Source organism: Streptomyces sp. CB02056, assembly GCF_001905545.1.
In the GTDB taxonomy this organism is placed as follows: Bacteria; Actinomycetota; Actinomycetes; order Streptomycetales; family Streptomycetaceae; genus Kitasatospora.
This window is the reverse complement of record NZ_LIPD01000011.1, coordinates 1,495-116,837: the sequence shown is the minus strand read 5'-3', so window position 1 is coordinate 116,837 and position 115,343 is coordinate 1,495. Positions and strand designations below refer to the sequence as shown.

The 115,343-nt window shown below is 72.5% G+C and carries 70 protein-coding genes and 1 tRNA gene (1 of these 71 running past the window's edge); 28 read left to right on the top strand and 43 right to left on the bottom strand.

Annotated features, from left to right (window positions below; genetic code table 11):
• Nucleotides 1-3,552: the beginning of a hybrid non-ribosomal peptide synthetase/type I polyketide synthase gene (locus AMK13_RS43720; RefSeq protein WP_074004725.1), read on the bottom strand. The gene continues 18,543 nt to the left of window position 1, outside the view; 3,552 of the gene's 22,095 nt are visible here — the first part of the coding sequence; the start codon lies at nucleotides 3,550-3,552; the stop codon falls past the left edge of the window.
• Nucleotides 3,553-3,573: 21 nt separating this feature from the next.
• A complete protein-coding gene (locus AMK13_RS41275; protein WP_443333955.1) occupies nucleotides 3,574-13,050 on the bottom strand; it encodes a type I polyketide synthase in 9,477 nt (3,158 codons plus the stop codon).
• Nucleotides 13,051-13,483: 433 nt separating this feature from the next.
• Between AMK13_RS41275 and AMK13_RS28800 the strand changes: the two genes are divergently transcribed.
• Together AMK13_RS28800 and lspA are read left to right on the top strand one after the other, a co-directional pair.
• The gene (locus AMK13_RS28800; protein ID WP_074004724.1) at nucleotides 13,484-14,671 is read left to right on the top strand and encodes an aminotransferase-like domain-containing protein; all 1,188 of its coding nucleotides are present in this window, start codon (nucleotides 13,484-13,486) and stop codon (nucleotides 14,669-14,671) included.
• 176 nt (nucleotides 14,672-14,847) lie between these two features.
• Entirely contained in the window at nucleotides 14,848-15,396 is a 549-nt protein-coding gene (lspA, locus tag AMK13_RS28795) for a signal peptidase II (RefSeq protein WP_234348152.1), read from the top strand.
• A gap of 100 nt (nucleotides 15,397-15,496) precedes the next feature.
• Here the strand turns inward: lspA and AMK13_RS28790 are convergent, their stop codons facing one another.
• Entirely contained in the window at nucleotides 15,497-16,132 is a 636-nt protein-coding gene (locus AMK13_RS28790) for a LuxR C-terminal-related transcriptional regulator (RefSeq protein ID WP_074004723.1), read from the bottom strand.
• Nucleotides 16,133-16,161: 29 nt separating this feature from the next.
• On the opposite strand from AMK13_RS28790, the gene AMK13_RS28785 reads away from it, so the two are divergent.
• The 7 genes from AMK13_RS28785 to AMK13_RS46085 all read left to right on the top strand — a co-directional run bounded on the left by AMK13_RS28785 (nucleotide 16,162) and on the right by AMK13_RS46085 (nucleotide 22,333).
• Complete coding sequence (locus tag AMK13_RS28785) at nucleotides 16,162-16,446, top strand: hypothetical protein (RefSeq protein WP_074004722.1); 285 nt, start codon at nucleotides 16,162-16,164, stop codon at nucleotides 16,444-16,446.
• Nucleotides 16,447-16,528: 82 nt separating this feature from the next.
• Nucleotides 16,529-17,071 carry a stage II sporulation protein M gene (locus AMK13_RS28780; protein ID WP_074004721.1) on the top strand — a complete coding sequence of 181 codons (543 nt, stop codon included), beginning with the start codon at nucleotides 16,529-16,531 and terminating at the stop codon, nucleotides 17,069-17,071.
• Nucleotides 17,072-17,788: 717 nt separating this feature from the next.
• Nucleotides 17,789-18,211 (top strand): hypothetical protein, encoded by a 423-nt coding sequence (locus tag AMK13_RS28775; RefSeq protein WP_074004720.1) that lies wholly within the window; start codon nucleotides 17,789-17,791, stop codon nucleotides 18,209-18,211.
• Between the two features lie 825 nt (nucleotides 18,212-19,036).
• On the top strand, nucleotides 19,037-19,849 hold the full coding sequence (locus AMK13_RS28765; RefSeq protein ID WP_074004718.1) for a hypothetical protein: 813 nt from the start codon (nucleotides 19,037-19,039) through the stop codon (nucleotides 19,847-19,849).
• On the top strand, nucleotides 19,846-20,586 hold the full coding sequence (locus AMK13_RS28760; protein WP_158077753.1) for an ABC transporter ATP-binding protein: 741 nt from the start codon (nucleotides 19,846-19,848) through the stop codon (nucleotides 20,584-20,586). The genes AMK13_RS28765 and AMK13_RS28760 overlap by 4 nt, the downstream gene beginning before the upstream one ends.
• On the top strand, nucleotides 20,583-21,596 hold the full coding sequence (locus AMK13_RS28755; RefSeq protein ID WP_074004716.1) for an ABC transporter ATP-binding protein: 1,014 nt from the start codon (nucleotides 20,583-20,585) through the stop codon (nucleotides 21,594-21,596). Before AMK13_RS28760 ends, AMK13_RS28755 begins: the two co-directional genes overlap by 4 nt.
• Nucleotides 21,590-22,333, top strand: a complete 744-nt coding sequence (locus AMK13_RS46085) for an ABC transporter permease subunit (protein ID WP_074004715.1) — start codon at nucleotides 21,590-21,592, stop codon at nucleotides 22,331-22,333. The genes AMK13_RS28755 and AMK13_RS46085 overlap by 7 nt, the downstream gene beginning before the upstream one ends.
• A gap of 1,528 nt (nucleotides 22,334-23,861) precedes the next feature.
• Here AMK13_RS46085 and AMK13_RS28745 read toward each other — a convergent pair.
• The 5 genes from AMK13_RS28745 to AMK13_RS28725 all read right to left on the bottom strand — a co-directional run bounded on the left by AMK13_RS28745 (nucleotide 23,862) and on the right by AMK13_RS28725 (nucleotide 33,650).
• On the bottom strand, nucleotides 23,862-25,136 hold the full coding sequence (locus AMK13_RS28745) for a Wadjet anti-phage system protein JetD domain-containing protein (protein ID WP_074004714.1): 1,275 nt from the start codon (nucleotides 25,134-25,136) through the stop codon (nucleotides 23,862-23,864).
• A gap of 1 nt (nucleotide 25,137) precedes the next feature.
• Nucleotides 25,138-29,394 (bottom strand): TIGR02680 family protein, encoded by a 4,257-nt coding sequence (locus AMK13_RS28740; protein WP_158077752.1) that lies wholly within the window; start codon nucleotides 29,392-29,394, stop codon nucleotides 25,138-25,140.
• The gene (locus tag AMK13_RS28735; protein WP_079272567.1) at nucleotides 29,381-30,664 is read right to left on the bottom strand and encodes a TIGR02678 family protein; all 1,284 of its coding nucleotides are present in this window, start codon (nucleotides 30,662-30,664) and stop codon (nucleotides 29,381-29,383) included. Before AMK13_RS28735 ends, AMK13_RS28740 begins: the two co-directional genes overlap by 14 nt.
• A complete protein-coding gene (locus AMK13_RS28730) occupies nucleotides 30,661-32,223 on the bottom strand; it encodes a TIGR02677 family protein (protein ID WP_079272566.1) in 1,563 nt (520 codons plus the stop codon). Before AMK13_RS28730 ends, AMK13_RS28735 begins: the two co-directional genes overlap by 4 nt.
• Nucleotides 32,224-32,516: 293 nt before the next feature.
• A complete protein-coding gene (locus AMK13_RS28725; protein WP_074004710.1) occupies nucleotides 32,517-33,650 on the bottom strand; it encodes a Fic family protein in 1,134 nt (377 codons plus the stop codon).
• A gap of 60 nt (nucleotides 33,651-33,710) precedes the next feature.
• Here AMK13_RS28725 and AMK13_RS28720 point away from each other — a divergent pair, with 60 nt between their 5' ends.
• The 3 genes from AMK13_RS28720 (at nucleotide 33,711) to AMK13_RS28710 (ending at nucleotide 37,955) form a co-directional block, all read left to right on the top strand.
• A complete protein-coding gene (locus tag AMK13_RS28720) occupies nucleotides 33,711-34,979 on the top strand; it encodes a tyrosine-type recombinase/integrase (protein ID WP_241853073.1) in 1,269 nt (422 codons plus the stop codon).
• A gap of 1,110 nt (nucleotides 34,980-36,089) precedes the next feature.
• The gene (locus tag AMK13_RS28715) at nucleotides 36,090-37,331 is read left to right on the top strand and encodes a site-specific integrase (protein ID WP_107418878.1); all 1,242 of its coding nucleotides are present in this window, start codon (nucleotides 36,090-36,092) and stop codon (nucleotides 37,329-37,331) included.
• A 21-nt stretch (nucleotides 37,332-37,352) separates the two neighbouring features.
• Nucleotides 37,353-37,955, top strand: a complete 603-nt coding sequence (locus tag AMK13_RS28710) for a hypothetical protein (RefSeq protein ID WP_206745853.1) — start codon at nucleotides 37,353-37,355, stop codon at nucleotides 37,953-37,955.
• Between the two features lie 24 nt (nucleotides 37,956-37,979).
• Here the strand turns inward: AMK13_RS28710 and AMK13_RS28705 are convergent, their stop codons facing one another.
• The 3 genes from AMK13_RS28705 to AMK13_RS28695 form a co-directional block, all read right to left on the bottom strand.
• The gene (locus AMK13_RS28705; RefSeq protein WP_074004708.1) at nucleotides 37,980-42,140 is read right to left on the bottom strand and encodes an Eco57I restriction-modification methylase domain-containing protein; all 4,161 of its coding nucleotides are present in this window, start codon (nucleotides 42,138-42,140) and stop codon (nucleotides 37,980-37,982) included.
• Nucleotides 42,137-45,091, bottom strand: coding sequence for a helicase-related protein (locus AMK13_RS28700; RefSeq protein ID WP_074004707.1), 2,955 nt, complete (start codon nucleotides 45,089-45,091; stop codon nucleotides 42,137-42,139). Before AMK13_RS28700 ends, AMK13_RS28705 begins: the two co-directional genes overlap by 4 nt.
• A gap of 121 nt (nucleotides 45,092-45,212) precedes the next feature.
• Nucleotides 45,213-50,483, bottom strand: a complete 5,271-nt coding sequence (locus AMK13_RS28695; RefSeq protein ID WP_074004706.1) for a DEAD/DEAH box helicase — start codon at nucleotides 50,481-50,483, stop codon at nucleotides 45,213-45,215.
• Between the two features lie 223 nt (nucleotides 50,484-50,706).
• Between AMK13_RS28695 and AMK13_RS28690 the strand changes: the two genes are divergently transcribed.
• Both AMK13_RS28690 and AMK13_RS28685 read left to right on the top strand, forming a co-directional pair.
• A complete protein-coding gene (locus tag AMK13_RS28690; protein ID WP_074004705.1) occupies nucleotides 50,707-51,720 on the top strand; it encodes a serine/threonine-protein kinase in 1,014 nt (337 codons plus the stop codon).
• Between the two features lie 179 nt (nucleotides 51,721-51,899).
• Nucleotides 51,900-53,951 (top strand): N-6 DNA methylase, encoded by a 2,052-nt coding sequence (locus tag AMK13_RS28685; protein WP_074004704.1) that lies wholly within the window; start codon nucleotides 51,900-51,902, stop codon nucleotides 53,949-53,951.
• A gap of 28 nt (nucleotides 53,952-53,979) precedes the next feature.
• Here the strand turns inward: AMK13_RS28685 and AMK13_RS28680 are convergent, their stop codons facing one another.
• Nucleotides 53,980-55,434: a serine/threonine-protein kinase gene (locus AMK13_RS28680; RefSeq protein ID WP_241853072.1), complete on the bottom strand. Its 1,455-nt coding sequence runs from the start codon at nucleotides 55,432-55,434 to the stop codon at nucleotides 53,980-53,982.
• 209 nt (nucleotides 55,435-55,643) lie between these two features.
• Between AMK13_RS28680 and AMK13_RS28675 the strand changes: the two genes are divergently transcribed.
• The 4 genes from AMK13_RS28675 (at nucleotide 55,644) to AMK13_RS28660 (ending at nucleotide 65,542) form a co-directional block, all read left to right on the top strand.
• Complete coding sequence (locus tag AMK13_RS28675) at nucleotides 55,644-57,389, top strand: PD-(D/E)XK nuclease family protein (protein WP_241853071.1); 1,746 nt, start codon at nucleotides 55,644-55,646, stop codon at nucleotides 57,387-57,389.
• Nucleotides 57,382-58,650: a restriction endonuclease-related protein gene (locus AMK13_RS28670; protein WP_074004702.1), complete on the top strand. Its 1,269-nt coding sequence runs from the start codon at nucleotides 57,382-57,384 to the stop codon at nucleotides 58,648-58,650. Before AMK13_RS28675 ends, AMK13_RS28670 begins: the two co-directional genes overlap by 8 nt.
• Nucleotides 58,643-62,413 carry a hypothetical protein gene (locus AMK13_RS28665; RefSeq protein WP_074004701.1) on the top strand — a complete coding sequence of 1,257 codons (3,771 nt, stop codon included), beginning with the start codon at nucleotides 58,643-58,645 and terminating at the stop codon, nucleotides 62,411-62,413. The genes AMK13_RS28670 and AMK13_RS28665 overlap by 8 nt, the downstream gene beginning before the upstream one ends.
• Nucleotides 62,414-62,494: 81 nt before the next feature.
• Entirely contained in the window at nucleotides 62,495-65,542 is a 3,048-nt protein-coding gene (locus AMK13_RS28660; RefSeq protein ID WP_074004700.1) for a pPIWI_RE module domain-containing protein, read from the top strand.
• A gap of 103 nt (nucleotides 65,543-65,645) precedes the next feature.
• Here AMK13_RS28660 and AMK13_RS46480 read toward each other — a convergent pair whose 3' ends face one another.
• On the bottom strand, nucleotides 65,646-65,993 hold the full coding sequence (locus AMK13_RS46480; RefSeq protein WP_107418877.1) for an IS3 family transposase: 348 nt from the start codon (nucleotides 65,991-65,993) through the stop codon (nucleotides 65,646-65,648).
• Entirely contained in the window at nucleotides 65,990-66,337 is a 348-nt protein-coding gene (locus AMK13_RS28650) for a transposase (RefSeq protein WP_074004699.1), read from the bottom strand. The genes AMK13_RS46480 and AMK13_RS28650 overlap by 4 nt, the downstream gene beginning before the upstream one ends.
• Before the next feature lie 831 nt (nucleotides 66,338-67,168).
• Between AMK13_RS28650 and AMK13_RS28645 the strand changes: the two genes are divergently transcribed.
• On the top strand, nucleotides 67,169-68,290 hold the full coding sequence (locus tag AMK13_RS28645; protein WP_079272564.1) for a tyrosine-type recombinase/integrase: 1,122 nt from the start codon (nucleotides 67,169-67,171) through the stop codon (nucleotides 68,288-68,290).
• 352 nt (nucleotides 68,291-68,642) lie between these two features.
• Here the strand turns inward: AMK13_RS28645 and AMK13_RS28640 are convergent.
• From AMK13_RS28640 to AMK13_RS28615, 6 genes are all read right to left on the bottom strand, one after another.
• Nucleotides 68,643-68,716, bottom strand: a tRNA-Pro gene (locus AMK13_RS28640).
• Between the two features lie 137 nt (nucleotides 68,717-68,853).
• Nucleotides 68,854-70,215 (bottom strand): MFS transporter, encoded by a 1,362-nt coding sequence (locus tag AMK13_RS28635; RefSeq protein ID WP_198959452.1) that lies wholly within the window; start codon nucleotides 70,213-70,215, stop codon nucleotides 68,854-68,856.
• Nucleotides 70,216-70,341: 126 nt separating this feature from the next.
• On the bottom strand, nucleotides 70,342-71,133 hold the full coding sequence (locus tag AMK13_RS28630) for a DUF1684 domain-containing protein (protein ID WP_074004698.1): 792 nt from the start codon (nucleotides 71,131-71,133) through the stop codon (nucleotides 70,342-70,344).
• Nucleotides 71,134-71,312: 179 nt separating this feature from the next.
• A complete protein-coding gene (locus tag AMK13_RS28625; protein ID WP_049658849.1) occupies nucleotides 71,313-72,182 on the bottom strand; it encodes an acyl-CoA thioesterase in 870 nt (289 codons plus the stop codon).
• Nucleotides 72,183-72,369: 187 nt separating this feature from the next.
• Complete coding sequence (locus AMK13_RS28620; RefSeq protein WP_380716915.1) at nucleotides 72,370-73,059, bottom strand: alpha-ketoglutarate-dependent dioxygenase AlkB family protein; 690 nt, start codon at nucleotides 73,057-73,059, stop codon at nucleotides 72,370-72,372.
• 374 nt (nucleotides 73,060-73,433) lie between these two features.
• Complete coding sequence (locus AMK13_RS28615) at nucleotides 73,434-74,234, bottom strand: LysM peptidoglycan-binding domain-containing protein (protein ID WP_074004697.1); 801 nt, start codon at nucleotides 74,232-74,234, stop codon at nucleotides 73,434-73,436.
• Nucleotides 74,235-74,825: 591 nt separating this feature from the next.
• On the opposite strand from AMK13_RS28615, the gene AMK13_RS28610 reads away from it, so the two are divergent.
• Together AMK13_RS28610 and AMK13_RS28605 are read left to right on the top strand one after the other, a co-directional pair.
• On the top strand, nucleotides 74,826-75,680 hold the full coding sequence (locus AMK13_RS28610) for a hypothetical protein (protein WP_074004696.1): 855 nt from the start codon (nucleotides 74,826-74,828) through the stop codon (nucleotides 75,678-75,680).
• Nucleotides 75,681-75,959: 279 nt separating this feature from the next.
• Nucleotides 75,960-76,778, top strand: coding sequence for a hypothetical protein (locus tag AMK13_RS28605; RefSeq protein WP_074004695.1), 819 nt, complete (start codon nucleotides 75,960-75,962; stop codon nucleotides 76,776-76,778).
• Nucleotides 76,779-76,916: 138 nt separating this feature from the next.
• Here AMK13_RS28605 and der read toward each other — a convergent pair whose 3' ends face one another.
• The 3 genes from der to AMK13_RS28590 form a co-directional block, all read right to left on the bottom strand.
• Complete coding sequence (der, locus tag AMK13_RS28600) at nucleotides 76,917-78,371, bottom strand: ribosome biogenesis GTPase Der (RefSeq protein WP_049658414.1); 1,455 nt, start codon at nucleotides 78,369-78,371, stop codon at nucleotides 76,917-76,919.
• A 239-nt stretch (nucleotides 78,372-78,610) separates the two neighbouring features.
• On the bottom strand, nucleotides 78,611-79,324 hold the full coding sequence (gene cmk, locus AMK13_RS28595) for a (d)CMP kinase (RefSeq protein WP_049658412.1): 714 nt from the start codon (nucleotides 79,322-79,324) through the stop codon (nucleotides 78,611-78,613).
• Between the two features lie 225 nt (nucleotides 79,325-79,549).
• On the bottom strand, nucleotides 79,550-80,635 hold the full coding sequence (locus AMK13_RS28590; RefSeq protein WP_049658411.1) for a prephenate dehydrogenase: 1,086 nt from the start codon (nucleotides 80,633-80,635) through the stop codon (nucleotides 79,550-79,552).
• A 336-nt stretch (nucleotides 80,636-80,971) separates the two neighbouring features.
• On the opposite strand from AMK13_RS28590, the gene AMK13_RS28585 reads away from it, so the two are divergent.
• Genes AMK13_RS28585 through AMK13_RS28575 form a run of 3 tightly spaced genes read left to right on the top strand, consistent with a single transcriptional unit; the run spans nucleotide 80,972 to nucleotide 85,202 of the window.
• Nucleotides 80,972-83,215 (top strand): mucoidy inhibitor MuiA family protein, encoded by a 2,244-nt coding sequence (locus AMK13_RS28585; RefSeq protein WP_079272561.1) that lies wholly within the window; start codon nucleotides 80,972-80,974, stop codon nucleotides 83,213-83,215.
• A 3-nt stretch (nucleotides 83,216-83,218) separates the two neighbouring features.
• Nucleotides 83,219-84,784: a mucoidy inhibitor MuiA family protein gene (locus AMK13_RS28580; RefSeq protein ID WP_074004694.1), complete on the top strand. Its 1,566-nt coding sequence runs from the start codon at nucleotides 83,219-83,221 to the stop codon at nucleotides 84,782-84,784.
• 55 nt (nucleotides 84,785-84,839) lie between these two features.
• Nucleotides 84,840-85,202: a DUF952 domain-containing protein gene (locus tag AMK13_RS28575; protein ID WP_049659481.1), complete on the top strand. Its 363-nt coding sequence runs from the start codon at nucleotides 84,840-84,842 to the stop codon at nucleotides 85,200-85,202.
• An 18-nt stretch (nucleotides 85,203-85,220) separates the two neighbouring features.
• Here AMK13_RS28575 and AMK13_RS28570 read toward each other — a convergent pair whose 3' ends face one another.
• The 10 genes from AMK13_RS28570 to AMK13_RS28525 form a co-directional block, all read right to left on the bottom strand.
• Entirely contained in the window at nucleotides 85,221-86,228 is a 1,008-nt protein-coding gene (locus tag AMK13_RS28570) for a helix-turn-helix domain-containing protein (protein WP_049659479.1), read from the bottom strand.
• A 335-nt stretch (nucleotides 86,229-86,563) separates the two neighbouring features.
• Nucleotides 86,564-87,934, bottom strand: a complete 1,371-nt coding sequence (locus tag AMK13_RS28565) for a pseudouridine synthase (RefSeq protein ID WP_074004693.1) — start codon at nucleotides 87,932-87,934, stop codon at nucleotides 86,564-86,566.
• Between the two features lie 62 nt (nucleotides 87,935-87,996).
• Entirely contained in the window at nucleotides 87,997-88,590 is a 594-nt protein-coding gene (gene scpB / locus AMK13_RS28560) for an SMC-Scp complex subunit ScpB (RefSeq protein WP_234348713.1), read from the bottom strand.
• 242 nt (nucleotides 88,591-88,832) lie between these two features.
• Complete coding sequence (locus tag AMK13_RS28555) at nucleotides 88,833-89,735, bottom strand: segregation and condensation protein A (protein ID WP_079272559.1); 903 nt, start codon at nucleotides 89,733-89,735, stop codon at nucleotides 88,833-88,835.
• Between the two features lie 374 nt (nucleotides 89,736-90,109).
• Nucleotides 90,110-90,673, bottom strand: coding sequence for a hypothetical protein (locus tag AMK13_RS28550; protein ID WP_074004691.1), 564 nt, complete (start codon nucleotides 90,671-90,673; stop codon nucleotides 90,110-90,112).
• 41 nt (nucleotides 90,674-90,714) lie between these two features.
• Complete coding sequence (locus AMK13_RS28545) at nucleotides 90,715-91,782, bottom strand: ParA family protein (RefSeq protein ID WP_380716913.1); 1,068 nt, start codon at nucleotides 91,780-91,782, stop codon at nucleotides 90,715-90,717.
• 425 nt (nucleotides 91,783-92,207) lie between these two features.
• Nucleotides 92,208-93,323: an alanine dehydrogenase gene (ald, locus tag AMK13_RS28540; RefSeq protein ID WP_049659955.1), complete on the bottom strand. Its 1,116-nt coding sequence runs from the start codon at nucleotides 93,321-93,323 to the stop codon at nucleotides 92,208-92,210.
• Nucleotides 93,324-93,584: 261 nt separating this feature from the next.
• Nucleotides 93,585-95,780: a tetratricopeptide repeat protein gene (locus AMK13_RS46080; RefSeq protein ID WP_158077751.1), complete on the bottom strand. Its 2,196-nt coding sequence runs from the start codon at nucleotides 95,778-95,780 to the stop codon at nucleotides 93,585-93,587.
• A 217-nt stretch (nucleotides 95,781-95,997) separates the two neighbouring features.
• Nucleotides 95,998-96,645: an NUDIX domain-containing protein gene (locus AMK13_RS28530; protein WP_049658738.1), complete on the bottom strand. Its 648-nt coding sequence runs from the start codon at nucleotides 96,643-96,645 to the stop codon at nucleotides 95,998-96,000.
• A gap of 95 nt (nucleotides 96,646-96,740) precedes the next feature.
• Nucleotides 96,741-98,420 (bottom strand): CTP synthase, encoded by a 1,680-nt coding sequence (locus AMK13_RS28525; RefSeq protein WP_375875575.1) that lies wholly within the window; start codon nucleotides 98,418-98,420, stop codon nucleotides 96,741-96,743.
• A gap of 716 nt (nucleotides 98,421-99,136) precedes the next feature.
• On the opposite strand from AMK13_RS28525, the gene AMK13_RS28520 reads away from it, so the two are divergent.
• Nucleotides 99,137-101,134, top strand: coding sequence for a glycoside hydrolase family 15 protein (locus AMK13_RS28520; protein WP_241853069.1), 1,998 nt, complete (start codon nucleotides 99,137-99,139; stop codon nucleotides 101,132-101,134).
• 182 nt (nucleotides 101,135-101,316) lie between these two features.
• Here the strand turns inward: AMK13_RS28520 and AMK13_RS28515 are convergent, their stop codons facing one another.
• The 3 genes from AMK13_RS28515 to yczE all read right to left on the bottom strand — a co-directional run bounded on the left by AMK13_RS28515 (nucleotide 101,317) and on the right by yczE (nucleotide 105,181).
• Nucleotides 101,317-102,495: a glycosyltransferase family 4 protein gene (locus AMK13_RS28515; RefSeq protein WP_074004687.1), complete on the bottom strand. Its 1,179-nt coding sequence runs from the start codon at nucleotides 102,493-102,495 to the stop codon at nucleotides 101,317-101,319.
• Nucleotides 102,496-102,660: 165 nt separating this feature from the next.
• On the bottom strand, nucleotides 102,661-104,394 hold the full coding sequence (gene recN, locus AMK13_RS28510; protein WP_198959457.1) for a DNA repair protein RecN: 1,734 nt from the start codon (nucleotides 104,392-104,394) through the stop codon (nucleotides 102,661-102,663).
• A gap of 88 nt (nucleotides 104,395-104,482) precedes the next feature.
• Nucleotides 104,483-105,181 (bottom strand): membrane protein YczE, encoded by a 699-nt coding sequence (gene yczE, locus AMK13_RS28505; RefSeq protein ID WP_074004685.1) that lies wholly within the window; start codon nucleotides 105,179-105,181, stop codon nucleotides 104,483-104,485.
• Nucleotides 105,182-105,312: 131 nt separating this feature from the next.
• Here yczE and yczR point away from each other — a divergent pair, with 131 nt between their 5' ends.
• Nucleotides 105,313-106,812, top strand: a complete 1,500-nt coding sequence (gene yczR, locus AMK13_RS28500; RefSeq protein WP_241853068.1) for a MocR-like transcription factor YczR — start codon at nucleotides 105,313-105,315, stop codon at nucleotides 106,810-106,812.
• A 134-nt stretch (nucleotides 106,813-106,946) separates the two neighbouring features.
• Here the strand turns inward: yczR and AMK13_RS28495 are convergent, their stop codons facing one another.
• The 4 genes from AMK13_RS28495 to AMK13_RS28480 form a co-directional block, all read right to left on the bottom strand.
• The gene (locus tag AMK13_RS28495) at nucleotides 106,947-107,852 is read right to left on the bottom strand and encodes an NAD kinase (protein WP_049654720.1); all 906 of its coding nucleotides are present in this window, start codon (nucleotides 107,850-107,852) and stop codon (nucleotides 106,947-106,949) included.
• A 93-nt stretch (nucleotides 107,853-107,945) separates the two neighbouring features.
• Nucleotides 107,946-108,752: a TlyA family RNA methyltransferase gene (locus AMK13_RS28490; protein WP_074004683.1), complete on the bottom strand. Its 807-nt coding sequence runs from the start codon at nucleotides 108,750-108,752 to the stop codon at nucleotides 107,946-107,948.
• Nucleotides 108,753-108,788: 36 nt separating this feature from the next.
• Entirely contained in the window at nucleotides 108,789-109,031 is a 243-nt protein-coding gene (locus AMK13_RS28485; protein ID WP_074004682.1) for a hypothetical protein, read from the bottom strand.
• Nucleotides 109,015-109,878: a hypothetical protein gene (locus tag AMK13_RS28480; RefSeq protein WP_074004681.1), complete on the bottom strand. Its 864-nt coding sequence runs from the start codon at nucleotides 109,876-109,878 to the stop codon at nucleotides 109,015-109,017. Before AMK13_RS28480 ends, AMK13_RS28485 begins: the two co-directional genes overlap by 17 nt.
• 179 nt (nucleotides 109,879-110,057) lie before the next feature.
• Between AMK13_RS28480 and AMK13_RS28475 the strand changes: the two genes are divergently transcribed.
• A complete protein-coding gene (locus tag AMK13_RS28475; protein WP_049654726.1) occupies nucleotides 110,058-110,405 on the top strand; it encodes an SCP2 sterol-binding domain-containing protein in 348 nt (115 codons plus the stop codon).
• Between the two features lie 36 nt (nucleotides 110,406-110,441).
• Here AMK13_RS28475 and AMK13_RS28470 read toward each other — a convergent pair whose 3' ends face one another.
• The gene (locus tag AMK13_RS28470) at nucleotides 110,442-111,479 is read right to left on the bottom strand and encodes an HAD-IIA family hydrolase (RefSeq protein ID WP_049654729.1); all 1,038 of its coding nucleotides are present in this window, start codon (nucleotides 111,477-111,479) and stop codon (nucleotides 110,442-110,444) included.
• 160 nt (nucleotides 111,480-111,639) lie between these two features.
• On the bottom strand, nucleotides 111,640-112,353 hold the full coding sequence (locus AMK13_RS28465; RefSeq protein WP_107418875.1) for a tetratricopeptide repeat protein: 714 nt from the start codon (nucleotides 112,351-112,353) through the stop codon (nucleotides 111,640-111,642).
• Between the two features lie 92 nt (nucleotides 112,354-112,445).
• Here AMK13_RS28465 and AMK13_RS28460 point away from each other — a divergent pair, with 92 nt between their 5' ends.
• Entirely contained in the window at nucleotides 112,446-113,816 is a 1,371-nt protein-coding gene (locus AMK13_RS28460) for a DUF1015 family protein (RefSeq protein ID WP_079272581.1), read from the top strand.
• 119 nt (nucleotides 113,817-113,935) lie between these two features.
• Here AMK13_RS28460 and AMK13_RS46075 read toward each other — a convergent pair whose 3' ends face one another.
• Nucleotides 113,936-114,814 carry a tetratricopeptide repeat protein gene (locus tag AMK13_RS46075; protein ID WP_079272580.1) on the bottom strand — a complete coding sequence of 293 codons (879 nt, stop codon included), beginning with the start codon at nucleotides 114,812-114,814 and terminating at the stop codon, nucleotides 113,936-113,938.
• Nucleotides 114,815-115,343: the final 529 nt, after the last annotated feature.

Genomic DNA, 115,343 nt, shown 5'->3' with positions numbered 1-115,343 from the left:
AGCGAGCCCGTCGGCGGAGCCGAGCACGCCCCAGGAGTCCTCGGCGGAGGGCCGGACGGCGTGGCCGCCGAGTGCGGTCCAGTCCAGGTGGAACAGGTCGTCGTGAACCTCGGCCTCGACCTCGGCCATGGTTTGCTGACTCATCGTCACTTCACCGATGCTCAGCACTGGTTCGCCCATCGCGTCCACCGCCGACACCCGCGCGGTGTCGGCTCCCGTGGGCGTCAGCGACACGTGCAGCGCGGTGGCACCGGTGGCGTACAGCTCGACGCCGGACCAGGTGCGGGGCGCACCGGTTCCGGCGAACGGTCGCAGTGCGGCGGCCAGCAGCACCGGGTGCACGCCGTACCCCACGGGGTCGGTGTGGGCCGGGAGTTCCACATCCGCCCGGAGGACCTCGTGGTCCGGGCCCGTGGCGGCCGGCGCCGGCCCGGCGTCGACCGGGGTCTCGGTCAGTTCCCCGGTGGCGTGCCGGATCCAGGTTCCGGAAGCCCGCGAGAAGACGGAGAGGGAGCAGCGGCCGCGGCCCAGCGTCTCGACCACGACCTGCACGTCGGTCGCGGTCCGTCCGAGGCTCAGGGGCGTCTCGACGGTCAGCCGCTCCAGCCGGTCGCACCCGGCCCGGTCGGCCGCGGCCAGCGCCAGTTCGAGCAGTACGGCGTGCGGAACGTCCGCAGCCCAGGGGTGGGTCGTGGGCGAGAGCCGGCCCGTGAGCACCCAGCCCTTCCCGTCGGGCCGCTCGACCGCCGCGCCCAGCAGCGGGTGCCCCACCGTCTCGAGACCCGCCGAGGCCACGTCCGCGACGGCGGTGTCCTCCTTCAGCCAGTAGGACCGGCGCTGGAAGGCGTAGGTCGGCAGCTCCACCGGCCGCGCCCCGGCGAAGAGCTGGGACCAGTCGACGGGCAGTCCGCCGGTGTGGAGGCGGGCCGCGTTCGTGAGGATCTGCCGGACGGCCCCGTGATCACGGCGCAGGGAGCCCACGACGACCCGCTCGCCGCCGAGGGTCTCCTCGATGCCGGCGGTCAGGACGGGGTGCGGGCTGGATTCCACGACGAACCCGTGGCCGCCGTCGGCCGCGGCCTGGACGGCCTCCTGGAACCGGATCGGCCGCCGGAGGTTGTCGTACCAGTAGTCGGCGTCCAGCCGCGCGGTGTCGAGGGCGGTAGCGGTGACGCTGGAGTAGAAGGCGGTGTCGCAGGTCGTGGGGGTGATGCCGGCCAGCTCCGCCAGGAGCTGCTCACGCAGCGGCTCGACGCTCGCGGAGTGGGAGGCGTAGTCGACGTCGATGCGGCGGCTCACGATCCCGCCCGCCTCGCAGCGGGCCGTGAGCCGGTCGAGGGCCTCGGGGCCGCCCGAGACCACGGTCGAGGAGGGGCCGTTGACCGCGGCGATCTCGGCATGGCCGTCGATGGTGGCCAGCAGTGCGCGCACGTCCTCGACCGGGGCGGCGACGGAGACCATGCCGCCGGTGCCCGCCAGGCGCAGCAGGGCCCGGCTGCGGATGGCGACGATCTTGGCCGAGTCGTCCAGGGACAGCGCTCCCGCGACATGGGCGGCGGCGATCTCGCCCTGGGAGTGGCCCACCACCGCGTCGGGACGCACGCCCAGGGAACGCCAGACCGCGGCCAGTCCGATCATCACGGCCCAGAGGGCCGGCTGGACGACGTCGACCCGGTGCAGCGGGGGTGCGCCGTCACGGCCGTTCAGCACGTCGAGCAGGGACCAGTCGACGTACGGGGTCAGGGCCTGGTCGCAGGCGCGGAGCTGTTCCTCGAACGCCGGTGACCCGGCGAGCAGTTCCCGTGCCATGCCGGCCCACTGGGAGCCCTGGCCGGGGAAGACGAAGACGGTGCCGCGCCGGCCGTCGGGGGGCGTGGTGGAGGGCGTGACGGTGACGTTGTCCGCCCTACCGCCCTCGGCCAGGACGCTCAGCCCCGCGAGCAGTTCCTCCCGGTCGGCGCCCGTCACGACGGCACGCTGCTCGAACAGCGAGCGCTGCGCGACCAGCGACCAGCCGGCATCGCCTGCCCCGACCTCCGGGTGCTCCGTCAGGTGCTCCGCCAGCCGGCCCGCCTGCGCCCGCAACGCCTCCACCGACCGGCCGGACACCACCCACGGCACCACATCATCAACAGGGCCATCGGGAGAGGTAGTTGCCTCTTCTGAGACCCCTTCCACGATCACATGCGCGTTCGTCCCACTGATCCCGAAGGACGACACACCCGCCCGTCGCGGCCTGTCCAGCTCAGGCCACTCCCGCGCCTCGCTCAGCAGCTCCACCCCGCCCGAGGACCAGTCCACATGCGATGACGGCACCTCCGCGTGCAACGTCCGCGGCAGCACCCCGTGCCGCATCGCCAGCACCATCTTCATCACACCCGCCACACCCGCCGCGGCCTGCGTGTGACCGATGTTCGACTTCACCGAGCCCAGCCACAACGGCACTTCACGCCCCGCCCCGTAGGCGGACAGCAAGGCCTGCGCCTCGATCGGATCGCCCAGCCGCGTCCCCGTCCCGTGCGCCTCCACCGCGTCGACGTCGCCCGCCGACAGCCCGGCGTCCTCCAAGGCCCCGCGCACCACCCGCACCTGCGCCCGACCGCTCGGCGCCGTCAACCCGTTCGAGGCACCGTCCTGGTTCACCGCCGAACCCCGCAGCACCCCCAACACCCGGCGCCCAGCCCGCCGCGCATCGGACAACCGCTCCAGCACCAGCACGCCGCAACCCTCGCCGAACCCCGTGCCGTCGGCCTCCTCACCGAAGGCCCGGCACCGGCCGTCCGGGGACAGACCGCCCTGTTTGCCGAGTTCGACGAGCGTGGACGGGCCCGCCATGACGGTGACACCGCCGGCCAGCGCCATCGAGCACTCGCCCCGCCGCAGCGACTGCACCGCCAGGTGCAGCGCCACCAGCGACGACGAGCACGCCGTGTCCACCGACACGGCCGGGCCCTCCAGCCCCAGCACATAGGCCACCCGGCCGGACGCGACACTGGCCGTGTTCCCCGTACCGGCGTAGCCCTCGGCCTCGGCGGGGACGGAGGACAGCCGGGAGACGTACTCCCCGGAGATCAGCCCGGTGAAGACACCGGTCGCACTGCCCTTCAGGGTGTCGGGACGGATCCCCGCCCGCTCCAGCGCCTCCCAGGACACCTCCAGCAGCAGCCGCTGCTGCGGGTCCATCGCCTCGGCCTCGAGCGGCGAGACGCCGAAGAACCCCGCGTCGAACAGGTCCGCGTCGTGCAGGAATCCGCCGCTCCGGGTGGGGATCGAGCCGGGTCCCCGCGCGTCCTGGTCCCGGGCCGGGGCGCCGGAGCCGTCCAGGTTCCATCCCCGTCCCTCGGGGAAGCCGGAGATCGCGTCGCGCCCCTCCGACAGCAGCTGCCACAGGTCCTCCGGCGAGCTCACCCCGCCCGGGTACCGGCACCCCATCCCCACGATCGCGATGGGTTCGTGGGCCTTCTCCTCCAGTTCCCTGGCCTGCTGTCGTGCCTCGCGCAGGTCCGCCGTGGCGCGCTTGAGGTAGTCGCGGAGCTTGGCTTCGTTGGACATGGGGCTCACCTTTCCCTTACCTCAGCGCGACAGTTCGTTGTCGAGCGCGTCGAAGAGTTCGTCGTCGGTCACGTGGTCGAGGTCGTCGGCGGGTTCGGCGGGTTCGTCCTGCTCCCGCTGCCAGGCGCGAAGGATCTGCGTCAGTCGGGTGGTGACCCTGGTGCGGTCCTCGCGCTCGCCGGCGAAGAGCTTCAACGCCTCCTCCATCCGGTCGGCGTCGGCGAGGATGCGCGAGACCGGGTCCGGTTGCCCGGGTTCGAGGGCCGCCAGGAGGTGGGCGGCCAGTTCGTCCGGTGTGGGCTGGTCGAACAGCACGTTGACGGGGAGCCTGAGCCCGGTGGCCGCGTTGAGCCGGTTGCGCAGTTCGACGAGGGTGAGGGAGTCGAGGCCGAGCCCCCGGAACTCCGCGCCGGTGTCGATGGCTCCGGGCCCCGGGTGGCCGAGGACGTCGGCGATCTCCTGGCACAGGAGCTCCGTCACGACGTCGAGGCCGCGTCCTCCGGCCGCCCCCGCGATCCGGTCGGTCCAGGTGGAGGCGCCCGCCGTCCTCGGTGCCGCGGCCGGGGCCGCCGTACGCCGGGCCGGGGCTGAGACGAGGCCGCGCAGCAGCGGTGGCAGGTCGGCCACGGCGGCCCTCGCGTGCAGTCGCGCCGGGTCGAGCACCAACGGTGCCACCGCCGGCTCGCTTCCCTGCCGCGCCTCGTCGAACAGCGCCATGCCCTGCTCGGAGGGGATCTTTCCGATGCCGTACCGCTCGAAGCGCTGGAAGGCCGTGTCGTCGAGGCCGGCGGTCATGCCGGACTCCTGCTCCCACAACCCCCACGCCAGTGACAGACCCGGCAGCCCCCGGGCCGACCGCTCCTGCGCCAGCGCGTCCAGGAACGTGTTCGCCGCCGCGTAGTTCGCCTGGCCCGCGGTGCCCACCAGGCCCGACACCGAGGAGTACAGCACGAAGGCCGCCAGCCCAGGGCACCGCTCCCGCGTCACCTCGTGCAACGCCCACGCACCGTCCACCTTCGACCGCAACACCTCCCCCAGCGCCTCCGCACCCAGCGACACCAGCACCCCGTCGCGCAGCACACCCGCCACGTGGAACACACCCGTCAACGGCCGCTGGGCCACCACCTCGTCGACCAGCACCCCCAACGCCACCCGGTCGGCCGCGTCACACGCCCGCACCACCACAGTGCGCGCGCCCAACTCCAGCAGTTCGTCCCGCAACCCCACCGCCCCGGGCGCCTCCACACCCCGACGACTCACCAGCACCAGGTGCCGGACCCCGCACGCCACCACCAGATGACGTGCCAGCAACGCCCCCAACACCCCCGTACCACCGACCACCAGCACCGCACCCTCCGGATCCAACGACACCGGAAGGGTGAGCACGTTCTTGCCGGTGTGGCGGCCCTGGCTGATGTGCCGGAAGGCCTCCCTGCCCCGGCGGACGTCCCGGACGGTGAGCGGGAGGTGGGTGAGCGCGCCGGCCTCGAAGAGGCGCACGAGCTCGGTGAGCATCTCCTGGATGCGGTCCGCGTCGACCACCATGAGGTCGAACGCCTGGTAGGAGACGTCGGGGAGGGACGCGGGGTCCCTGACGTCGGTCTTGCCCATCTCCAGGAACCGGCCGCCGGGGCGCAACAGGCGCAGCGAGGCGTCCACGTACTCGTGGGCCAGCGCGTTGAGGACGACGTCGAAGCCGCCGTCCTCGCCGAGCACCCGGCGGAAGCCCTGCTCGAAGAGAAGGTCCCGGGACGAGGCGATGCGCTCGTCCGGCAGGCCCATCGAGCGCAGCGTGTCCCACTTGCCGGGGCTCGCGGTGCCGAAGACCCGCGCGCCGAGGTGGTGGGCGAGCTGGACCGCGGCCATGCCGACGCCGCCCGCCGCCGCATGGACCAGCAGCGACTGGCCCGGGGCCAGGGCGGCCAGGTCGGTCAGCGCGTAGTAGGCGGTCAGGAAGACGACGGGAACGGCCGCCGCCTGGGCGAACGTCCAGCCGTCCGGGACGGTGACGAGCATCCTGCTGTCGGTGGCCACCACCGGCCCGAACGCGCCGGGCAGCAGGCCCATGACCCGGTCGCCGGGCGCGAACCCGGTCACTCCGGGGCCGACCTCGGTGACCACGCCGGCACCCTCGATGCCGAGCGGGCCCGCGTCGCCGGGGTAGAGCCCCAGGGCGTTCAGCGCGTCACGGAAGTTGAGGCCCGCGGCGCGGACGGCGACGCGCACCTCGCCCGGCAACAGGGGGGCGAGCGCCTCGGGGCGGGGCCGGAGGGACAGCGCGTCGAGGGAGCCGCTGGCGCCCGGTTCCATCCGCCAGGCCGGCGCGCCCTCCGGGGGTGCGAGCAGCTCACGGGGTGTCTGCCGGGCCAGCCGGGCGGCCTTCAAGGTGCCGTTGCGCAGCGCCAGTTGGGGCTCTCCGGTGGCGAGCGCGGCGGCCACCAGCCCGGGGGTCGGGTCGGCGTCGGCGTCGAGCAGGACGAAGCGGCCCGGGTGTTCGGTCTGGGCGGTGCGCAGCAGGCCCCACAGCACGGATGCGGCGAGGTCCGCCACGCCTTCGGCCGCTTCGACGGCCACCGCGTTCCGGGTGAGGACCACCAGGGGCGCGGAGGTCCGGTGCTCCTCGGCCAGCCAGCTCTTCAGCAGGCCCAGGACCTCCCGGGCGGCGTCATGGGCCGCGGACGGCACCGCGTGCTCCGGCGCGCTCGCCGTCCACGGGAGGACGGCGACCTCCAGGTCCTCGACCGCACCGGCCAGCATGGTGAGGTCGGCGTGGCGGGCCACGCCCGGCAGGTCCGGGCCGCGCGTGCCGAGGACGGCCCAGCGGTCCGTCGGCGGGCCCGTCGGCAGGTCCGGGGCCGGGCCGGCCGGAGCGGTGCCGGCGGCCGGGTCCGGCACGGGCACCCAGTCCACGGCGAACAGCGGCGTACGGCCCCCGCCCGCCGCCGAGTAGGGGCGCAGGGTCAGCGCTTCGACGGTGGCGACCGGCGCCCCGGCGGCGTCGCAGACGGCCAGGGCCACGGTGTCGGTGCCGGTGGGCGTCAGCCGTACCCGCAGCGCGGTGGCACCGGTGGCGTGCAGTTCGGCACCGGACCAGGCGAACGGCAGCCGGAGCCCGGCCGCCTGGTCGCCCTCCAGGACGAGCAGGTGCAGCGCCGCGTCCAGCACGGCCGGGTGCACTCCGAAACCGGAGGGTTCCACGCCGGCCGGGAGCCCGACCTCCGCGTACAGCACGTCGCCGTCGCGCCAGGCGGCGCGCAGGCCCTGGAAGGTCGGCCCGTAGTCGTAGCCGCGGGCGGCCAGGGCCTGGTACGCGTCGGCCACGTCGAGGGGGGTCGCGTCCTTCGGCGGCCAGTCCGTCAGCGCGCTCCCGGTGCCTTCGGCCCCGGCGGCCAGCACGCCGGTGGCGTGGCGCCGCCAGGTGTCGTCGGAGCGCGAGAACACGGCCAGTGACCAGCGTCCTTCCTCCTCGGGGTCCAGCACCACGCGCAGGTCGGCCGGGGCGTCGGGGTGGAGGGACAGCGGGGCTTCCAGGGTGAGTTCGTCCAGCCGCCGGCAGCCGGCCCGGGCGCCCGCCGCGAGGGCGACGTCGAGCAGCGCCACACCGGGCAGCAGCACCTCCTCGCCGATGACGTGGTCCTCCGTCCAGGGGTGGGTCGTGGGCGACAGGCGGCCGGTGAACACCCAGCCCCTCCCGTCGGGCCGCTCGACCGCCGCGCCCAGCAGCGGATGCCCCACCGTCTCCAGACCCGCCGAGGCGACGTCCGCGACGGCGGTGTCCTGCGTCAGCCAGTAGGACCGGTGCTGGAAGGCGTACGTCGGCAGCTCCACCGGCCGCGCGCCCGGGAAGAGCGGGGACCAGTCGGGCAGGTGGCCGGCGAACGCGGCCTGGGCGACCGCGGTGAGCAGGGAGCCGGACTCCGGGCGCCGGGCCCGCAGCAGCGGCAGGGTGACCGCGTCGGTCCCGGCCGGCAGGCAGTCCGGGACCAGACCGGTCAGGACACCGTCGGGGCCGAGTTCGAGGTAGGTCCCCACGCCGAGCCCGGCGAGGTGCTCGACCCCGTCGCCGAACCGGACGGCACGGCGGATGTGGGACACCCAGTAGTCGGGGGAGCAGAGCTGCTCGGCGGTGGCCTCCCGCCCGGTCACGTTGGACACGACGGAGAGGACGGGGGCGCTGAAGGTCAGGCCTTCGAGAACGGTGCGGAACTCCTCCAGCGCGCTGTCCATGTGGGGAGAGTGGAAGGCGTGGCTGACCCGCAGCCGCCTGGTCCGGCGCCCCAGCGCCGCGAAGTGGTCCGCGACCTCGGTGGCGACCGCGGCATCACCCGAGACCACCACGGACCGCGGGCCGTTGACGGCGGCGATCCCCGCCAGGTCCTCGCGCTCTCCGAGGACCGTCAGGACCTCCTGCTCGGTGGCCTCCACGGCGATCATGGCGCCGTCGCCGCGGGCGGCCTGCATCAGCCGTCCCCGCGTCGCCACCATGAGCGCGGCGTCCGGCAGGTCGAGCACGCCCGCGACATGGGCGGCGGCCACCTCGCCGACCGAGTGTCCGAGCAGGTGGTCGGGCCTGATGCCGTAGTGCTCCAGGAGCCTGAACTGCGCGGTCTCCAGGGCGAACAGGGCCGACTGGGCGTACAGGGTGCGGTCCAGGAGGTCGGCGTCCGTACCGAAGACGACGTCCTTCAGGGGGACGGGCAGGTGCGCGTCCAACTGCGCGCACGCCTCGTCGAACGCCTTCGCGAAGACGGGGAAGTCCCGGTGCAGTCGGCGGCCCATGCCGAGGCGTTGCGCGCCCTGGCCGGTGAAGAGCAGCGCGAGCCTGTTCGAGCCGTCGGGGGGCGTGGTGGAGGGCGTGACGGTGACGTTGTCCGCCGTGCCGCCCTCGGCAAGGGTCCGCAGTCCGGCGAGCAGTTCTTCACGGTCGGCGCCCGTCACGACGGCGCGCTGCTCGAACAGTGAGCGCTGCGCGACCAGCGACCAGCCGACGCTGCCCGCGCCGACCTCCGGGCGCTCCGTCAGGTGCTCCGCCAGCCGGCCCGCCTGCGCCCGCAACGCCTCCACCGACCGGCCGGACACCACCCACGGCACCACATCATCAACAGGGCGCCCAGCTGCGGTGGTTGGCTCTTCGGCGACCCCTTCCACGATCACATGCGCGTTCGTCCCACTGATCCCGAACGACGACACACCCGCCCGCCGCGGCCGGTCCAGCACGGGCCACTCCCGAGCCTCGGCCAGCAGCTCCACCCCGCCCGAGGACCAGTCCACATGCGACGACGGCACCTCCGCGTGCAACGTCCGCGGCAACACCCCGTGCCGCATCGCCAGCACCATCTTCATCACACCCGCCACACCCGCCGCGGCCTGCGTATGACCGATGTTCGACTTCACCGACCCCAGCCACAACGGCACTTCACGCCCCGCCCCATAGGCGGACAGCAAGGCCTGCGCCTCGATCGGATCGCCCAACCGCGTGCCCGTCCCGTGCGCCTCCACCGCGTCGACGTCACCCGCCGCCAACCCGGCATCCTCCAAGGCCCCGCGCACCACCCGCACCTGCGCCCGACCGCTCGGCGCCGTCAACCCGTTCGACGCACCGTCCTGGTTCACCGCCGAACCCCGCACCACCCCCAACACCCGGCGCCCAGCCCGCCGCGCGTCCGACAACCGCTCCAGCACCAGCACGCCGCAACCCTCACCAAACCCCGTCCCCTCGGCCCCCTCACCGAACGCCCGGCACCGGCCGTCCGGGGACAGACCCCGGTGCCGGGCGAACTCGATGAGGGTGGCCGGGGCCGCCATGACGGTGACGCCGCCGGCCAGGGCCATCGAGCACTCGCCCCGCCGCAGCGACTGCACCGCCAGGTGCAGCGCCACCAGCGACGACGAGCACGCCGTGTCCACCGACAGGGCCGGGCCCTCCAGCCCCAGCACATAGGACACCCGGCCGGACGCGACACTGCTCTCGTTGCCGGTCAGGACGTGCCCTTCGAACTCCACCGGGACCCGGGCGGGGGCGGGCCGGTAGCCGCTGGTCATCACTCCGGTGAAGACGCCGGTCGCACTGCCCTTCAGGGTGTCGGGACGGATCCCCGCCCGCTCCAGCGCCTCCCACGACACCTCCAGCAGCAGCCGCTGCTGCGGGTCCATCGCCTCCGCCTCGCGCGGCGGAACGCCGAAGAACCCCGCGTCGAACAGGTCCGCGTCGTGCAGGAAACCCCCGCCGCGCGTGTACGTCCGCCCGCCTTCCCCCGCGTCGGGATCGGGGTCGTAGAGGTGCTCCAGGTCCCACCCCCGCCCCTCCGGGAGGCCGGAGATCGCGTCGCGCCCCTCCGACACCAGCCGCCACAGGTCCTCCGGCGAGCTCACCCCGCCCGGGTAGCGGCACCCCATCCCCACGATCGCGATCGGCTCGTCGTCGTGGGGGGTGCGGAGGGGTGCGGTGCCGGTGTCGGTGCGTTCGCCCGCGAGTTCCGTGCGCAGCCACTCCGCCAGGAGGGCGGGTGTGGGGTGGTCGAAGATCAGGGTGGGCGGGAGGGGGACGCCGGTGGCGGCGGTCAGCCGTTCCAGGAGGTTGACGGCGTCCAGCGAGTTGAAGCCGAGGTCCTTGAAGCGGCGGGAGGTGTCGACCAGCCCGGGCTCCGGGTGGCCGAGCACGGCCGCGGCGTGTTCCCGTACGAGGCCCGTCAGTTCGCCGTGGCCGGGCCGCGACGGCCCGGGTGCGGGGGCCCCGGTCTCCGCGCCGAACGGCACACGCCGGTCCGCCACCGCGGGCCCACGCCGGTCCACCGCCACGGTCTCGCGCCCGTCCACCGCCGCGGTTTCGCGCCGGTCCTCGCCGTCGAGCCAGTACGACTGCCGCTGGAACGGGTAGGTGGGCAGCCGGAGCCGGCGCCCGCTGCCCGTCCGGAGCGCGGGCTGCCAGTCGACCCGCGCACCGCGCACGTGGAGCCGGGCGACGGAGTCCAGCAGACGGCGCGGACCGCCCTCGCCCCGCCGGAGCGTCCCGGTGACCGCCGCCGCGGCACCGACGGTCTGCTGGAGCGCGACGGTGAGCACCGGGTGCGGGCTGACCTCGACGAACGTCCGGTGCCCGGCCTCCAGCAGGTGCCGGGTGGCGGTCTCCATCCGGACCGGCCGGCGCAGGTTGCGGTACCAGTAGCCGGCGTCCAGCTCCGTGGTGTCGGTGATCTCACCGGTGACGGTGGAGCAGAACGGGATCCGCGACCGGCGCGGGGTGATCCCGGCGAGTTCCGTCAGCAGCGCGTCCCGCAGGACCTCCACGTCGCCGGAGTGCGAGGCGTAGTCGACCGGGATCGCGCGCACCCAGACGCCCTCGGCCTCGTACTCCGCCAGCAGCCGGTCGACGCTCCCGGGCGGGCCGGAGACCACCGTGGACACCGGCCCGTTGACCGCGGCGATCTCCACCCCGTCCCAGCCCCGTTCGAGCCGGTCGCGGACCTGCGCCACGGGCAGGGAGACGGTGGCCATGGCGCCGGTGCCCGCCAGCCGGCCGAGCGCGCGGCTGCGCAGCGCCACGATCCTCGCGCCGTCCTCGACGCTGAGGGCGCCCGCGACGCACGCGGCGGCGATCTCGCCCTGCGAGTGCCCCACCACGGCGTCGGGACGCACCCCGAAGGAGCCCCACACCTCGGTCAGCGCGAGCATCATGGCCCACAGCGCGGGCTGGACGACGTCGACCCGTTCCAGGGGCGGGGCGTCGGGCGTCCCGCGCAGGACGTCGAGCAGCGACCAGTCGACGTGCGGCCGCAGCGCCGCGTCGCACTGCTCCATCCGCTCCCGGAAGACGGCCGAGGTGTCGAGCAACTCCCGTGCCATGCCGTCCCATTGGGAGCCCTGGCCCGGGTAGACGAAGGTGACCTCGCCGTCCTCGGCGACGCTGCCCCGGACCAGTGCCGGGTCGACTCCGCCGGGTTCGGCGGCGGCGGTCAGGGCCCGGAGGAACTCCTCGCGGTCGGCCGCGACGACGACCGCGCGGTGCTCCCGGGTCGCGCGCGTGGTGGCCAACGCGAGGGCCACGTCGGCGGGTTCGGCGTCGGGCTCCTCGGCCACGTACGACCGGAGGCGGTCGGCCTGGGCCCGCAGCGCCTCCGGTGTGGCACCGGACAGGACCCACGGCACCACGCCGGAACCGCCGTCCGCCGGCGCCCGGGTGTCCGCGGCGGGGGCGGGCGGCTGGGACAGCACGACATGGCAGTTGGTCCCGCCGAGACCGAAGGAGCTGACGCCCGCGAGGCGGGTGCCGTCCGCCCCGGTCCACGGCAGGCGGTCCGTCACCATGCGCAGCCGCAGGGCGTCCATGTCGATCAACGGGTTGGGGGTACGGAAGTCGAGGCTCGGCGGCAGCGTCGCGTGCTGGAGCGACAGTGCCACCTTGACCAGGCCGACCACGCCCGCCGCGGCCTCCAGGTGGCCGACGTTCGTCTTCACCGAGCCGACGTGCAGGGGGCTTTGGCCGGCCGTCCGGGCCGCGCCGAACACGGCGCCCAGCGCGGCGGCCTCGACCGGGTCGCCGACCCTGGTGCCCGTCCCGTGCAGTTCGACGTACTGGACGTGCGCGGGGTCGACACCGGCCCTCGCGCAGGCCCGCCGCAGCACCTCTTCCTGCCCGGCCCGGGCCGGCACCGTCAGTCCCTCTCCGCCGCCGTCGTTGTTCAGGGCGCTGCCGAGCAGGACGCCGTACACGGGGTCCCCGTCCGCGAGGGCCCGGCTCAGGGGCTTGAGCACCACCATCGCCCCGCCCTCGCCGCGGACGTAGCCGTTCGCCCGCTCGTCGAAGGTGAAGCAGCGGCCGTCGGGCGAGAGCGCGCCGAGCCCGGCCATCGCGTGCGCCGTGTCGGGCAGCAGGTTGAGGTGCACCCCGCCCGCCACGGCGAGCGCGGAGTCGCCGCGCCGCAGGCTCTCGCAGGCCAGGTGGACGGCGGCCAGCGACGACGCCTGGCCGGCGTCGACGGTGAGGCTGGGGCCGTGCAGTCCGAGGGCGTACGAGACGCGGTTGGCCGTCATGCCGCGCTGGGTGCCGGCAACGGTGTGCGGGGTCCGGGCGGCCGGCCCTCGCCGGTCGAGCAGGAGGCCGTAGTCGCCGGACGCCACGCCGAGGAAGACGGCGGTGTCCTGGGAGCGCCAGGTCTCCGGGCGGATTCCCGCGTCCTCGAAGGCCTCCCAGCTCAGCTCCAGGGCCAGGCGCTGCTGCGGATCCATCGCGGCGGCCTCGCGCGGGCCGATCCCGAAGAACCCCGCGTCGAACCGGTCCACGTCCTCCAGGAACGCCCCCCACCGCAGGGCGGACGGCTCGTCGTCCCCGGGCCCCCCGGAACCGCCCCGGCGGTCGTCGGGAGTTTCGGTGACGGCGCTGCGGCCGTCCCGCAGGAGGTCCCACAACTGCCGGGGTCCGGCAGCCCCCGGCAGGCGGCAGGAGATTCCGACCAACGCGATGGGTTCCTCCGGCACCGACCGATTTCCCGCGGAATTCACGGAGGCCTCGGAATGCCCATGGCGGAGATCAGACATGACGCCCCCTGTTATCACTTCGAACCGACCGACGGCATGACGGAACGCATCCCGGAGAACCAGGGAAAGGAAAGAGAGATTCGGAATTCCCCGTCAGAACACTGTGGAACACGGCACACGGCCCCCAGAGACTGACATACGCACCGCACCGCCCGACAAGCCCGTTCGACGGCCGACCACGCGTTTTCGGCCCATCTGGCGGAAGACCGCAGGTCAACGTCCGTCCCGGTCCCACCTGGTGGTTTCCGGAAGATCACGGTCCGGCACGGCCGGTCGCGGAACCCGCCGTCACCACGGACACCTGAGCGATCTCGGCAAGAAATCGACGGGACATGTTTGGGCACCCGTGGGACTCCCGCACCCGCGACACCGCCCCGATCGTCCGTATCCTGCGGGCATGACGAGCCCAGCCGCCGCCCCCGTTCCCGTCGCCCGCCACGCCGCCGCCCACGCCTCGTCCGTGCGGGAGATCCTCGAACTCACGGCGCGGCCGGAGGTGATCTCCTTCGCCGGCGGCCTGCCCGCCCCGGAGCTCTTCGACGTCGACGGCCTGCGGGCCGCGTACGACCACGTGCTGGCCACGGCCCCGCACCGCGTCCTCCAGTACTCGACCACCGAGGGCGACCCGGCGCTGCGGGCGGCCGTCGCGGAGCGGCTGGGCTCCCGCGGCCTGCCCACCCCGGCGGACGACCTGCTGGTCACCTCGGGCTCCCAGCAGGCACTGACGCTGGTCTCGACGGCGCTGCTGGCCCCCGGCGACACCGTCCTCGTGGAGAACCCCACCTATCTGGCGGCCCTGCAGTGCTTCGCCTTCGCGGGAGCCCGCGTCGTCCCGGTCCCGTCCGACGAGGACGGCGTCGACCCGGTCGCGCTGGCCCGCCTCGTCGCCTCGGAGCGGCCCAGACTCCTCTACCTCGTCCCCAACTTCCAGAACCCGACCGGCCGTACGCTCTCCGTCGAGCGCCGCCGGGCCGTCGCGGAGGTCGCGGCCCAGCACGGCCTGTGGATCGTCGAGGACGACCCCTACGGCGAGTTGCGCTTCGACGGCGCTCCGCTGCCGTGGATCGCCTCGCTCGACGCCGCGGCCGACCGCACGGTGCTGCTCGGCAGCCTCTCCAAGACCATGTCCCCGGGCATGCGCCTCGGCTGGCTGCGCGCTCCGGCCGAACTGCGCCGCGCCTGTACGACGGTGAAGCAGACCACCGACCTGCACTCCTCCACCGTCGACCAGGCCGCCGCCGCCCGGTACCTCACCCATGCCGACCTCGACGCGCACCTGACGCGGGTCCGCGCCGCCTACCGGGAACGCCGTGACGCGCTGCTCGACGGCCTGCCCCAGGCGCTCCCCCACGGAAGCACCTGGAACCGGCCGGACGGCGGGATGTTCGTGTGGGTGCGCCTGCCGGACGGGCACGACGCCACCGCCCTGCTGCCCCGGGCCGCCGCCCACGACGTCGCCTACGTACCCGGCGCGCCGTTCTTCGCGGACCGGCCCGACCCGGCGACCCTGCGGCTGTCGTTCACCGGACACCCCGCCGAGGCGATCAGGGAGGGACTGACCCGCCTCGCCGGGATCTTCGGGTGACCATCGGGGCCCGCCGACACCCGGCGACGGCGGGGCCGGCGCCCGGCAACGGCGCGGGTATGCTCCCGTTCTGACGGTGCGCTCCCGTACTTGTGGACACTCGTGCGCAAGCCGCCGTCACCTACAATGCGGCCATGACTGGCTTACTACGCCTACGGGTTGCGCGAGGAGCTTCCTTGTCCGGTGACACGCCTCGACGACTGGGCACCATGACAGCCGTGGCAATCGCACTGCTGGCGTCGGATTTCATCACCAAACAGATAGCGCTGACACATTTCTCGGGGACCGATCCGACATCGACCCTCGGCGGGCTTCTGAAATTCACGCTGGTCTTCAATTCGGGCGGGGCGTTCTCCATCGGCGCGGGGGAGACCTGGTTCTTCACCACGGTGAAGATGCTGGTCATCGTCCTCATGCTGGTGGTGTCGCCCCGGATCCGCACCCCCCTCTGGGCGGTCTCCTTCGGGCTGGTCATCGCCGGTGCGGCCGGCAACCTCATCGACCGGCTGTTCCGGGACCCGTCCCCGTGGGAGGGACGCGTCGTGGACTGGATCCAACTGCCGCACTGGCCGGTCTTCAACCTCGCCGACTGCGGCGTGGTCTGCGGCAGTGCCCTGGTGATGTGGGCCTCGATGCGCGGCATCCGCCTGGACGGCACGCGCGCCACCGAGGAGCCGGCCGAGCCGGACGCGACGGAACGGACCGCCGAGGTGAAGAACCCGTAGGGCAGCCGGCCGTCCGGCCCGGGGAGAGCCGCCCGGCCGGCCCCCAACCCGCCTGCGGGGCCCCCGGGTCGTGCGCCGGGCCCCGCACGGGGCCCCTTCCTCACGCCGCGGCGTGGGCCCTGAGCAGTCCGTACCGCTCGGCCGGGACGGCGGCCTGGGTCCGGTTGCGGACGCCCAGATTGGCGAGCAGCTCGCTGACGTAGTCCTTGACGGTCGCCGGGCGGAGGTACAGCCGCTCGGCGATGTCCGCGTTGGACAGACCCTCGCCCAGGCAGACCAGGAGCTCCCGCTCACGGGCGTTGAGCCGGGCCGGGACCTGCCGGTCGGGCGGCTCGGGAGCCACCGCCGGTGCGGCCGACCGGAGTTGCGGGAAGACCACGGTGCCGCCCGAGGTGAGCACCCGGACGGCGTCCAGCAGCAGGCCGCTCGGGGCGTTCCGCCGGAGGCAGCCGACCGCGCCGTGCCGCAGCGCCCGGTTCAGCAGGTCGCCGTCCTCCTCCGTGGCCAGCATGGCCACCCGGGGCGCCCGGGGCAGGTAGATCAGCGAGAGCAGGGTGTCGAGGGCCGCGTCGGCCTGGCGGCCGAGGTCGAGCAGGACCAGGTCGGGCTGGAGCGCGCGGGCCTGCTCGACCGCCCGGTCCACCGGACAGTCCGCCACCACCGTCAGCACGGGGTCGGATTCGATGATCAGGCGCAGTCCCGAAGCGACCGGTGGCTGCCGGATGTTCCCAACCACTCCCTAAAAGTGGCGAACTGGAGATTAACATGTCCGTTTTCTCGACCCCGAAGAAGCGCATCGCCGCCGCCGGCGCGGCCGTTGCCGGTCTGAGCGCCCCGCTCCTGCTGGCCGCCACCACCCCTGACGTGCTGACCGGCTACTTCGGCCTGGAGTGCAAGAGCGCCGACCGCGTGCTGACCGCCATCGAGGCCGGCACCGACGTCGCCGCCGCCCTCTCGCTGTTCGGTGGCGTCACCGCCGCCGGCGGCGTGGCCATGTGGATGCTCAAGAAGGCGATCACCGCCGGCGGCCGCCGCGCCATCATCGCCTGACCCGGGCGCCGGCCGGACCCCGCCGCACCGGCGGGGTCCGGCCCACCGGCCGTGTGCAGCAGACGACTTGGGGAGGGACGACGTGATCGCGGGAGTCCGCGGAGGGCTCGCAGCCGCCTGGGCCCGGCAGCGCTGGGCCGTGGCCGCCGGGCAGTTGCTCTGGTTCGCCTGCATGGCGATCGGGATCTCCTGCTCGGGCGGCATCGAGTCCGCCGTCCGCGTGGAACCCAAACCCGCCGGTCCGGGCCTGTGGCTCGAGGTCTTCCTCAACAACGCCAAGGTGGCCGCGCTGGCCTTCAGCGGAGTCGCCACCCTCGGCCTGACCACGGTCGCCTTCTCGCTGCTCTCCGGCCTCGGTGTCGGCGTGCTGATCGGGCACGCGTACGCGCTGGGCGGGAGCCAACTGCTGCGGGCCGTCGGACCGCACGCGGTGCTCGAACTGCCGGCCCTCGGCCTCGCCGTCGCGGCCGGCCTGGCCCCGGCGCTCGGGCTGTCCCGCCGCCTGGTGTCCGGACGGGGCGCCCCGTTCAGCCAGCACGTGGTCGACGCCGCTGTCCTCTTCGGAACCTCGCTGGCCGCGCTCGCCGTGGCCGCGGGCGTGGAAACGTGGGTGAGCCCCCGATGACCTTGACCACCACGACGGACCACCGTCCCCTGCTCGATCCGGAGGCCGCGCCCGAGGGCCGGGACGACGGCCGGGACGACGGCCGGGCCGGGCGCCTGCGCCACCGCGTCGCCCTGGCGCTCGCCGTCCTCGTCCAACCCCTGGCCGGTCTCGGCCTCCTGGACCGCTACCGCGCGGCCGTCCTGGAGAAGATCCCCGACGCGGCACCGGGCGCAGTGAAGGCCGGCGTCTGGGCGGGCTGGCTGTTCGGATCGGTGCTCGGCGCGATCGGCGTGCTGCTGGCCGTCCTGCTCGCCGGCGCCGCCGGTGCCGCCGCCTGCCGACTGGCCGGCGCCCGCGACGGCTTCGCCCGGGACCGCGCGACCGTCGGCACGGTGGCCGCCCTCTACTTCGTGGGCAAGCTGCTGCTGCTCGGCGCGGGCGCCGCCCTGGTCGGCCGCCCCTCCTGGGACGGCCTGGTGGACGCGCTGGGCAGCGCCGACCTCGGCCTGGTCGTGCTGTTCGCGGTTCACCGAGGTCCTGCGCCGCAGCACCGGCCTGAGCCCCGCCCGCAGCGCGGCGGCCGCGCTCGCGCCCACGGCGGTGCTCCTCGCGCTCTGCCTGATCCCGCGCTGAGCCCGCGCCGGGCCGGGACCGGGCCCGCGCCGCCCGCACCGCTTGAGAGAACGACCCCGTACGACCCGTACGACCCCGCACGACCGAGGAGCCGACATCACCGTGGTATCGCAGATCAAGCCGACCGGTGCGGCCGTGGCCGGCCTGCTGGCCGTGGCCGCCGCCGTCCTGGCCGGGGTCCGGACGGTCTGGTACTGGACGAGCCGGCCGGACACCCTGGCCGCGGTCGACCGGGCCGACCGGGTCGTCGACGCCGCCCGGTCGACGGTGGTGCAGACCCAGGACCTGCTCAACTGGGGCTGGCTGGCGGCCGCCGTCCTGCTGCTCGCCCTCGGCGCGGTGGTCGCCCTGGCCTCCACCGGCCGCTGGCTGCTGTTCGGCTTCTCGGCCCTGGTCTGCATGCCGCTCGGGGTGGCGGGCTTCCGGCTGCCCGCCGCCGCCGGACTCAACGGGACGGCCGCCGGCTTCTGCGTCCTGGTCGTCGCGGCCAGCGCGGTCGCCCTGCTCACCGGCCGGCGGGACTGATGGACGGCCGCCGACTCGCCTGGACCGCCGGGCTGGCCCTGGTCGACGCCGACCTGCGGCGCCGGCGCAACCGCCTCCCGGGGCTGCGCACCCTCGCCCCGCCGGCCCGGGCCGTGCTCGCGCTGGCCGTCGGCGTCGGCCTGGCCACCGTCGCGGCCCTGCTCTGGGGGATCGGCTCGGCGCTCGGCCGGGTCTTCCCGGTCGGCCCCGAGGACGGCACCGTCGTGTCCGGCGCCTGCTGGTCGGTGGTGGTGGTGCTGGTCGCCGGCCACCTGCTCTCGGCGCGGCCCAACCAGGCCCGGCTGCTGCTCGATCCGCCCGACCGCGCCGTCCTGCTCTCCTGGCGGGTGCCGCAGCAGTCCGTGTTCCTGGCCCGCCTCTGGCTGCCCGCCCTGGCCGGGGCCGTCGGCTCCGTGGCGGTCGCGGGCCTGGCGGCCGGCCCCTGGCTGGCCGCCTCCCCCGCGGGCCGGGCCCTGCTGCCCGCCGTGCTCACCGCCGTCGCCGGATCCGCGCTGGCCGGAGCGCTCGGCCACGTGGCCGCGACCGCCGCGCTGATGCTGGGCCCGCGCCGGGCCCTGCCGCTCGCCGCGCTCGGCGTCCTGCTGCCGGGGCTGTCCGCCCTCGGGCTCGTCCTCGGACCGCTCGCCGACCGCCTCCACCTGTCCGGCCGGGCCGAACCCGAGGAGTACGGGGCGGCGCTGCGCTCCGCCGTGGCCCGCCTCCGCCCGGACCTCTGGGACCGCCTGCTCGACCCCGACCGGCTCGGGACGGCCCTGCTCGGCTGGTGCTCGGCCCTGCTGCTGCTCGGCGGCCTCGCCCACCTCCTTGCTGCGCCGGGCCGCCGCCCGCGGCGCGCTCCGCCCCGCCGTCCCCGGCGGGCCCGCGGCCGCCGCACACACCTCCAGCACCCTGCTCGACCGGGTGCCACCGGTGCTGCTGCCCGCGGCCAAGGACCTGCTGGCGCTGCGCCGCCGCCCCGTCGCCAGCACCGGCGCGCTGTTCCGGACGGCCCTGGTCGGCCTCGCCCTGGCGGCGCTCGGCGCGGGGGTCCGGCTCGGCCACGGCGGCGAACCGCCGTGGCGGCTCCCGCTGGGCGCCTGGAGCGTTCCGCTGGCGCTCGCCGTGTTCCTGGCACTGTCCACCGTGGTGGCCCAGGTGGCGGGGGTCGAGGCCGAGCAGCGGTCGCTCGACCTGCTCCGCCAGGCGCCGGTGCCGTTCGGCCGGATCCTGGCCGGGAAGGTGGCCTCCTGCTGCGCCGTCGCGGCCGTACCGGTCGTACCGCTGTACCTCGGGCTGCTGCTGGTCGGCGGCGGGAGCGTGACCGCGGGCGCGCTGCTCGCCCTCCCCGTCGCGCTGCTGGCCGGAAGCTGCGCGCTGGTGGCCGCCGCCTTCCTGACCCCGGCCGCCGAGGGCTTCGCCGACGGCCGGGCCGCCCGTTCCGGCGCGGCCGAGACCGTGGAGGGCCTGCTGGCCGCGGTGCTGGCCGCCCCCGCGGCGGCCGGGCCGCTACTCCGCTCGGCCACCGGCACCGGCGGGGCCGTCGAGGCGGCGGCCTGCCTGCTCGACCTGGCCCTGCTGCTGGCCGTCCTGCGGTTCGCGGCCCGAAGTGATCTCCGAATCCGGAAGGTGTGCCCGTGATCGCCGTCGAATCCGCCAGTGTCCGGTACGCCGGGCACACCGCCCTCGCCGAGGTCGGACTCACCGTCGGGGAGGGCGAGTTCGTCGCCCTGGTCGGCCACAACGGGTCGGGCAAGACCACCCTGCTGCGGCTGCTCGCCGGGCTGGAGGAACCCACCTCGGGCCGGGTCGCCGTCGCCGGCCGGCCGGCCACCGCGCTCGCCGTCCGGGCCGAGCGCGGCTACGCCCCCGCCGAACCGCCGCTCTACGACTACCTGACCGTCCGTGAGCAGCTGGTCCTAGCGGCCAGGCTGTACGACGCCCCGGTGCGGGAGGCCCTCGCCGCGCTGGCCGGCACCGCCCTGGAGGACCGCCCGGACGCCCTCGTCCGGGAGCTCTCGCTCGGCATCCGCAAGCAGCTCGGCCTGCTCGTCGCCACCGTGCACCGGCCCCGGCTGCTCCTGCTCGACGAGCCGACCAACGGCCTCGACAGCGGCGCGGCCGGCGCGCTCCGGGCCGCCGCCGCCGACTGGCGGGACCAGGGGCGCACCGTCCTGTTCTGCACCCACGACCTCGGCTGGGCCGACGAGTTGGTGAGCCGGCTGGTCGTCCTGGACCACGGCGCCGTCCGCCACGACCTCCGGCTCGACGGCGAGACGGCCACCGCCGCGCTGCACCGCCTCGACCCGACCGGCACCCTCCTCACCACCGCCGACTCCCCGACCCACCCGGCCAGCACGGAGCCCGCCACACCATGACCCCTCCCAGCGCCCCTCCCAGCGCCCCTCCCAGCGCCCGGACGGCCGGCCCGGCGGTCGAGGTCCGCGGACTGCGCCGCCGCTACGGCGCCCTCACCGCCCTCGACGGCGTCGACCTGACCGTCCCCGCCGGCTCGCTGACCGCGCTGATCGGGCCCAACGGCTCCGGCAAGACCACCACCATGCGCGTCCTGCTGGGCCTGGACCGCCCCGACGCGGGCACCGGCACCGTCCTCGGGCACCCGCTGGACCGGCCCGAGCGCTACCTCCACGCGGTCGGCGCGCTGATCGAACAACCCGCGCTCTACCGGCGGCTCGACGCCCGCACCAACCTGCGGGTGCTCGCCGAACTCGGCGGCATCCCCCGCGGCCGGGTCGACGAGGTGCTGGAGCAGGTCAGCCTCACCGCCCACGCCGGCCGACCGGTGGGCGGGTACTCGCTCGGCATGCGCCAGCGGCTCGGCATCGCCGCGGCCCTGCTCCCCGAGCCCCGGCTGCTCGTCCTGGACGAGCCGATGAACGGGCTCGACCCGATCGGCATCCTCCAACTCCGGGAGCTGCTGCGGTCCCTGGCCGACGCCGGCGCCACCGTGCTGGTCTCCAGCCACCAGCTCAACGAACTGGACGCGATCTGCGACCGCTTCGTCCTGATGCACCGGGGCCGGGTGCTGTTCCAGGGCGGCAGGGCGGAGCTGACCGCCTCCCGGACGGCCGTCGTCGAACTGGCCCCGGAGTCCGCCGCCGACGGCGCGGCCCTCCACGACGTGCTGAACGGGGCCGGGTACCCCAACCGCCACGAGGACGGGCTGCTGCTGGTCGAGGCCCCCGCCGACGCGGCCGCCGAACTGAACCGGATCGCGGCGGCGGGCGGCGTGACCCTCGCCCACCTGGCCGTCCGACGGACCTCCGTGGAGCAGGCCTTCCTCGCCCTGGTCACCGGCGCCGGGCCCGCACCGACCGCCCCTCCTCGCCCGACCAGCCCGACCGAGAGGACAGCTGTCCCGTGCTGACCCGCGTGCACCAGGCGTTCCGCAGCGAGCTGGTCAAACTGCTCCGGCCGCGGCTGCTCTGGCCGCTCCTCGGCTCCGTCGCGGCGGCCACCGCCGCGGTCGCCGCCGGCACCGCCGCCGGCACCGCCGCCCTCCGGGACGACCCCGGCCCGGTGGACCTGCTCGGCCCCGCCCGTACCGCCACACCCCTGATCGGCCTGGTCATGATGTGCGTGGCCGCCAACGCCTTCTGCCAGGAGTACCGCGAGGGCACCTGGCGGAACCTGCTGGTCCGCCAGCCGGCCCGCGGCGCACTCGTCACCGGCAAGCTCGCCGGGCTGGCCCTCCTGTCCCTGCTGGTCGCCGCCACCGTCTGGGCCACCTGCGCGGCGACCACCACCCTGACCACCGCACGCCACGGCTCCCCACCCCACTGGGACGGAGCCCCGTCCACCACCCTGCGCCTGCTCGCGGCGATGCCCGCCTACACGGTCCTAGGCTCCACCACCGGCCTGCTCCTGCGGTCGACCGCGGCAGCCCTGGGAACAGTCCTGGGGTGGACCCTGGTCGCCGAGTCCGCCCTCACCGCCCTCGCCGCCACCAAGGGCTGGGACATCTCCCCCTGGCTCCCCGCCTCCGCCGTCACCCGCCTCTCCGCCGCCCCCTCCCCCACCCTCCCCACCCTCACCACCACCGCCTGGTGCACCCTCCTCTTCACCACCGCCACCCACCACTTCACCCGCACCCCCCACCTCTGACCCACCCCCCACCCGCCCCGACCGCCCGGGCGGCCCCCTCCATCCCCCCGCCGACTCCCTGAATCCCAACACCGAGGGCCGGCGCCGCAAACAGAACCACAAACAGTTCACCAAGGTCGCCAACCCGAACCCGCCCAACGACGACTCGCTGGTCATCCCCTACAGCCCCTGCCGGAATCCACCCGCCAAACCGACCACACCTTGCACGCCCTCGACGCCCCCACCTGACAAAGGCCGCCCTCGCCGAGACCATCACCAACTCGCCGCCGTCGAGACCGCCGACGACCGAAACGACCAACAGCCCGAACAGCACCAGCGCCGCAGCCGCGACACTTCGCCCAACCCGTTCACGAAACCCGCCGCCCGCGCAGCCTTCGACGCCATCACCTGGATCCTCGACAGTACCGACCACACCGTCCTCGGCCACCCCGTCTGCCGCGCCCAGCGCCCGCACTTCCACCGGCAACTGCCCGCTTACCAGCCGACCAGAAGGACCGCCCACACCCTGGCCGATGCGGTCCGGCGACCACCAGCCGACACCACAACAGAAAGAGCCGGCACTCGGTTTCCCAAGTACCGGCTCTCACAACCGACATCACTGTCAGGACGACAGGATTTGAACCTGCGACCCCTTGACCCCCAGTCAAGGGGTTAAATTATTGTCGACAGTCGAGGCCTTGAAGCCTCGGCTTTTTGTTGCTCAACTACCTTGAGGTGAAAGTGAGTTGGAAGATTTCTTCGAGAGCAGTGCGGCGCGGAACTGACAGTGGCTCATTGTTTACTTTGCACACGAGCGTCCGTTTTCGCCCATCAGCGTTCTGAGCACCCATCGGGCGTGGTCCCAAAAATGGTCCCCAGGCCGATCACCCCGCCGCAGCTACTGCCGGTGACCAGGATCTGGCGGCCCTTCATCAAGCACCACCACGCAATCCCGACGGCCACTGCATCGATGATGCTGGCCAGCTCGCGGGTCCGACTTCTGCGGGCGGAGTACGGTCGCTTACCCACTGGCTACGGATCGTGGTCTTCCGGGCGGTGTGTCGTCTTGAGCGCCTCTTCGCCGTCTGGTTCTGAGTGCTTCGCGCACCGCCCCGCACGCTCTGCCGCCACACCCAACACTGCTGTCACCCTTGCCCCAGGGTCACCACCCAGTCCGAGAGAAGGGGAAGCTCATGGGGCAGCGTGCGCAGCGCGGCCGGGTCTACCGGCGGTGCGGTTGTTCGGACGAACGCGGGAAGCAGTTGGGGTCCGTGGTGTGTGCGGTTGCTGGAGAACGTGGGTCACAGGTCGTGGACGTACTGCGTGCCACGTACACCCTGCGCAGCTCACCGTCCAGCACCGCCCCCCTCTCGCGGGTCTCCTTCACCCCGGCCGAAGATCAGGTACATCGCAAGGGGAACCGCAGAGTTCGTCTCCCTGACACGAGACTTGGGCGGCACATAGCTGCCAGCAAAGCACGTGCGCGGGAATTGGGTCACGGGGTGCCGCGGCCAACTGCTTCGACCCTCGCATGCGGTGGCAGAGGCCATTATTCTCGCCGCGCGAGTTCGTTGAGCCATCGATGCAACTGGGGAAGTACCTGCTCGTGGAGTCCTTCCTGCTCGCAGCGCATTCCCCCGTGAGCGACGATCGCTGCGAGGAGCCCTTGAAAGTGCGCCGGCACAGACTCGGTCATCGTCTGGGCAGCTGCTCGCCAGCGTTCCAGCTCCGCCGGTTCTTCGTCGAGCTTGCTTCCGTTGTGGTAGAGGACCGCATCCATGCCGATTGGCCGGATGGCCCGGTCGCTCTTCTCCGCGAGGTTGAGGATGATCCCGACACCAGGCGGGTCGAGGTCTCCCCATGCCGCGATCGGGAGCGAAGGCGGCACGCGACTGCGCAGGAAGAGCGCCAGTGCGTCGGAGGCGAAGCCTCCGGTCCAGATGCACAGCCATTCGGTGGGGACGGTCGTGCGCGAGGAAACGGCCTCGAAGGTCTCCTGGTTCTCTATCAGGAGAACCCCCGTGGCCTGGAGGTCGAGGTGGCCGTCCTGGGCCGCAGCTCTTCCGGGCAGTTCGATGAACGGCTCGGCCCGAGAGAGGTCGGCCACGAGGCCCTGGCGGTGCCATTCAGCAGGGCCGGTCATTCGCAGGCCGGTGTCCGTCGTATGGACCGCATCGCTGAACGGCCTCCCTATCAACTTGGAGAAGGCAGCCTTGGACGCATCGGTCCACTGCTTGCTTCCACCGAGGGCTTGCGTCGCAAGTTCGCGCTCGCCGTACTTCCAACCACGGCTCGATCCTCGGTACCACTCTGCCGCAGCTCGTACGGCGGCGTAGTAGGTGGCCCAATGGCTGGTTCCGGTGTGTGTTCCGGCTGGCGCGAGCCTGCGGCTGTCGTCCGGGAGCGCCGCGAGCAGGGAGCGTTCCGATGTGAGCTCCCGCACACCAGCCATCGCGGCCAAGGCCTCCGCACGTTCTCTGAGTACCTTCTGGCGCTTGACGATCGAGCGATAGCGGGCTTGGCCGCGTTTGGTCCTGATAGGTCCGTCCGCACCGATGAGAAGTTGCCGTAGGGGCAACGCATGGCGGCTGCCGCGCAGTACGGCGTCAGCCCGCCCGAGGTGGATACCTTGACCGGTCACGGCGTTGGTGCCGAAGAGGTCGACCAGGTCGGCACGTTCACGTGCGGTCAGGCGCATACGCATGGGACGGTCCAGCTTCCCCCCATTGGCGATGCGCTCGCGCGCCAGGGTGCAGAAGAGCCGGCCGCCCGGGGTGGCCGTCCATTCCGCGAGGTCGGGGTGGAGCACGACGTGAGCGCGCATGTCAGTCCAGGTCCGCTTCGCTGATCAGGTCGCCCGTCCGGCTATAGAGGTCGTCGTCGCCCTCGGCGTCGAAGACGTCCTCCTCGTCGTCCGGGTAGAGCTCATCCTCGTTCTGGTCGAGGTCGTCGCCGATGTCCTCGTCCGTGCCGAAGTCCAGCGCCGCGCCGCCGACGAGTGCCGGATCGACCATGACGTGACGCCGGGTGCCGTCCCAGATGATCGGTGTGGTCAGCACGCCTTCGGTCTGAGGATCACGGAAGAGTTGGTAGGTGGCGACGCCGGGGACCTCCTCGTAGAAGCCCCACTCGTCGTGGCTCGCCATGACGAAGTCCAAGTCGAGTTCGACGAGCAGGCCCATGCACTCTCCCCGCATTTCGGCATCGATTCCGGCGAACGCCTCATCCAGGTAAACGGGGCGGGGGGCAGTGGGTGCTGCGCCGGTGTAGTGGGCGGCGGCAGCGGCGAAGAGAGGGAGCTGCAGCATCACGGCCTTCTCTCCACCCGAGCCCTTTCCGTGCATGCCGGCGTCGATGTCGATCCACTTCTGCTGTGGTCCGGTCTTGTACTGGACGCGGATACGGCTCCAGGTCCTGTAGTCGAGAGCGGCGCGCAGATGGGCCTTCCAGTCGGTTCCACCCTCGGCCTCACGAGCCGTCGCGATCTGTTGGCCCAGGAATGTGATGAGGTGCTCGCGCGCGCTGTCCGGGAGAAACCGGCTCGCCTGCTTGTCCAGCGTGTCCAAGGCCTCCCGGGTCTCCCTGCCCTTTTCGGGGTCCGGCTCCCAGACCAGCCGCATGACCTGTCCGGAGGCGGTACGGCGCAGCCCGAGCAGCCGGTTCATCTCCCCAACCAGGGCCTTGGCTCCTGCCCGGCGACGGCGCAGGTGGTCGCCGACCTGTCCGAGGAGGACCTCGGTGAAGAGGTCGTGCTCGCTCGCGTCGAGGAGGCGGCTGCGTTCGCGGACCTCCGTCTCAACAACCGCCAACGCCTGGGTGATGGTGTGGCTGCGACCGTTGTGGATCAGCCGGACAGTGACCAGCCGGTCGTCGTTTCCGCTGCGGACGGTCCAGTCCTGGCCGGCGAGCTCCCGTTCGAGCTGGTGCCTGGCCTGGTCGACATCGTCGCGCGCCTGGTCGAGCGCGCCTTGGTCTCCCGGGTCGTTCGCGAGTTCGGGCAGCACGGCCCGGGCCCGGAAAGCAGCGCTCGTCTCAGGGCTCGGCACGGAACCCATGACGGACACCAACTCCATGAAACCGAGTTGCTGGAGCCTGTCGTAGTCGCCGGACCGATCGTTCAGCAACTCTTGGCGCTGTTCGACCAAGGTGATCGACTGCTCGTGTGCCGCCTTGCGACGGACGGCCTGTTCCATCGCCCGTTCGACCATCCGGTCATTGTTCTCCTGCTGCTTCGCCGTATCCGCGAGCGCTTTCTGGGCAATGGCCAACTCGGCCAGCACGGAATCGACATCCGCACCAACCACACGCCGCCGCACGTCGTACTGCTCGCGCTTCTGGCTGGCATCCCGGATCGCCGTCTTCTGATCCTTGTCGACCACAGCCAGGTGGGTCTGACAAATGCTCAGGAGACTATTAGCATCCTCGAACTGTTGTTCCCGGTGTGCCCATGCCTCAACCTTGCGGAACAGTTCGTCAAGGCTTGTGCGGTACTCCTGCAGTGCGTGCTGTTCGGAAGCCAGCAGGTCGAGTCGGGTGGCGGTCGCCCGTTCCCGCGCGTAGAGATCGAGGGCGGCTCCGGCGTCCTCAAGCTCCCGTTTCCGCCCGGCTGCGGCAGCCTCGTCGAGTTCGCGTTGTTTGTCGTGTGCTTCGAAGACCTTCCGAGCGGTGGCCAATTCCTGCTGGCAGTTGCGCAGTGGCACGTCAAGGTCGGCCGCATCCTCGTACTCGGAAGCGAGGTCGTTCTGACGCCCGCGAGTGGTTTCGAGCCGCTCGTCCAGATCGAGGAGCGTGGCGTCCAGCTCGGCGATCTGCTCGTCGAGCACACGCAGGCGCCGCTGCCGCTCCGCCTCGCGGGCTGCGGCGCCGATGTAAGCGGGCTCCGAGACGGCAGTCCGGCCGTGAACGGGCCCGATTCGCCAGGACCCGTCGGTGGCGATCCAGTCGCCGGAAAGCGGCGGGGTGCCAGGTCGGGCGAGGGCCAGGCCGGCGAGGACACGGGCGGTCACCTCGACGGGGACCATCGGGTTGTCAACAGGCTGCAGGACAGTCATCAGTGAGGGCCCGGGAACCGGCGCACGGTCGGCCAGCAGGACAGTATCGAGCGTGCTGCTGTCGAGGACCGCCCCTGAGGAGGTGACCCAGGCGTCGAGGACGCCCGAGCCGAGGAGCGCGGACTCCAGCCCGGTCCTCTCCGAGTCGGTGAGGTGCGGGGCGAACTCCAAGAGTCTCCACAGCGGCGCTCCGTCGGCGGCGCCAGTGCGGTCCCGGCGCCGGTGGGGCGGTGGAGCCGGCAGCGGGTCGGTCTCCTGAGCCACCCGCAGACGAGTCCGTGTGAGCGCCTTCTGATCGTTCGCGACGCGGCGCCGGTCGCTCTCCAATCCGGCTGCTGTGATGGCCAGTTGCTCGTAGAAGCGCTTGGCCAGGCGAGTGAGCTCCTGGGACAGGGTGGAAGCGCTAGGCAGACCGAACGTCGGTACGGCGGTGTTCAGCTCGGTGAGATCGCCGTCGGTAAGTAGGAACTCGCGGCAGCGGTCGCCCCAGTCGGACAGGCCTTCGCGGAGTAGGGCGACCTGGTTGGCCACTTCGGTTTCGTGGTCGCTCATGGTCTTCCTTGAGGCGTTGCAGAGCGTCCTGCTCTTCTGGAACGCCTCGTTGGCATGGTCGAAGGCAGCCTGGGCCTTCTGGACCGATGTCGCGAGCTCCACGGCTCGTTCGAGCACGCTGACGCGGGCCTGTACGTGGCCGAGAAGTGTGTCCTCCGCTTCCTGCGGTCTCGTACGGATCACTGGAATGCACTGGGTGTGCGTGTCTTCGATCCGGGTTTGGGCCGCGCGGACCGCCGACAATTCCTCGGCCTTGCCAAGTGCCGCTGCCGCCACAATGAGGCGCTGCCTCTTCCCGTCAGCGGCTGACGCGGCGTCGGTGACTGCAGTCTCGGCCTTCTTGTACCGCTCCTGTAGTTCGGGGAGCTTTGCCTTGGCTTCTTCAGCTTGCTCCTGCAGCCGGGAGAGGAGCTCGTGCTGCTCCATCAGGGGATTGGAGCGCAACTCCCCGAGAGTGGTCTGGAGCTTCTCGTGCCGCTCCTTGAGCTGCCGCCGTTCCCCAGTGGCCTGATCAAGTGCCTGCTCGGCCTCCGCGAGCTCGTCCGATGCCTTGCCGCGGCCACGGGTGGCCTCGTCGAGTGACTGTTCGGCTTTGACCACGTGGTCAGCCAGACTCCGGGTCCAGCGGCGTGCATACCTGGTGTACACGGATTGGAATGCCTGCATGCCTAGGAGGTGCCGCTCCTGCTGCGCGAGGTCCTTCCGGTCGCGGGCCAACTGGTCGAAGCGGACTGCGAGGTCATCCAGGAGCACGGTGCTGACCGGCGGGAGGCCGTTGCTGAGCATCCGGCTGAGCTTCTCGCCGTTGAAGTTCTCGCTAAGCTTGGGCTTGCGAAGGACAAGAAGCAGCTCCACCAGTGACGCCAGGCTCCCGGAGCTGAATCCGAAGAGGCGTTCGGCAACTGCGGCCCGATACTCGCGACGGTCCTCGAAGACGCTCTGGGGGCCGAGCCGGGCCTCCAACTGCTTCCGCAGATGTGGCTGCCGGTGCTCGTTGAACAGGTCGAAGTCCTTGCCGACACGCTTCTCGGTGACGAAAAACCAGGGTTTGTGCAGCCCGCCCTTCACAGACGTGCTGGCCCGCATGCCGATGCCGATCGTGACGTACTCGTGGCTGCCGTCCTCGGCGACACGTCCGTACTCGCACCAGCTGTATCCGACGCGCTGGGTGCGCCCGCGGTGCAAGAGGTTGTCCCGCATCGGACGGGCAGTGGAGCCGAACGGGTCCAGCCGGCGGGCGCTGAGGACCGCGTCCAGCAGGAGTGGGCTGGTGGCTTCCATCACCTTCGTCTTGCCGGCCCCGTTCCGGCCGCGCAGGATCAGGCCGTGGCCGTATGAGACAAACTCCTGCTCCTCGTACTCCCAGATGCCGATCAGTCCCAAGCGGAGCTGCTGAAACCGCTTTCGTTCCGGCACGGGGAGTGCGCCGTCGAGAATGCGCTGCAGTGCCGCGCTCGGCGCTCCGTCAGTCGATTCCATCACCGTAGAGGTCTTCCGTTTTCGAAGGGCGAACAGTCGATGGCGTGCCTGACTTGGTCCCGGTTCCGGCCTGCTCCGGGCCGAACAGCAGGAGCGCTTCTCCCTGGACGCGGGCACCACGCCCGGTGGGATCGCGGTACCGGGCGGCAGCGGCACGGACCCGGACACCGTCATCGTGGGGGTCCACGAGGCCGAATTGGACCAGCACAGGCAGTGCGTACCGGAGTGTGGTGGCAGCATCGACCGGCCTGCCTTCGATCTTCGCCACGACGCGGCTGATCCTCGCGGCCACCAGATCGGCCAGTCCGAGGAGACGGTCGTCGCGGACCATGAAGCTCGTTCCGGTAGTCACATTCGCCTCACCGGCGAGCAGATCGGCCAGCGCGAGGGCGGCGACGGACGCGGCGCTCGCGGCAGGGAACTCCAGGTCGGAGAAGTCCTGGTCCACAATGGCCACGCCGTCAGCGCGAACCTCCACGCGGGTGTCCAGACTCAGGCGGAGGTCGGCAACAAGCTCGTCCCGGTGCTCGGCGAGGTAAGCCCGCTGGGCGACTGGAAGGTCCTCGCCGTACACGACGGGATGGTCGACGAGCCGACGCATGACGGCCTGCCGCAGTTCGCCGTCAGTGGGTCCGTGATCTGCGAGATCACCGCCCTGCACATACAGTAGGGTGTCCGGTCCCTCCGCCAGGCTGGGCGGCACCGGGCAGGCTATCGCGAAGGCGGCCGTGCGATGGTCTATGTCGTAGAGGGCGTTGCCTCCGCCAGTAACGTATGCCTGTTCGTGATCCGCTGTGATCCCAGCATCCCGGGTGGGCAACAGGACGCCGTCCTCCGTGAGGCGGCGAATTGCGGCGACCAGGTCGCGGCGTTCGCGGGTCGTCGTGGCGTCGAACCGGCGGATCGAACTGCTTGCAGTGGTGAGCGCAGTGACACGGTCGGCGAGCTCGGTGATTACGGTCTGCTGCCCGCAATCCACCAGTACGGCCAGGACTGTGCAGTACAGGGTGCACTGCCGCGCTGTCGGAATCGAGGGATCGGGGAATCGGCCGGGGTCCTCGGGGACCTTCAGCAGCCGAACGCGGTCTCGTTCCACCAGCAGTGTCCAGCCCAGCCGGTGGTCGAACCAGGTCCGCAGCTCCTCCTCGTGCACACGGGCCTGATCGATCAGCCGTCCGCGCCGGCCCCGCCGTCGGAGGGTCGGATTCCGCAGCAGTGCGCGGATCACTTCACGACGTTCGTGGCCGTCCTGTCCAACCCAGTCGCTCATCTTCTACCCCGCCCGTTCAACGACAGAGTCAGCTGGAAATCCTTCGTGCTCAGCCTCCCGCCGCGAAGCCCCACTCCTGCCCCGGTACGTTCGGTCGGCGCGATACCCAGAGTGACCAGAAGCCGCCCGTCCGGTGTCCGGGCACGTCGAATTCCACCAGTGCTCTGACGTACGGACAGTGCCAAGGACAGGCAAGCGAGGAAGATCTCGGCCTCGGAGCTGTTGAGCTGGCCCAGTTCCGACAACCGGATCGGCCCTCTGGCGGCAAGCGACCTCTCGGCGGCCTCCACGGTCGCGTGCTCCTGCTGCTGCCGGGCTGCTAGAAGGCTCTTCGCACGCCGCGGGTTGCGGATGCGGGGCAACGGCCCGGTTTCCGCTCGCGGTCCCCTGGCCCGGAGCTCGGCCGAGACCGGTGCGGGATCGCTGTGCCACCAACTGATCTCGGGCTGCAGATCGGTGCCGGCCTCCGGCGCTGCGGGATGACCGAGATGGCGAGCGGAGTAGTTCCCGAAGGCCGTGCGCCAGAGGGCGGTGGACTCGCGCACACTGCCTTCCCGGTCGAAGCGGTCGAACCAGCCGGCCAGGGCCACCAGGTCAGCCGTTCGGCTCGCCCTGCGAAACCGCTGGTCGTTGATGTGGCCAACGGTAAGGATGATGAAGTTGATCGCGTCGGAAGCACGGTCGAGCAACAACTCGGCAACCGGAGACCGTTCGGTGGCGGGCACGAACCATCGGCGCAGGCCGTTCCACCTCTCGCGCATCCGTTCCACCTCCCGATCAACGGCTTCCTCATGACTCAGACCGAGGACCGGGGCAGTCTCCAGGGCAGCGAGCTCCGGGAGCCTCGACAGCAGGCGCGCCCTTTCAGCCTGTGTGATCAGCTTGGCGATCAGAGGGGAATTCTGATGCAGCACCACGGTGAACGAACGCAGGTACCGGACCACGACGTTCTTGTAGGCGATGAAGGTCTCCGGGTCGCGGATCTCCTCCGAGGCCAGGGAGCCGTTGAGGCTTTGGACGAAGAGCTTCGCGTCTTCCGAAAGCCGTGCGAACCCGTTGGTCGTCGTCCGGAAAGCGCCAAGTGCCGCCTCCAAGTCCTCCTCGCCAGAACGCAGGGCACGGACCAATGTGGCAAGAGAGGTGAGGATCTCCGGCAACATCGAGGACTGCAGGGCGCCAGCATCAGCCATATCCTGGTCGATCCGGGTCATCTCGCGGTGGACCCGAGCGCCGGCCGACGTCAGTTGGTACAGGAAATCTCGTTGGAGGTACTCCTCAGGCGTGGTGATCCGCCGGGTGTTATGAATACGGTCCACATTGCCCCAGCGGTACAAGTCCTCCAGCAGAGCATCAACGGAGGGGAGTTGCGCCAAGAGTTCCGGCTCGACCGACAGTGCTTCCCGGACACGCTGCGCAACCTCCTTCGTGCTGAGGTGGATTCCCAGCCGGGATTCCTCGTCCAGCAGTACATCCAGGACCACCCGGTAGAAGAGTGCTTTGTCGTGGTTCAGATAGGCAACGACCTTCATGCGCCCGCCGAACACGGGTACCCCTGGCATGACACCTCATCAAGATCAGTTAGCCTAACAGCACTGCGCCTGCGGCCGGAGAATCGATCATTTAGAGATGACGCCGCTCGCGCGCCAGGCGAGGCGGGTTCGGCCAATCTCTGGTGCTCAGCTTATACGTATGAAACAAAGCTGGGACCGGGCTCGATCAACCGGAATTCACGCCTGAGCTCGCCTTGCGTTGAGCTGATGGTAATACGGTCGCCCTACGCAGCTGTGCCGAACCAGACCCGGGACACGGCCCGCCACCAAAGCACTGAGTCCCCTCTTGCCGTCATCACCGCCTATGCGTACGGGTCGCGCAGCGGTCGAGGCTCGCGCACCCCTCGCGTGATCTTCTCGGGCAGGTCCGGGCCGGCAATGTAGTAGCGGCCCTGCGCTCCACCCTGGGCCTCGAGCCAGCTGGCGCGGACGAGTTCGCGGATGTCGCGTTGCGCCTGCTGCTCGCTGAGTTCGGCGTCGGCCTGATAGGTGGCGCGGCGCAGGCGATTGCCCATGGCCGCGGGGTAGAGGGCGTAGAGCATGCGGTCGGGCCAGCCGCGTTGCTCGACGGCTTCGTCGAGGGCGGTCCAGACCTCGCGGGTGGTGTTCACCTGGCGCTCGACGCTCTGGGCCTGCTGGTGGTGGGCACGCAGGCAGAACCGGATCCAGGGCAAGGTGTTGCGGTCCGGAGTCCAGACGGGGCCCCCGACCTCGGCGAGGATGTCGTAGTAGCGGTAGGTGTTGCGGGCTCGGCCGAGCCATTCCTCGATGCTAGAGAACTCCGGTGCCATGATCCCCTCACGGGCCAGGACCAGGGTGTGCAGGGCGCGGGACATCCGCCCGTTGCCGTCCGACCACGGGTGGATCGACACCAGGTTCAGGTGCGCCATCGAAGCCCGGACCAGACCCGGTGCGTCGAGGTTTCCGTCGTTCAGCCACTCGACCAGCTCGCTGGTCAGGCCGGCCAACTGCTGGGCGTCAGGGGCGGTGTACGCGGCGATGGTCGGGTCTTCGGCGGAGGTGACATACACCGGCCCGGTACGCCACCAGCCGGGCCGTTTGAACAGGTGGTGACCCTGCATCATGAAATGCAGCGCGTTGAGCAGGCCCTTGCTGTAGGCGAAGTCGTCACCTGCTTCGGCGAGGCGCTGGATGTAGGTCATCGCCTGCCGGTAGCCCTCGATCTCGGCCGTGACGGTGTCGTTCGCATCGATCGGCGCCTCGCCGACCATGATGTCCTCGACGTCCGACACGCTCGCGGCGTAGCCCTCGATCGTGTTCGATCCGGCGATCGCCCGCGCCGTGAGGTTGCGCCGCAGTTGCCCCTCCCAGCGACGTGACGTGCGCAGATGGAGACGTAGCCGGTCGCGCATCTCGTCGATCTCCGCGAGAACGGACTGGTCGATGTCCTGCAGCGACGGCACACCATAGAGCATGAAGCAATGACACCATGACGGCATCAATCGGTCAAGGGAGATTTGGCGCAACCATGGCGCATGAATGCTTCAACAAACCCTTGGGAAGCAGCCGCCCTGGATCCGTTTAGCGAGATCACCGCCGCCGGGCTTCCGGCTCCGGCGAGCGCCCGGCGCTCGCAACACCGCACTTCACCGCATACCGGCCGCCGCTTGCCGTCCGCCCAGGTCACCCCGGCCCAGACGCACGCCTGGGCCAGCTTCCTCGCAGGGGCCGTCCACAATGGGCTCGACCCGATGCTGGTCACCGAGTGGCTGACCGTCCTAGCCGATGCCACCGGCAGCCCCGTGCTCCCTTCCCTGGCCTCCATGCCACTGGCCGACTACGTCAACCTCCGCCTCTCGGCCATCCTGACCGGCCTGGAAACCACCACACACGTCCCTTACCTCGCCGGCTGGCACCTGCGGATCGAACCCGAGCTCGGGCGCCTCCCCCTCCGCCTAATCACCACCGCTCTCATCACTGCCGCGGTGTTCGGCTGGATCGCCGACCGCTGCAGACGCTCCACGATCAAGAACACCCTCGCCATGCTCTCCCGCATCTTCGAACAGGCCATCGTTGACGGCATCCTCGAACGTAACCCCACCCACATCACCGGTTGGCAACATGAATTCCAACAAGCCGAGGACGAACTCCGAGACCCCCGCACCCTCGCCCTGCGCGACTGGGATGCCCTCACCGAGCTCGCCGACGCCCTGGTCGAAGCCTCGTACAACCGCTACCGCGGCTGGGGCGACGTCGTCGTCCACAGCGCTTGCACCGCCACCCGCATCGGAGAAGTCTCTGGAATTCGGGCCCGCGACGTCAACACCGACAAATGGCTCCTGATCTGCCGCCGACAGACCACCCCCGCACCCGGCGGTCTGGTCGACAAGCACACCAAAGGACGGATCACCCGCTTCATCCCGATCATCGAGCCGCTACGCCCGCTCATCGCCCGCCGACTGCAGGCCACCTGCGGCGACCCCGACGCCCGCCTCTACACCGGCCCGCGCGGCGGTCGCATCAGCACCGCAGTCCTGCGCGACGCCACCCACTGGGACGACGTCACCCGGGACCTCGACTACGAACACCTGTGCCGCCACGACCTGCGCCACACCGGCCTGACCTGGATGGCCGACACCAGCATCCTTCCGCACATCCTCAAGGAAATCGCAGGCCACCGGCTCATCACCACCACCCAGCACTACTTCCACCCCGACGTGCTCCGGATCCTGGAAGCCAGCCAAGCCCTCACCCATCACCTCGAGAAGCTCCAACGCGACGGCCAGATCACCCGCCGCTGGTAACACGCTGTAACTGCCATCGCCTCGAAATAGCCGCTGCCAAGCCACTCCGATGCTGCCCGTGTCACACCGCGGCAAGCAGTGGGCGCCAGAAAGGCCTTAGAAATGACCGACATGAACCAGTTTGACCCACTTGACCCGCGACCGGCGCACTTGACCGAAGGTCAAGTGCGCCACCCGCCCTGCTCCAGCGATCAGCGAGGAGGTATCGCACTACACCTTGAGATCAATGGACACCCCACACAGCAACTACCGAAGCGAGGAATGGGCACAGTTCCACGGCCATCCCGGGGACCACACGGGAACCAGAAACTCATCCCGCAAACCAGCAAGAGCGGGCACCCGGTTTCCCAAGTGCCCGCTCTCGCAACCGACTTCACTGTCGGGACGACAGGATTTGAACCTGCGACCCCTTGACCACCAGTCAGGAAGGGTTTTCCCATTCCTGCCTGAATTGCGTTCACATACACGTCGTACGTGTGCAGACGAGCGCGCTTCGTGCACCTCGTGCGACGGCGCGCATGACGTGTGGTCCCCAGCTGGTCCCCAGCTCAGGGGCTTGACGAAGGGTCCGGGTGGCGTCCATGCCTCAAGGGTAGCGGCGCCCCGACCACGGATCCAGTGGTTCCCGTGGACCATACAGAAATTTCCCGGCAGGACGCCAATGGCCGTCGAGGAAAATCAATCCGACCCGGCCGAAGAGCAGCCAGAGAACAGTCATTGGAAATCCCATGGCCCGCCATTCCCGGCAGGCCCACGAGAATTCTCGATGCTCGCCGTGGCGCACCCCGAAGACCCGTGCGAGACCCACCGCCACCGCACCATGTGTGCTCTGGGTTGTACGAGCCCAACAACCCACGGCCGACCAGCGGACGTATACTCCCGGCCCGCAGCCACTCGTCGCGCGGCGACTCCTTGCAGACCGATACCGCGCGATCAAGCAGCCCTACCCACCATCCGCACAGCGTGATCACCCTCACGGCGTGTCGCCAGCGCGTGTCCCGGCCGGTCGATCTCGCTGCGCTCCACGCCCCACCCCGCGCGCTCTGCCGAATCACCCACCACTCCCGCAACTCTGGACACGCCATCACCACTTGGTTCGAGGAGGAGCCCATGGCGCAGTGTCCCAAGCGTGGTCGGGTGTACCGCAGGTGTGGGTGCAAGGACGGCAACACCGGGAAGCAGTTGGGTTCGTGGTGCCCACGACTGGCCGCCGATACGGCGCACGGGCGGTGGACGTACGCGGTCGATCTGGCGCGGGAGGACGGCAAGCGTCGGACTCGGCGGCGGGGCGGGTTCGCCAGCCGGGCGGAGGCGGCTCGGGAGATGGCGCGGGTGCTGGATGCCGAGTGCCGGGGCGTGTACGAGGACCGGACGCTGCGCGTCGGCCTGTTCCTGTACGAGTGGCTGGAGTCGAAGCGGCCGGCGCTGGCACCGAACACCTGGGCGGGCTACCGGGCGTGCATCGAGCGCGACCTGGTCCCGGCGTTCGGCGGCATGCTGCTGCTCGATCTGCGGCCCAAGCACATCGATGCCTGGGTTGGCGCGCAGCTCGCCGCCGGCCGCGGGAGCACCACCGTGCACCACGCGGTGGCCATGCTCCGCAACGCCCTGAACCACGCGGTACGGACGTGGCGGCTGCGATACAACCCGGCCAAGCACTCCGTCCCTCCCAAGCCCCGTGCCGCGGTGCGCACTTGCTGGACCCCGGACCAGGCGGCGGCGTTCCTCCGCCACAACGCGGAGCACTACGCGGACCGGCTCACCGACCTGTTCGAGGTCATGCTCGGCACCGGCATGCGCCGCGGCGAGATCCTCGCCCTGCACTGGTCCGACGTCCACCTCATGGACCGCAAGCTCTACGTCCGCTGGACCCTAACCGCCGTGAACAACGGGAAGATCCACCTCGGCGAACCCAAGACCGAAGCCAGCCGCGCCTGGATCAGCCTCTCTCCCCGAGTGATGGCCGCCCTCCACCGCCAGGCAGCCCTCCAGATGGCCACCCATCCCAACAGCCGATTGGAAGGCCTGGTCTTCACCCGCCCAGACGGAGAGCCCCTGCGCCCCCAGTGGGTCCTCGAGCAACTCCGCAAACGCACCGCCGAACTCGACCTGCCTCGTATCGGCCTGCACGACCTGCGCCACACCGCGGCCAGCATCATGATCGCCGCCGGCATCCCCCTCGCCGTCGTCTCCAAGACCCTGCGCCACTCCAACCTCGCCATCACCGTCGACCTCTACGGCCACCTACTCAAGGACTCCGCCGACGAAGCCGTCGTAGCCCTGGCCGCCGCGCTTGACCGCGCTGATGCCGGACGCGAGCGGATCCCTCGGAGCTTGTGCCGGGCTGCGTAGGCCGCCTGAGCTTCAAACCAGTTGGCAGTGCGGCTGGTTGTACCAGGCGAACGCCGGAGCATGCAGGCCGATCCTGGGCGCGCCGCAGCCGACGCCGTTCACACAGTCCAGCTGATCCCCGAACAGCGAGGCATCTCCGCCGGCCAGAACGCGGAGGAGATCTGTCGGGCGGAGCAGGCCGCGCGCAGTGCCCTGGAAGGCAGGGTTCGTACCATCCTGGAGAAGCTGCTGGAGATCTGCCGGTACGTGACCACCGAGGAGGACCCCCGCAGCGGATGGCTACGTGTCGTCGCCACGGAGCACGGCCACAATCAAGGGACGAGAACCAACTCTGTCGGTGCCAAGACCCTTCGCCAAGCGCTGTCCGATCTCGATCTCGCCTTCACTTCCCTGGAAGACGACTTCAACGAGCAGGTCCAGATCGAGATCAAGGGAGTCGGCTTCTCCGAGCTCCGCAAGGACATCAATATCCGGATTCACACAGCCGAGAAGATCGTCAAAGTAATCCGCACCAGGCTCACGAAGATGCGCACCGGCGTCGCCCGGATCGGCGTGAAGCTGGACTGGAAGCCCAAGAACGAGTGGGCCGGGTTCGTCACGGACCTCGGGCAGGACGGCTTCTGACCGACCTACCCGAGGTGGCCGTATTCAGGCTTCGTGACGCGGGCCCTTCCCCGGCGGCGGGTCGAGTACGGTTCGGTACTCGTCGCCGGTCTCGCGGGCCTCCTCCATACGGTCGTAGATGTCGAGGATGAGGTCCTTGGTGCGGTAGGCGCCGCCGTGGGCGGCCTCGTCCCGCTTCTTGACAGTGGGGAATGCATCCATCACATACTCCACGTCCGCTCGGCTGATTCCGTAAGCGTGGAACATGGCCGCATCCAGCTCCCCGCGGAGCAGTTCGCGGCGCGCCTCGTCCCACCGGTAAGGAGCTCCTTCGTCCCCGTGGTCCTTGCCGAAGGCGGCCATGTCATGCGAGGTATAGGAGAGTTCCAGTACACGCGGAGTTAGCCAGTCCGCCAACCGCTCTTCCCCCGAGGCGCTGAACGGCAGCACCGCGTCCAGTGGCGGCACCGGGAACTGCATGACGTAACCGTAGGTCATCGAGGTACCGGCGACCTTCTGCCGGACGACGTAGTCGAAGGCGAACGACGCCACCACCCCGCTGAGCGCGGCGGCATCGGTTTCCACGAACATGAGCGGGAACTTGTGGCCGACGCCGAAGGCCGGGAGAGGCGTCCCGATCATGGTGCGGGTGTCCGTGGAACGGGCTACGTCCCGCCACCCCATCAGCCACCCCTTCCACCACTTGCGCTCAGCCAGCCGCGTCTCCACCCCCGCCCACAGGATTCGGTTGCCCTTCTTGTCCCGCTTCCCCGAGTCCAAGTCGAACTCCGGCACCCAGTATCGAGGCATCGGAGCGAAGTCCGGATCGTCGTGTTGTTCCGGCGTCACGCGCGGGAGCGTGCCGACGTTGGCCTGGGCCTGGGTCTGGCCCTCGTACGTACCGAGGCGGTGGTCAAAGTGGTGGAGCATCTTCGCCTCGTACAGGGGCAGATAGCGGCGCGTCTTCCCCTCTTCGCCGATGCGCGTGAAGACGTTGCCAGTCAACTGCCAGCCCTCGTCAGCCAGTTCCTGCTTGCCCTTGAACAGGTGGGAGTCGTTGGACATGTGGAACATGGTCATGAACGTCAGACCCCACGGGTTGGTCCCGCCCCAGCCGTTCTCGTCCGGCTCCTTCATCAACACCGGGACCCGGCGGTAGATCCCGAGGGTGATCTCCGCGTCCCGCCGGGTGCGGAACACCGGAAGCGTGCCCGTGTTGGGGTTGACCAGCAGGATCTCCTCCGGGGGCATGGCGAACCGCCGGCCGTCCAGGTCCTCCATGTACCGGGTGCCGAAGGCGAAGGACGCCTCGTCGACGCGCGCGCCGACGCCGGTGACGGTGAACAGGGAGAAACGCACGGAGTGGTGCACGTCCCGGCTGAGGATGAACGCCTCGTTCTCGAAGTCCAGGAACGACGCGAGCCGCGCCGTACGCACCAGGTCCGAGAAGAACGGCGCCGTCGTCGCGTCGGTGGCGATACCCGTCGGCAGGACCAGGCCCAGCCGGCCCGTCGGCGCGATGCCCAGCGAGGCCGCCTCGGCGAAGACGGCGTACGTGTTGACGTCGCCCCGTCCGGCCAGCGGAAAGCGGCCCGAGTCGCGCAGCAGATGGCTGACGCCCTCGGAGAGGCGGCGCGCGGCGATGAACTCGGTGTGCAGCGTGCAGTCCGTCTCCTCCTCGCTCTGGGCCAGCGCGTCGATCATGCGCTCGCGGGCCGCCTTGTTCGCGGCGTTCGCGATCTTCTCGTCACGGGTGGCGAAGAACTCCTGTTCCTGCAGCTTGACCCGCTCCCACGGCGGATTCCCCAGCACACAACTGAACCCGCCCTTCCACCCGGTCCGCTCGTCCACCCCCGGCGCCTTCGCATTCGCCGGAACCCGGAACACCTCCGGGAACTCCAGATGCCAGTGGAAGAACCGGTACTCCTCCCGCAGCCGTACGACCTCCTCCACCGTGCCGTGCGGCAGGCTCGCGCCACCCTCCTCGGAGTGCAGCGCGAGCAGCGACCTCGTGGTCAGCGCGGGCGGCGTCACCGACTTCGTCTTCTTCCAGACGAACGCCGCGCACCACGCGTCGGCCAGCTCAAGTGCCCGGGTGTAGTCCGGGGAGGTGGTCAGCTCCCGATACGCCTTGGCCTGGTTCTGGACGTCCTCCAGCTCCTGCGAGTTCGTGCCCGTGATCGCCGAGACCTTCTCACCGAACTCCGCGTTGGACTCGGCCAGCACTTCCTCCTCCGCGAACAGCGCGTCCTGGTTCACCCCGTGGCGCAGCGCGACCTTCCACGCCGTCCGCTCCGCGGCGTTGCGCTTCCTCAGGTCGGTGACGTGCTTCGGCTCGTCGCCCTCCAGCGGCTTGAACGCGTCGTCCGGCAGGCCCTCGGCCAGCAACTTCGGCGTCGTGCCCAGCAACCCGTTGCCGTGCTTGATGTGGGCGTCGAGGAAGGTGAGCGGCCGACCCGGCTCCATCGCCTCGATCCACAGGGACACCTTGGCCAGCTCCACAGCCATCTTGTTGAGGTCGACGCCGTATACGCACCGCGCGATCACGTCGCGCAGCGCGTGCCGTACGTCCTCGGCGCTCGGCTCGGGGTCGTCCGTGCGGATCTCGGCGAGGCCGCGGGCGATACGGCGGGCGGCGGCGACCAGGAAGTGGCCGGAGCCGCAGGCGGGGTCGCACACCGTCAGGGCGAGCAGCGCGTCCTCGCGCTCCTTCTTCGTCGTACCGGAGCGGACGGCCTGCTCGATGACCGGGTCGAGCGCGGAGTCGAGGAGGCAGTCGATGAGGGGGGACGGGGTGTAGTAGGAGCCGGAGGTCTTGCGGTCGTTGCCGTCAAGCTTGGCCAGTACGTACTCGTTGCCCTCGCCAAGGCGCGGCTCCAGTTCGAGCAGGGACTCGTACACCGAGCCGAGCTCGTCGGCACCGAGGTGGCGGTAGTCGACCTTGCGGGGGCGGCCCAGCTTGGCGTCGTACACCTCGGACAGGGCATGTACGGCCTCGTACAGGGACTGGTTGGACAGGCTAAGGCCGTCCAGGATCGCGTCCGTGGCCGTGGGCTCGAACAGGCCGCCCAGCGCCGGGAGTCCGAGTTCGGGGCGGCCACCGGGAGTACCGAGGCCCTCGATGACCAGCCGCAGCGCCTGCCACTGGTCGCCGTGAAGGGTGCCGGTGCGGCGGGCGACGCGGCGCAGGCGGGCCGTAGAGAAGTACTTCTCGTACGTCTCGCGGGCCTTCTCGGTGGCGTCGGGGTGCAGGAGCAGGTCGCGGTCCTCGGTGACGAAGAGGAACAGCAGGCGGTAGGCGAGGCGCAGCAGGGCCGGGTGGAGGTCGTCGCGGACGTTCTTGTCGCGGGTGCGCAGGGCGTCGCGTAGGCCGGCGTTGTCGGGGTGGGCGATCAGGCCCGTGCCGATCACGGTCAGGGCCTTCTCGACGCCCTTGCGGAGTTCCTTCAGGGCGCGGGTGCCGCTATCGATGGCCTCGGTGCGCCACTTCTCCAGGGGGCAGGTCGCGGCCGGCTCGCCCTCGGCACGGGGCTCGAAGCGGGTGCGGTGCAGCAGGCGCCATAGGAGGACGAAGTCGTCGGAGCGGTCGCCGTCGAAAATCGCCTGGAGGTCGAACTCGATGAACGCGGCGCCGGTGAGGGACGCGGACTCGCGCAGCAGGCGCAGCTGGCAGCCGTTGGAGAGGACGCCCCAGAGGGTGGAGTCCGCCGAGCGGTTGAGGTACTCCTGCACCATCGACTGGGGGGCCTGCTTGGCCAGTTCAGTGGTACGCGTATCGAGGGGGACGTTCCAGCCGGTGAGGTGGACGGGGACGTGCGCCCAGCGGTGGCTGACCTCGAAGTCCTTCTCGCCGTCGTGGGAGGGCAGGCCGGGCGCGGGGACGGGGGTGAGGGCGCCGAAGCCGAGCTGCTCGAAGAGGGGCAGCAACCAGCGTTCGGTGGTGACGCCGACCGCGTGCACGCCAGGGTCGGCGTCGGCACCGTCGCGGGCCAGGGCGTCCTGGTAGGCGGCCCACACTCCGCGCAGGTAGCCCCAGGAGCGCTCGGCGGCGTCCCGTACCGAGTCGCCCTTGGCGTACAGGCGGTAGTCGGCGGGCTTGGAGCCGGTCTGCTCCTTGCCCTCCTTGATCCGGACCAGGAGGTCGAACGGCAGGAGGCCGCCGACGGTGGCGACGGTGTCGGTGACGAGGGTCCTGGCGGTACTCATGCGCCCACTCCCTGGGAGAACGTCGGGGCCGGGCGGTAGTGGTACACGCCCAGGATGTCCGGGTCGCCCTGGTGGACGACCTTCAGGCCCGCGAGACGGGCGCGGGAGGCGGTACGAACCCTGCGGTGCGAGGCCTCCAGGTTGCGACCCAACTCGGCCGACTGGTCTCGCAGTTCGGGCATGATCGCGGGCAGGGCGGTCAGGATCTCGGCGATGTGCTCGGTGGCGAACTTCGGGTCGGTGTTCTGTGTGGCGCGGGCTGCGAGGAGGGCCACGGCCTCGTCCTCCGGAAGCCACTCGGGGGCATCAGGCCTGCCCCGGTAAGCGACCACTCGGGCATCCTCGGCGAGCTGCTCGCGCACCGAGCCATCGCGGGCGGGCAGGTTCAGCTGGAAGCGGTGGCGCACCAGCAGGAGCGTGGTGTTCCGCTCCACGGCCTTCGTACGGATGACTCCGCAACGGCGCGCCGGGCGCTGCCACTCCGGGACCTTGCCGGCGTCGTCTAGGGCCGCGTCCAGGACGAAGCGGGCGACGGCGGCGACCACCGGGTCCGTGCGGGTGAGGGCGGCCTCGCCGCGCGGGGCGCTGGGGGCGTCGTGGAAGACGACCGGGCGGGGGTGGCGGGGGCCGAGCGCGTGCGAGACGGTGTCGCGCAGGCCCTGTGGGAGGGCATCGGTGTGCGCGGTGAAGCCGCCCTGCTTCGTAGCGGCGGGCATACCACGCAGGGCGCCCAGGGCGCGGCGGGTGAAGTCCCGTACCTCCTCGCCGGTACCGAGCGCGGCACGGACCTCGTCGACCTCGGCGGCGACCTCGGCCTTCTTGATGGTGAGTTGGGCGTACCGGGAGCGGTAGCGCTTCTCCCGCTCGGCGGAGGACTGCCAGGCGATCTCCAGCTGCTCCGCCACCTCCTCCTGTGCGAACAGCCCTTCCTGCTCGTACGCCGACCGCTCGCCGCGCAGGATCAGCCCCTCGAACACGGCCTGCATGGCGCTCTCGGACTCCTGCGGCACGGGCACGGAGATGCCGGTGACCCGGCGGATGCGCTCGTGCTTGCGGAGCAGGACGTTGAGGACGATGCCGTCGACCGGGTTGTCGGCGCCGTACAGGGTGAGCGCCTTGACGATGTCGGTGCGCTGGCCGAAGCGGTCCACGCGGCCCTCGCGCTGCTCGTGGCGGGTCGGGTTCCACGCGAGGTCGTAGTGGACGACGGCGTCGAAGGACTCCTGGAGGTTGACACCCTCGGAGAGGCAGTCGGTGGCGACTAGGACGCGGCGCTCGGGCGCGGGGTTGCCTTCCTCGTCGGTGCCGGTCAGCTCGGCGATGCGGGTGACCCGCTGGTCGGGCGAGAGTCCGCCGGTCACGGAGGCCACCGCGACCAGGTGCTCGGCGCCCTTCTTGTTGAGGACCTTCTTGAGGTGGTCGGCCACGTAGTCGGCGGTCGCGATATAGCGGCAGAAGACGATGGGCCGGTAACCCTTGTCGAGGAGGTCGGAGACGGTGGTGATCAGCTTCTTCAGCTTGGCGTCGCGGGTCGGGCCGTAGAGCTTCTTGGCCGATTCGGCCATGGCGACCAGGCGGGCCCTCTCCTCGTCGTCGGCCTCGGTGCCGGTGGCCGCGGCTCCGGTGGCCGTGGGGAGGCGGGTGCCCGGTACAGCGTCCGCGGACTCGGGGGTCTCGCTGTCGGCCGGGTCGGAGACGGTGCGCTCCCCGGTGCGGTCCGCCTCGGCGGGGGTGCCCGCCTCCTCGACGCCGGCGCGCGTGTTCAGGGACTGCACGGCGGCGGCCGGGGAGGAGGACAGCGTGCGCAGCAGAGCGAGGGTCGACCACCAGCGCTGACGCTGCTGGAGGGCGCCGTCGGCCGCGCGTACAGTCTCCCGGGCGTAGGACAGGACCTCGTCGAGGAGCTTCTTGTAGTCGCGGTGCAGGGTGTAGGCGGTCTCGGCGGTGTCCCGGGAGGACGGGAAGTGCGCGCCGTCCTGGAAGTCCTCGCGGATGTCGGCGCGGCGGCGCTGCACGAAGAACTCGGCGAGCAGCCTGCGGCCCGCGTCGGTGTCAAGGGGGACGGCGGCCAGGCGGTCGTCGAGCAGGCCGATCAGGCGGCGGAAGGGCTCTTCCTTGCCGCTGTGCGGGGTGGCCGTTACCAGAAGGAGGTGGCGGTCGGTCCGGTCGGCGAGGGCGCGCAGCAGCGCGTACCGCTGCTGGGAAGAGCGGGCGGACGCGCCGACCGTGGTGTCGGAGACGCAGGAGTGCGCCTCGTCGACGATCACCAGGTCGGGGCAGTGGCGCAGGAAGTCCTCGCGGTGTCGGGGGGACTTGATGAAGTCGGTGGAGACGACGTACGCGCCGTCCGAGCGGAACACCGACTGGCCGTACGGGGTCTCACGCTCCAGACGGCCGATCGTGGACGGCAGCACGAGACGGGCGTCGACGCCGAACTTGCCGTACAGCTCGGCCCGCCACTGCTCGGCCAGGGCGGGCGAGCACAACACGACCAGGCCTCGTGCGTCGCCCTGCGCCAGCAGCTCGGCGGCGATCAGCCCGGCCTCCACGGTCTTGCCGATGCCGACGTCGTCGGCGATCAGCAGCCGGACGGTGTCCTGACGCAGCGCCATCAGCAGCGGGACCAGCTGGTAGGGGCGGGGGTCGACGGCGATCGAGGCGAGCGACCGGAAGGGGCCCGCGCCGGAGCGGAAGCCGATGCGCAGGGCGGTGCGCAGCAGCCCGGCGGCCTGCTGGTCGCCCAGGTCAGTGGGAGTGGGCGGGGCGAAGGTGGCGGGGACGACGGTCTCCAGGCCGGGTAGGACGCCCGCGATGTCGTCGTCGGCGCCGCCGAGCGGGCGCAAGACGAGGAGGTCGGGTGTGGAGTCGGGCAGCACGACCCACTCGCGGCCCCGGGCGTGGACGAGGGAGCCGACGGCGTATTGCCGGGTCGACTGGGCGGCGGTGGTCATGCGGGCCTTCCGGGTCGGGGCGGTAGGGGTCGTTCGGGCGGGTCGGCCGGGGCAGTGGCCGGAGCACTCGTCGGCGGGCCGCGGGAGGGGGCGGGCCGATGGGGTCCGCCCCTCCCCGAGGTCAGCGGCGCGCTTCGCCGAACACCGAAGGGTAGTCGGCGACGGCCTTCGACCAGTCGTCGTCGTAGCGGATGCGGATGACCTCCCAGCCGATCTCCTTCAGCCGCTCGGCGGCCTCCTCGTCGCGCAGGGCCGTCTCGGCGTAGTCGTGGTGCGGGCCGTCGACGAAGACCGCGACGGGGCCGAAGGAGGTGTCGTAGACGAAGTCCGGCTTGGACAGGGCCGCGCTCAGCCTGACCTGCTGGTGGTCGGGCAGGCGGTGGCCGTGGGTCCTGAGGTAGGCGACGAATCGCTCCTCCAGGGAGGAGTCGGCGCCCTCAATGAGCGCGTCGGCCTGCTCGTCGCGGCTGCGGCCCGCATGGCTGGAGCCGACCTCGCCGCCCGCGAAGTCCATCAGCAGCTGCTTCACCAGGTGGCGGTCGATCATCCGATGGTGGCGCTGGTTGCCGAAGGAGAGCAGGCAGTCGTAGCAGCCCTTCTCGCACGGGTCGCCATTGCGCTTCTCGGCTCCCCGGTCGCGCCCGACCTGGTCGAAGTGCGCGATCTTCAGGGCCCGGCCGGCGGCGCGGGCAAGCGCGTCGGGCTCGGCCTGGAGGCGGCGCAGGACGCCCGCGCCGCCCTCGGCGCTCTCGATGAACAGCAGCCGCTCGCGGGGCCCGTCATGCGGCGGCAGCTCCTCGGTGTCCAGCTCGGAGTCCTCCAGCTGGAACTCGGCCTCGATGCCCCGCTCCAGCGCGTACTGAAGGGTGATCGCGGTGTCCTTGTCGACGGGGGCCGCGAGCTTAAGGACGAGGATGTTGCGGGTGTCCTGGACGTACGGGATGACGGGGACCTTGCGCACGACCTTCTCCGCGTCGGCGAGGCCCTCGTCCTCCACCGGGGTCTCCCGGCCGGGCGCGCTCGTGCTCGGCCTGCCGGTGGAGCCGGCCAGCCACTGACCGGTGACCGGGTCGAGCCAGAAGCCGATGTCGCCCTTGGCGACCGAGCGGCGGTAGCCCAGGTTGGTGAGACGGACGGTGGCGCTGTCGCCGTAGACCAGTTCGGCAAGGAGGCGGCCGGCCGCGGCCTTCGCCTCGGCGCGCAGCGAACCGTCCCGGCCGTCCTCATGCTGCTTGAAACGGTAGGAGATCTCCACCGCGTAGCCCGTGCGCTGGCGCTCCTCCTCGTCGGAGGAGATCCGGTCGCGCCGGTGGGTGAAGACGGTGTGCAGGTGCAGCAACCCGGTACGGGGGTCGCCGTACGAGGTGCCGCAGCCCAGGCAGGTGTCCTCGCGCCGCTCCTCGGGGGACAGATAACCGCAGCCCTGGCACACCTTGGCACTCTCGGTGGTCAGTTCGCCGCTGGTGTCCGGCGGCAGCTGCACCCGGTCCACCTTGAACCGGCTGCCCTCGTGGTAGATCAGCGCGCCCGGCCCGAACTCGCGGATCGCGATGAACCGGGACCGCTGGAGGTAGTCGCCGTCGTAGCCGCGGCTGGTGCGGCCGGTGCCGGGGATGTACGCGGCGAGCGGGAGCCGGGGGAAGGAGTAGCCGGGCAGGAAGCCCTCGGAGGCGAAGTAGCGGTACGGGTAGAAGTCGGACAGCACCGTGCGCTCGCCTCCCTGCCTGTTCTCCAGAAGGGCGATCTGGTTCTCCGCCTGGGCGCGGCGGCGGACGGCTTGAGCCTGGGAGCGGCCGGTCGCCGTGCGGTTGCGGATGTTGTCGTGCTGGATCTCCCGCTCCTCCAGGGCCTTGCGGTAGAGGTTCCGCCAGCGTCCGCACTTCTCGTCGAAACGGCCGGGGGCCTTGGCGACGGTGTCCTCCAGCCACTGCTCGTGCCACCAGGACGTCTCGCGCAGGGCGTCGACGCAGCCCGCGAGGACGGTGCGGGCCCGCAGGAGGGCGCGCTGCTGGGCGGCCGGGCCGCCGATCTGCTCCCGCACCCCGGGCAGCAGCTCCAGCGAGGGGGTCTTGCCGTCGGTGTCGAGGATCTTGGTCATGGTGCGGCCGAGTTCCAGGCGGGTCTCGGCGAGCCAGATGGCGTGCACGTGCGAGGCGAGCAGGTCCTCGTTGGCCAGGTCGAGGCGGGGCGCGGCGACGGTGCCCGCGACCATCTGGTCGGAGCGGGTGAAGTAGTACTGGTCATGGCTGTTGCCGGTCGCGCAGTACGTGGTGACCAGCGCGGGCTGGCCCGAGCGGCCCGCGCGGCCCGAGCGCTGGGCGTAGTTCGCGGGGGTCGGCGGGACGTTGCGGAGGTTGACGGCGTTGAGGCTGGCGATGTCGACGCCGAGTTCCATCGTGGGCGAGCAGTACAGCAGGGGCAGCGGCAGCCCCTTGCTGAACATTTTCTCCCGTTCCTCGCGGACGTCGGGGTGGACCTGAGCGGTGTGCTCGGCAGCGTGCAGTCCGGCGAAGGTGGACGCGACCTCCTTGTAGAGCCCCTTGAAGAAGGCGTTGACGCGGGGGCCCCGGCCGGTGCGGTAGGTGCGGCGCAGCCGGTCCACCGCGCCGTGGTCGTCGTCGCGGGTGTGCCAGCGGATCACCGGGTGGTGGATCTGGTAGCCGGGGTCCTCGCCCCGACCCTGGGTGATCCGGCTCAGGACACCTCCGTCGGCGAGGACCTCCAGCAGGTCGCGGATCACGTCCTGGGCGTCGTCGAGGGAAAGGTCGTGGCTCCAGTGCGGGAAGGTCTCCGGCTTGCGGACGTGGCGGCCGAAAGCGCCGCGGCCGGTGAGGTTCTTCTCGCTGCGGCTGCGATCAGGCCGCCCCACGCGCGGCAGGGCGACGGTCGGTGTGGGAGGCGCCGCCTCGGTGTCGGCGATCCCCCAGGCGTCGTTGAGCTTCGCCGACTCCTTTCGCAGCTCGTTGAACTTCGCCTCGGTGAAGTACGGGGTGTCCACGGCCCGCTGGCGGCGCAGCTCGTCCATGAGGACCCGGGCGAGATCGAGCCGGGTGGCGGGAGTGGCGGTGCGCAGCGGCTCTGCCGCCCGCTGCCAGCGCTCCTCGTCCTCGGCGATCTGGTCGAGCCCCGCGTACTCCAGCCCGAGCAGACCGGTCTGTTCCAGGTTGGGCATGGTGACCCGCCAGCCGCGCTCCAGGTCCAGGAAGAGCCGGTACTCGACCACCTGGGCCAGCGCGTCCCGCGTCTCCTCGGCGAGCGCCTCCACTTCGGTGGGGTTGTTGGCGTACTCGTGCGGGGCCAGCCCCATGGCCTCGACGACCTCCTCGCCCAGCCGCTTCCAGCGCAGCCCCTTATCCCTCGCCTTCAGCATCGCGCGGTACAGCGCACCCCGCAGCTGGGTGACCATCACGAAGTCGTTGAAGTGACCGGACTGCAGGCTGGCGTCCTGCCGGTTGTCGACGAAGGTGAGCAACTTGCGTGCGTCCTTGCCGAGTTCCTTCTCCGGCAGGCTCTTCAGGTGGCGCACGATGGAAGCGCTGACGACAGACGTGGCTGTGGACCGGCCCTCCTGGTCGAGCGTCATCAGCTTGGCGAAATCCCGCTCCCGCACTTCCTCGTAGCTGACCCCGCACTCAAGGCAGAACAGGAACGGGGCGGGCACATAGGCGGCGTACAGGCCGTCCCCGTCCTTGTTCACGGCCGTGCCGTCGGGCCTCACCCACACGGGCTGTGGAGCGCGCTTCTTGCGGCTCGCGGTGAGGACGGGCGTGCCCTTCTTCGGGTCGAGGGTGAGCCAGCTGTCGGGGAAGCGGCGCTGGTCGATCGCGTCGGTGACACGCTCGGGCCAGGGGTTGGCGGCCGAGAGGTAGAGGTAGCCCTGCTCGTCGTCCGCGTCCTCACGGGTGCGGAAGGAGACCGTGCCGTCGTCGCTCTGCTCGCGGGCCACGGTGAGGTACTCCTGGCCGCACTCACGGCAGAAGGACAGCGGCAGCAGGAGCTTCTCCGGCTCTCCGGGCACCCGCTGCTGGTAGGTGCGGGTGATGTGGCGGCTGTCCGCCGGCTCCAGGGAGACGTACGCCGAGCCACCCTTGGAGAGGAACTGGTGGAGGCGGAACGCGAACAGCGCGCGGTCGTCGGCGTCGCGGACCTGTGTGCCGGCCCGGAGGGTGGACCGGATGGCCTTGGCGCAGGCGATGTACGGCTCGTCCTCGGGCGCGTCGCGCGGGATGTCGAAGGCGTCCTCGCGTAGGACGCGCGCGGCGAGCTCCACGGTGGTGGGCTTGGCGCGCACCAGCAAGCGGGTGCCGTCCTCGTCGGTGGTCTCGGTCAGGCCGAAGGCGGTCTCGACCCAGTGGGCCAGAGGGTCGGCCTTAAGTGCGTCGTACTCCAGCGGAGGGTTGTTCTCCATTACGCGGGCTGCGAGTTCGGCACGTGTGGGGGTCGTGTCGCCGGTCGCGCGGACCAGGGTCTCGCCCACCACCCAGTCTGGGGAGATCTCCGTGTCGAACAGGGTGGAGGCAACCTCGGCGACCTCACGGCGGCGGGCGGCGGGGGTGCCTTTGGTGGACATGGTGGCGGAGGTGCCGACGCACTGCAGGGCGGGCGACTCGCAGGCCTCGCGCACGCGCCGGACCAGCAGGGCGACGTCGGCGCCCTGACGGCCGCGGTAGGTGTGCAGTTCGTCCAGGACGAGGAAGCGCAGGCCCTTGGCCCGGCCGATGAGACGCTTGCGCTCCTCGGGGCGGGTGAGCATCAGCTCCAGCATCACGTAGTTGGTGAGCAGGATGTCCGGGGGGGTGTCGAGGACCGCGTCCTTCTCGGACTGCTTCTCCTGGCCGGTGTAACGGGCGTACGTGACGGGCTCGTTGCCCACGCCGTATCCGTCGGTGAGGAACTTCCTCAGCTCGCCCCGCTGGCTGTTGGCCAGCGCGTTCATCGGGTAGACAATGATCGCCTTGATGCTCGGGGGGTCTCCGGGCCGCTTCTCGCTCAGGATCCGGCTGACGATGGGCACGATGTAGCCGAGGCTCTTTCCGGAGCCGGTGCCGGTCGTCAGGACGTACGAGTCCTTCGAGTCGGCGGCCTCGATGGCATCGCGCTGGTGCTGGTGGAAGCGGATGGGACGGATCGTCGTGCCCCGCTTGTCCTTGCCGGTGCGGAAGATCCGCTTGCACTCGGGGTGGAGGAGGCCGAGGTCGTCGGCGAGGTGGTCGACGGTGCCGCCGCTCGCGAAGCTCGGGTTGAGCGAGAGCCAGGGGTCAGGCCACTGGTCGCCGTCGGCAAGGGACTTGGACACCTTCTCGCCGATCCGCGGGTCGTCGATCACCACCGAACCGGACGTGTATTCCTTGTAGTCCTGGATGAGCCGACGGTGCACCTCGAAGACGTCCACGTGATCCTCACTAGCTCCCGACGTAATCCCCGCATCACCGTAGTGGGTGCGGCGCGCGGGACGAACCGCCCCGCCTTCACCCCATTAGAGCAATAGCGTGTGAACTAAGTCAACGAACAAAGCGCCGCGCGGGCGGCATTCGAAGCACCACCGTGTCACACTCTTCCCGACACCAGCCCGGGCAGGGCACGGCAGGGCACGGAGGGGACGGGCCGCAGCGCGAATGGACACCGGAACACTGATCGCCGGTCGCTACCGGATCAAACGCCTCATCGGCCGGGGCGGCATGGGAGTCGTCTGGCTCGCCCACGACGAGAACCTGGGCCGCGACGTGGCGTTGAAGACCATGAACGTCGATCCGGGACTCACGGGGGAGCAGCGCGCCCGCGACGCCGAAAGGTTCCGCCGGGAGGCGCAGGCCGTCGCGCGACTCGACCATACGGGCCTCGCCACCGTCTACGATCTCGGCGAGGAGAACGGCACCCGCTTTCTCGTCATGCAGTACGTGATCGGGCCCCCGCTCGACGACCGGATCGCCGAGGAGGGCCCGCTCTCCATCGAGGAGATCGCGTCGGTCGGCGTCCAGATCGCCTCCGTCCTGGGCTCGGTGCACGCTCGCGAGGTCGTGCACCGCGACCTCAAGGGCAGCAACGTCGTGATCCGCACGGACGGCGTGGTTAAGGTCCTGGACTTCGGCGTCGCCGCCTTCCTCGACCCGGGCACCACAGGCCTCACCACGACCGGTGAGCACCCCGGCAGCCTGGAGTGCATGGCACCGGAACAGGTGCAGGGCAAGCCGGTCGACCCCCGCACCGATCTGTACGCGCTGGGCTGTCTGCTGTACGCGATGCTGACGGGCGAACCGGTCTTCACGCACGAGTCCGAACTGATGCTGCCCGGCATGATCCTTGAGCAGCCGCCCGTACCGCCCGGAAGGCTCCGCGCAGGCATCCCCTCCGAACTGGAGGACCTGGTGCTCCAGTTGCTGGCCAAGGACCCCGACGAGCGCCCCGCCCACGCCGGCGAGGTGTGGCAGCGTCTCGCCGTGTGGCTACCCGAGCGCCGTACCCCCGAACAGGCACTCGTCCCATGGGCCGAAGTGGACCCGCTGCGGCCCTTCACCCACCCGATGGGGCCCGAAGCCCGGCCTGTGCGGGCATGGGCAACATCGGGGCGGAACAGCCGACCCGGGCGGACGGGGGCAACGCCAGGGCGGCACAACCAGCCGTCGCGCTGACCCGCGCGCCTGACCGACCAGAACGCGACGTACGCCCCCAAACCCGCCATGGTGCATCTGTGAACAAAGTCAATGGTCATGTACGCTGACCGATGCAGTTCAGAGGAAGGGTGGCTTGATCACACACCCATGACCGAGGGGAAAGTCCTCCCTCCACCAGAAATGCCCTGGGAGTGTAGATGTCCACGTCGCGCGCCGTACCGGTGACCTTGGCCGAAATCGCCCGCCTTGCGGGTGTAGGACGAGCCGCGGTGAGCAATTGGCGGCGGCGGCATCCGTCCTTCCCTGAGCGGATCGCCGGCACCGACACCAACCCTCAGTTCTCCTTGACCGACATCGAGGGCTGGCTGCGCAACAACAAGAAGTTGAAAGAGTCCGCCGAGAGGGAATGGCTATGGCCCGGTTTCGAGGCGCTCGGCGGGCGTGACGAGACCGGGGCCGCGATCGCCGAGGTAGGACGGCTCCTCTCCGGGCGGGCGAGCGACGAAGGCGAGGAGATCCGTGCCGACACACGGGCGCTGATCGAACGGGCCGTGGATCTCGGACAGCGTGAAGGGGGCACGGAAACGTTCGCGTTTCTGCTGCGCCGTTGGCTCGACGTCCATGTGCGCCAGATCGCCACGACCCCGGAACCGCTGGCATCCCTCATGGCACAACTCGCCCTCAGGGCTGCCAACGACGTGGCGGGCGACAGCCCAGGCAGCTCCGGCGACACAACGGTCATGGACCCTGCGTGTGGCCCCGGGCATCTCCTCCTGGCCGCGGCCGACGCCGTGAGGGCGTCCGGCGCCGGGGCACTCACGCTGCTCGGCAGTGACCGGGACGCCGTCCTCGCCTCGCTGGCGGACTCCCGCATGGCCCTCGCCGAGAGCGAGGGCCACGGGCAGAAGGAGTGGGCGCAGGTCTCCGTACGGGCTGCGGACTCCCTACGCGACGACCCGTTCTCCGGCACCTCCGCCGACATCGTCCTGTGCAACCCGCCCTTCAACGAACGGGACTGGGGATACGAGGAGTTGGCCACCGACGCCCGCTGGGGCCACGGCCTTCCCCCGCGCACCGAGCCCGAACTCGCCTGGGTCCAGCACTGCCTGGCACAGCTGCGGCCGGGCGGCACCGCGGTACTACTGCTGCCGCCCGCCGTCGCGGCCAGGAAGGCCGGCCGCCGCATCCGCGGCTCGCTGCTGCGCACCGGGCAACTGCGAGCCGTCGTCGCGTTGCCGCCGGGCTGCGCCGCCCCGCACAGCGTCTCCCTGCACCTGTGGGTACTGCGGATGCCCGCCCACGGGGAAGGCACACCGGTGGGCGATCGGCTGCTGGTCGCCGACGCCGCCTCGCGCTTCCCCCGGGACCCGGAGGAGAAGTGGACCCCCGACTGGGCGGCGATCAGCGCTTTCGTGCGCGAGGCCGTCGAAGAGGCCGACTCCCCGCAGGCCCCTGCCTACGTGCGACAGGTGCCCGTCATCGAACTCCTCAACGACGAGGTCGACCTCACCCCTGGACGCCACATCGCCCCGTCGCCGGTGGACACGGCACCCCGACTGGCCGAATCCTGGCGGGAATTCACCGGGCTCACCGCGCACGTGAACAAGTTGGCCAGGCTGCTCGCGGCGCTCGACCTCGCCACGGCCGAGGCGGACACACCGACCGCAACCACAGTCGCCGAGCTCGCCCGAGCCGGAGCGCTCACCCTGCGCGGCGGCCAGCAGCCGCCGGAGGAATCGATCCACGCCGGCCCGCCGTCCGACGACGACATCCCCCTCCTCACCGTCCCCGATCTTCTGGTAGACGGCGAACCCCGAAGTTGGCTCGCTCCCGGCACCGCGGCGGCCGGAGAGGCCGTCATCGCCGAACCCGGGGACATCGTGGTGGTGGGCGTCGCCCGCGCCTTCTCCGCCTGGGTCAACGAGGGGCCACCGACCGCCCTCGGTCCCCAACTGCATGCCGTGCGAGTACAGCCCGAACAGCTCGACGCCTGGTTCCTAGCCGGTTCACTGCGGGCTCCCGCCAATGCCCGGCAGGCCGGCACCCACACCACGAGCTCCTCCCGCATCGACGTCCGCCGTCTCCAGATCCGCCAGATCCCTCTCGGAGAACAGCGGCGCTACGGAGAGGCGTTCCGCGAACTCACCGCCTTCGAACGGCTCTTGCGTCGCGCAGCCGACCTCGGCACGAGCCTCGTCCGCGATCTCGGCGACGAGCTGGCGGCGGGGCGGCTGGCCAACCGGGCGTAGCACATCGGCTCGCCAACACCAGTCAGCGTCACGCCTCCCTGCGCCTGGGCTCGGCCAGGCGGGCCGTGAGCTGGGCGTCGACCGCGCGGCGTAGGGCCTCGACACGAGCCGCGAGTTCCGCTGGCAGGCCAGCGGCCGTGCGGCCCGCCGTGTCGACCGCCGCGATGACCGCCTCCAGTTCCCCGAAGGCGAGTCGACATTCAGCCATGCGCAGCCGAATCAGCGCGCGATCGGCCTGCTCGGCCGGCCCGTCCCCATGAATGAGACCGTCGTCGACGGCCTGATAGAGGCGGGCCGCAGCGCCGAAATTGCCGGAGAGGCGGAATCCGTCCGCAGCCCCATGCCACACGCGACGCACCAGAGGGCGCTTCTCACCCCACTCCTCGCGGACCCGTTCTGTCAGACCGTGCAGCCGGTCGCTCGCGTCGCCCGGCTCACCGGTCGCGATCTCCGATTCGGCCTGCGCGCAGAGCTGTTCCACGACGCGGGCGTCCAGCCACTCATCTGCTGGTGCGGACGCGACAGGCAGCGTGAGAGTGACCGGGCGCAGACGAGCAGCCCGGTCCCGCGGCCGACGCATGGGGGCTGTGGGGTCGGGGTGGGTGCGGGGCCGGGGCTCGGGATCGCCAACCCCCGGGGCGAACGGGTCGAGGACTTCCAGGACCTCGTCAACGGCCGGGCGCTGCTCGGGCTTCTTGGCGAGCATGCGCAGCACCAGATCGTCGATCGGCTCCGGGATGCCCGCGGCGTACGTGCTCGGCGGCAGCGGCACCTCGTTGAGGTGCTTGTCGGTCAGGCCGGACTCCGCGCCGAGCGGGAACGGGGGCCGCCCGGTGAGGAGCTCGTAGAAGATGCAGCCGAAGCAGTAAACATCCGTGCGCGTGGTGGGCTCGCGCTCCAGGAGCTGCTCCGGCGCCAGATAACCGCGGGTGCCAAGCGTCGAACCGTGCGCCGTGTAACGGGTGACGTCGGCGTGCAGCGGCCTGGCGATGCCGAAGTCGATGAGGACGACCCACCCCTCTTCATCGATCATGAGGTTCGCGGGCTTGAGGTCCCGGTGTACGACCGGGAGAGTATGTGCGCAGGCCAATGCCCCTGCCACCTGGACGGCGACGGCGACCGCCGTGGCCAGGGGCAGGGGGCTGTGCTCGTCAAGGAAGGTCCGCAGACTCACTCCGGTCACCAGGCGCATGGCGATGTAGGGGACACCCTGGTGCGATCCGCTCCCGTACAGTTCGGTGATTCCCCGGTGGTCGAGCGTGCCCAGGAGGTTGGCCTCGCGCCGGAACCGGGCGTTCCTGACGGCGAGTTCGGCATCTCGCTCGTACGGGTCGAGGCAGTACAGGGCCTCGGAGTCGTGGCGCAGGAACTTCACCGCCACCTCCCGCCCCCCGGACACCTCTCGGGCCCGCCAGACCTGGGCCATCCCGCCCTTGCCCAGAGAGTTCTTCAACTCGTAGCGCCCGTCGACCAGATCACCCACGCCGGGCTTGTACGTATCCGCGTCCACCACTGTGCCCCTTCGCACCACTGCGCATCAGACCCACCAGCGTAGCGTGAAAGATTCTGGACGCGGGACGTCCATGGACTCAGTTCACAAATCTATGCCATGCTCAAGTGGTGCCCGGACGTCCTCGGACTCCCGTTGCCCTGGGCACCCTCCTGCCCATACCGCCTGCCACGGAGGTCACCATGCGAAATCCACCCGGCGTCGCCGGCCACGACTGGTTGATCAGGGCGAGCCCCCGGATGGCCCGGCCCGACGACGCGGCCTGTCCCACCCACCGACGCACCGCCATGCGGCCCCTGCTCGTCGCCGACCCGACCGTGCCGTTCCGGCGGCCACCCCGCGAGGAGTTCGGGTTCGGCCCGCTCTTCACCGCCCTCGACCTGGTGGAACACGACGGATGGCCCGTGGAGCGGGTACGCGAGGAACTCCGGGGCACCCGCGGTCCCTTCCGGGGATGGGGCGCCCCGGTCCACCCCGCCCACCTGGCCTGGACCGCCCACGCCCTGGAGCGCTACGTAGCCGCCCGTACCCGCGAACAGGCAGCCGCCGTCGAGGCCGGGCTGCCTGAGACCAAGCCGGTGAAGCAGGCATGGACGTGGCGCACTCCCCGCACGGACACTCCCGACGCCCGTGGCGCCCGGCAGTACGAGCACACCCTCTGGGGCCGCATGTACGCCTCCTCCGACGGAAGGGTGCGCGACCTGTGGCTGCCTTCCATGGGCCGGGCCAAGACCGGCCGCCCCGACGCGGAACTCGGGGCCGTGGCGCAGGTGATGGCCTTCGGCGCGCCCACACCTCGCCGCAAACAACGCGCCCAGCCCCCGCCCACCGCGACCGAAAGCACCTGCCCGCCCGAATTGGTCCGTGTCTTCGACATCGGGTGTGCCGACGGGTCCGTGGAGGAGCTGCTCTCCGAAGGCCCCGACGAGGCGAGACAGCGGTTCAGGACCGACGCTGCGCCTGCCTTCGTCACGGCTGCCACCGAACCCGGCGTGCGGCCCGGGGAGAGCTGTGTCAACTGCAAGGCCATCGCCGGCTGCGCGGATCTGAAGCGCACCCCACGGCTGTGGGGCGGGCGCCCTCCGGCTCTCGCACGCGAACGCCGCTCCGTCTCCGTCTGGGACCTGCGACTGCACGCCGAGTGCCCCGCCCAGTATCACCTGGTGCGACGACTGCACCTCAACGACCTCTCGGCCGAGGACCGGGGGGCACGGCGCGGCAGAGCCGTCGACGCCTGGCTCGACGCAGAGCACGCCGAACGCCCGGTGCGCGGCTGCCGGGACCGCGAGATCCCCGAGCCGATGGCGGTACGGGCCAGGGCCGGGCTCGACGACACCTCCGCACGCGAGGCTGCCGGGATGCTCGCGGAACATCGACTGCTGTGCCCCCTCAACGGACTTGACGCCGACGAGCAGGTGCTCGTACAGCATCGGGTCACGGCCTACGTGCCAGAACTCGACATCGTCGTCCTCGCTGTACCCGACCTGGTGTACACCCACCGCGGCCGATGGATCTGGCGCGAGACCAAGACGTCGGCCCGACCGCTGTGGGAACGCGATTCCCTGCTCCGCACCTATCCCCAACTCGCCCTCGGTGTCCTGCTGTTCCACGCGGGCGCGCTCGGCGACGACCCGCGCCGCACCTGGGTCGAACTGGAGCATCTGCGTGAGGTCCGTGGGGAGAGTCGACTCGAACCCATCGACCCCGGCCGCGCCGAGATCGTCGACGAAGCCCGGGCCGTCATCGCCGAACTCGCCCAGCCACTCCTGGACGACACCACCTACGAACCGAGGACCGGACGCCACTGCCACGGTTGTCAGGCCCGGACGTGGTGTCGGCCCGGCACCGCCTACGTCATTGACCATCCGCGCCCGTCGAGCCCCGACACACAGACCTCGCCGCGAGGGGACGCCCCGCCCCATGCCTGACCAACAACTCGTACCGGACTGGCTGTCCAACCCCGATGTCGTCCTCCTGCGGGACGTGGCCACCGCCGTTCTGCACCTGGCGGCCGTCGACCGCCTTGACTCCTTCACTCTGCCCTACCCGGCCGGCGCGCAGCGGGCCCTGGATGCCCTGGTGCTTCAGTGCCTGCGCAGCGGCGCCAAGCCCCCGGCCGGGGTGCCCGAGATGATGCGCTGGGCCCGCGCCCGTCCCTTGGGCAGTTGGCCCCTCGACCGGCTGCCCGCGGACCTGTTCGACACCGCAGACCGGATGATCGACGAGGATTCCGGAGAGCCCACGCAGCTCTGCCACGAGCTCGCCGTGCGGGGACATGGGGACAGCACCGGTCGGCAGTACGACCGCTTGGTGATCCATGAGGCCCTGCGCGCCTGCCGGGCCGTGTCGTCACCCGAGTCGTACACGGCCTTCCGTCGTCTCCTGGTGAATCGGCCCGTCCTCACCGAAGCGGACTGGGCCGAGGTGAGCACCGACCTCTTCCTCGACCCCGTGCGCTTTCTCATCGAGGAGATCTACGCCCCCGTCCCCCTCGGGTTCCGCCGGGACGGCGCGTACCTGTGCTGTCATCGCTGCCTGACCCTGCTCCATCCGGTGTCCGACACCGAGTGGTGGTGCGAGCGCGACCAGTGCCGGCACCAAGGTCCCCCGCCACACGGCCGGGAACTCGTCGCGTCGGAGGTGGGCGAGCTGCGTCAACTGCGGAAACCTCTGAGGCAGTTCGTCACCGGGCCCGGACGCGCCGAGGTCTCCCTGGAGGACGAGCTACGCGCCTTGGGTCTCACCGTCGAGATGTGGCCCGGCTTCGACGCGTACGACCTTCGCATCACCTTCCCCGACGGTCACGTGTGGGCCGTCGACGTCAAGGACTGGGCACACCCCGCCTTCCTCGGACGCGCCGCCACGGCCGTCCGCCCCGAGCCTCCGTACGACGAAGCCTGTTGGGTGGTGCCCGCATTCCGGGTGCGCGCTCGCCGCGACTACCTGGCCATGTATGCCAAGGAGCGGGGCCCGGGGGCTTGCGGTCTGCGGCTGCTGACGGACGACCAGCTGAAACGGACCACGCGGCTGCGGCTGTCCGGCGAACGCGGGCCGGACGCGTCCATCGCGCCCCTGCACACCGTGCCTCTGGCAAGGAAGCACGATGGGGCCCGCACAACGTCGTCCCGGTCCGGAAATCAGACGGCGGCGACCGACGGTGCCGGGAAGCAGGGAGCAGACCATGCGTGACCGCAGCAGCTGGTATCAGCCGGTCGTCGCCGCACTGAAGCCTTGGCCCGAAGAACACGCCGGGACCCGGCCCGCTCTGCTCTGCCAGGTCGAGCTCGCCCTGCGGCTGATGGAGACCGTGGCGCCCGGTCACGCTGCCGACGGGGCGTGGACGCTCCTCGGCGGCTACGGCCTCGCCTTCGCGCGGGCCTCGAAGCTCCCCACTGGCACCACCGAACAGGTCGCGCTGACCGCGGCCCGGCACCTGCTTTGGCCCATGCGCCGCGGCCGGATGTGGCGGCAGAGCCTGGACGCCTACCTGGAACTGCCCGAACGGCTGCGCGCGTACCGCGTCCAGGCGGCCGGGGAGCCCGCCCATCGGGTCCCCCTCAAGGTAGCGGCCGACCGCTTCACCACCTACGACGACGCGCTCGCGAACCTCCCCGGCTTCGCCACGAAGGGACTTCCCCCAGCGGAGGCGGGCGAACACCGCTTCATGGACCGCCGTCACCGGCGCACTTCCGTCACCGTCCCCGCCGATCTCGTGCGGGCCCCCTTCCCCGGCCACCCCCTCACCGCCGAACACCCGGCCACTGCAGGCCCCCTCGACGTGCCGCTCGACGAGCTCGCCGACGTCGCACGGTGGATGGACGCGGAGGAGCAGCGACGGGGGCTCAAGGCGGGGAACTGGGAGCAGCGTCTCGCCCAGCTCGACCTCGACACCCGTACCCCGGACGGGACAGCCTTCGAATCGGCGTCCGCGCTACCGCTCGATCGGCTCACCCACCTCGTCGGTATGGTCGGCGCCGGCAAGTCGACCTTGATGACCCTGCTCGCCGTCTGGGCGTACCACAACGGCCTGCGCATCACTCTCATCGTCGGCGATGTGGCCGAACAGCTGACACTGACCGAGCTGTTCCGCACGCTCGGCCTGAGCGCCGCCCTGGTACAGGGGGGCACGACGCGGCCCCAGCACACCCAGCGGCTGCACCGCAGACTCGCCGCACGGGGAGAACACTCCCTGCTGGCTCACACCGGACCCGTCTTCGCCCACCTCAGCACCGCCTGCCCGCTGGACGCCCTGCGCGCGCTCGACACGTCCGAGCCGCTGCGCTACACCGACGCGCCGTGCGGTGCCCTTCACCCCGCTCGGCGCCAGGAGACCGCCAAGGAGTCCGCGGTCGAGCGGGCGGTACGCGAGCTCGAACGAGCCCGAGGCTCCGTCGACAGGGAGGGTGCCACGGACGACACCGGGGCCGACGATGAGGACCTAGGCACCCCGCACGCCTGCCCGCTGTGGAGCGTCTGCCCCCGACACTCCGCCGCGCGTGACCTCGTGGACGCGCTGATCTGGGTGGCCAACCCGGCCAGTCTCGTCCAGACCGCGGTTCCGCGTCAGCTCAACGCCGAGCGCCTGCGCTATCTGGAGCTGGCCTGTCTGCGCAGCGACATCGTCGTCGTCGACGAGGCAGACCGCGTACAGATGCAGCTCGACCAGATGTTCGCCCCGTCGGCCACCCTCGTCACCACCGGTGTCTCCGACTCCTGGCTCGACCAGTTGCAGACCCACGAGATCGCCGAACTCGCCCGGCAGGGACGGCTGCAGCTCTCCGACCAGGACGTGGAACGGTGGTCCGCCGCCCTGGACGTCGTTGGTTCCGCCGCGGACCGGCTGTACGCCATGCTCATCGACGACGGAGCGATGCGGGACTGGGCGCAGATCGACTACTTCAGTGCGTGGACGCTCCAGGAGAAGCTGCTGCACGCCTGGTACCCGCTGACGCGAGGCCAGGCCGCCGGGCGACCGGACAACACGAGCGAAGGGGACGTCGAGGACGAGAGCGCACTCTACGAGGATGAGGAAGGGCTCGGGGCCGACGGCAACTCCCCTGTCCCCGAGGCTCCCTGGGCGCAGCGACGCACGGAGATCACCGGGTTCTTCGACACGTTCCGCGACGATCCGCTCGGCGGACGCGGCCCCTATGGAACCCCCGCCGACAAGCTCACTGCCCTCGCCCACGACGTCCTGCACACCCTCGACGAGAAACAGACACGGCGCCGGGTCCGCGCGCTCCTCGACTCCTTCCTCGTCGGAGCGCCGGGCCCGGAACAGCGCCCCGTGCCCGCCGCCGAACGAGGCAAAAAGCCTGCCCCCGAGGACGTACCACTCACCGCGGAGTGGCGGGAACTCAACGCACGGCGACTGGAGTTCACCCTCGTCCTCGCCGCCCTGCACCAACGCCTGGACCGGGTGACGTTCTTGTGGCCCCAGGTGGAGGCAGCGCTACGGCTGGACTCCGCGGCCCATGAACTGACCCGCCGCCCACCCCTCGACTACGCGCCACTTCTACCCGAAGCGCCCATGGGCAACGTCCTGGGCTTCCAGTACCTGGTGGACGAACGGGCCGCCGCCCGCGACAAAGACGGGCACCGCACCGGCACCCTGCGCTTCTTCCGTTGCGCGGGCGTGGGCCGGGAACTGCTCCTGGGTCTTCCCCAGCTCGGCGCCGACCCAGGCCTCGGCAAGGCAGGCCCACACGTGCTGCTGATGTCGGGCACCAGTTGGGCCGGCACCTCTACCCGGGCCCATGTCGTCGCCCCCGTCCGTGCCGTACTGAAACCGCAGCGCAAGGCTCTCGCCGCCATCCGGGAGACCGTGTTCCGCACCGAGTTCCTCTACGACGCCGCAGGACAGCCGATCCGGCTCTCCGGCCAGGACCCCGACCAGCGCGAGGATGTCCTGCGCCTGATGATCGACCGGCTCGCCCGATCCCGGAGCGACGGCAACTCCTCCCCTCTCCAGAGCGAACTCGCCCGAATCCCCGACCAGCGCCGCAAGCGTGCTCTGCTTCTGGTGGGCAGCTACACGGAAGCCAAGGTGGCCGCCACAGCCCTGAACGAGATCCCGCGCTGGCATGGCCGGGTACGCGTTCTGGCCGCCGACGACGCCGAACTGGAGGCCGCCGTCGACGGGGCGGCGCCGACGGGGAGTCAGGCGCCGGGCATGGGATCAGGTGCGGGAGCGGTCCGGCGTGGGGACCTCGCGTCCTTCGCCGACGATCCGGACGCCGAACTGCTCGTGGCGCCCCTCCTCGCCGTGGAACGAGGACACAACATTCTCACTGCCCCCCAACGGCCCGGCGAGGAGAAGGTGGCGGCGTTCGGAACGGTGTTCTTCCTGGTCCGTCCGCACCCCCGCCCTGACGACCTCTCCCTGGCGGTCTTCGCCATCAACGACTGGGCGACGCGGTTCGTACGCGGTCAGCTGAAGCTGCCGGGCGAAGGGACGTTCAGCGACATGGTCACCCAGGCCGGGGACCTGAACGCGGCAGGTAGTGCTTTCAGGACCACCGCGCGCGGCGTGTGGCGGCACGTACTGTCACGGCCCTACATCTACTCCTCGCTCTCCGATGACGAGAAGAAGTCCTTCGTCTGGGACCAGCTCGTCACCATCTGGCAGGTCATCGGGCGCCTCGTCCGCGGTGGCGTACCCGCCCGCGTCGTGTTCGTCGACGCGGCTTTCGCACCGCGACTCGCCGAGGCACAGGCACCCTTCACCGGCCAGAACCGGCGCCCACGCCGCGCAGGCGACCCCGGGCTGCTGGTCAGGCTACGGGACGTTCTGGCGCCGTACTTCGCGCACACCAACACGGACGCTGGCACCGTCGGGTACGGCGCGCGCACCGATCCCGCCGACGCCGCACTCGTCAAGCTGCTCTACCGACCGCTGTACGAAGCGCTGTGCGCCATGGGGACATCACCCGGCCCACGATCGGTCAAATGAAGCACGCCAACCACCGCCCTGGGCAGCACTGTTAGCGGGCAACCGCACCCGCCACGTACGGACATCGCAGGGAGAACCTACATGTACAAGAACATCCGCCGATCCGCGTACCACTTGGCCGAGGAGGGCACCCCCTGGAGCGAGGACTTCCACGCACTCCCTTTCCCCGAACACTGGCACGCCGGACTCCTCGAACTGCACAACCACGGGCGGGACGAGGAGAAGCGGCAGCCGACGCTGCCCACCCGCCGACTCGACGGTGTGCTTCAGACCCTCGCCCCCGACGTGATCGTCCGCCCCCGGCCGCGGATCCCCGTGGAACCGGGGCCGCAGGCCGCCGAGGACTTCTGGATGTATGTACCGGCCTCGGCGCCCGACCCCCTCCCGGGCCGTTCCATGCAGCAACTCCTCGACGCCTGGCTGCGTACCCTCGGCCCCAAGGACTCCGCACAGGATCCCAGGTTCCGCTCGCTGTTGCTCGCGAGCAGCACCGGGCTGAAGCAGAACCTGCCTAAGTGGCAGCCCGTCAAAGGCGTCGACCTCCTCACTACCCCGACCATCCGGGGCGGCACTGCCGCTCCGGAACCGCGCCAGTTCCAACTCGCCACCGACGCCCTGGCACGCCGCATCCTGACCCTCGACCCCTTCCCGTTCGAGGGCGGGGAGCTGCGGTTCCGGGCACTGCCCCGCGGACCTCGCGACCAAGGCGCGGAACTCATGTCGCAGCCCCTGTGCCGGACCGTCAAACGCAAGGAATGGTGGTTCTCCGTCCTCCTGAACATCTCCCTGCACACCACACCGTTCGACCCCAGGCCGCGTCTCCACCTGCACTGGGGTGTACGCCGCTGGGCGACCCACCCTCGGACCACCACCAAACGCCTCAACCTGCCCTACCGAGAGGCCACTACCGTCTACCTGCGGCCCACCATCCCCTGGCTGCCCGGCGCACCGGCCACCGAACGCTACGCACTGGCACGCCTGCGCCGCGACCGGGCCGCCGACACCTTCGTCTGGTCGGAGAACGACACCGCCGGCATCCTGCGCGGACTCAGCCTCGCCGGCAACTTCCCCGACCCCGAACAACTCCTCACCGAACCGGTCTCCTGGATCGGCGAGGGCCGCGGCGTCCGCGCCGCCGTGGTCCACAGCACCAGAATGGGCAAGCACGAGATCGGCACCGGCTTCATGCCCAACCAGCGGGCCCAGCTCACCGAATGGGCCGAGCAGGCCCTTCCTGAAACACTGGCCCGGGTACCCGACCTCACGCGCGGACGCAGCAAGGGCATCGGCGCGCCGGAGAACCGGCGGCCCAAGCCCAGGACCGACGAGGCCAAGAAGACCGAGCTGCTGCGCGAGACCCGGGCACGGCGCGTGACACTCGCGGCACAGGCCCGGATCGCCTCCCACGGCCCGGAACAGGCCGGCCCGCCCGTGGTGGAGGCCCGGCTGCTGTGGCAGTCGCCCGAGGTACGCGGCGAGGCAGTGGAACAGTTCGCCAAGGCCCTGGGCCTCGACGGCGACGGCGGCGCCAGTGCCGCCCACGTCACGGACCGGGACTTCGACGAGGCCACGCCCGGAGCACCGGTGGTCCTGGAGTGGCGGACGGCGGAGGTCACACTCCGGCTGCGCTGCCTGCCCCTCGCCGACGGACTGGGCGACCGGCTCGTGCCCGACCTGGTGGTCAAGGGCAAAGGCGCGGCGCTCGCGGCGGCCGTCGCCGAACGGCGCCGCGCCCTACGCGCCTGGCTCCGCGCGGACGACGCGGACCCCTCCCGCCCCGGACTCGCCCTCGTGGAAGTCGCACACCGCAGTACATTTCGCCAGGCGTCGACGGACCCCAAGTTCGCCATCCGCCTCGGGTGCGCCGACGCAGGCCTGCTGACTCAGTTCGTAGTCACCCCGTCCACCGATCGGCAGATCGATAATGCGGAAAGCCTCGACCACCGCACGTACAGCTCGTGGCTCGACGGACTGCGCCAGCTCGGTGTCCGCGTCCTGCCCCAGCACACCCTCGGTGACGATCTTCCGGACTCGCTGCAATACGCGGCGGTGTGGATGGTGAAACGTCGCAAGGACGGCCCGACCCGGTTGCCCAAGCACCTGCCTGTGGCCGTCCTCGTCACCCCGCTCCCGGCCGGGGAAGGCCTTGCAGCCGTACGCGGCTGGGATGACACCGCGGGGGAATGGGTGCCCTACCCTCAGTTCCTCCTCGGTCTGGTGAAACAGGCGGAGATCGGCCCCGAAGCGTTCACGGAACCCGAGACTTCAGACGATGACGCACGCCCCGATGCCCCTCGGGTCACCGGCAAGCAGTGGCGCAGTAACCTCGCCCAACAGCGCAGGGAGACCGCGGCCTTCCTCCAACGTGTGCTGCACTCCCTCCGAGGGCAGCCCACCGCACTGATCACCCATGCTCAGAACAGCCGACTCCACTGGCCATGGCTCCAGGACGGCCAGATCGAACGCGACCTGATCAAGCCCGGCCACGCCCCTGCAGGCCGACTGGACGACGAACTCCGCCTCGTGCGCGTGCGCGGGTGCGGCGGTCGCGAGAGCGCCCAGTGGTGGGGCCTGGCCGACCCGGGCAAGCCCCACGGGCAGCCGGCCGGCTTCTGGGCGCAGGATCCCCAACAGCGGTACGGGGAAAGGGCTTCGTCGCGCGAGCGGGTCTTCTACAGCACCACCGAACGCCCCGGAACCCATGCGATCTCCCCCGCACTCGACCGCCTCGCCACCCGGGTCAACGCGGCAGGCAACCTCACCTCGCAGGCCGGCACCAGCGCCTGGAACCCGACGCTGGTGGAGATCGCGGTACTGGGCTGCCACGAGGACGACGACTCCGCGGCCCCCGTACTGGAAAAGCCCGACGACCCCGAGGCGCTGGCCCTCGCCATGCACCAGCTCCGCCAAGCCCCGGATTACGCCGCCGCCCTGTCTCTCCCCCTCCCCCTCCACCTCGCGGGGCTGGCCCAGGCATACGTCCTCCCGACACTCGCCAACGACGACCGGACTTTGAACGAGGAGTCGGACACACCCGCCGGAGACCAGATCGGGGAGGATCCAGACCTCGCCGACGCGGCCGGACTATCCACGACGCCGGACGACGAGGCCGAGACGGCCCACGGCTGACGAGGGGATCGACAACTACGCAGTGCTGACGATGGAGGACACCGTATCCACGAGACCTGTGTTCTGACTGGGCGTTTCGCCGTGATGACGGGGTTCAGGTTCCTCACCCGGTCGGGGTGGTTTCCCTGGTGAGGCGGCGGATCATGAGGCCGATCATCGCGACATGGATCGCGGCTTCCGAGCGGGCGGGTAGGGCTTCGTAGTGGTTGATCCGAGTTCCGGTCCCGCGCAGTTCCGCGGTCACCCTGGGCGAGCCGTAGGCGCCGCCGGAATCGGCGTGGATCCGGCGGATCCGTTCGGCCAGGACCTCGTCCTGGTACCTGCGGACGGCTCTGGCATCAGCACCGCTGAGCCACTTGTAGTAGCTGGAGCGGTTGACGTCCAGGACCTGGCACAGCCGCTTCACCTCATAGGCGTCTCTGTGGTCGTGGACGAACTGGAAGCGGCTCACCAGTTCGTCTCGCCGGCGAAATACTTGGCCGCCCTGCGCAGGATGTCCCGCTCGGTGGCCAGCTTCCGCTCGTTGGCCTCGAGCTCGGCCACACGGGCCTCCAACTGCCGGGTCCGCTCGGCCGGATCGGCGGCCACGGCCGACTGTCCTGCCAGGGCCGCCTTCCCGCCCGACCTGGGGACGGTGGGGACGACACCGCGGCGTTCGCGGTCCCGCAGCACCCACTCACGCAGCGTCGCCCTGTTGATGCCCAGGTCAGCGGCAATGTCCTTGTACGTCGCTCCGAGCGTGGACTCGTACAGGGCCACGGTATCGGCCCTGAACTCGTCCGAGTAGTCCTCCATCGCTATCGGCGGTGTTTTCGCTTCCTCCGGATCAAGCAGATCCAGTATCAGCGTGTCCCCCCATCAGGGCGAAGGCCCGAGCCGCGGAAGCGTTCGCTGTCGCACAGGCTGCTCGATCACAAGCACAACTGTGCAGTGCTGGGCGGCGATCGCCGATGCGCGATTGCTGGCGCAAGAAGTGAAGGTAGACAACCTCGCGTGGCGCTGCAACGGGCGACCCATTTCAGACTGGGCAATATCAATATCGGATCGTTGACCGTCGGAGTCTGCCTCGCCCACTCCTCTTCATTCCCACACTGGTGATGGTGGCGTCATAGCCGCCAACTACTGCTTGTTCGATGGCTCGACCAGATCGAGGCGTGGCTCCAGATGGGCTCGGGCCCGTGCGGAACGCCGACGCCTGGCGGCGCTGTACCAATGCCGACAACGCAGCGTAACGGGAATCGGCCAGGGCACGCCTTCGTAGGCGACATCAACCACCGAGGGTGACAGGGCGCCAGCGTTGACCTGCCAGGAACCGCGCCGCGCTGCACGAGGCGCAGCCATCAAGTCCAGGTGCGGGTGCTCACCGGAAGTCGCAGGTCAGGCCACAAATTCCGTGTTGGTGATCGCATGGTGGTCGCAGTCGGCCATCCAGACGTGAAATCTGTAGCCTCGCGGGCTGATTGAGAAAGTCAGGACCGCAGGAGGCAGGAGAAAGTGGTGCGCAGTTCGGGGCGGCGGCGGGGTCGGGTCTACCGTCGGTGCGGGTGCCGCGACGCGGCTCGGCGCCAGCTCGGCGCCGGATGCCCGCGCCTGGTCGAGGAGGGGCACGGCACGTGGACCTTCGCCGTGGACATCCCCTCGCTCAGCGGTCGCAGGCGCACGGTGCGGCGCGGCGGTTTCGAGGACGACTTCGCCGCCGAGAGCGCGCTGCGACGCTTCCTCGAAGGCCGCCAGCTGGGCTTCGACGCAGACCCGCACGAGACGGTGGCCGCCTACCTCACCAAGTGGCTGAAGTCGATGGAGTTCCTGCTCAAGCCCACCACGTACGCCCGCTACCGCACCTATGTGCTCTGCGAGTTGATCCCCGTGTTCGGCAAGATGCGCCTGGAGGAGCTCGCCCACGATCACATCGCCTCCTACGCACACGAGCAGCTCGAGTCCGGCCGCGGCCGCCAGGCCGTCTACCACTGCCTGGCCACGCTCTCCAGCGCCCTGGGGACCGCCGTCCGCACCCACCGGCTCCCCTTCAACGCGGCTCAGCCCCTGCCCATGCGCCGGCCCCGCGCCGACGAGCGCGTGCCCTGGAACGCGGAGCAGGCCGTCACCTTCCTTGCCCACTGCCGCGACGTCGACCCCGCCTTCGCCGACCTCTTCGAGGTCATCATCGGAACCGGCCTGCGCAAGGGCGAGGCACTCGGGCTTCAACGCCAGTGCGTCCGGATCGAGGACCGCGTCATGTACATCCGCCACACCCTCTCCGCCATCGACAACCACGAACTCGTCCTGACCGCACCGAAGACGAAGAAGAGCCGCAACTGGGTGCCCCTGTCGGAGCGCGTCGCCGCCGCCCTCCAGCGCGCCATGGCCAGGAGCACCTCCACCGACAACGACCATGTCTTCCAGGGCACGGACGGCAACCCCCTCCACCCGGCCGCGGTCCGCCGACGCTTCCACGAGCTGCGCAAGCAGACCGGCCTGCCCCACGTGACCATCCACGACCTACGGCACCTTGCCGCGACCCTCGCCCTGGAGGGCAACGTCTCCATGGCGGTCATCTCCAAGACGCTGCGGCACTCCACGCTCTCGACCACTGCGAACATCTACAGCCACCTGACCTGGGAAGTGGCCATGGCCGCGGTCCACACCATCGAAGCCAGGCTCTGCCTCGTCGAAGCCCGCGCGCGCGGCGTTGACGCCCTCGCCCTCAGCGGCCCGGCACCGAACGCGCTCTTCAGCCACGCCGCCTGACGGCGCTACAGCCCACGTCCAACGCCAGGGGCACACAGAACACCCGGGCAGCCGGTCTATAGCTGACGTCCACCCAAGCAACCGCCCACAAACGGATGCCGCGGGTCTCACAGGCATACCCGCCCACAGGAAAATCAACGTCACTCCGACGCCGAACAGCGTCCAAACGGGCTGTCAGCTGCGCTCAGCTCGCCAGCGAAGGACGGGCCAGCCACCCCGAGGAGCTCCCGAGTGCAGGTAGTGCCCTCCGAGTGCGACGTGAACGGGCGTTCACGACCACACTGCGACCACCAACCACGAAGGCCGTCTCCGCCATCCGGCGGAAACGGCCTCTGACCTGCAATGATGCAAGTCGGGACGACAGGATTTGAACCTGCGACCCCTTGACCCCCAGTCAAGTGCGCTACCAAGCTGCGCCACGTCCCGTGGTCTCGGCGCCTGCAGCGGGGCCTGGGGGGCTCTGCTGTGGGCTTCTCGACCTTGTCTCCGGTTGTCCCGGCGACGTGGAAAACAATACAGCACGTCGGGGGGTGCTCGCTGCCAGGTTCGGGGGGTGGGGTGGGTCAGGGGGTGGGGTGGCGGGCGTCGTAGGTGAGGAAGGCGGGGCGGCGGGCGGCGAGGAGGAGGACGGCGGCGACGCAGGCGAGACCGCCGGTGATCACGGAGGTGGCGGGGTTGGTGAGGGCGGCGACGGTGCCGGACTCGAAGTCGCCGAGGCGGGGGCCGCCGGCGACGACCACGATGAAGATCCCCTGGAGGCGGCCGCGCATCTCGTCCGGGGCCGCGACCTGCATCATCGTGTTGCGGAAGATCATGCTGACGGTGTCGGCGCAGCCCGCGACCGCGAGCAGCAGGAGGCCGAGCCAGAGGTTGTGGAGGGCGCCGAAGGCCGCGATGGCCAGGCCCCAGGCGGCGACGGCGGCGAGGACGGCGACGCCCTGGCGGTGGACGCGGCCGACCCAGCCGGAGAAGAGCGCGCCGATCAGGGCGCCGACGGCCGGGGCGGAGACCAGCAGGCCGACGGTGCCGGCGTCGCCGCCGTAGAAGGTGACCGCGATGGCCGGGAAGAGGGCGCGCGGCATGCCGAAGACCATCGCGGCCAGGTCGGCGAGGAAGCTGGTGCGCAGGTTGGGCTGCTCGCGCAGGAAGCGGAGGCCGTCGAGGACGGAGGCGCGGCCCTTGCGCTCGCCGAGCGGCCGCATGGCGGGCAGGCGCCACATCGCGTAGAGGGTGCCGGTGAAGGCGACGGTGTCGACCAGGTAGGCGGCCTGGGATCCGTAGGCGCCGATGAGGACGCCGCCGAGCATCGGGCCGACGGTGAGGCCGAGGTTCATGCTGACGGTGTTCAGGGCGTTCGCCGCCGGGAGCTGGTGGCTGGGCACCAGGCGGGGGATCATCGCGGAGCGGGCGGGCGAGCTGATCGCGAAGAAGCCAGCCTGGACGGCGACGGCGGCGTACAGGACGGCGACCAGGCCGAGGCCGGCCAGCGCCTGCGCGGCCAGGGCGGCGGAGACGACCGCCAGACCGGCCGAGCCGAGCAGGCCCAGCCGGCGCCGGTCGACGGTGTCGGCGATCGCGCCGCCGTAGAGGCCGAAAGCGACCAGCGGGACGAGGGAGAAGATGCCGACCAGGCCGGTCGCGAAGGCGGAGCCGGTCAGGTCGTAGACCTGGACGGAGACGGCGACGGCCGTCATCTGCTGGCCTATGGAGGAGACGGCCTGCCCGGCCCAGACCCGGCGGTAGTCGGGGTGGTCGCGCAGCGGGCTGAGGTCGGCGAAGGCCCGCCGGTACCAGGGGGAGCCAGCGGCCGCCTCCGGCCCGGGTCCGTCCCCTGCCCCGGGTCCGTCCCCCGGTCCGGGTTCCGGTTCGGGTTCGGGATCGGCGGCGGAGGGCACGGAGGACGGGCCGGGCGCGGGGGACGGCATGGAATGTTGATTGTTCGACATAGTCCCTCATGCTCCGCTCCGCCCCCGGACAGCCCCACACCGGGGCCGCCCCAGCGAAAGCCCGCCCCCGCCCGCGACGCCCCGGCCCCACCCGCGAGGCCCCCGCTACCGGCTCAGCACCTGCCTCTCTCCCGCCTCCACCGCGAAGTCCAGCCGGTTGCCCGGCGGCGGGAACGGGCAGATGAAGTGGTCCGAGAAGGCGCACGGCGGCAGGTAGGCCCGGTTGAGGTCGAGGACCGTACGACCCTCGGCGTCGGGCGCGGGCAGGGTGATGAAGCGGAAGCGGTAGGTGTCGATGCCGCTGGTCGTGTCCGCGATCACGCCGCTGAGCCGATCGCCCGACCGGCTGACGGTCAGGGTGCGGTGCTCGCCCGCCACCGTGAAGGCGATCTGCCCGGAGACGGCCAGCGGGCGCTCCCGGCCGTCGGCGTTCGGCACGACGACCGACCGCGCGTCGTCGTCCTCGAACGGGGTGAAGACGGCGGGCACGGCCCACTCGGGCGCGTACGGGAAGGCGGAGATGCCCGCGAACGCCGTCCGGCGGGGTGCGGCCGGGTCGAAGACCCGCAGGGCCAGCTCGCCCTCGCGCTCGATCGGGACGAGCAGCAGGCCTCCCAGGACGGCGGTGTCGGCGGCCGGGTCGCTGTCCGGGCGCAGCAGCGCCTCGCCGTCCACCGGTGCGTCGGCGCCGTCGACCGTGATGCCGTCGGACGCCGCCGCCCGGACCCGGACGCCCTCGGCGTCGGCCCACCAGCGCCCGGGCAGGCCGGGGATCTCGGCGGGCTCGGGCTCCAGCCAGTGCGTGCCGGTGAGTGCGAGCTGGCCGTGCTGCGCGCTCACCGACGCCGCCCGGCCGTCACTCCAGTGCTTCCAGTCCTCCGCGGCCGTCTCCGTCATCGGTCCACCCTCCCGGTCGGTCCGTGGACGGCCCGCTGTTCGGGCCGCCCGTCCTCCGTCATCCACAACACCGTCCGCGCGGACGGATCATTCCCGTCGGCCCGATGTCGCCGAAACCGCAACACGGCGGCAACGCGCCGACACCGGGCACAACACGGGGCACCACTCCGGCCACACACCTACCCCTCGCGGCGCTTCAGCGGACGGAACAGCCCCTCCTGCACCACGGACACCACCAGCCGGCCGTGCCGGTCGAAGATCTGCCCGCGGGCCAGGCCGCGCGCGCCGTGCGCGATCGGGGACTCCTGCTGGTACAGCAGCCAGTCGTCCGCCCGGAACGGCTGGTGGAACCACATCGCGTGGTCGAGCGAGGCCATGTCGAAGCTCCGCTCGCCCCACAGCGGCTCGACCGGGGCGCGGACGGCGTCCAGCAGCGTCATGTCGCTGGCGTAGGTGAGGGCGCAGACGTGGATCAGCGGGTCGTCCGGCAGCGGGCCGTTGGTGCGCAGCCAGACGCCGCTGCGCGCCTCGACGCCCTCCAGCTCCTCCTTCGTCCAGCGCAGCCGGTCGACGTAGCGGATGTCGAAGGGCTGGCGGCGGCTGATGAACGGGGGCAGCTCGCCGAGCCGGGAGCCGACCTCGTCCAGGGCGCTGGGCAGCTCCTCGGGGGCGGCGACGGGCGGCATCGGGTACTGGTGCTCGATGCCGGCCTCCTCGGGTCTGTGGAAGTCGGCGGTGAGGGCGAAGATCGACCGGCCGCCCTGGATGCCGAGCACCCGGCGGGTGGTGAAGGACCGGCCGTCACGGATCCGGTCGACCTGGTAGACGATCGGCACACCGGGGACCCCGGGGCGCAGGAAGTAGGCGTGCAGCGAGTGGACCGGGCGCTCGTCGTCCACCGTGCGCCCCGCCGCGACCAGCGCCTGCCCGGCGACCTGGCCGCCGAACGTCCGTTGCAGCGCCTCCTCGGGGCTGCGCCCACGGAAGATGTTGAGTTCGATCTGCTCAAGGTCGAGCAGATCGACAAGGTCGTCGACGGGGGTACCCATGGGCACGTTTCCTCTCCGGACTCCGAACAATTCTCCAGCTCAATCGAATCCTTTGGCGACCCGGGTCATTCCCGCGCAGCGGTCCGGAACGCCCAGTTCACTCGAACGAGTAGGCGAGCCGACGAGCAGGTGACGGACGGGACGGCCCGGTCGGCCAGGAGGCCCCCACCGGCCGCACGACCTCCGGCTACGCCCCCAGCCCCGACTCCCGCACCGTGATGTTGAGCCGCCCGAGCAGCCCCAGCGCCGGATCGGCCGTCCCCGGCAGCGTCCGCACCACCCCGTGGTACGCGAACCGGGCCGGGCCGCCGAACACCAGCAGGTCGCCGCTGCGCAGCTCCAGGTCCGTCCACGGCCGGGTCCTGGTCTCGGTGTTCCCCAGCCGGAAGACGCAGCCGTCGCCCAGCGAGAGCGAGACCACCGGCGCGTCCGCCCGCTCGTCGCGGTCCTGGTGGAGGCCCATCTTCGCGCCGTGCGCGTAGTGGTTGACGATCGCGATGTCCGGCGCGTACGACGCCGCCCCCGCGACCTCCCCCAGCGCGGCCCCGTACGCCTCGGCGACGGCCCTGCGCGCCAGGTCCCCGAGCAGCCGCGGGAACGGTTTGACGGGCGCGCCGTCCTCGGCGACCTCCCGGTACCCGTACGGGTACCAGTGCAGGCCGAGGCTCACCATCCGGACGGACATCATCCCGCCGGTGGGCATCCGCACGGCGTGCAGACCGGCCGGCGGGCGGGCCCACTCCCGACAGGCGGTGACCAGGCGCCGCTGCGCGTCGAGGTCCAGCCAGCCGGGCAGCAGGACGGCGCCGGGGGCCGGCTCGGAGCGCTCGCGCGCGCCCGGGGACCCGCCCGGATCACCGAACAGCTCGCCCTGGATCACCCCACCATCCTCCCGCACCGCGCCCACCCGGGCCGACCCGCGCCGGGCCCGGGCCCAGCCCCGGGCCCAGCCCGGTCGCCGACGGCGGGCACACCCCCGCGCGACCTCGACTCCCGCCCGCGGGAACGCCGACGGCCGCTCCCCCGACCGGCGGAGGAACCCGCGCGGCGGAGAAGCGGCCGTGAAAGCCGTGCACATCGGTACGCACATCCGTACGTCGACGCACCGACAGCCGACGCACCGACAGATCAGCGCATGAACAGATCGGCACATCGGCACCCGGTCGGGCACCGGCACGGTGAGCCCCGGGCAGCCGACACCGACCGCGCACGGGGCCTCACGTGCTCGAGGAGGCCTCAGCTGGGCAGACCTCAGATGCTGAGGGTCTGGCCCGGGAAGATCAGGTCCGGGTTGCCACCGATGACCTTGGCGTTGTTCTGGTACAGGTCGTGCCAGTCCAGGCCCTGCGCGGCGGCGATGGAGCTCAGGGTGTCACCGGCCTTGACGGTGTAGTCGCCCTTGGCGGCCGGCTTGGCGTCGTTCGAGCGGTTCCAGGACTTGGCGCCCTGGTCGGCCTTCGGCGCGGACTTCTGGGCGTCGGCCTTCGGGGCGGCAGCCTTCGGCGCGGCGGCGTCGTTCTTCGGCGCGGCCTGAGCCTTCGGCGCGGCCTTCGGGGCCTCGGCCGGCTTGGCGGCGGGCTTCGGGGTCTGCGCCGGCTTGGCGGCGGTCGAGCCGGCGGCGGAGCCCGCCGAGGTGTCGACGGCGGCCGGGGCGCCGCCCTTGGTCAGGCCGGCCTTGACGGAGCAGACGGGCCAGGCGCCCGGGCCCTGCGAGGCGAGGACCTTCTCCGCGACGGCGATCTGCTGCGCCTTGGTGGCCTGGTTGGCCTGCGACGCGTAGGCGGTGCCACCGAACGCGGCCCAGGTGCTGGAGGTGAACTGCAGACCGCCGTAGAAACCGTTGCCGGTGTTGATGGCCCAGTTGCCGCCGCTCTCGCACTGGGCGACGGCGTCCCAGGTGGAGACGGAGGCGGCGGAGGCCGAGGTGGCCGTGACGAGGCCGGCCACCGGCAGGGCCGCGACAGCGGCGCCCGCCACGACAGCCATCCGAACGCGGTTGCGCTTGGTGGCGGTGGAGGTGGTGGCAGCGGCGGTCTCGTTACGGAAGGTCATGAGGTTCCTCTCGACAGCCCCGGGCGGGCATGCGGAACCAGACCCCGGGAAGGGCCGTGATCACTCGCTGCGTCCGTCGGGCGGCCGGGCACGTGTCGGACGTGCCGCTTGCCGCCCCGGCCACCCAGCCGCTCGCCGACGACGTGTTCGAGCGATCGCGTCGGCGGGCACCTGCCACGCCCGGCGGACCGGGGGGCTGTGCGTCGGGGGTGAACCCGGGTGGCGCTCGTTGCGCCGTCCAAGAAGCTACGAGCCGATCAACGGGGAATCCAAAACCTCGACGGTCTGCCCAGCTCAGCCAAGGGTTACCGGCGGTAACGACCATGCAATCATGCCCGAATTGTCCGCTTTAACCGTCGATTCCTAGATCAAACATCCGGACTCCGTGACTCACCTCACTGTTTGATTCCGGCAGTCCCGGCACCGACATCGACAGATTGCGACCACGAGAACACGCGGTGCGGTCGGATCCGAGGCAATTCACGTCAGCCTCCAGGGGCACCCGTGACGCCTGACACAAGGGCCCGTTGGGCATGGCGACCTCTCCGTGTCCGCCCCAGCACCCCATCCACACCCATCCGAGGAGACCCTGTGCCGCGCATGCTCGACGTCAGCGACGAGGTCCGGTCCGAGATCGGCGACGACGAAGCCGACCGCCTGCTAGGTGGCGACCGCGCCCCCGACGGCTACGAGTGCACCTCCTGCCGGACCCCCGGCGACACGCACGTGGAGCCCACCAGCACCGTGCTGTTCGTCGGCGACGAGACCGCCGTCCTCGCCTTCGCGCACGCCCGCTGCATCCCCTCCCAGGTCGTCCCGGTCTCCGAGGAGCAGCTGGCGGGCGCCGTCCGCAGCATCAGCCAGACCCAGCCCGGCGGCCCGGACCTCGCCGTCCCCGCCGCCGTGCCGAGCGCCCCCGCGCCGGCCCCGGCCGCGCCCGTCGGCCCGGCCCCGACCCAGCCGGCCGCCCCCGGCCAGGCCGCCATCCTCGGCATCACCTGCGGGCTGGTCCTGCACGGCAAGGTCGGGCACGCCTCGCTGGTGGTCGAGCCGACCGGGCCGGTCGGCCGCCCCGGCAGCACCTCGGGCGAGGACGAGTTCCTCGACCTGCTCCAGGACGCCGGCTTCCAGCCCGTCACCGACCTCGACGAGACCCCAGACCAGCTGCCCGGCTGGTCCGTCCTGGTCGCGATGGGCAAGCTGCACGCGATCCTCCAGCCCGCCGCGGCCGGCGGCAGCACCGGCTGGTGGCAGGCGCACCAGCCGCTCCAGGTCACCGACGCCTGGCGGATGGCCGCGAGCCAGCTCTCCGAGGTGACGATGTACGCCGTGCCGGCCGGCATGGTCGGCCGGCAGCCCCGCGAGGACCTGCTGCGCCAGGCGCTGGAACGGGCGGTGGCGCTGGGCCAGGTGGTCGCCGCCTCCCTCCCGCTCGCCGGCACCTGATCCGGCTCCGCGCCCCAACCCGCCGGACGGCCGCCTCCCACCCCACGGCAGCCGTCCGGCGGGCGCACGCCCGCGACACCCAGCCGCGCGCCATGCCCGGGAACACCCCGCCACACCCGCCCGCGCCCTGCGCTCCCCGCTTCACTCCGCCGTGCCCGCGCCCGCCCCGGCGTGCCCACACCCCGCCCGGCGCGCGCACCCGTTGCGCACTCCGGCGTGTAGGTGCACCCCCGCCCCCAGGGCCCGCATCCCCCGCCCCTCTCGCTCGTTGGCCCCTACGTGTACAGCTACGACGTCTCCGCGTCCCCCGGCCGGTCCGCCAGCGCCTCGCGCTCGATCCCGGGCATGCGCCCCTCGTACGACGCCGAGCACCCGCACTCCGCGACGCCGATCTACGACGAGCTGTACTCCGAGTACCGGCGCCTCTTCCGCGCCCTGCCCGGTGACCGCTCGAACGAGGAGGACCTGAAGTTCACCGGCTTCGCGGTCCGCGACAGCTACCCGCTGCACGGCGAGCAGCGCCCGTACCCGCCCCAGCAGCAGACCTTCCACACCCTCCCGGGCCAGACGCCGGGCCTCCCCCAGTTCATGCCGGGCTCCCAGCACCACGGCTCCGGCCCCACCGGCGGCCAGCAGCACAGCCACAGCGGGGGCCACACCGGCGCCCACGCCACTCCCCACAGCAACTCCCAGACCGGCAACCACACCGGCGGAGGCCACCCCGGCACGCACGCCGGAAGCCACACCGGCCGTCACACCAGCAGCGCCCACCCCGGCACCCACAGCACTGGCCACCACCACGGCCACCACCCCGAGTCCCCCACCGGCGACAGCCTCGGCCCCGCCGCCCCGGCCCCCGTCCAGGACCAACCCGCCGTCCCCGCCGCCCAGTTCACCGACGGTCAGGGCTGGGTCGCGGCCGGCTACCTGGGCGCGGCTCCGCACCCGATGCCGGTGCCCGCGCCCGCACCGCCGGCGCCGCCCGCGCCCTCCCCGGTGATGGGTACGGCCACCGGTCTCGCCCCCGCGCCGTCCAGCGGCGGCCGCCACCGCCAGATGCTCTCCCTCCCCCCGGGCCCCACCGTCGACCACCGCTGACACCCGGCCCGCACCCCGGACCGGCCCCGACCGGGAAACCCACCCCGGACACGCCGGAGGGCCCCGCCACCACCGTGGCGAGGCCCTCCGGCCGTCGGTCGGCGGACCGACCGGTCCTACCGACTGCTGCTGCTCCTACTACTTCTTCTTGCGCTTCTCCCGGACCCGCACCGAGATCGAGATCGGCGTCCCGACGAACCCGAACTCCTCGCGCAGCCGGCGCTCGATGAAGCGCCGGTAGCCGGCCTCCAGGAAGCCCGAGGCGAACAGCACGAAGCGCGGCGGACGGGTGCCCGCCTGGGTGCCGAACAGGACACGCGGCTGCTTGCCGCCGCGGATCGGGTGCGGGTGGGCGGCGACCAGCTCGCCGAGGAAGGCGTTCAGGCGCGCGGTCGGGATGCGGGTCTCCCAGCCCTCCAGCGCGGTCTCGATCGCCGGGACGAGCTTCTCCATGTGCCGGCCGGTCTTGGCCGAGACGTTGACCCGCGGGGCCCACTGCACCTGGACGAGGTCGCGCTCGATCTCGCGCTCCAGGTAGTAGCGGCGCTCCTCGTCGAGCTGGTCCCACTTGTTGTAGGCGACGACGACGGCGCGCCCGGCCTCGACGGCCATCGAGATGATCCGGGTGTCCTGCTCGGCGAGGGTCTCGCTGGCGTCGATCAGGACGACCGCGACCTCGGCCTTCTCCAGCGCGGAGGAGGTGCGCAGCGAGGCGTAGAAGTCGGCGCCGGCGGTCAGGTGGACCCGGCGGCGGATACCGGCGGTGTCCACGAACTTCCAGGTCTTGCCGCCGAGGTCGATCATCTCGTCGACCGGGTCGCGGGTGGTGCCGGCCAGCTCGTTGACGACGACCCGCTCCTCGCCGGCGACCTTGTTCAGCAGGCTGGACTTGCCGACGTTGGGCCGGCCGATCAGCGCGATGCGGCGCGGGCCGCCGGGGGCGGCGTCGCCGAAGGTCTGCGGCGGGGCCTCGGGCAGCGCGTCCATGACGGCGTCCAGCAGGTCGCCGGAGCCGCGGCCGTGCAGGGCGGAGACCGGGTACGGCTCGCCCAGGCCCAGCGACCACAGGTAGGCGGCCTCGGCCTCGGTGGAGGGGCCGTCGACCTTGTTGGCGCACAGGACGGTCGGCTTGCCGGCCCGGCGGATGATCTTGATCAGGGCCTCGTCGGTGTCGGTGGCGCCGACCTTGGCGTCCACCACGAACAGCACCGCGTCGGCCTGCTCGATGCCGAGCTCGGCCTGGGCGGCCACCATGGCGTCGATGCCGAGGACGTCGATCTCCCAGCCGCCGGTGTCGACCACCTTGAAGCGGCGGCCGTTCCAGCTGGCCTCGTACGTGACCCGGTCGCGGGTGACGCCCGGCTTGTCCTCGACGACGGCCTCGCGGCGGCCGATGATGCGGTTCACCAGGGTCGACTTGCCGACGTTCGGGCGGCCGACCACGGCCAGCACCGGCAGCCGGACGTGCGCGCCGCCGTCCTCGGCGTCGAAGCCGTCGAGGTCGATGCCCTCCTCGGCCGCGAGGGCCATGAACTCGGCGTAGTCGGCGGCGTCCAGCCCGCCGTGATCGGCGGTGTCGTGCTCTGCGGTCATGTTCGTCTGTTCCGTTTCCCGGCCCGGCCCTTCCCAGGGGCGTGCCGTGCGTACCTGCCCCGCTCGGGGCAGCGCGATGGTTTCCGCCGCGGCGCCTCGACGGCCCGCGGTTCGTTCAGTGGGTCGGACCGGCCTCCACGGCCGCTCCGGTACCCGGTCGATCAGCGCCGGTCCGACGTCCGGTCGGCCGATCAGCCGATCAGCCGATCAGTCGGTCGGACCATCGGCCGATCGGTCGGTCAGACCGACGACAGCCCGGCCCGCTCCTCCACCAGCCCGGCGATCCGGTCGATCACCTGCTCCAGGGTGAGCTCGCTGGTGTCCACCAGCACCGCGTCCGCGGCCTGGGCCAGCGGGGCCGTCTCCCGCGAGGAGTCGGCGGCGTCGCGGCGCGCGAGGTCGGCGGCCATCGCGGTGATGGTCGCCTCGTCCACGCCCTTGGCGCGCAGCTCGGCCGCCCGGCGCGCGGCCCGGGCCTCCACGGAGGCGGTCAGGAAGACCTTGACGGTGGCCTGCGGGAACACCACGGTCCCCATGTCCCGGCCCTCGGCGACGATGCCGCGCTCGGCGACCTCGGCGCAGCCGCGCTGCAAGTCCACCAGCCGGGACCGTACGGCCGGCACCGCGGACACGGCGCTGACCTTGGCGGTCACCTCGGGGCCGCGGATCGGGCCGGACACGTCCTGGCCGTCCACCGTGATGGTGGGGCCGTCGGCGTCCGTCCCCGACACGATGACGGGCTTGCCGCACGCGACGGCCACCGCCTCCGGGTCCTCGACGTCAACCTCGTTGACCAGCATCCACCAGGTCATCGCCCGGTACATGGCGCCGGTGTCCAGGAAACTCAGACCCAGCCGGGCGGCGACCGCCCGCGAGACGGTCGACTTGCCGGAGCCGGAAGGTCCGTCGATGGCGACGACGACCGGGGCGTGCGCTCGGTCGGCAGTGTCCACGGGCGAACCTCTCTCTGAGCATGGGAGCCGGAGCCTGGGCAGGCGGACGGCCGGGGATGTCTCCCTCAAGGTTAATGGACCGCCGCCGTGACCCGCTCCGCCGCCGGTCGGCCGACCTCCGGGCCCGGGACCAGGCCGAGACCAAGCCCGAAACCAGGCCCGACCGCCAGGCCCCTCCGACCCGCCCGGACCGGCCCCGCACCTCAGCCCCGCACGCCCCGCACCTCAGTCCCGTACGCTCCAGCCGCTCGCCCGCAGCGCCTTGGTCAGCCGCTTCACCGCCGTCGGCGCCACCGACAGCTGGACGAAGCCGACCTGCTGCCCGGTCGAATGCTCGATGACGACGTCCTCGATGTTGACCCCGGCCTCGCCGACCTCCCCGAACAGCCGGCCCAGCTCGCCCGGCTGGTCGCCCAGGACGACCGCCAGGGTCTCGTAGCGGGTGGGCGGCGCGCCGTGCTTGCCGGGGATGCGGGCCTGGCCGGTGTTGCCGCGCCGCATGACCGCCTCGATCCCGGCCGCGCCCACCCGGCGCTCGCCCTCCTCGTCGGCCTGCATGGCGCGCAGCGCGGTGACGGTCTCGCCGAGGTCGCGGGCGACCCCCTCCAGCACGTCGGCGACCGCGCCGGCGTTGGCGGAGAGGATGTCGACCCACATACCGGGGTTGGAGGCGGCGATCCTGGTGACGTCGCGCACGCCCTGGCCGGAGAGCCTTATGGCGGTCTCGTCGGCGTTCTCCAGGCGGGCCGCGACCAGCGAGGAGACCAGCTGCGGGGCGTGCGAGACCAGGGCGACCGCCCGGTCGTGCTCGGCGGCGTCCATCACGATCGGCACCGCGCCGCAGAGCGCGACCAGCTCCAGCGCGGCGTTGAGCGTCTCGGTGTCGGTGTCCGCGGTCGGGGTGAGCACCCAGGGGCGGCCCTCGAAGATGTCGGCGCGGGCGGCCAGCGGGCCGGAGCGCTCGCGGCCGGCCATCGGGTGACTACCGATGTAGTGGACGGTGTCGCAGCCGAGCTCGGCGACCTCGCTGCCCGGGCCGGCCTTCACGCTGGCGACGTCGGTGTACCAGTGGGCCAGGTTGCGGCGCTGGCAGTCGGCGAGCACCTTGCCGACCAGCGCGGGCGGCACGGCGATGATCGCCAGGTCCACCGGGCCGTCCACCGGGTCGGTGATGCCCGCGCCGAGCGACTCGGCGGTGCGGGCCGCGTCCGGGTCGGCGTCCTCCAGGTGGACGGTCAGCCCGCGAGCGGTCAGGGCGAGCGCGGCGGAGGTGCCGATCAGTCCGGTGCCGACGACGACGGCAGTGCGCATGGCGGGTCGCTCTCCTCATCACGATTCTCGACAGGTGCCGGAACCGTCCGGGAGCACCCGCGCCCCATCCTCCCTCATCCGCCCCGCCCAAGTCCCCACCCGCCACCCGGCAACCACGGGGGCGGCCCCGGCAGCTTCCGGCACCGGCAACCGCCACGCGCCCGCCCCCGTCCCACACAGTGCACGCGCCGCACCCGGAAATCCTGCGACGTCCGCCCCGAAGCCGGGCAGACTGGCCGCCCGGGAAAGGGGAAGGCACGGGCGAGCACCGCGGGAACAGCAGGACGGCACGACGAGCGCCACGCGGCGGGCGACACGCGAACGAAGGGGTTGCGCATGGACGATCAGCACAGCGGCCGGAGCGGGCAGTCGAAACCGCCGGCCGTACCGGCCCACCCGTCGGTCCTGGACTCCGTCGTCGTGTACGCCGAGGGCGCGGTGTGCCGCCGGCGGGCGACCGTCCCGGTCCCGCCCGGCGGACGGCTGCGGCTGACCGGCCTGCCCGCCGCCCTGGACGGCCGATCGCTGCGCGCCCGGGTGCTCGCCGGACCGGCCGGCGCCGCCGTCACCGAGGCCCGGTTGGAGCTGCTCGCCGAACTCCGTGAACCGGACGAACTCCCGGAACTGAAGCGGGACTTGGACGAGGCCAACGAGCGCCGCAGCGCGCTCGGCGAGCGCCTGCGGCTGGTCCAGGCCTCGGTCGCGGAGAGCGCCGCGCTGCGCGCCGTCCCCCCGCAGCGCCGACGCGACGAACCGCTGCGCCGCACGCCCGCCGACGCCTGGCTGGAGCTCGCCGACTTCGTCGAGGAGCGGCTGGCCCGGCTCCAGGAGCGCGCCGAGGAGCTCACCCGGCAGCTGGAACTCGCCGACCACGAGCGCGACCTGGCCGCCGACCGGCTGGAGCGGGCGTCCACCGCCGACCGGACCGAACCGGTCGGCACCAGCACCACCGTCCTGCTCACCCTCACCACCGCGAGCACTCACCCCGACCAGGACCAGGGCCACGAGCAGGACCAGGCCATGGAGCTGGAACTGGAGTACGGCGTCCCCGCCGCCCGCTGGGTCCCGGCCTACCGGCTGTCCTACCGGACCGGCGCCGACACGGCCCACCTGGTCCTGCGCGCCGCCGTCGCCCAGCGCACCGGCGAGGACTGGACGGGCGTGCGCCTCGCCCTGTCCACCGCCGACCTCGACCGCCGCACCGACCTGCCCCGGCTCGCCTCGCTGCGGATCGGCCGCAGCCAACCCGCCCCGCCGCCCTCCGGCTGGCGCGAGCCCCCGGCCGGCCTGGCCGACCTCTTCACCGGCTACGACGCGGCCGGCGCCGACCGACCCGCCCCGCGACGCGAGACCCCGATCGCGGTGTCGGCCGCCGTGGCGCCCCGCTCCGCCCGCCTCGGCGGCGTCCGTCCGGGCGGCTCCCGGGCCGAGGCCTTCGCGGCCGAGGAGCAGTTCGCCCCCACCGTCCCGTACGGCGGAGGCGGCCTGCTGAACGCCGACCAGCCGATGCCCGCGCCACCCGGTGCCCCGATCGAGCCGGGCGCCCCGATCGCCCCCGGCGGCTTCGCCGGCTACGGCGCCCCGCCGCCCACCCCTTACCCGGTCGCCGCCGCCGCGCCGCCGCCGCAGGGCCCGGGCGGCTTCCCGCCCGGGGAGGTCCGCCGCCGCGTCGGCCACGCCGCCCCGCCGCCACCCGGCCTCGCCCCGGACGCCACCCTGCTCGACTACCCCGACCTCGTCCTGGCCGGCCCCGAGGAGCCCGCCGCCCGGCGCGGCACCCTGCACCCCCGCCCCGAACGGACCGGCCACATCACACGGCCCGCACAGTTCGAGCGGTTCGAGTACGAGGAGCCCGCCTGGACAGCACCCGGCGGCAGCGGCACCGCGCAGCTCCGCACCCTCGCCCTCCCCCGGCACGCCGTCCCGCCCCGCGAGTCGGCCGGCTCCTTCGACCACCGCTTCGACGCCGCCGCCCCCGCCGACATCCCGTCCGACGGCACCTGGCACACCGTCACCGTCGGTGAGATCCCGCTCGCCGTCCGCCCCGAGTACGTCACCGTCCCCGCCGTCGAGGAGAAGGTGTACGCGACCCTGGTGCTCGCCAACCGCACCGACCAGGCCGTCCTGGCCGGCCCGGCCGAGGTCACCGTGGACGACGAGTTCCTGCTCACCGCCGCCCTGCCCACGCTGGCCCCCGGCGGCACCCGTCGGCTGGGCATCGGTGTCGCCGAGAGCATCGAGGTGGCGCGCCGCACCGAGCTGCACGAGTCCACCACCGGCATGCTGAAGGGCAACAGCACCGTCCTCGACCACCGGGTGCACGTCCAGCTGGCCAACCGGCTCGGACGCGCCGTCACGGTGGAGGTCCGCGAGCGGGTGCCGGTCGGCTCCGACGCCGAGATCCGGATCGAGGAGCGGGCCGACTGGCACGCCCCGACCGTCTCCACGCCGGACTGCCCGCCCAGCACCCGGCTCTGGCGGGTCGACCTGCCGCCGGGCGGACGCACCGAACTGGACGGCGGCTACCTGATCAAGATCCCGGCCGGAAAGGCCATCGTCGGCGGAAACCGGAGGAACTGAGCGATGACCGTCGAGACCCGTCCCCTCCCCGTCACCCTTCCCCTCCCCGTCACCGCCGTGACCTGCCTGGAGGACCGCGGCCAGGTCGAGCGCGGCACGACGGTCGCGCTCGCCGCGGGCGTGCAGCGGCTGCGCCTCGGCCCGCTCACCGCCCTCGCCGTCGACCGCACCCTGCGCGTCGAGTCCGGCACCGACGGCGTCCGGGTGCTGGAGTCCCGGCTGGTGCGCGGCTGGGCCCCGCGCGCCCCGCTGCCGCCCGGCCCGGAGGACTCCGACCTGCGCCACCGGCTGCACCGGCTGGACGCCGAGAGCCGGCTGGCCGACCAGGCCCGGGCCCGGCTGGAGGCCCGGCTGGCCCTGCTCGCCCAGCTCTCCGCGGACCTGCTGCGCGAGATCGGCGAGGCGGCCGGCCTCGGCGAGCTCGAACCCAACCGCTGGGCCCGGGAGCTCGACCGGGTGGACGCCGAGCGCGAGCGCTACGGCGAGGAGCTGCGCGCCACCCACTCTCGGCTGCGCCGCCTGGAGGAGGAGCGCTCGCAGGCCCTGACCGCCCTGGACGAGGCCGAGGAGGACCCGGCCGAGCTGACCGCCCACCTGGAGCTCACCGTCGAGGCGGCGCGGCCCGGCCCCGCCGAGCTGACCGTCTCCCACCTGGTGCCCTGCGCGCTGTGGCGGCCCTCCTACCGGGCGACCCTGGACGGCGGCGAGCTGCGCCTGGAGTCGGAGGCGGTGGTCTGGCAGCGCACCGGCGAGGACTGGACGAACGCCCGGCTCACCTTCTCCACCGCCCGCTCCGCCCTCGCCACCGCCCCGCCCGCGGTGGCCGAGGACGTCCTGGTGCTGCGCGAGCGCACCGACGAGGAGCGCCGCACGGTCGAGGTCGAGCTGCGCGAGGAGGCGGTCGCCGTCCTGGGCCCGGCCTCCCGGGTGCCGGGCGTGGACGACGGCGGCGAGGTCCGGGTGCTGCCCGCCCCCGCCCCCGCGACCGTGCCCTCCGACGGCCGCGCGCACCGGGTGCCGCTGGGCGCCTTCACCGGCCCGGCGGGCAGCGAGTACGCCTGCGCCCCGGAGCTGTCCCCGCTGGTCACCCAGGTGGTCCGGTTCCGCAACGCGGCCGGGCACCCGCTGCTGTCCGGCCCGGTCGAGCTGGTCCGCGGCAGCGGCTTCACCGGCCGCGGCGAGCTGCGCTTCACCGCCGCCGGTGCCGAGGCCGAGCTGTCCTTCGGCAGTTCGGACGGCTACCGGGTGGTGCGGGAGAGCGAGGAGCGCCAGGCCACCGCCGGCCTCACCGGCCGCCAGACCACCACCCGGACGGTCCGGCTGCACCTGTCCCGCTTCTCCGGCCCGGAGGAGCGCGACGAGCGGATCGTCACGGTGCGCGAGCGGGTGCCGGTCTCCGAGGTGTCGGCGGTCGAGGTGCGGTTGCGCAAGGAGGAGTGCTCCCCGGCGCCGGACTCCTTCGACGCCGAGGGGATCGTCCGCTGGGACGTCCCGCTCGCCCCCGGCGCCCGGCGCACCCTCACCCTGGTGTACGAGGTGTCCGCCTCCGCCAAGGTGGCCGGGCTCTGACCGCCGCGGGCGGCACCCCAGGACCAATCCGGAGACAACGGGTAGAAAAGGAACCATGATCCTCCACCTCGCCCCCCTGGACGACTGGCTGTCCGACCCCGGCCGCCCGTACGCCACCGCGTCGCTGCTCACCGACGGGTTCATTCACTGCTCGGCGGACGAGCGGACGGCGCTCGCGGTGGCCAACGCCTTCTTCTCCGACACCCCCGACCCGCTGATGGCGCTGCTGATCGAGGAGTCGCTGGTGGAGCCGATGGTGAAGTGGGAGGCCCCGCACGGCGCCCCGCCGCCGGGTGCCACTCCGGGCGTGCTGTTCCCGCACATCTACGGGCGGCTGAACCGCACCGCCGTGGTCGGCCTGGAGAAGGTCGAGCGCGGCCCGGACGGCCGCTGGGCCTCGCTCAGCCCCTGGAGCTGACGGGGCCTCCCGTCCCCGCTACAGCCACCCCCGCTCCCGGGCCGCCATCCCGGCCTGGAAGCGGGTGGTGGCGCCCAGCGAGCGCATCAGGCTCTGGAGGCGGCGCTGGGTGGTCCGGGCGCTCCAGCCGAGCGACCGGGCGATCGACTCGTCGGTGAGCCCGGCCGCCAGCAGGCCCAGCAGCTTGCGGTGGTCGGTCTCCGGCTCCGACCCGGCGTCCTCGGTGCCGACCGCCGCCTGGAGGCGGACGGCCCGCTCCCACTCCGCCTCGAACAGCGTGTCCAGCGCCTGGAGCAGTGCCGAGGGGTGGATCACGTACGCGGCGTCCAGCACGCTGTCGCCGACGCTGATCGGGATGATCGCCATCCGGTCGTCCGAAATGATCATCTTCATCGGCAGCGTCGGCCGGACCCGCGCCTCCTCACCGTCCTCGACGCCGACCAGGATGTTCTTCTCCAGCCGCCCCGGCCAGGCCACCGCCTCCCGGTCGTAGACCGTCCGGAACTTCACGCCCTCGCGCAGCCGCCGCCGCTGCAGGGTCAACGGCGCCACCGGGTCCTGGATGTACGGCGGGCGGTCGAAGCCGCGCACCTGGTACTGGCTGGTCTCGGTGATGTGCTCCAGCCGCTGGGCGATCGCCTCGCCGCCGGTCAGCACCTCCACCGAGTGCGCCGGGTCGGTGTACCGCGAGGCCTCCCGGAAGGCGTCCATCAGCCGGTGCATCTCGGCCCGGGCGTAGCGCAGCTCCGACTCCCGGTGGCCGATCAGGGTGCCGATCGCGACGTCCGGGGGGACGGGCAGGTAGCGGTGCCGGTCCACCGGCGCCCGGGTGGCCATGCCCTGCTGCGCCAACCGGTCCAGGGCCCGCACGCTCTGCTGGAACGTCAGCCCGCAGCTCTCCGCCAGCTCCTCCGCCGTGGACTGCGGGCTGGCCACCAGGGCCGCGTAGACCTGCCCGTCCGGCTCCGCCAGTCCCAGCGCGCCGAGGGCCTGTCCGCCGGCCCGCCCCAGTGCTGCATCGGACACGACGCCCTCTCCCCCTGCTCGCCCGTTTCCGTCGGCCGCTCCCGCCCCGACCCGCGCACCCCGTGCTGGCGCAGTCCCGCCACCGGGCGGGGCGGCGCTCCGGTGGCCATCCTCGGCCACGGATCATGGCGCTGACAAGGCCGTGACCAGCGGTTGCGTCCCGGCTCACACGACCCGTCCGAAACGTGGACATCCGCCCCCGGACATCCCCACAGCACATCCGCACCGGGCGTCCGCGCACGGACGCCCGCACGCCGACCCGACCCCGCCGCGGGAACGCCGGAGCCCCCGGCCGCAGCACGTGCGACCGGGGGCTCCGGTGGAGCGGACGGGGCCTACAGGCCGACCTCGCGCATCAGCTGGCCGACCTCCGGGTTGGTCAGGCGGCGCAGCCAGCCCGACTTCTGGTCGCCCAGGGCGATCGGGCCGAAGTGGGTGCGCACCAGCTTCTCGACCGGGAAGCCGGCCTCGGCCAGCATCCGGCGGACGATGTGCTTGCGGCCCTCGTGCAGGGTCACCTCGACCATGTAGTTCTTGCCGATGTTGGAGATGACCTTGAAGCTGTCGGCGCGCGCGTAGCCGTCCTCCAGCTCCACGCCCTGGGCCAGCCGCTTGCCCAGGTCGCGCGGGATCGGGCCCTGGATCGCGGCCAGGTAGGTCTTGGTCACGCCGTAGCGCGGGTGGGTGAGGCGGTGGGCCAGCTCACCGTGGTTGGTGAGCAGGATGATGCCCTCGGTCTCGGTGTCCAGGCGGCCGACGTGGAACAGCCGGGTCTCCCGGTTGGTCACGTAGTCGCCCAGGCACTGGCGGCCGTCCGGGTCCTCCATGGTGGAGACCACGCCGGCCGGCTTGTTCAGCGCGAAGAACAGGTACGACTGGGTGGCGACGGTCAGGCCGTCCACCTTGATCTCGTCGTTCTGCGGGTCGACCCGCTTGCCCTGCTCGGTGACGCGCTTGCCGTTGACCTCGACCCGGCCCTGCTCGATCAGCTCCTCGCAGGCGCGGCGGCTGCCGATGCCGGCCCGGGCCAGCACCTTCTGGAGGCGCTCGCCCTCGGGCTCGCCGAAGGTCTTGGGCAGCTTGACGGCCGGCTTGTCGTGCCGGGCGAGGACGGCGTCCTCGATCTTGGCCTGGAGCTCGCGGGAGCGCTGCGGCTGACGGCGCGGGTCGCCCGGGGCGCCCTGGCCCTCACGGCGCGGGCGCGGGGCCGGGCTGGGGCGCCGGCCGGCGTAGCCGCCGCGGGCCGGGGTGGCGTTGGGGCCGCCGCCGTACTCGGGGCGGTCGTACCGGCGCTCCTCGGGCCGCAGCGGGCGGTCCGGGTAGCGGCGGTCGTCCCGACGGTCGTCCCGACGGCGGTCGTCGCGCCGGTCGTCACGGCCGAACGAGCCGCCGCGCGAACCCGCGCTCGAACCCGAGCCCGAACCGCCACGGCCGCCCCCGTACGAGGAGCCGCCACCGCTGCCGCCGCCGTACGAGCCGCCGCGCGAACCCGCGCTCGAACCCGAGCCCGAACCGCCACGGCCGCCCCCGTACGAGGAGCCGCCACCGCTGCCGCCGTACGAACCCCCGCGCGAGCCCGAGCCGCCGCGGCTACCGCCGCCGCCGCTGCCGCTGCCGTAGGAGGAGCCGCCGCCCCGGCCCCCGCCCTGTCCGCCGCGACCGCTACCGCCGCCGCTGCTGTTCCTGCCGTTGCCACTGCTACGCATCAAAGTGTCCGTACGTCGTTCCGTCTGGGATGTGCGGTCGTTTCGGCCGACCTCACCGCCCCCTACCGATCGGGCCCGGCCCGACCGGCCTCGCCACTGCCGTCCGCGGCCTGCGCGGCAGCGGCGGCGACCGCCTCCGCGATCATCGTGCCCTCCAGGGACTCCGCTTCCACGTCGTCGACCTCGGGCAGGAAGGGAGCGAGCTCCGGCAGCTCGTCCAGGCCGCGGAGCCCCATCCGTTCCAGGAAGTAGTTCGTCGTCCGATACAGGATCGCACCTGTTTCGGGCTCGGATCCGGCCTCTTCCACCAGTCCTCGCTGTACCAGGGTACGCATCACGCCGTCACAGTTCACACCACGGACGGCGGAAACCCGGGATCTGGACACCGGCTGCCGGTAGGCGATCACCGCCAGGGTCTCCAGTGCGGCCTGGCTGAGCCGGGCCTGCCGGCCGTCCAGGAGGAAGCGGTCGACGGCCGCGGAACAGGTGTCCCGGCTGTAGAACCGCCAGCCGCCCGCGACCAGCCGCAGGTCGAAACCGCGGCCCTGGGCCGTGTACTCGGCGGACAGCTCGCGCAGCGCGGCCGCCACCTCGGCCCGGGGCCGCTCCAGCACCCCGGCCAGCCGCTCCTCCGCCACCGGCTCGTCGACGACCATCAGCACGGCCTCCAGGTCGGCCCGCAGCCCGGCGTCGGCGGGCCCCTCGGCACCGGAGGCCGGCGGGGCCGACTTCTGGTGCACGACGACCGCCCCGGCCGGCTCCACCGGCCCGACCGGCCCCGCGGGCTCCACCGGGTCCGGCAGCAGCGCGAAGGCCGGCTCCAGCCACTCCTCGGCCCTCGGCCGCCCCGGCATCCCCAGCGGGCGCCGCACCGGCCGCCCGCCCTCGTCCCGTCCGCTCATCGCCGCCGACCCTCCTCGACCCCGCCGTCTCCACCGGCCTCACCGGCCGGCCGGTCGAACTCGTCCGTCACCTCGACCGCGCTCCGCCCCTCCTCGGCCACCCAGCGCACCAGCAGCTCCCCGAGCGCCTCCGGCTGCTCGAAGGCGAGCACCCGCTCCCGGTACAGCTCCAGCAGCGCCAGGAAGCGGGCGACCACCACCAGGTCGTCCGGCGCGTCCTCCACCAGTCGCCGGAACGAGGCCTCGCCCAGCTCGGTGAGCAGCCCCACCACCAGGGAGGCCTGCTCCCGCACGCTCACCGGCGGGGTGTGGATGTGGTCCACATACACGACCGGCGCGGGCCTGGGCTCCATCGCCCTGGCCGCCAGCTCGGCCAGCCGCCGCGGCCCGATGCCGAGGACGACCTCCGGCAGCAGCTCCGCGTGCCGGGGCTCCAGGGCGGCGGTCCGGGGCCGGCGCAGCAGCTCGGCCGCCCAGCGTTCGCCGAACAGCGCCGCCGCCCGCTTGTACGCCCGGTACTGGAGCAGCCGCGCGAACAGCAGGTCACGGGCCTCCAGCAGGGCCAGGTCGGCCTCGTCCTCGACCTCCGCCACCGGGAGCAGCCGGGCGGCCTTGAGGTCGAGCAGGGTGGCGGCCACCACCAGGAACTCGGTCGCCGCGTCCAGGTCCCAGTCGGGGCCCATCGCCCGGATGTGCGCCATGAACTCGTCGGTCACGGTGGCCAGCGCCACCTCGGTGACGTCCATCCGGTGCTTGGCGATCAGGCTGAGCAGCAGGTCGAAGGGGCCCTCGAAGTTGTCCAGCCGTACCCGGAAGCCGCCCCGCGACTCGTTCTCGGTCGCGCTCGCGGCGGTGGTGCTAGCGGTGACGGTGGCGGCTGGTCCGGCGGTTCTGGGCATGACGGTCCATCTTCACCCGTCCCCGCCTCCGGTCCGGCCCCGGGGCCGACCGACACGCCGTGCCACCCGCGCCCCGGACCGGCGCCCGCCCGGCGCTCCGCCGGCGCTCACCGGCCCGTACGAGCCCCTCCGCACGCACCCGTCCCGTCGAACAGGCCACGGTGGGTCCCCCGGGCCCCGGGAACGCCCCTGCGGCGCCCGACACGGCCCTCCGGCACCCGGGACGTCGCCTGCCCTCCGGCCCGCGTCCCGCGGGCCTCCTGCCGCCCTTGCGGCGCCCTGCGGCGCCCGACACGGCTCCGGCGGCCTCCCCACGCCGGGCCCGCGGCCCCCCTCGACGCCCGGCGCAACCGCCGGCCGCCCTTCCGCGCCGCCTACCGGCCGCGCAGCCGCCGTACCAGGATCGAGGCCTCGCCCCGCTGCTCCAGGTCCGCCAGGACGACCGCGATGGCCTCCCGGACGATCCGCCCGCGGTCCACGGCCAGGCCGTGCTCGCCGCGCAGCACCAGCCGGGCGTGCTCCAGGTCCATGAGCTCCTCGGCGGACACGTACACCGTGATCTTCTCGTCGTGCCGCTCGCGCCCGCTGGGCCGGCGCGGCGCGCGGCCGCGCGGCCGGGCACGGCCGGCGGCACCGGACGGCTCCTCGGCGGCGCCCTGGTGGGTGCGGGCCGCCGGGGCGGCACTCCGGCCGCCCTGGACGGCCTGCCCGGCCGCGGCGACGCCTGCGGCGGGCCCGACGCCCGCTCCGGACCGCTGCGCGGGCGCCGGCACCGAGGCGCCCGCCTGCTGCTCCGGCGTCACCTGCCGGTCGTCCTGGGCGCCCTGGGCGGCCTCGGTGCCCTCGGCGCCGTCCGGTCGGCCGTTGACGGTCCGCGCGGTCTCCGGTCTGGATGCCTCGGCGGCCGGACGCGGCGCGAGGGAGGGCGACAGCGCCATCCCTCCCGTGGTCCGGAACAGCTCGTCGGCACCCGGGAGACTCACTCGGCGGGGCGGCACCGGTCGAGCACCTCCCTGGCGAGCTGGCGGTAGGCGGCGGCACCGACCGAGTTGGTCGCGTACGTCGTGATGGGCTCGCCGGCGACGGTGGTCTCCGGGAAGCGCACGGTCCGCCCGATGACGGTGTGGAAGACGTGCTCGCCGAACGCCTCGACGACGCGTGCCAGCACCTCGCGGCTGTGCACGGTGCGCGAGTCGTACATGGTGGCCAGGATGCCGTCCAGGCGCAGGTCGGGGTTGAGCCGCTCGCAGACCTTCTCGATGGTCTCGGTCAGCAGCGCGACACCGCGCAGCGCGAAGAACTCGCACTCCAGCGGGACGATCACGCTGTGAGCGGCCGTCAGCGCATTGACCGTCAGCAGGCCCAGCGAGGGCTGGCAGTCGATGATGACGTAGTCGTAGTCGGGCAGCAGCGGCTTCAGGGCGCGCGCCAGCGCGGACTCCCGGGCCACCTCGCTGACCAGCTGCACCTCGGCGGCGGAGAGGTCGATGTTGGACGGCAGCAGGTCCATCCCCGGGACCGCCGTCTTCAGCAGCACCTCGTCGGCCGTCAGGCCCCGCTCCATGAGCAGGTTGTAGACGGTGACGTCGAGCTCCATCGGGTTGACGCCGAGGCCGACCGAGAGCGCGCCCTGCGGGTCGAAGTCGACGAGCAGCACCCGGCGGCCGTACTCGGCCAGCGCCGCGCCCAGGTTGATGGTCGACGTGGTCTTGCCGACGCCGCCCTTCTGGTTGCACATGGCGATGATCTGGGCGGGGCCGTGCTCGGCGACCGGCGCGGGGATCGGGAAGTACGGCAGCGGACGGCCGGTCGGGCCGACCCGCTCGCGGCGCTGGCGCGCGGCGTCGGGGGCCAGCGTGGCGGCGTACTCCGGGTCCGGCTCGTACTCGGCGTCCGGGTCGTCGTAGGCGCCGTAGGCGAACTCGCCGTAGGCCAGGCCGTAGGCCGCCAAGTCGGCGTCGTAATCGGTCACCGTGGTCACCTGTGCTGTGTTCTGGCGTGCTTCGAAAGTACGGAGTGCGACCGAGCCGACCTCGGCCGAGCCCACGGAGGGCTGCCGGGCCCCGGGCTCCTCACTCGGCTGGCCGGCGGTGAGCGCCGCCAGTCCTGGCTGACCACCCCCGGGAGCAATTGTCGACTCATTCACAAGTCGTCTTACCTCCTTGGGCATCCAGGACTCTATGTCGATTCGTCAGCGTGGCAGCATGCCGACGGTTTGCGACTCTAGGCCGTTCAAGGCGTTCGCAGCAACACAATCCACGGTAGTGGGCAGGATGTGTCGACTATCGAGCGGGCTGCTGTCAAGGGATGAGCGGGTCACCGGCCCCAACGTTTCTGCGGGCGGGTGACGTGACCGACAGATATTGACGACAGAGCGACCTACCCGATCCACCCGCCGTTCACGGGCACGGCGAAGCCCCCGGCCCGAAGGGATCGGGTCGGGGGCGAACGACCGCCGGGCGGTCAGGGGGTTCAGGCGAGCACGCTCTCCAGGGAGACCGACTCCAGGCCGAAGGCCTCGGCCACGGCCGGGAAGGTGATCTGGCCCTCGTGCACGTTCAGGCCCTTGGCGAGCGCGGCGTCGCGGCGCAGCGCGTCCTTCCAGCCGCGGTTGGCCAGCTCCAGCACGTACGGCATGGTGGCGTTGGTCAGCGCGTAGGTGGAGGTGTTCGGGACGGCGCCCGGCATGTTGGCCACGCAGTAGAAGACCGAGTTGTGGACCTTGAAGGTCGGGTCGTCGTGCGTGGTGGCGTGCGAGTCCTCGAAGCAGCCGCCCTGGTCGATGGCGATGTCGACGAGCACGGAGCCCGGCTTCATGCGGGAGACCAGCTCGTTGGTGACCAGCTTCGGGGCCTTGGCGCCCGGGATCAGCACGGCGCCGACCACCAGGTCGGCCTCCAGGACGGCCTTCTCCAGCTCGAAGGAGTTCGAGACGATGGTCTTGACCTTGGTGCCGAAGATGCGGTCGGCCTCGCGCAGCTTGTTGATGTCGCGGTCCAGCAGGGTCACCTCGTAACCCATGCCGACGGCGATGGTGGCCGCGTGCCAGCCGGAGACGCCGCCACCGATGACGACGGCCTTGGCCGGGTGGGTGCCGGGCACGCCACCCGGCAGGGTGCCGCGGCCGCCGGCCGGACGCATCAGGTGGTACGAGCCGACCTGCGGGGCCAGGCGGCCCGCGACCTCGGACATCGGGGCGAGCAGCGGCAGCGCGCCGTTCGACAGCTGCACGGTCTCGTACGCGATGGCGGTGGTGCCCGAGGCGATCAGCGCGTCGGTGCCGGCCCGGTCGGCCGCCAGGTGGAGGTACGTGAAGAGGGTCTGGCCCTTGCGCAGCCGGTGGTACTCGGAGGCGATGGGCTCCTTGACCTTCAGCAGCAGGTCGGCGGTGGCCCACACCTCGTCGGCGGTGGGGAGGATGGTGGCGCCGGCGGCCACGTACTCCTCGTTCGGGATCGAGGAGCCGACACCGGCGTTGTCCTCGATGTAGACCTCGTGTCCGTTGCGGACCAGCTCATGCACGCCGGCGGGCGTGATGGCCACGCGGTACTCGTGGTTCTTGACCTCGCGGGGGATGCCGACCTTCACGGCTAAACACGTCCTCTTGCCATGGGGGTCCCGACCGGAGAAGACCGGTGGGCGACGCGCACGTGGGGAAGCCTCCGGGACAGCCCGGGGCCGGGATCGCTGCGCGACTGAGTTCGAGTGTAATGAAGCCCAGGCGGCGTGTCAGCCTTCCAAAGTGAATAAATTTTCCGAACACATTGGCAGATTCGTAGGCTTCCCCTGCGACTTACCCACCAAAGACGTCGTAACCGGGCACTTCCGACAATACCTCCGAAAGGCCCATCACCACCCGGCGTCGACGCGTTCCCGCAGGTCCGCGAGGGCGCCCCCGACGGCCTCCAGGCCCCGCTCGTCGCCCAGCCGGCGCAGCACCGCGAGCGCGGCCCGGTACTCCCGGTCGGCCTCGTCGAAGCGGCGCTGCGCGGTGTGCGCCTCGGCCACCCGGGCGAGCAGCCGGGCCTCGGCCGCGTGGTCCCCGAGCGCCTGCCGCAGGCCGAGCGCCCGGCCGTACCAGTCGGCGGCCCGCACCGCGTCGCCGAGCGCCCGGTGGCAGTTGGCGGCGCTCTCCAGGGCCCGGGCGCAGAGCGGTTCGTCGTCGGCCCTCCGGGCGTGCTCCAGGGCGGCCCGGTAGTGGGCGGCGGCCTGCTCCCAGCGGCCCGCCGAGGCCTGGAGGTCGCCCAGGTTGAGCAGCGCGGCCGAGGCCCGGCGGGGCCGGCCGTTGCGCTCGGCGACGGTCAGCACCAGCTCGTGCAGCCGGTAGAGGTCGGTGGGGGCGGCGGCTCCGGTCAGCGGCAGGGCCCGCAGCAGCGCGGTGACCAGCCGCCCGGCCGATCCGTCCAGGTCGCCCTGGCCGATCGCGTCGGCCACCGCGCCGAGCAGCAGCTCCCGCTCGCCGAGCAGCCACTCGCGGGCGTGCGCGGCCGAGCGCAGCCGCAGCGGGGCGGGCAGCGGGTCCTGACCGGAGCCCGGGCCGGCCGCCGGGTCGAGCAGCGCGCGGGCCGACTCGGTGAGCCGGACCAGCCGCTCCAGCAGCCGGGCCCGGGCCAGCTCGGTCTCGGTGGGCCGGTCCTCCTGCTCGCGCAGCCGGACCAGTCGGGGGTAGAGCCGCCCGGGCACCCGGTAGCGCGGGGTGCCGTCGGCGGTCGGCGCCTCCTCGCCGAGCAGCTCCCGCTCGGCCAGCGCGGCCAGCGTCGCGGCCGCGTCCGGCACCGGGCAGCCGACCAGGGCGGAGGCGGTGCGCGGGTCGGCGGTCTGCGCCGGGGCCAGGGTGAGGGTGCGCAGCATCCGCGCCTGGGCGGCCGGCAGCCCGCGGTACAGCAGACTGAACGCGCCGAGCAGCGGATCGTTGTCGGGGACGGGCACCGGCTCGGCCGGCTCCGGGCCGGGCTTCACCCAGGCCGCCGGGTCACCGGCCGACTCGGTCACCGCGGCGGCGGCCGCGGCGGGCTCACCGGCCCGGCCCTCCCCCGGCTTCCCCGGGGCCGCCTTCCCCGAGGGGCCCCGAGCGGCCCCGCCCGGCCCGGCTGCTCCGGCCGCTCCGGCGGGCCCGACCGAAGGGGCACCGGAGGCCTTGGCCGCCCGCTCCCCCTCCTTCTTCTTCGGCGCCCTCCCCTTCTCCTTCTCCTTCTCCTTCGACGAAGCAACCGCGGCGGCCTCGCCGCCCGCGGCCGGCTCCGCGACGGCCCCCGTGACCGCCGTCTCCTCCCCCACCACCCGGTTGAGCTCGCGCGCCGCCTCCGTGACCGCGATCTTCGGGTTCCCGCGCAGCCACCCCGCCATCAGCCGCAGCGCGGCCGGCCGGGAGGCGCAGGCCTCGGCGAGGTCCGCCCCGCCGACCGGGTCGCAGGAGATCCGGGTGCCGCCGACCAGGTCGGCCAGCAGCTCGCCGGAGGCCTGCCGGTCCAGCCCGCCGAGGATCACCGGGTCGATGTCCTCGATCCCGGTGAGCGGCCCGGCCGTGGTGGCGAGCACCAGGCAGCCGGGCTCGTCGGCGAGCAGCGGCCACACCTGCCCGGCGTCCCGGACGTCGTCCAGGACGAGCAGCACCCGCAGCCCGGCGAGCGCCTCGCGCAGCGCCACGCAGCCCGGCTCGTCCCGCCCGTCCTCGCCCATCCCGGGCAGCGGCACGGCGGTCTGCGGGTCGAGCTGCTCCAGCAGCAGCCGGGCGGCCCGGGCGGGCGCCACCCGGCCGCCGTCCGGGGCGGACAGCCGGACGAACAGCACGCCGTCCGGGTAGTCGGCGGCGACGGTACGGGCGAAGCGGGCGGCCAGTACGGTCCGTCCGGAGCCGGGGCGCCCGGCCAGCACCAGCACCGGGCAGCGCCCGCTCGCCGGGCGGGCGGCGGCCGCCCGCAGCGCGGCCAGTTCGGCGCGCCGCCCGACGAACAGCGTGGGTGCGGCCGGCAGCCGCTCCAGGCCCGGGACGGCCCCGGCGGGCGCGCCGGGGCCGGGGTCCATCGTCGCCGTCTTCCTCGCCACCCGTGCCACTCCCGACGTCATCCCGCGCTCGGCATCCGACACCCGGCTTCCGGTGCCCGGCCTCCGGAGTTCAGCGGAGGCGGCCCGGGACGGGCGCCCTGTCTGCGAAGCGTAGTTCGACCGTCCGGCTCAGCCGAGGTGACATCCGGTCGTACGAATCCGCAAATCACCCCAACGACTCAACGACCGGCGGCCGGCCGTCCCCCGAGCGGCCGACTCAGGCCTCGAAGGGGCGAGCCGGCCAGGGCGAGTCCGCCGGGCGCAGCGCGTCCAGCCCGTCCGGGCCGGTGAGTGCGGCGTGCACGGCGAGGGTGCCGGTGACCAGGGTCGGGTTGTGCAGCTTCCCGGCCTGGATCAGCCGGATCAGCTCCGGCACCGGCACCCAGGCGACCTCGATCTCCTGCTCCTCGCCCTCGGCCGCGTAGCGCTCGCCCTCGGCCGGCGCCAGGTCGGTGGCGAGGAACATCCGCAGCGCCTCGTCGGTGCCGCCCGGGGAGGTGTAGTAGTCGGCGAGGATCCGCCAGGTGCCGGCCTTGCAGTACGCCTCCTCGTACAGCTCGCGCTGCGCGGCGTGCCACGGGTTCTCGCCGGGCACGTCGAGCAGGCCGGCGGGCAGCTCCCACAGCCGCTGGCGCACCGGGTGGCGGTACTGGCGCAGCACCAGCACCCGCTGCTCGTCGTCCAGGGCGAGCACCGAGACCGAGCCGGGGTGGGTCTGGTAGTCGCGGCGGGCCCAGCTGCCGTCGGGCATCCGGACCTCCTCGCTGCGGACCCCGGTGACCTTGCCCTGGAAGGGCGTCCCGCCGGCCCGGACCTCCCACTCCTCGGCCACGTCGGCGATCCCCTGGCGGCTCTGCTCGTCCATCGCTCTCCCCTTTTCGTCAGTACGACACAATCTAACGCCGAACGGCGGCCCCGCGGGAATCGCGGGGCCGCCGTTCGGTGAACGACCGGGGAGGACTACTCGGAGACCGCGGTCTTGATCTCGATGGCCGCCTTGACCAGGCCCGCGAACAGCGGGTGCGGGCGGGTCGGGCGGGACTTCAGCTCCGGGTGGGCCTGGGTGGCCACCAGGTAGGGGTGCACCTCGCGCGGGTACTCGACGTACTCGACCAGGTCGCCCTTGGGAGAGAGGCCGGAGAACTCCAGGCCGGTCTTCTCCAGGTCCGCGCGGTAGGCGTTGTTGACCTCGTAGCGGTGGCGGTGGCGCTCCTCGACGTACTGCTCGCCGCCGTAGACCTCACGGACGATCGAGCCCTCGGCGAGCTTGGCCGGGTACAGGCCCAGGCGCATGGTGCCGCCCAGGTCGCCCTTGCCGTCGACGATGGCCAGCTGCTCGGCCATCGTGGAGACGACCGGGTGCTTGGCGGCGGCGTCGAACTCGGTGGAGTTGGCCTCGGGCAGGCCGGCCAGGTTGCGGGCCGCCTCGATGACCACGCACTGCAGGCCCAGGCACAGGCCCAGCAGCGGCACCTTGTTCTCGCGGGCGAAGGTGATCGCGCCGACCTTGCCGTTGACGCCGCGGTCGCCGAAGCCGCCGGGGATGCAGATCGCGTCGACGTCACCGAGCTGCGCCCGGGCGCCCTCGGGGGTCTCGCAGTCGTCCGAGGTGACCCACTTGATCTCGACCCGGGCGTTGTTGGCGAAGCCGCCGGCGCGCAGCGCCTCGGTCACCGACAGGTACGCGTCCGGCAGGTCGATGTACTTGCCGACCAGGGCGACCTTGACGATGTGCTGCGGCTCGTGGACGCGGCGCAGCAGGTCGTCCCAGGTGGTCCAGTCGACGTCGCGGAACGGCAGGTCCAGGCGGCGCACCACGTACGCGTCCAGGCCCTCGCCGTGCAGCACCTTGGGGATGTCGTAGATCGACTTGGCGTCGATGGCCGCGACCACGGCCTCCTCGTCCACGTCGCACATCAGCGAGATCTTGCGCTTGATCGCCTGCGGGACCTCGCGGTCGGCGCGCAGCACGATCGCGTCGGGCTGGATGCCGATGTTGCGCAGCGCGGCGACGGAGTGCTGGGTGGGCTTGGTCTTCAGCTCGCCCGAGGGGCCGATGTACGGCAGCAGGGAGACGTGCACGAAGAACACGTTGTCCCGGCCGACCTCGTGGCGGACCTGGCGGACGGCCTCCAGGAACGGCAGCGACTCGATGTCGCCGACGGTGCCGCCGACCTCGGTGATCACGACATCGACGTCCTCGGTCGCCATCCGGCGGATCCGGGACTTGATCTCGTTGGTGATGTGCGGGATGACCTGGACGGTGTCGCCCAGGTACTCGCCGCGGCGCTCCTTGGCGATGACGGTCGAGTACACCTGGCCGGTGGTGACGTTCGCCGAGCCGTGCAGGTTGGTGTCCAGGAACCGCTCGTAGTGACCGATGTCCAGGTCGGTCTCGGCGCCGTCGTCGGTGACGAACACCTCACCGTGCTGGAACGGGTTCATGGTGCCCGGGTCCACGTTGAGGTAGGGGTCGAGCTTCTGCATCGTCACGCGCAGGCCGCGGGCCTTGAGCAGCGCGCCGAGGCTGGAGGCGGTCAGCCCCTTTCCGAGCGAAGAGGCGACACCCCCGGTGACGAAGAGGTGCTTGGTCGTCACGGCGCGGCCGTTCGCTGCCTTGCCGGAATGGGGCTGTGCCAAGAGGGGGCTCCCGTGGGTCGCGTGTCGAAGCAGACGTGGGCGGGAGGCTCGGGGTTCGCCGTGACGGGAGGCCGGCTCGGTGCGCGGCGCTCACTGGGTCGTCGGTTCGGCTGGTCCGGGGCGTTTGATCCCGCCGGTCCACGGGATACCAGGGTATCAGTGACGCGACCCGGACGCCGATCGAGGCACGCGCACCGCGCCGGGAGCGCGCGCGGGGCGCACGACCGGCGCATCACACGCCACAGGTTTCACACCGGTCGCACAACCCCCCGGACCGGGCCAGAGCGCGGTGTCCGTCCGGACCATCCCGGCTCCCCCTGCCGGGCCAGGCGGAGGTGATCCTTCCGGACCATCCTGCGCCGCGCCCTCGCGATGCACGGCATTTCCGCCGAATTGCGGCGCCACACCGGGCTGCGTCCGCGTGCTTCGCCCCTTTCGTCCGTCGTAAGCTGCTCGGACGCATCGCCGACAGCACGAGCACGCGGAGGGCGTGGGAGGGTCAGGACACTCCCGGTCCCCGATGCGCGACCGGACCTCCCCGTATTCCCGCTCATCCCCACCCACTCCAGGGGCTCGACCGAGCCCCGCGGACACTCCAGCAAGGCCCGCCACCACCCCCGGCAGGCCGGACGTCCCGGGGTGGACCTCCGGCCCCGCAGACCGCTCGCTCCCTCCGCTCGCCGATGCCCTGACCACATTGCGAACTGGAGATCCACGTGGCCGGCCGTATCGAGGACTACGCACTCATCGGGGACATGCAGACCGCTGCCCTGGTCAGCAGGGACGGGGCGGTGGACTGGCTCTGCCTTCCCCGCTTCGACTCGCCGGCCGTGTTCGCCGGCCTGCTCGGCACCGATGAACACGGCTTCTGGCGGATCGGCCCGGCCGAGGCCGTCGTCACCTCGGTCCCCCTCCCCGCGACGGCCCCGGCCCCCTCGCCCGCACGGGTCCGCATCGCCGAGACCGCCGACCTGCGGGTGCCCCCGCCCACCGCCGCCGCCCCGGCCGTGCCCGCCGACCGCCGCCGTTACCGGGGCGACTCGCTGATCCTGGAGCAGGAGTGGGACGCCCAGGGCGGCACCGTCCGGGTGATCGACTTCATGCCGCCGCGCCCGCTGGCCGGCAAGGACGCCGTCCCCCAGGTGATCCGGATCGTCGAGGGCGTCTCCGGCACCGTGCGGATGCGCTCCGCACTGCGGATGCGTTTCTCCTACGGCCGGGTGGTGCCCTGGGTGCACCGCGTCGAGCAGGCCGACGGCGGCCACCGCACCGTCGCCGTGGCCGGCCCCGACTCGGTCTGGCTGGACGGCAGGGCCGAGACCTACGGCCGCGACCTCACCACCTACGCCGACTTCACCGTCACCGCCGGGGAGCGGATCGCCTTCGCCCTCACCTGGCAGGCCTCCCACCTCGACGCGCCCAAGGCCCCGGACGCCGAGGGCATGCTCGACGCCACCGCCGACTTCTGGCACGACTGGGCCGACCAGTGCACCTACCAGGGCCCCTACCGCGAAGCCGTGATCCGCTCCCTGATCACCCTCAAGGGCCTCACCTACGCCCCCACCGGCGGCATCGTCGCCGCCCCCACCACCTCCCTGCCCGAGGACATCGGCGGCGAACGCAACTGGGACTACCGCTACACCTGGCTGCGCGACGCCGCCATCACCCTCTCCTCCCTGCTGCGCACCGGCTACCGCGACGAGGCCAAGGCCTGGCGCGAATGGCTCCTGCGCGCCGTCGCCGGCGACCCCGAGAACCTGCAGATCATGTACGGCATCGCCGGCGAGCGCGAGCTCACCGAGTCCTCCCTCGACTGGCTGCCCGGCTACGAGGGCTCCCAGCCCGTCCGCATCGGCAACGGCGCCGCCGGACAACTCCAACTCGACGTCTACGGCGAGGTCGTCGAAGCCCTCCACCTCGCCCACATGACCGGCCTCGTCCGCAACGACCACGCCCACCAGCTCCAACTGCGCCTGATCGACTACCTCGAGGACCACTGGCAGAACCCCGACGAGGGCATCTGGGAGGTCCGCGGCCCCCGCCGCCACTTCGTCCACTCCAAGGTCATGGCCTGGGTCGCCGTCGACCGCACCATCAAGCTCCTGGAGCAGACCCCCGAGGACGAGCCCACCGGCGGCCACCTGGAGCGCTGGCGCGCGCTGCGCGACACCATCCACGCCGACGTCTGCGAGAAGGGCTACGACCCGGAGCGCAACACCTTCACCCAGTACTACGGCGGCAAGGAGCTGGACGCCTCCCTGCTGCTGATCCCCCAGGTCGGCTTCCTGCCCGCCGACGACAAGCGCGTCATCGGCACCATCGAGGCCATCCAGCGCGAACTGTCCACCGAGGACGGCTTCGTGCTGCGCTACCCGACCCACGACGAGTCCGGCAACAACGTGGACGGCCTCTCCGGCCACGAGGGCGCCTTCCTGGCCTGCTCGTTCTGGCTGGCCGACGACCTCGCCATGATCGGCCGGGTCCAGGAGGCCCGCGAGCTGTTCGACCGGCTGCTCGCGCTGCGCAACGACGTCGGCCTGCTCGCCGAGGAGTGGGACCCGCGCCTCAAGCGCCAGGTCGGCAACTTCCCCCAGGCCTTCAGCCACGTCCCGCTGATCGACACCGCCCTGCGGCTGACCGCCTGCGGCGCGGCGTACCTGTCCGCCCAGCCGGACGGGCCGGCCACCGACCGGGCCGAGCGGGCCACGGTCTAGGAGCGGACCTAGGGCCTGTCTTCAAACTCGCGTCTGCGGGGCGACGCCGGGGCACGCACCTCGCCGCGTTGTCGTCGGTCGCCAATGCTCCGCAGTGGCTCCCTCCTCCGCCTTGCGATGCACGCACCCCAACGCCGCCCCGCCCGCCCTGCGGGCGGACGACGGGAGTTTGAAGACAGGCCCTAGCCGCGCTGCACCAGCTCGTCGTAGGTGCTGAGCACCTGGGCGACGGTGGCGGCCTCGTCCGGCCAGGTGTCGGCCTGCTGCCGGCCGGCCGCCACCTGCCGCTCGCGGCGGGCCGGGTCGGCCAGCAGGGCACGCACCGCGCGGCCGAGCGCCGCCGGGTCGCCGGGAGGCACCAGCTCGGCGGCGTCCCCGACCAGTTCGGGGATGCCGCCGACGGCGGTGGCGACCACCGGCACGCCGGCCCGCATCGCCTCCTGCACCACCAGCGAGCGGGCTTCCCAGCGGCTGGGGACCACCACCACGTCGGCGGCGGCCAGCAGGTCGGGCACGTCCGTCCGGTAGCCGAGCAGCCGCACCGGCAGCTTCTCCGCGGCCGCCCGCTCGCGCAGCGCGCCCGCCTCCGGGCCGTCCCCGGCGAGCAGCACGAGCGGCTCCGGGTCCAGCGCGGACAGCTCCCGGGTGGCGTCCAGCAGCAGCCCGAAGGCCTTCTGCGGGACGAGCCGGCCGACCGCCAGCACCAGCGGACGGTCCGGGCCGTCGCCGAGCAGCGCGGCGCGCGCCTCGGCGCGGCCGAGCAGGCCCTCGGGCATCGGCGGCGCCGCGACCGGGCCCAGCCGGGCGTCGGTGGCGCCCAGTTCGCGGGCCCGGGCGACCAGGTCGGAGGAGGCGCCGAGGACCAGGTCGGCGGCGCGCGCCACCCGGCGCTCCATCAGCCGCTGCAGCCGGCGCTCCATGCCGGTGGCCAGCAGCGCGTGGTGCGAGGTGACCACCAGCGGGGTCTCGGGGCGCAGGCCCGGGAAGCGGCCCGCGGTGCGCAGCGCCAGGTCGGACAGCAGCCCGGCGCGCAGCCCGTGGGCGTGCACCACGTCGGCGCCGGTGAAGGCCCGGCGCAGCTCGCCGATCGCGGTGGCGTCGCTGCGGGCTCCCGCGGTGGGAGTGATGTCGACGGTGTGGAACCTGGCGCCCGTACGGGAGAAGCCGAACAGCGCGTCCGTGCCGGCCGGCGCGCAGACCGTGACGTTCACCCCGTGTGCGACCAGGCCCTGGGCCAGGGAGCGCACGTGCGCACCGATGCCGCCGGTGCTGGCGGCCAGGACGAGTACCACGTGCAGCTGCCCCGGTTCGGGGACGGCCGCGGTGGCCCGGGCGGCGGAATGGTCCACGTCGTCTCGCATCCGACTCGATCAGGTTCGCGCGCCGCTTCGCGAGGATTGCCCGCCCGGCGGCGCTCGGGGCTGGGAAGCCAGTGTCCAGCCGCCACGATGCCAGGTCGGCGGCCCTCTTGGACAGTCGGCGCCACGGGGGCGCGTCGCCGACGTCCGGGGGGCCGCCGGCCCCGGCTAGCGGCGGCGCGGGGCCCGGGCCGCGGCCAGCAGTTCCTCGGCGTGGGCGCGGCCCAGTTCCGAGTCCTCCAGGCCGGCCAGCATCCGGGAGAGTTCGCGCACCCGCTCCTCGTCGTTCAGCACCTTGACACCGCTGCGGGTCACCGTGCCGTCGTTGGTCTTCTCCACCACCAGGTGCCGGTCGGCGAACGCGGCGACCTGCGGGAGGTGGGTGACGACCACGACCTGGGCGGACTCCGCGAGCTTGGCCAGCCGGCGGCCGATCTCGACCGCGGCCTTGCCGCCGACGCCCGCGTCCACCTCGTCGAACAGGTAGGTGGGGACGGGGTCGGCGCCCGCGAAGACCACCTCGACGGCGAGCATCACGCGCGACAGCTCACCGCCGGAGGCGCCCTTGGCGATCGGGCGCGGCTGGGCGCCGGGGTGCGGGGCGAGCAGCACCTCGACCTCGTCCACGCCGTGCGGCCCGTACGCGACGGTGCGCCCGCCGACCTCGATCCCGGCCAGGTCGTCGACCTGGCCGATCGCGAAGGTCACCCGGGCGTGCGGCATGGCCAGTTCGGCGAGTTCGGCGGAGACCGCGTCGGCGAACCGCCCGGCCGCGGCGTACCGGGCCTGCGACACCTCGGCGGCCAGCTCGGCCAGCTCGGCCCGCAGCTCGCTCTCCCGGGCGCCGAGCTCGTCGATCCTGTCGTCGTCGCCGTCGAGCTCGGCGAGCCGCACCGCACTGGCCTCGGCCCAGGCGATCACCTCGGCGAGCGAGTTCTCCTCGCCGCCGTACTTGCGCAGCAGCTGGGCCAGGACGGCCCGGCGGTCCTCGACGGCGGCCAGGCGCACCGGGTCGGCGTCCAGGTCGTCCGCGTAGCCGGCCAGGTCGCCGGCCACGTCGGCGAGCAGGTAGCCGACCTCGTTGAGGCGGTCGGCCAGGGCGGCCAGCCGCTCGTCGTGGTGGCGCACCGCGTCCAGGGCCCGGCGGGACTGGGCGAGCAGGGTGCCCGCGTCCAGCGCCTCCGGGTCGACCGGGTCGCCGGCCAGGGCGGCGTGGGCGAGGGTCGCGGCGGAGGACAGCGCGTCGGCGTGGCCGAGCCGCTCGGCCTCGGCGGCCAGCTCGGCGTCCTCGCCGGCCACCGGCTCGGCGGCGGCGATCTCGTCCAGGCCGAAGCGCAGCAGGTCGGCCTCCTGGGCGCGCTCGCGGGCCCGGGTGGTCAGCTCCTCCAGGGTCGCGGAGACCTCGCGCAGGACGCGGTAGGTCTCCCGGTAGCGGGCCAGCGGCCCGGCCACCGAGGCGCCCGCGTACCGGTCCAGCGCGCCGCGCTGGCGGGCCGGGCGCAGCAGGCGCTGCTGGTCGGTCTGGCCGTGCACGGCGATCAGGTCCTCGCCGAGTTCGGCGAGCAGCCCGACCGGGACGGACCGGCCGCCGACGTGCGCCCGGGAGCGGCCCTCGGCGGAGACGGTCCGGCTGATCAGCAGCGCGCCGTCGTCCAGTTCGGCCCCGGCCTCGAGCGCGCGGACCGCCGCCGGGGAGCCGGGGGGCAGCTCCAGGCGGCCCTCCACGACGGCGCGTCCGGTGCCGTTGCGCACCAGGCCCGGGTCGGCGCGTCCCCCCAGCAGCAGGCCGAGGCTGGTCACGACCATGGTCTTCCCGGCGCCGGTCTCACCGGTCACGGCGGTGAAGCCGGGGGCGAGTTCGACCACCGCGTCGTCGATGACCCCAAGATCCCGTATCCGCATCTCGTCCAACACGGAGACGACCTTACGAGGTTCCGCCCCCGGCGCGCGACGAGCGACAACGGCGCGCGGCAACTCCGTGCCCGGAAGTTCATCCCTTCCGGGCGTCCTCGGCGGGCACCGGGACGGTGCACCAGGGCAGCAGGAGCTGCACCAGCGGGCCGATGGCCAGCGCATACGCGACGGTGCCGGCCCCGGCGGTGCCGCCGAGCAGCAGCCCGGCGGTGAGGACCGTCACCTCGATGCCGGTGCGGATCAGCCGCAGCGAGCGGCCGGTGCGCCGGTGCAGGCCGGTCATCAGGCCGTCGCGCGGGCCGGGGCCGAGCCGGGCGCCGATGTAGAGGCCGCTGGCCAGCCCGTTGAGGGCGATCGCCGCGGCCGTCAGCGCGATCCTGGCGGGCAGGGCGCCGGGGCCGTCGACGACCCGCAGGGTGAGGTCCATGGCCGCGCCGATCACCAGCACGTTGGCGACGGTGCCCAGGCCCGGGCGCTGGCGCAGCGGGATCCACAGCAGCAGGACGAGGGCGCCGCAGATCGTCACCCAGGTACCGACGGAGAGGCCGATGGTGCGCTGCAGGCCCTGGTGCAGGACGTCCCAGGGGTCGAGGCCGAGGCCGGCGCGGAGCATCAGCGCCATGCTCACGCCGTACAGGGCGAGGCCGACAAACAGCTGCGGTATCCGGCGGCCGAGGGCGTGGGTGTCGCCGAACACCCGGACGGCGAGCGTCCGCCCGGCGGCCGGTCCGGGTCTGGTGGGGGTGGCTGATCCTGGTGTGGTCGTGGTGGCCAAGGCCTGCTCCTGCGGTGGTGCTGCACCACCGGGGCGCCCGGTGGTGGCGGCCGGCATGGCCGCCCTGCCATGATGGCCAGTCCAAAGCTGCCCGCTCCAGGGCCAATCCCGAGCAAGTGGACTTTTCAGCCATGGTCGACTGGCACACCACCGTCACCCCGCCCGCACTCGCGCGGCTGCTCACCACCGCCCGGCTCCCCGAGCCGGCCGCCGCCCGCCGCCCCGCCTACCGCACCCTGGCCGGGCAGATCCGGCTGCTGGTCACCGAGGGTCGGCTGCCGGTCGGCGCCCGGCTGCCCGCCGAACGCGAGCTGGCCACCGCACTGGCGATGAGCCGCACCACCGTCGCCACCGCGTACGAGACCCTGCGCGGCGACGGCTACCTGCGCAGCCGGCGCGGCGCGGGCAGCTGGACCGCCCTGCCCGAGGGCGCGCCGCCGCCCGGCGAGGCCCTGCACCCCGTCCCGCCGGACGAGCAGGGCCGCATCCTCGACCTCGGCGTCGCCGCCCCGCCCGCCCCCCAGCCCTGGGTCGGCCAGGCCGCCGCCCGGGCCGTCGAACAGCTGCCGTACTACGCCGCCGGGCACGGGCACTACCCCACCGGCGTCCCGGTGCTGCGCGAGGCCGTCGCCCGCCGCTTCACCGAGCGCGGACTGCCCACCACCCCCGACCAGATCCTGATCACCACCGGCGCGATGGGCGGCCTGCACCTGCTCCAGCGGGCGCTGGTCGGCCGCGGCGACCGGGTCGCCGTCGAGGCGCCCAGCTACGCCCACACCCTCCAGGCGCTGCGGCTGGCCGGCGCCCGCCTGGTCCCGGTGCCGTACGCCTGGACGCCGCGGCCCACCTGGGACCTCGACGAGTGGCGGCGGGTGCTGCGCGGGGCCGGCCCCAGGGTCGCGTACGTGATCCCGGACTTCCACAACCCGACCGGCGCGCTGATCGACGAGGAGCAGCGCCGCGAACTGCTGGCCGCCGCCAGGGCCGCCGGGAGCATCGTGCTGGCCGACGAGACCACCGCCGAACTCGGCTGGGGCGTACCGCCGTCCACGCCGCTGCCGCGCCCGACGGCGGCCCTGGACCGCGCCGCCCAGGTGGTCACCGTCGGCTCGGCGGGCAAACTGCTCTGGGGCGGCCTGCGGATCGGCTGGGTCCGGGCCGCGCCCGCGCTGGTACGCCGGCTGGCCACCGAGCGGGTCTACAGCGACGTCGGCACCCCGGTGCTGGACCAGCTGATCGCCGCCGAGCTGCTGGGCGATCCGCTGCCCGACGTGCGGGAGCACCAGCTGACCCGGCTGCGGGCCACCGCGCGGGCCTTCGCCGCCGCCCTGCCCGAACGGCTGCCCGGGTGGAGCTTCACCATGCCGTCGGGCGGGCTCTCACTGTGGGTCTCCACCGACGGGCTGTCCGGCGCGGCGCTGGCCCGGGCCGGGGAGCGCAGCGGGGTCCGGATCGCCTCCGGCAACCGCTTCGGTTCGGACGGCGCCTTCGAGCACCACATCCGCCTCCCGGTCACCGTGCCCGCCGCGACCGTCCCCGCCGCCGTCGAACGCCTCGCCGACCTGGCCGCCCAGGCAGCGGCCGGCGGACGCCTCGAACCGGCGGACGAGTCCCAGCCGCTGGCGGTCTGACGGCCGCGCGGCGGGGCAAGTCCCTTGGCGCGCGGGAACTTTGGCGCGTTCGCGCGGGCCGCGGCCGGCCGTGCCGCAGTCGGACGAACCGCGTCTGTACGGGCCGCGGTCGGCCGTGCCGCGGCCCGCCGCGGCTACTGGTGGTCGGCCCGGCCGCGCCAACCCGTCACCGGCAGCGCGAACTTGGCCACCAGCCGGTCGGTGAACGGCGCCCGGTGCAGTCTGGCCAGCCGCACCGGCGTCCGGCCCCGGCGGACCTCCACCCGCGCCCCGGCGGGCAGTTCGACCGAACGCCGCCCGTCGCACCAGAGCACCCCGTGCGGGGTCTTGGGCTGCACCTCGACCGCCAGCACCGACTCCGGCGAGGTCACCAGCGGGCGGGCGAACAGCGCGTGCGCGGAGATCGGCACCATCAGCAGCGCCTCCACCTCCGGCCACACCACCGGCCCGCCGCCGGAGAACGCGTACGCGGTGGACCCGGTCGGCGTCGCGCACACCACGCCGTCGCAGCCGAAGTTGGAGACCGGACGGCCGTCCACCTCGGTCACCACCTCCAGCATCCGCTCCCGGGACGCCTTCTCGATCGAGGCCTCGTTCAGCGCCCAGTCCTCGTGCACCACGTCGCCGTTGGTGCGGACGATGACGTCGATCGTCATCCGCTCCTCGACCTCGTAGTCGGCGTCGACCACCCGCTCGACGACCACGGCCAGGTCGTCCCGCTCGGCCTCGGCGAGGAAGCCCACCCGGCCCAGGTTGATCCCGAGCATCGGCAGCCCGTGGGAGCGCGCCAGCTCCGCCCCGCGCAGCAGCGTCCCGTCCCCGCCGGCCACCAGGATCAGCTCGCAGCCGTCCGCCGCCCCGGGGCCCTCGGTGACCTTCTCGACGCCCTCCGGCAGGTCCAGGTCCACCGCCTCGGCTTCCAGCAGTCTGATCCGGAGCCCCACCTTCAGCAGCCCGTGCACCAGGGCCTCGACGCTGCGCAGCGCCGTCTCCCGGCCGGTGTGCGCGATCAGGAAGACCGTACGTTCTTCATCGCTCATGCCGCTGCCCTCTCCCTAACGCCTGCCGGGTCGCCCTTGGTCCCGGGGCGGCCGCGCCATACGACATGACGGGCCGGACGCTCGCAAGGCACCCTACCGGGGCCCCTCCGCCACGGCCCGGTCCGCGTCCGCGGGGTCCAGCCGCGGAGCGTCACGGCGCAGCCAGAGGAAGTACTCGACGTTGCCGGACGGCCCCGGCAGGGGGCTCGCGGTGACCGCGCGCACGCCCAGCCCGAGCTCCCACGCCTGCCCCGCGACCTGGCGCACCATCTCGGCGCGCAGCTGCGGGCTGCGCACCACCCCGCCGCTGCCCAGCCGCTCCTTGCCGATCTCGAACTGGGGCTTGACCATCAGCACCAGGTCCGCGTCCTCGGCCGCGCAGGAGGCGAGGGCCGGGAGCACCAGGCCGAGCGAGATGAACGACAGGTCGCCCACCACCAGGTCGACCCGGGTGCCGCCGATCAGCTCCGGCGTCAGCTCGCGCACATTGGTGCGGTCCATCACGGTGACCCGCTCGTCGCTCTGCAGCGACCAGGCGAGCTGCCCGTAGCCGACGTCCACCGCCAGCACGTGCGCGGCGCCGGCCCGCAGCAGCACGTCGGTGAACCCGCCGGTGGACGCGCCCGCGTCCAGCGCCCGGCGGCCCTCGACGACCAGGCCCTGCGGCACGAAGGCCGCGAACGCGCCGGCGAGCTTGTGGCCGCCGCGCGAGACGTAGTCGGGGTCGTTCTCGTCCTTCGCCACCACGACCGCCGCCGAGGTCTCCACCTGGGTGGCCGGCTTGGTCGCGGTGGCGCCGCCGACCGTCACCCGGCCGGCGGCGATCAGCTCGGACGCGTGCTCACGCGATCGGGCCAGCTTGCGGCGGACCAATTCCGCGTCGAGTCGACGTCGTGCCACTGCCACTGGTGTTTCAGCTCCTACGGATCCTGCGGGTCATTCCTGGTCGAGCGCGGCCAGTGTGTCGACGAGCCGCTGGTGAACATCTTCGTACACCGCGACGTGTGCCTCGGCGGGGACCCCGTCCAGGGCCTCCAGCCGGGCCAGTCCGGCGTCCACCCCGGGGTGGCCGGTGGGGAGCAGCTCGACGCCGAGCGGCTCGGCGGGGAGCACCGCGTCGAGCGGTGCCGGCGGCCCGGCGTGCCGGACGGACCGGGGCGGTTCACTCGTCTCGGGCATCGGGCTTCTTCGCGTCGTCGGACTTCTTCGTGCTGGTGGCCTTGCGGACCGTGGTCTTCCTGGTCGCCGCACGCTTCGCGGGCGTCCCGGGCTCGGTTCCGGCCTCGGTGTGCCGGGCGGTGGCGGACTTCTTGACGGTCGTCGTCCGCTTCGCGGCGGCCTTCCCGGCCTGCGTCGTCTTGGCCGACGTCTTCTTCGCCGGGGTGGCCTTCTTCGCCGTGCTCTTCTCGGCGGCGGCCTTCCCGGCGGAGCTCTTCCCGGCGGCGCTCTCCTGCCCCGCGGGCTCCTCCCGCGGGGCCGGGGCGACCGCGGACACCCGCGGGACGGACGAAACGGGCGGGACCGGCGGGTCGACCTCGACCGGCTCGTCCACCTCCACCCGCTCGGCGACTATCGGCTCACCCACCGTCCGGGCGGCCGACCGCTCCTCCTCGGCCTCCCACCCGCGCCCGAAGAGGTCGCCGGCCCGCGGCGCCGGCACCGGCTCCTCGGCCCCGTACGCCCCCGGCCCGGACGCGGCCGCCGGGGCCTCCTCCTCAACCTCGCGCAGCTTGGTCTCCAGGTACGCCAGCACCACGCCGACCTTGGTCACCTGGTCGCCGACCCTCTCGAAGACCTTCTCCGCCTCGTTGCGCGCCACGCCGACGGCCAGGTCCACCCCGGCCCGCCCGGCGGTGACCGCCTCCCCGGCGAGGGTCTGCAGGGTCTCCACCGACGGCGGGAACTGGCCGCCCAGCCTGCGCTCGACCCCGGCGACGTCGACCCCGGCCTTCTCCAGGATCGAGCTCGCCGTCCCGACGACCAGCTTGCCGACCTCCTCGACCACTCCGGCGGCGGTCTCCACCACTCCCCGAACCGTCCTCGGCAGCATCCGGGTGCCTCCCAATCGCCTCTGGGCGTCGCTCCGTCGCCCTCAGTACCCGGGCGCCGTTCCGGGCACCCCACCGACGACGCTACCGCCAAAACCCGCCTGAGGTACCGTGGCCCGCAGTCAGCACCGTAGCGACCGGGGGAGGGAGCCGGCCCGTGGCGAACGCCGAGGAGTGCCGGGAGGCGCTGGAGCAGCTCAGCCGGAACATGACGAAGTCCACCGGCGACGTCCGCAAGGCCGCGGCCCTCGACCGCTCGCTCAGCTGCCGGATCACCGACCTCGACCTGACCTTCACCGGGCGGCTGCGCGACGGCCGGATCCAGGACGTGGTGGTGGCCCCCGGCGCCCCGGCCGGGAAGGCGGAGATCCGGCTCACCATGAGCAGCGACGACCTGGTCGCGCTGGTCGGCGGGCGGCTCAACTTCGCCTCCGCGTGGGCGAGCGGCCGGGTCAGGCTGGAGGCGGGCTTCCGCGACCTGCTTCGGCTGCGCACCCTGCTCTGACCCCGGCCGCCGTCCCCGCCGACCGCCGGACCGTCCTCAGAACCCCAGGTCGGCCAGCGCCTTCCGGCCGTCCACCGGCGCGCCGCCCGCGTCCAGCACCGTCCACGCGGCCGCGCACAGCGCCCGCAGGCCGTCCCAGCGGTCCCCGGCCCCGGACAGCCGCAGCACCCCGGCCTCGACGCCCGCGACCCAGCCGCCGCACCCGAAGCCGCCGTCCACCGGCGTCACCGCCGGGTGCGGGACGAGCAGTCCGCGCAGGTCCGCCGCCAGGTAGGTCGGCCGGTGCTCGACCGGGGCCGCCAGCAGCAGCTCCGGGGTGGTCACCCCGGTGAACACCAGCAGGCTGTCCACCCCGCCGTTGAACGCGCCCTCGATGTCGGTGTCCAGCCGGTCCCCGACCACCAGCGGCCGCTCCGCGCCGGTGCGCAGCACGGTCTCCCGGTGCATCGGCGGCAGCGGCTTGCCCGCCACCTCCGGCTCCACCCCGGTCGCCGCCCTGACGGCCGCCACCAGGGTGCCGTTGCCGGGCGCGATGCCGCGGGCCCTCGGCACCGTCAGGTCCAGGTTGGACGCCACCCAGGGCAGGCCGCTCTGCACCGCGTACGCGGCCTCCGCGAGGTCCGTCCACCCCACCGAGGGGTCGAAGCCCTGGACCACCGCGAGCGGCCCGTCGGCCAGCGAGCGGACCGCGACCAGCCCCAGCTCGGCCAGCGCCTCCTCCAGCCCGAGACCGCCCACGACCAGTACCTTCGAGCCGGCCGGCACCTTCTCGGCGACCAGCCGGGCGGCGGCCTGGGCCGAGTTGATCACGTCGGCCGGCTCGGCCGGGACGCCCAGCTCGGTCAGGTGCTCGGCGACCACCCTCGGCGGGCGGGAGGCGTTGTTGGTCACGTACGCGAGCCGCATCCCGGCCGTCCGGGCCGCGTCCAGGGCGTCCACCGCGTGCTCGATCGCGTGCGCGCCGGCGTAGACCACGCCGTCCAGGTCGAGCAGCGCGGTGTCGTACGCGTCGGTCAGCGGCCGCTCGCTGCCTCCGGGGGCGGTCCGTCGCACGGGGGTGGCCGTCTCGGTCATGGCTGCGCTACCTCATTCACTGCGTCGTCGTTCACTGCGTCGTCGTTCACTGCGTCGTCCGTGTCGCACGTCCTCGTGCGTCAGGGTGTCAGGGCGTCCGGTACGGCCTTCGCGGCCCGGCGCCTCGTACGGCGTCCGGCCGGGTCGCGGCGCCCACCGGTCAGGCGCCGCCGTCGGCACCGGCGGTGCCCGCCGTTCCGCCGGCCGGGCCCTCGGCGCCCGCCGGGGGCTCCACGTACCCGGGGGCTCCCGGCAGCAGCGGGCCGTACGCCCCGGCGCGGGCCGCCAGGGTCGCCCTGGTCTGCCGCAACGCCTGCCGGTAGTGGTCGGACTCCGGCCGCATCGCCACGGCCAGCGCCAGGTGCTCGGCGGAGGTCTCGAAGTCGCCCAGCCGGGCCGCCGAGACGCCCCATCCGAACTGAGCGTAGTCGTCCGCCGGATCGGCGAGCGCCACGGCACGGAAGTTCGCCAGCGCCGCCGCGTACGAGCCCGCGTCGAACTGGGCCCGCGCCAGCGCCTCCCGGATGCTGCGCGAGTGCGGCTCGGCCGCCACCGCCCGGGCGAGCAGCTGCTCGGCGGCCGCCGGATGCCCCTGCGCCAGCAGCTGGGCGCCCCGGCGGAACCAGTCGTAGACGTCCCCGGTGGGCTCCCCGGAGCGGCTCTGCCGCGGCACCCCGCCGACCGGCACCGCGCCGGACTCCACACCGGTCTCCGGACCCGCCTCCGAACCGACCGGCACCGCACCGGCCGTCGAACCGTCGCCCGGCACGCGGCCCGGCACGCCGTCGGCCGGAGCGTCCCCGCGGGTGGCACCGACCGGCCCGCCCGACTCGGCCGGGCCGCCGCCGTCCACCCGTTCCTGCCCGTCGTCCATGCCGTACCTCGCCCTCGGTCGCACACCCGCCCCACAGATCGGCACGGGTATTCCGATCTCTCAACAACGCGTACCCGGTTACGATGCCCAGAATGAGCACACCCAGTGCAGAAGACGGAGTCGAGACTCCCGAGGGCGGCCCCGGCGATCCCGGGCACGTCGCCACCGCCGGCCTGTCCCTGTCCCCCTTCCGCGGCCTGCGCTACGTCCCCGACCGGGTCGGCACCCTGGCCGCCGTGACGTCCCCGCCGTACGACGTCGTGGACCCGGGCCGCCGGCTCGACCTGGAGACCGCCGACCCGCACAACGTGGTCCGGCTGATCCTGCCCAGGCCCGAGCCCGAGGACGCCGGCGACCGCCCCGACCGCGACACCCGCTACCGGCACGCCGCCCGGCTGCTGGCCGCCTGGCAGCGCGAGGGCGTCCTGGCCGCCGACCCCGAGCCCGCGATCTACGTCTACGAGCAGCGGCTCCCGGCCACCGCCGACTCCCCCGAGCTGCTCCAGCGCGGCCTGATCGGCGCCCTCGCGGTGAGCGGTCGGGAGGGCGGCGTGGTGCTCCCGCACGAGGACGTGATGCCCCGGCCGGTCGCCGACCGGGTCGGCCTGATGCGCACCACCCGGGCCAACCTGGAACCGCTGCTGCTCACCTACCGGGGCGGCGGCGGCGCCTCCGGCGTGATCGAGCGGACGGTCGAAGGCGAGCCGCTGCTCTCCACCGCCACCAGCGACGGCACCCACCACCGCCTGTGGGCGGTCACCGCCCCGGCCGAGATCGCCGAGATCAGCCGCGACCTGGCCACCTGCCGGGCGCTGATCGCCGACGGCCACCACCGCTGGGAGATGTACCTCCGCCTCCAGCGCGAGCACCGCCACCTGCCGCGCAGCCCCTGGGACCGCGGCATGGTGCTCCTGGTGGACACCGCCCGCTACCCGCTGCGGGTCCGTGCCATCCACCGCGTGCTGTACCGGCTGCCGGTGGCCGAGGCGCTGGAGCGGCTCGGCGACCAGTGGAAGGTCAAGGAGGTCCCCGGGCCGCTGTCCGCCGCGCTCCAGGCCCTCGCCGAGCAGAAGCGGCACGGCGGCAACGGCTTCGTCCTGACCGGCGGCGACGGCGTCTACTGGCTGCTCGGCGAGCCCGAGGAGTCCCTGCTCGACGCCACCGTGCCGCACGGCCGGCCCGAGGAGTGGCGCCACCTGGACGCCACCGTCCTGCACGCCACCCTGCTGGACCGCACCTGGCACGTCCCCGACGGCCCGAACGACATCGGCTACCTGCACACCGCCGTGGCCGCCGAACAGGAGGCCGCGCGCACCGGCGGCACCGCCGTCCTGCTGCACCCGGTCCGGGAGTCCGTGGTGCGACGGCTGGCCGAGCAGGGCGTCACCATGCCGCGCAAGTCGACCTCCTTCGGGCCGAAGCCGGCCACCGGGCTGGTGCTGCGCAACCTCGCGCTGGGCTGACACCGCGCGGGGCTGACACCTCGGCCGGCCCGGACACGGGCCGGAACGCCGTGAGGCCCTGCCGTTCCCGGAGTTTCCCGGGGAACGGCAGGGCCTCACGGCGTTTGCCAGGGAGCTGCTCAGCTCTTGTCGGCGTCGGCCTTGGCGGCCTTCGACTCCTCGGCCTCGGCGGCCTCGGCCTGCTGGGCGCGCTCGGGGACGACGCCGTCGAAGTCGTCGTCGATCTCGAGGTCGTCCTCGTCGTAGAACTCCTCGACGTCCTCCTCGTCCTCGAAGATCACGCGGTCCTCGGAGTGGTCGCCGCCACCGCGCTTCTTCTGCACCGGGGCGTCCGTCGACTCGGCCTCGTCCTCGGCCAGCTCCGGGTCGAGCGTGTCGGTGAACTCCACGCCGTCGATCTCGGCCAGCCGCTCCGAGGCGTTGGTGGTGCCGTCGGTGTCGGCCTCGGCGGCCTTGGCGAACCAGTCACGGGCCTCGTCGGCCCGGCCGGCCGCGATCAGGGCCTCGGCGTAGGCGTAGCGCAGACGCGCGGTCCACGGCTGAACGGAGTTGGAGGCCAGCTCCGGGCTCTGCAGCGTCACCACGGCGGCGTCGAACTGCTCCATGTCGGCGCGGGCACCGGCCGCCACCAGGCGCATCTCGACCTGGCCGGCCTTGTCCAGCTGCTTCACCTCGGGCTCGCCGGCCATCGCCAGCGCCCGCTCCGGACGGCCCAGACCGCGCTCGCAGTCGGCCATCACCGGCCACAGGTCCGCCCGGCCGGTCATCCGACGGGCGGCGCGGAACTCGGTCAGCGCCTCGGAGTAGCGCTGCGTCATGTACGAGGCGAAACCGGCCGCCTCACGGACGGCCGCCACGCGGGAGGCCAGACGGAGCGCGATGCGCGAGTACTGGTAGGCCTCCTCCGCCTCGCCGTCGAGCAGGCGGGCCACCATCACCAGGTTGCGGGCGACGTCGTCCGCGAGGGTCTTGGGCAGGCTCTTGAGCTCCTGGCGCACGTCCGCGTCCAGCTCGTAGCCGGTGACGTCCTCCGGGATCGGCAGACGCTTGACGGGCTCGTAGTTGCCCCGGCGGTCGTCGTACTCCCGGCGGTCGCCGCCGCGCTCGTCCCGGTCACGGCGGTAGCCGCCACCCGACGGGCGGTCGTCACGGCGGAAGCCGCCGCGGTCGCCACCACGGTCGTCGCGGCGGAAGCCGCCACGGTCGCCACCGCGGTCATCGCGGTTGAAGCCACCCGAGGGGCGGTCGTCACGGCGGAAGCCACCGCCGGCCGGACGGTCGCCACGGTCGCGGTTGAAACCGCCACCCGACGGACGGTCGTCACGACGCGGACGGTCGTCACGGTCGTCCCGACGGAAACCGCTCGGGCGGTCGTCGCGGCGGAAACCGCCACGGTCGCCGCCGCGGTCATCGCGGTTGAAGCCGCCGGAGGGGCGGTCGTCGCGGCGGAAGCCGCCACGGTCGCCGCCGCGGTCGTCACGGTTGAAGCCACCCGAGGGGCGGTCGTCGCGGCGGAAGCCACCGCCG

Bases quoted from the DNA above. Each gene is read 5' to 3' on its own strand.
- AMK13_RS28800 (WP_074004724.1), top strand. From the start codon at position 13,484: ATGACGAGCCCAGCCGCCGCCCCCGTTCCCGTCGCCCGCCACGCCGCC.
- AMK13_RS28785 (WP_074004722.1), top strand. From the start codon at position 16,162: ATGTCCGTTTTCTCGACCCCGAAGAAGCGCATCGCCGCCGCCGGCGCG.
- AMK13_RS28755 (WP_074004716.1), top strand. From the start codon at position 20,583: ATGACCCCTCCCAGCGCCCCTCCCAGCGCCCCTCCCAGCGCCCGGACG.
- AMK13_RS28745 (WP_074004714.1), bottom strand. From the start codon at position 25,136: ATGCGCGCTCACGTCGTGCTCCACCCCGACCTCGCGGAATGGACGGCC.
- AMK13_RS28740 (WP_158077752.1), bottom strand. From the start codon at position 29,394: ATGGAATCGACTGACGGAGCGCCGAGCGCGGCACTGCAGCGCATTCTC.
- AMK13_RS28735 (WP_079272567.1), bottom strand. From the start codon at position 30,664: ATGAGCGACTGGGTTGGACAGGACGGCCACGAACGTCGTGAAGTGATC.
- AMK13_RS28730 (WP_079272566.1), bottom strand. From the start codon at position 32,223: ATGCCAGGGGTACCCGTGTTCGGCGGGCGCATGAAGGTCGTTGCCTAT.
- AMK13_RS28725 (WP_074004710.1), bottom strand. From the start codon at position 33,650: ATGCTCTATGGTGTGCCGTCGCTGCAGGACATCGACCAGTCCGTTCTC.
- AMK13_RS28720 (WP_241853073.1), top strand. From the start codon at position 33,711: ATGAATGCTTCAACAAACCCTTGGGAAGCAGCCGCCCTGGATCCGTTT.
- AMK13_RS28715 (WP_107418878.1), top strand. From the start codon at position 36,090: ATGGCGCAGTGTCCCAAGCGTGGTCGGGTGTACCGCAGGTGTGGGTGC.
- AMK13_RS28705 (WP_074004708.1), bottom strand. From the start codon at position 42,140: ATGAGTACCGCCAGGACCCTCGTCACCGACACCGTCGCCACCGTCGGC.
- AMK13_RS28700 (WP_074004707.1), bottom strand. From the start codon at position 45,091: ATGACCACCGCCGCCCAGTCGACCCGGCAATACGCCGTCGGCTCCCTC.
- AMK13_RS28690 (WP_074004705.1), top strand. From the start codon at position 50,707: ATGGACACCGGAACACTGATCGCCGGTCGCTACCGGATCAAACGCCTC.
- AMK13_RS28685 (WP_074004704.1), top strand. From the start codon at position 51,900: ATGTCCACGTCGCGCGCCGTACCGGTGACCTTGGCCGAAATCGCCCGC.
- AMK13_RS28675 (WP_241853071.1), top strand. From the start codon at position 55,644: ATGCGAAATCCACCCGGCGTCGCCGGCCACGACTGGTTGATCAGGGCG.
- AMK13_RS28670 (WP_074004702.1), top strand. From the start codon at position 57,382: ATGCCTGACCAACAACTCGTACCGGACTGGCTGTCCAACCCCGATGTC.
- AMK13_RS28665 (WP_074004701.1), top strand. From the start codon at position 58,643: ATGCGTGACCGCAGCAGCTGGTATCAGCCGGTCGTCGCCGCACTGAAG.
- AMK13_RS28660 (WP_074004700.1), top strand. From the start codon at position 62,495: ATGTACAAGAACATCCGCCGATCCGCGTACCACTTGGCCGAGGAGGGC.
- AMK13_RS28650 (WP_074004699.1), bottom strand. From the start codon at position 66,337: ATGGAGGACTACTCGGACGAGTTCAGGGCCGATACCGTGGCCCTGTAC.
- AMK13_RS28635 (WP_198959452.1), bottom strand. From the start codon at position 70,215: ATGCCGTCCCCCGCGCCCGGCCCGTCCTCCGTGCCCTCCGCCGCCGAT.
- AMK13_RS28630 (WP_074004698.1), bottom strand. From the start codon at position 71,133: ATGACGGAGACGGCCGCGGAGGACTGGAAGCACTGGAGTGACGGCCGG.
- AMK13_RS28625 (WP_049658849.1), bottom strand. From the start codon at position 72,182: ATGGGTACCCCCGTCGACGACCTTGTCGATCTGCTCGACCTTGAGCAG.
- AMK13_RS28615 (WP_074004697.1), bottom strand. From the start codon at position 74,234: ATGACCTTCCGTAACGAGACCGCCGCTGCCACCACCTCCACCGCCACC.
- der (WP_049658414.1), bottom strand. From the start codon at position 78,371: ATGACCGCAGAGCACGACACCGCCGATCACGGCGGGCTGGACGCCGCC.
- AMK13_RS28590 (WP_049658411.1), bottom strand. From the start codon at position 80,635: ATGCGCACTGCCGTCGTCGTCGGCACCGGACTGATCGGCACCTCCGCC.
- AMK13_RS28585 (WP_079272561.1), top strand. From the start codon at position 80,972: ATGGACGATCAGCACAGCGGCCGGAGCGGGCAGTCGAAACCGCCGGCC.
- AMK13_RS28580 (WP_074004694.1), top strand. From the start codon at position 83,219: ATGACCGTCGAGACCCGTCCCCTCCCCGTCACCCTTCCCCTCCCCGTC.
- AMK13_RS28575 (WP_049659481.1), top strand. From the start codon at position 84,840: ATGATCCTCCACCTCGCCCCCCTGGACGACTGGCTGTCCGACCCCGGC.
- AMK13_RS28565 (WP_074004693.1), bottom strand. From the start codon at position 87,934: ATGCGTAGCAGTGGCAACGGCAGGAACAGCAGCGGCGGCGGTAGCGGT.
- scpB (WP_234348713.1), bottom strand. From the start codon at position 88,590: ATGGTCGTCGACGAGCCGGTGGCGGAGGAGCGGCTGGCCGGGGTGCTG.
- AMK13_RS28555 (WP_079272559.1), bottom strand. From the start codon at position 89,735: ATGCCCAGAACCGCCGGACCAGCCGCCACCGTCACCGCTAGCACCACC.
- AMK13_RS28550 (WP_074004691.1), bottom strand. From the start codon at position 90,673: ATGGCGCTGTCGCCCTCCCTCGCGCCGCGTCCGGCCGCCGAGGCATCC.
- AMK13_RS28530 (WP_049658738.1), bottom strand. From the start codon at position 96,645: ATGGACGAGCAGAGCCGCCAGGGGATCGCCGACGTGGCCGAGGAGTGG.
- AMK13_RS28515 (WP_074004687.1), bottom strand. From the start codon at position 102,495: ATGCGAGACGACGTGGACCATTCCGCCGCCCGGGCCACCGCGGCCGTC.
- recN (WP_198959457.1), bottom strand. From the start codon at position 104,394: ATGCGGATACGGGATCTTGGGGTCATCGACGACGCGGTGGTCGAACTC.
- yczR (WP_241853068.1), top strand. From the start codon at position 105,313: ATGGTCGACTGGCACACCACCGTCACCCCGCCCGCACTCGCGCGGCTG.
- AMK13_RS28495 (WP_049654720.1), bottom strand. From the start codon at position 107,852: ATGAGCGATGAAGAACGTACGGTCTTCCTGATCGCGCACACCGGCCGG.
- AMK13_RS28485 (WP_074004682.1), bottom strand. From the start codon at position 109,031: ATGCCCGAGACGAGTGAACCGCCCCGGTCCGTCCGGCACGCCGGGCCG.
- AMK13_RS28470 (WP_049654729.1), bottom strand. From the start codon at position 111,479: ATGACCGAGACGGCCACCCCCGTGCGACGGACCGCCCCCGGAGGCAGC.
- AMK13_RS28465 (WP_107418875.1), bottom strand. From the start codon at position 112,353: ATGGACGACGGGCAGGAACGGGTGGACGGCGGCGGCCCGGCCGAGTCG.
- AMK13_RS28460 (WP_079272581.1), top strand. From the start codon at position 112,446: ATGAGCACACCCAGTGCAGAAGACGGAGTCGAGACTCCCGAGGGCGGC.